Source organism: Burkholderia sp. KJ006 (genome assembly GCF_000262695.1).
Taxonomy (GTDB): domain Bacteria; phylum Pseudomonadota; class Gammaproteobacteria; order Burkholderiales; family Burkholderiaceae; genus Burkholderia; species Burkholderia vietnamiensis.
Genome location: NC_017921.1, coordinates 919,271 through 1,034,613, shown reverse-complemented (window position 1 = coordinate 1,034,613; position 115,343 = coordinate 919,271). Strand labels below are relative to the sequence as shown.

General features: G+C 68.0%; 93 protein-coding genes (1 of these 93 cut by a window edge). 48 read left to right on the top strand and 45 right to left on the bottom strand.

What is annotated here, in order from left to right; genetic code table 11:
- The 5 genes from MYA_RS18645 to MYA_RS18625 all read right to left on the bottom strand — a co-directional run.
- On the bottom strand, positions 1-1,536 hold the 5' portion of the coding sequence (locus MYA_RS18645) for a methyl-accepting chemotaxis protein (RefSeq protein WP_041494085.1). Its footprint begins 141 nt before the window's first position; only the first 1,536 of its 1,677 coding nucleotides appear in the window; it begins with the start codon at positions 1,534-1,536; its stop codon lies off the left edge, out of view.
- 117 nt (positions 1,537-1,653) lie between these two features.
- Positions 1,654-2,745 carry a hybrid sensor histidine kinase/response regulator gene (locus MYA_RS18640; RefSeq protein WP_011881504.1) on the bottom strand — a complete coding sequence of 364 codons (1,092 nt, stop codon included), beginning with the start codon at positions 2,743-2,745 and terminating at the stop codon, positions 1,654-1,656.
- Between the two features lie 597 nt (positions 2,746-3,342).
- Positions 3,343-4,926, bottom strand: coding sequence for a Na+/H+ antiporter (locus MYA_RS18635; RefSeq protein ID WP_041494084.1), 1,584 nt, complete (start codon positions 4,924-4,926; stop codon positions 3,343-3,345).
- 308 nt (positions 4,927-5,234) lie between these two features.
- Positions 5,235-6,668 (bottom strand): aldehyde dehydrogenase family protein, encoded by a 1,434-nt coding sequence (locus tag MYA_RS18630; RefSeq protein ID WP_011881502.1) that lies wholly within the window; start codon positions 6,666-6,668, stop codon positions 5,235-5,237.
- Between the two features lie 28 nt (positions 6,669-6,696).
- Positions 6,697-8,337, bottom strand: a complete 1,641-nt coding sequence (locus tag MYA_RS18625; RefSeq protein ID WP_014724587.1) for an acetolactate synthase large subunit — start codon at positions 8,335-8,337, stop codon at positions 6,697-6,699.
- Positions 8,338-8,714: 377 nt separating this feature from the next.
- Here MYA_RS18625 and MYA_RS18620 point away from each other — a divergent pair, with 377 nt between their 5' ends.
- Together MYA_RS18620 and MYA_RS18615 are read left to right on the top strand one after the other, a co-directional pair.
- The gene (locus tag MYA_RS18620; RefSeq protein WP_014724585.1) at positions 8,715-9,032 is read left to right on the top strand and encodes a type II toxin-antitoxin system RelE/ParE family toxin; all 318 of its coding nucleotides are present in this window, start codon (positions 8,715-8,717) and stop codon (positions 9,030-9,032) included.
- Between the two features lie 3 nt (positions 9,033-9,035).
- On the top strand, positions 9,036-9,335 hold the full coding sequence (locus MYA_RS18615) for an addiction module antidote protein (RefSeq protein ID WP_011881499.1): 300 nt from the start codon (positions 9,036-9,038) through the stop codon (positions 9,333-9,335).
- A gap of 69 nt (positions 9,336-9,404) precedes the next feature.
- Here MYA_RS18615 and MYA_RS18610 read toward each other — a convergent pair whose 3' ends face one another.
- The 5 genes from MYA_RS18610 to andAc form a co-directional block, all read right to left on the bottom strand.
- Positions 9,405-10,691, bottom strand: a complete 1,287-nt coding sequence (locus tag MYA_RS18610) for a DUF445 domain-containing protein (protein ID WP_014724584.1) — start codon at positions 10,689-10,691, stop codon at positions 9,405-9,407.
- 188 nt (positions 10,692-10,879) lie between these two features.
- Positions 10,880-12,100, bottom strand: a complete 1,221-nt coding sequence (gene andAa / locus MYA_RS18605; RefSeq protein ID WP_014724583.1) for an anthranilate 1,2-dioxygenase system ferredoxin--NAD(+) reductase — start codon at positions 12,098-12,100, stop codon at positions 10,880-10,882.
- Complete coding sequence (gene andAb, locus MYA_RS18600; protein ID WP_011881496.1) at positions 12,090-12,416, bottom strand: anthranilate 1,2-dioxygenase ferredoxin subunit AndAb; 327 nt, start codon at positions 12,414-12,416, stop codon at positions 12,090-12,092. The genes andAa and andAb overlap by 11 nt, the downstream gene beginning before the upstream one ends.
- Before the next feature lie 26 nt (positions 12,417-12,442).
- Entirely contained in the window at positions 12,443-12,928 is a 486-nt protein-coding gene (gene andAd / locus MYA_RS18595; protein ID WP_034194948.1) for an anthranilate 1,2-dioxygenase small subunit AndAd, read from the bottom strand.
- Positions 12,929-12,945: 17 nt separating this feature from the next.
- A complete protein-coding gene (andAc, locus tag MYA_RS18590) occupies positions 12,946-14,217 on the bottom strand; it encodes an anthranilate 1,2-dioxygenase large subunit AndAc (RefSeq protein WP_014724582.1) in 1,272 nt (423 codons plus the stop codon).
- A gap of 210 nt (positions 14,218-14,427) precedes the next feature.
- On the opposite strand from andAc, the gene andR reads away from it, so the two are divergent.
- Positions 14,428-15,384 (top strand): anthranilate 1,2-dioxygenase regulatory protein AndR, encoded by a 957-nt coding sequence (gene andR, locus MYA_RS18585; RefSeq protein WP_041494269.1) that lies wholly within the window; start codon positions 14,428-14,430, stop codon positions 15,382-15,384.
- A 264-nt stretch (positions 15,385-15,648) separates the two neighbouring features.
- Here andR and MYA_RS18580 read toward each other — a convergent pair whose 3' ends face one another.
- Positions 15,649-16,539, bottom strand: coding sequence for a LysR family transcriptional regulator (locus MYA_RS18580; RefSeq protein ID WP_011881492.1), 891 nt, complete (start codon positions 16,537-16,539; stop codon positions 15,649-15,651).
- 91 nt (positions 16,540-16,630) lie between these two features.
- Here MYA_RS18580 and MYA_RS18575 point away from each other — a divergent pair, with 91 nt between their 5' ends.
- Genes MYA_RS18575 through catC form a run of 3 tightly spaced genes read left to right on the top strand, consistent with a single transcriptional unit; the run spans position 16,631 to position 19,052 of the window.
- Entirely contained in the window at positions 16,631-17,764 is a 1,134-nt protein-coding gene (locus MYA_RS18575) for a muconate/chloromuconate family cycloisomerase (protein WP_034194946.1), read from the top strand.
- Between the two features lie 51 nt (positions 17,765-17,815).
- Positions 17,816-18,718, top strand: a complete 903-nt coding sequence (catA, locus tag MYA_RS18570; RefSeq protein WP_014724580.1) for a catechol 1,2-dioxygenase — start codon at positions 17,816-17,818, stop codon at positions 18,716-18,718.
- Between the two features lie 43 nt (positions 18,719-18,761).
- Positions 18,762-19,052: a muconolactone Delta-isomerase gene (catC, locus tag MYA_RS18565; protein WP_014724579.1), complete on the top strand. Its 291-nt coding sequence runs from the start codon at positions 18,762-18,764 to the stop codon at positions 19,050-19,052.
- 94 nt (positions 19,053-19,146) lie between these two features.
- Here the strand turns inward: catC and MYA_RS18560 are convergent, their stop codons facing one another.
- A complete protein-coding gene (locus MYA_RS18560) occupies positions 19,147-19,992 on the bottom strand; it encodes an NAD(P)H-dependent oxidoreductase (protein ID WP_014724578.1) in 846 nt (281 codons plus the stop codon).
- 86 nt (positions 19,993-20,078) lie between these two features.
- On the opposite strand from MYA_RS18560, the gene MYA_RS18555 reads away from it, so the two are divergent.
- Entirely contained in the window at positions 20,079-20,972 is an 894-nt protein-coding gene (locus tag MYA_RS18555) for a LysR family transcriptional regulator (RefSeq protein WP_011881487.1), read from the top strand.
- A 176-nt stretch (positions 20,973-21,148) separates the two neighbouring features.
- The gene (locus tag MYA_RS18550; protein WP_011881486.1) at positions 21,149-21,553 is read left to right on the top strand and encodes a DUF2471 family protein; all 405 of its coding nucleotides are present in this window, start codon (positions 21,149-21,151) and stop codon (positions 21,551-21,553) included.
- Positions 21,554-21,875: 322 nt separating this feature from the next.
- On the opposite strand, the gene MYA_RS18545 is transcribed toward MYA_RS18550, so the two are convergent.
- Entirely contained in the window at positions 21,876-23,909 is a 2,034-nt protein-coding gene (locus MYA_RS18545; RefSeq protein ID WP_014724575.1) for an NADPH-dependent 2,4-dienoyl-CoA reductase, read from the bottom strand.
- A 76-nt stretch (positions 23,910-23,985) separates the two neighbouring features.
- Between MYA_RS18545 and MYA_RS18540 the strand changes: the two genes are divergently transcribed.
- Positions 23,986-25,071, top strand: coding sequence for an AraC family transcriptional regulator (locus MYA_RS18540; RefSeq protein WP_041494083.1), 1,086 nt, complete (start codon positions 23,986-23,988; stop codon positions 25,069-25,071).
- A gap of 320 nt (positions 25,072-25,391) precedes the next feature.
- On the opposite strand, the gene MYA_RS18535 is transcribed toward MYA_RS18540, so the two are convergent.
- Positions 25,392-25,820 (bottom strand): MarR family winged helix-turn-helix transcriptional regulator, encoded by a 429-nt coding sequence (locus tag MYA_RS18535; RefSeq protein WP_011881483.1) that lies wholly within the window; start codon positions 25,818-25,820, stop codon positions 25,392-25,394.
- Between the two features lie 110 nt (positions 25,821-25,930).
- On the opposite strand from MYA_RS18535, the gene MYA_RS18530 reads away from it, so the two are divergent.
- The 5 genes from MYA_RS18530 (at position 25,931) to MYA_RS18510 (ending at position 31,589) form a co-directional block, all read left to right on the top strand.
- Positions 25,931-26,830 carry a LysR family transcriptional regulator gene (locus MYA_RS18530; protein ID WP_011881482.1) on the top strand — a complete coding sequence of 300 codons (900 nt, stop codon included), beginning with the start codon at positions 25,931-25,933 and terminating at the stop codon, positions 26,828-26,830.
- A gap of 114 nt (positions 26,831-26,944) precedes the next feature.
- Entirely contained in the window at positions 26,945-27,376 is a 432-nt protein-coding gene (locus MYA_RS18525) for a MarR family winged helix-turn-helix transcriptional regulator (RefSeq protein WP_041494082.1), read from the top strand.
- A gap of 68 nt (positions 27,377-27,444) precedes the next feature.
- Positions 27,445-28,536 carry an HlyD family secretion protein gene (locus MYA_RS18520; RefSeq protein ID WP_034194939.1) on the top strand — a complete coding sequence of 364 codons (1,092 nt, stop codon included), beginning with the start codon at positions 27,445-27,447 and terminating at the stop codon, positions 28,534-28,536.
- Positions 28,537-28,549: 13 nt separating this feature from the next.
- Positions 28,550-30,124: a DHA2 family efflux MFS transporter permease subunit gene (locus MYA_RS18515; protein ID WP_014724571.1), complete on the top strand. Its 1,575-nt coding sequence runs from the start codon at positions 28,550-28,552 to the stop codon at positions 30,122-30,124.
- A 16-nt stretch (positions 30,125-30,140) separates the two neighbouring features.
- Positions 30,141-31,589 (top strand): efflux transporter outer membrane subunit, encoded by a 1,449-nt coding sequence (locus MYA_RS18510; protein ID WP_014724570.1) that lies wholly within the window; start codon positions 30,141-30,143, stop codon positions 31,587-31,589.
- Between the two features lie 75 nt (positions 31,590-31,664).
- On the opposite strand, the gene MYA_RS18505 is transcribed toward MYA_RS18510, so the two are convergent.
- Positions 31,665-32,075, bottom strand: a complete 411-nt coding sequence (locus MYA_RS18505) for a TIGR02594 family protein (protein ID WP_011881477.1) — start codon at positions 32,073-32,075, stop codon at positions 31,665-31,667.
- Between the two features lie 239 nt (positions 32,076-32,314).
- Complete coding sequence (gene glmS / locus MYA_RS18500) at positions 32,315-34,132, bottom strand: glutamine--fructose-6-phosphate transaminase (isomerizing) (RefSeq protein WP_014724568.1); 1,818 nt, start codon at positions 34,130-34,132, stop codon at positions 32,315-32,317.
- A gap of 1,015 nt (positions 34,133-35,147) precedes the next feature.
- Between glmS and wecB the strand changes: the two genes are divergently transcribed.
- Positions 35,148-36,365, top strand: coding sequence for a non-hydrolyzing UDP-N-acetylglucosamine 2-epimerase (wecB, locus tag MYA_RS18495; RefSeq protein WP_011881474.1), 1,218 nt, complete (start codon positions 35,148-35,150; stop codon positions 36,363-36,365).
- A gap of 186 nt (positions 36,366-36,551) precedes the next feature.
- On the opposite strand, the gene MYA_RS18490 is transcribed toward wecB, so the two are convergent.
- From MYA_RS18490 to MYA_RS18480, 3 genes are read right to left on the bottom strand one after another with little or no spacing between them, the layout of a single operon-like run.
- On the bottom strand, positions 36,552-37,232 hold the full coding sequence (locus MYA_RS18490) for an OmpA/MotB family protein (RefSeq protein WP_014724567.1): 681 nt from the start codon (positions 37,230-37,232) through the stop codon (positions 36,552-36,554).
- A gap of 18 nt (positions 37,233-37,250) precedes the next feature.
- Positions 37,251-38,015: a flagellar motor protein gene (locus tag MYA_RS18485; RefSeq protein ID WP_014724566.1), complete on the bottom strand. Its 765-nt coding sequence runs from the start codon at positions 38,013-38,015 to the stop codon at positions 37,251-37,253.
- Positions 38,016-38,037: 22 nt separating this feature from the next.
- The gene (locus tag MYA_RS18480) at positions 38,038-39,282 is read right to left on the bottom strand and encodes a Crp/Fnr family transcriptional regulator (protein WP_014724565.1); all 1,245 of its coding nucleotides are present in this window, start codon (positions 39,280-39,282) and stop codon (positions 38,038-38,040) included.
- Positions 39,283-39,761: 479 nt separating this feature from the next.
- Between MYA_RS18480 and MYA_RS18470 the strand changes: the two genes are divergently transcribed.
- On the top strand, positions 39,762-40,742 hold the full coding sequence (locus MYA_RS18470) for a hypothetical protein (RefSeq protein ID WP_014724562.1): 981 nt from the start codon (positions 39,762-39,764) through the stop codon (positions 40,740-40,742).
- Between the two features lie 39 nt (positions 40,743-40,781).
- Here MYA_RS18470 and MYA_RS18465 read toward each other — a convergent pair whose 3' ends face one another.
- On the bottom strand, positions 40,782-42,476 hold the full coding sequence (locus MYA_RS18465; RefSeq protein WP_014724561.1) for a bacteriophage N4 adsorption protein A: 1,695 nt from the start codon (positions 42,474-42,476) through the stop codon (positions 40,782-40,784).
- Positions 42,473-44,431 carry a glycosyl transferase family protein gene (locus MYA_RS18460; RefSeq protein WP_014724560.1) on the bottom strand — a complete coding sequence of 653 codons (1,959 nt, stop codon included), beginning with the start codon at positions 44,429-44,431 and terminating at the stop codon, positions 42,473-42,475. The genes MYA_RS18465 and MYA_RS18460 overlap by 4 nt, the downstream gene beginning before the upstream one ends.
- 817 nt (positions 44,432-45,248) lie before the next feature.
- On the opposite strand from MYA_RS18460, the gene MYA_RS18450 reads away from it, so the two are divergent.
- The 3 genes from MYA_RS18450 to MYA_RS18440 all read left to right on the top strand — a co-directional run bounded on the left by MYA_RS18450 (position 45,249) and on the right by MYA_RS18440 (position 48,351).
- Positions 45,249-45,632 (top strand): hypothetical protein, encoded by a 384-nt coding sequence (locus MYA_RS18450; RefSeq protein ID WP_224056520.1) that lies wholly within the window; start codon positions 45,249-45,251, stop codon positions 45,630-45,632.
- A 12-nt stretch (positions 45,633-45,644) separates the two neighbouring features.
- Positions 45,645-47,288: a DUF2334 domain-containing protein gene (locus tag MYA_RS18445; RefSeq protein WP_014724553.1), complete on the top strand. Its 1,644-nt coding sequence runs from the start codon at positions 45,645-45,647 to the stop codon at positions 47,286-47,288.
- 103 nt (positions 47,289-47,391) lie between these two features.
- Positions 47,392-48,351 carry a hypothetical protein gene (locus tag MYA_RS18440; RefSeq protein WP_014724552.1) on the top strand — a complete coding sequence of 320 codons (960 nt, stop codon included), beginning with the start codon at positions 47,392-47,394 and terminating at the stop codon, positions 48,349-48,351.
- A 326-nt stretch (positions 48,352-48,677) separates the two neighbouring features.
- On the opposite strand, the gene MYA_RS18435 is transcribed toward MYA_RS18440, so the two are convergent.
- The gene (locus MYA_RS18435; protein ID WP_041494080.1) at positions 48,678-49,505 is read right to left on the bottom strand and encodes a class I SAM-dependent methyltransferase; all 828 of its coding nucleotides are present in this window, start codon (positions 49,503-49,505) and stop codon (positions 48,678-48,680) included.
- A 396-nt stretch (positions 49,506-49,901) separates the two neighbouring features.
- Here MYA_RS18435 and MYA_RS18430 point away from each other — a divergent pair, with 396 nt between their 5' ends.
- Positions 49,902-50,135: a hypothetical protein gene (locus MYA_RS18430; protein WP_014724550.1), complete on the top strand. Its 234-nt coding sequence runs from the start codon at positions 49,902-49,904 to the stop codon at positions 50,133-50,135.
- Between the two features lie 31 nt (positions 50,136-50,166).
- On the opposite strand, the gene MYA_RS18425 is transcribed toward MYA_RS18430, so the two are convergent.
- The 4 genes from MYA_RS18425 to MYA_RS31965 all read right to left on the bottom strand — a co-directional run bounded on the left by MYA_RS18425 (position 50,167) and on the right by MYA_RS31965 (position 52,574).
- Positions 50,167-50,967: a phosphodiesterase gene (locus tag MYA_RS18425; protein WP_014724549.1), complete on the bottom strand. Its 801-nt coding sequence runs from the start codon at positions 50,965-50,967 to the stop codon at positions 50,167-50,169.
- A 306-nt stretch (positions 50,968-51,273) separates the two neighbouring features.
- Complete coding sequence (locus tag MYA_RS18420) at positions 51,274-51,612, bottom strand: DMT family transporter (protein WP_034194934.1); 339 nt, start codon at positions 51,610-51,612, stop codon at positions 51,274-51,276.
- A 271-nt stretch (positions 51,613-51,883) separates the two neighbouring features.
- A complete protein-coding gene (locus MYA_RS18415) occupies positions 51,884-52,375 on the bottom strand; it encodes a DUF3761 domain-containing protein (protein WP_011881458.1) in 492 nt (163 codons plus the stop codon).
- A gap of 61 nt (positions 52,376-52,436) precedes the next feature.
- The gene (locus MYA_RS31965) at positions 52,437-52,574 is read right to left on the bottom strand and encodes an HHHH-motif protein (protein WP_014724546.1); all 138 of its coding nucleotides are present in this window, start codon (positions 52,572-52,574) and stop codon (positions 52,437-52,439) included.
- A gap of 530 nt (positions 52,575-53,104) precedes the next feature.
- Between MYA_RS31965 and hutC the strand changes: the two genes are divergently transcribed.
- Both hutC and MYA_RS18405 read left to right on the top strand, forming a co-directional pair.
- Positions 53,105-53,800, top strand: a complete 696-nt coding sequence (hutC, locus tag MYA_RS18410; protein WP_011881456.1) for a histidine utilization repressor — start codon at positions 53,105-53,107, stop codon at positions 53,798-53,800.
- 210 nt (positions 53,801-54,010) lie between these two features.
- Positions 54,011-54,364 carry a hypothetical protein gene (locus MYA_RS18405; RefSeq protein ID WP_011881455.1) on the top strand — a complete coding sequence of 118 codons (354 nt, stop codon included), beginning with the start codon at positions 54,011-54,013 and terminating at the stop codon, positions 54,362-54,364.
- Between the two features lie 46 nt (positions 54,365-54,410).
- Here the strand turns inward: MYA_RS18405 and MYA_RS18400 are convergent, their stop codons facing one another.
- From MYA_RS18400 to MYA_RS18385, 4 genes are all read right to left on the bottom strand, one after another.
- Entirely contained in the window at positions 54,411-55,214 is an 804-nt protein-coding gene (locus MYA_RS18400; RefSeq protein ID WP_014724543.1) for an alpha/beta fold hydrolase, read from the bottom strand.
- Between the two features lie 81 nt (positions 55,215-55,295).
- Positions 55,296-56,213 (bottom strand): LysR family transcriptional regulator, encoded by a 918-nt coding sequence (locus tag MYA_RS18395; protein ID WP_011881453.1) that lies wholly within the window; start codon positions 56,211-56,213, stop codon positions 55,296-55,298.
- 231 nt (positions 56,214-56,444) lie between these two features.
- Positions 56,445-56,690 (bottom strand): DUF3717 domain-containing protein, encoded by a 246-nt coding sequence (locus MYA_RS18390; RefSeq protein ID WP_011881452.1) that lies wholly within the window; start codon positions 56,688-56,690, stop codon positions 56,445-56,447.
- 330 nt (positions 56,691-57,020) lie between these two features.
- Entirely contained in the window at positions 57,021-58,556 is a 1,536-nt protein-coding gene (locus MYA_RS18385) for an amino acid permease (RefSeq protein WP_041494079.1), read from the bottom strand.
- A gap of 518 nt (positions 58,557-59,074) precedes the next feature.
- On the opposite strand from MYA_RS18385, the gene MYA_RS18380 reads away from it, so the two are divergent.
- The 3 genes from MYA_RS18380 to argG all read left to right on the top strand — a co-directional run bounded on the left by MYA_RS18380 (position 59,075) and on the right by argG (position 63,483).
- A complete protein-coding gene (locus tag MYA_RS18380) occupies positions 59,075-60,607 on the top strand; it encodes a GGDEF domain-containing protein (RefSeq protein WP_011881450.1) in 1,533 nt (510 codons plus the stop codon).
- 138 nt (positions 60,608-60,745) lie between these two features.
- Complete coding sequence (locus MYA_RS18375) at positions 60,746-61,816, top strand: FUSC family protein (protein ID WP_011881449.1); 1,071 nt, start codon at positions 60,746-60,748, stop codon at positions 61,814-61,816.
- A 329-nt stretch (positions 61,817-62,145) separates the two neighbouring features.
- Positions 62,146-63,483, top strand: coding sequence for an argininosuccinate synthase (gene argG, locus MYA_RS18370; RefSeq protein WP_014724539.1), 1,338 nt, complete (start codon positions 62,146-62,148; stop codon positions 63,481-63,483).
- Between the two features lie 269 nt (positions 63,484-63,752).
- Here the strand turns inward: argG and MYA_RS18365 are convergent, their stop codons facing one another.
- The gene (locus MYA_RS18365) at positions 63,753-64,760 is read right to left on the bottom strand and encodes an iron-containing redox enzyme family protein (protein ID WP_014724538.1); all 1,008 of its coding nucleotides are present in this window, start codon (positions 64,758-64,760) and stop codon (positions 63,753-63,755) included.
- Positions 64,761-65,106: 346 nt separating this feature from the next.
- On the opposite strand from MYA_RS18365, the gene MYA_RS28955 reads away from it, so the two are divergent.
- The 10 genes from MYA_RS28955 to MYA_RS31295 all read left to right on the top strand — a co-directional run bounded on the left by MYA_RS28955 (position 65,107) and on the right by MYA_RS31295 (position 75,406).
- Positions 65,107-65,313, top strand: coding sequence for a hypothetical protein (locus MYA_RS28955; RefSeq protein WP_224019383.1), 207 nt, complete (start codon positions 65,107-65,109; stop codon positions 65,311-65,313).
- Positions 65,314-65,457: 144 nt separating this feature from the next.
- Positions 65,458-65,637, top strand: coding sequence for a hypothetical protein (locus MYA_RS18355; protein ID WP_034194930.1), 180 nt, complete (start codon positions 65,458-65,460; stop codon positions 65,635-65,637).
- Between the two features lie 76 nt (positions 65,638-65,713).
- The gene (locus MYA_RS18350; RefSeq protein ID WP_014724535.1) at positions 65,714-66,679 is read left to right on the top strand and encodes an iron-containing redox enzyme family protein; all 966 of its coding nucleotides are present in this window, start codon (positions 65,714-65,716) and stop codon (positions 66,677-66,679) included.
- A 10-nt stretch (positions 66,680-66,689) separates the two neighbouring features.
- The gene (locus MYA_RS18345; RefSeq protein WP_014724534.1) at positions 66,690-67,685 is read left to right on the top strand and encodes an iron-containing redox enzyme family protein; all 996 of its coding nucleotides are present in this window, start codon (positions 66,690-66,692) and stop codon (positions 67,683-67,685) included.
- An 8-nt stretch (positions 67,686-67,693) separates the two neighbouring features.
- Positions 67,694-69,181, top strand: coding sequence for a hypothetical protein (locus MYA_RS18340; protein WP_014724533.1), 1,488 nt, complete (start codon positions 67,694-67,696; stop codon positions 69,179-69,181).
- 37 nt (positions 69,182-69,218) lie between these two features.
- Positions 69,219-70,715 carry a GMC family oxidoreductase gene (locus MYA_RS18335; RefSeq protein WP_014724532.1) on the top strand — a complete coding sequence of 499 codons (1,497 nt, stop codon included), beginning with the start codon at positions 69,219-69,221 and terminating at the stop codon, positions 70,713-70,715.
- Positions 70,716-71,766: 1,051 nt separating this feature from the next.
- On the top strand, positions 71,767-72,393 hold the full coding sequence (locus MYA_RS18330) for a LysE family translocator (protein WP_014724530.1): 627 nt from the start codon (positions 71,767-71,769) through the stop codon (positions 72,391-72,393).
- Positions 72,393-73,169 (top strand): class I SAM-dependent methyltransferase, encoded by a 777-nt coding sequence (locus MYA_RS18325; RefSeq protein ID WP_014724529.1) that lies wholly within the window; start codon positions 72,393-72,395, stop codon positions 73,167-73,169. Before MYA_RS18330 ends, MYA_RS18325 begins: the two co-directional genes overlap by 1 nt.
- A 164-nt stretch (positions 73,170-73,333) precedes the next feature.
- Positions 73,334-74,629, top strand: a complete 1,296-nt coding sequence (locus MYA_RS18320; protein WP_011881440.1) for an O-acetylhomoserine aminocarboxypropyltransferase/cysteine synthase family protein — start codon at positions 73,334-73,336, stop codon at positions 74,627-74,629.
- Between the two features lie 561 nt (positions 74,630-75,190).
- Positions 75,191-75,406, top strand: coding sequence for a hypothetical protein (locus MYA_RS31295; protein ID WP_060080982.1), 216 nt, complete (start codon positions 75,191-75,193; stop codon positions 75,404-75,406).
- A 32-nt stretch (positions 75,407-75,438) separates the two neighbouring features.
- Here MYA_RS31295 and MYA_RS31290 read toward each other — a convergent pair whose 3' ends face one another.
- Positions 75,439-75,726, bottom strand: coding sequence for a hypothetical protein (locus tag MYA_RS31290; RefSeq protein WP_124260097.1), 288 nt, complete (start codon positions 75,724-75,726; stop codon positions 75,439-75,441).
- A gap of 171 nt (positions 75,727-75,897) precedes the next feature.
- On the opposite strand from MYA_RS31290, the gene MYA_RS18315 reads away from it, so the two are divergent.
- Genes MYA_RS18315 through MYA_RS18295 form a run of 5 tightly spaced genes read left to right on the top strand, consistent with a single transcriptional unit; the run spans position 75,898 to position 89,586 of the window.
- Entirely contained in the window at positions 75,898-83,577 is a 7,680-nt protein-coding gene (locus tag MYA_RS18315) for a DUF4347 domain-containing protein (RefSeq protein ID WP_014724527.1), read from the top strand.
- Positions 83,574-85,223: a TolC family protein gene (locus MYA_RS18310; protein ID WP_069224534.1), complete on the top strand. Its 1,650-nt coding sequence runs from the start codon at positions 83,574-83,576 to the stop codon at positions 85,221-85,223. Before MYA_RS18315 ends, MYA_RS18310 begins: the two co-directional genes overlap by 4 nt.
- Positions 85,220-85,993 (top strand): efflux RND transporter periplasmic adaptor subunit, encoded by a 774-nt coding sequence (locus MYA_RS18305; protein WP_014724525.1) that lies wholly within the window; start codon positions 85,220-85,222, stop codon positions 85,991-85,993. The genes MYA_RS18310 and MYA_RS18305 overlap by 4 nt, the downstream gene beginning before the upstream one ends.
- A 4-nt stretch (positions 85,994-85,997) precedes the next feature.
- Positions 85,998-87,440: an efflux RND transporter periplasmic adaptor subunit gene (locus tag MYA_RS18300; protein ID WP_014724524.1), complete on the top strand. Its 1,443-nt coding sequence runs from the start codon at positions 85,998-86,000 to the stop codon at positions 87,438-87,440.
- Positions 87,441-87,471: 31 nt separating this feature from the next.
- The gene (locus MYA_RS18295) at positions 87,472-89,586 is read left to right on the top strand and encodes an HlyD family efflux transporter periplasmic adaptor subunit (protein ID WP_014724523.1); all 2,115 of its coding nucleotides are present in this window, start codon (positions 87,472-87,474) and stop codon (positions 89,584-89,586) included.
- 444 nt (positions 89,587-90,030) lie between these two features.
- On the opposite strand, the gene MYA_RS18290 is transcribed toward MYA_RS18295, so the two are convergent.
- The 6 genes from MYA_RS18290 to MYA_RS18265 form a co-directional block, all read right to left on the bottom strand.
- Positions 90,031-91,239: a phosphotransferase enzyme family protein gene (locus MYA_RS18290; protein ID WP_014724522.1), complete on the bottom strand. Its 1,209-nt coding sequence runs from the start codon at positions 91,237-91,239 to the stop codon at positions 90,031-90,033.
- 23 nt (positions 91,240-91,262) lie between these two features.
- Positions 91,263-91,877 carry a nicotinamide riboside transporter PnuC gene (pnuC, locus tag MYA_RS18285; protein ID WP_011881438.1) on the bottom strand — a complete coding sequence of 205 codons (615 nt, stop codon included), beginning with the start codon at positions 91,875-91,877 and terminating at the stop codon, positions 91,263-91,265.
- Positions 91,878-91,936: 59 nt separating this feature from the next.
- Positions 91,937-94,171 (bottom strand): TonB-dependent siderophore receptor, encoded by a 2,235-nt coding sequence (locus MYA_RS18280; RefSeq protein ID WP_014724521.1) that lies wholly within the window; start codon positions 94,169-94,171, stop codon positions 91,937-91,939.
- 585 nt (positions 94,172-94,756) lie between these two features.
- Positions 94,757-94,960, bottom strand: a complete 204-nt coding sequence (locus MYA_RS18275) for a DUF2970 domain-containing protein (protein WP_011881436.1) — start codon at positions 94,958-94,960, stop codon at positions 94,757-94,759.
- A 132-nt stretch (positions 94,961-95,092) separates the two neighbouring features.
- A complete protein-coding gene (locus MYA_RS18270) occupies positions 95,093-97,165 on the bottom strand; it encodes a 2Fe-2S iron-sulfur cluster-binding protein (RefSeq protein ID WP_014724519.1) in 2,073 nt (690 codons plus the stop codon).
- Positions 97,166-97,205: 40 nt separating this feature from the next.
- A complete protein-coding gene (locus MYA_RS18265) occupies positions 97,206-97,850 on the bottom strand; it encodes a glutathione S-transferase family protein (RefSeq protein ID WP_014724518.1) in 645 nt (214 codons plus the stop codon).
- 126 nt (positions 97,851-97,976) lie between these two features.
- Between MYA_RS18265 and MYA_RS18260 the strand changes: the two genes are divergently transcribed.
- Positions 97,977-98,948, top strand: a complete 972-nt coding sequence (locus MYA_RS18260; RefSeq protein WP_014724517.1) for a LysR family transcriptional regulator — start codon at positions 97,977-97,979, stop codon at positions 98,946-98,948.
- Positions 98,949-99,022: 74 nt separating this feature from the next.
- Here the strand turns inward: MYA_RS18260 and MYA_RS18255 are convergent, their stop codons facing one another.
- Entirely contained in the window at positions 99,023-99,679 is a 657-nt protein-coding gene (locus MYA_RS18255; protein WP_041494077.1) for a TetR/AcrR family transcriptional regulator, read from the bottom strand.
- A gap of 87 nt (positions 99,680-99,766) precedes the next feature.
- On the opposite strand from MYA_RS18255, the gene MYA_RS18250 reads away from it, so the two are divergent.
- From MYA_RS18250 to MYA_RS18240, 3 genes are read left to right on the top strand one after another with little or no spacing between them, the layout of a single operon-like run.
- Complete coding sequence (locus MYA_RS18250; RefSeq protein WP_011881431.1) at positions 99,767-100,669, top strand: SDR family NAD(P)-dependent oxidoreductase; 903 nt, start codon at positions 99,767-99,769, stop codon at positions 100,667-100,669.
- Positions 100,666-102,228, top strand: coding sequence for a flavin-containing monooxygenase (locus MYA_RS18245; protein ID WP_014724515.1), 1,563 nt, complete (start codon positions 100,666-100,668; stop codon positions 102,226-102,228). Before MYA_RS18250 ends, MYA_RS18245 begins: the two co-directional genes overlap by 4 nt.
- Before the next feature lie 7 nt (positions 102,229-102,235).
- Positions 102,236-103,222: an alpha/beta fold hydrolase gene (locus MYA_RS18240; protein WP_014724514.1), complete on the top strand. Its 987-nt coding sequence runs from the start codon at positions 102,236-102,238 to the stop codon at positions 103,220-103,222.
- A 151-nt stretch (positions 103,223-103,373) separates the two neighbouring features.
- Here MYA_RS18240 and MYA_RS18235 read toward each other — a convergent pair whose 3' ends face one another.
- On the bottom strand, positions 103,374-103,772 hold the full coding sequence (locus MYA_RS18235) for a carboxymuconolactone decarboxylase family protein (protein ID WP_041494076.1): 399 nt from the start codon (positions 103,770-103,772) through the stop codon (positions 103,374-103,376).
- A 380-nt stretch (positions 103,773-104,152) separates the two neighbouring features.
- Between MYA_RS18235 and MYA_RS30020 the strand changes: the two genes are divergently transcribed.
- From MYA_RS30020 to MYA_RS18220, 3 genes are all read left to right on the top strand, one after another.
- A complete protein-coding gene (locus MYA_RS30020) occupies positions 104,153-106,147 on the top strand; it encodes a collagen-like triple helix repeat-containing protein (protein ID WP_041494075.1) in 1,995 nt (664 codons plus the stop codon).
- A gap of 120 nt (positions 106,148-106,267) precedes the next feature.
- Positions 106,268-107,551, top strand: coding sequence for an isoprenylcysteine carboxylmethyltransferase family protein (locus MYA_RS18225; protein WP_014724510.1), 1,284 nt, complete (start codon positions 106,268-106,270; stop codon positions 107,549-107,551).
- A gap of 146 nt (positions 107,552-107,697) precedes the next feature.
- Positions 107,698-108,270 (top strand): NADPH-dependent FMN reductase, encoded by a 573-nt coding sequence (locus tag MYA_RS18220; protein ID WP_014724509.1) that lies wholly within the window; start codon positions 107,698-107,700, stop codon positions 108,268-108,270.
- 19 nt (positions 108,271-108,289) lie between these two features.
- Here the strand turns inward: MYA_RS18220 and MYA_RS18215 are convergent, their stop codons facing one another.
- From MYA_RS18215 to MYA_RS18195, 5 genes are all read right to left on the bottom strand, one after another.
- Positions 108,290-108,946, bottom strand: a complete 657-nt coding sequence (locus tag MYA_RS18215; protein WP_014724508.1) for a DUF2894 domain-containing protein — start codon at positions 108,944-108,946, stop codon at positions 108,290-108,292.
- Complete coding sequence (locus MYA_RS18210; RefSeq protein WP_014724507.1) at positions 108,943-109,587, bottom strand: OmpA family protein; 645 nt, start codon at positions 109,585-109,587, stop codon at positions 108,943-108,945. Before MYA_RS18210 ends, MYA_RS18215 begins: the two co-directional genes overlap by 4 nt.
- A gap of 3 nt (positions 109,588-109,590) precedes the next feature.
- Positions 109,591-111,918 (bottom strand): DUF802 domain-containing protein, encoded by a 2,328-nt coding sequence (locus MYA_RS18205; RefSeq protein ID WP_041494074.1) that lies wholly within the window; start codon positions 111,916-111,918, stop codon positions 109,591-109,593.
- Between the two features lie 10 nt (positions 111,919-111,928).
- Entirely contained in the window at positions 111,929-112,693 is a 765-nt protein-coding gene (locus tag MYA_RS18200) for a DUF3348 domain-containing protein (RefSeq protein WP_011881421.1), read from the bottom strand.
- A gap of 333 nt (positions 112,694-113,026) precedes the next feature.
- Positions 113,027-113,665: a LysE family translocator gene (locus tag MYA_RS18195; RefSeq protein WP_014724505.1), complete on the bottom strand. Its 639-nt coding sequence runs from the start codon at positions 113,663-113,665 to the stop codon at positions 113,027-113,029.
- 226 nt (positions 113,666-113,891) lie between these two features.
- Between MYA_RS18195 and MYA_RS18190 the strand changes: the two genes are divergently transcribed.
- On the top strand, positions 113,892-115,268 hold the full coding sequence (locus MYA_RS18190) for an FAD-containing oxidoreductase (protein WP_011881419.1): 1,377 nt from the start codon (positions 113,892-113,894) through the stop codon (positions 115,266-115,268).
- The last annotated feature ends 75 nt before the right edge of the window (positions 115,269-115,343 follow it).

Here is a 115,343-nt window from a genome sequence, read left to right as displayed (position 1 = left end):
GATCTGCTCGGCGCCGCTCGCCTGCGTCTGCATGCCTTCGTTGACCATCTGGAAGCGCGGCGCGAGCGTCTGCACCTCGGCGATGATCTGCGACAGCTGCGCGCCGACCTGCTGCACGTCGAGCATCCCGCGGCGCACTTCCTCGGAGAACTTGTCCATCCCCATCACGCCGGCGGACACGGCCGACTGGATCTCCTTGACCGTCTGCTCGATGTCGTAGGTCGCCACCGCCGTCTGGTCCGCGAGGCGGCGGATCTCGGTCGCGACGACCGCGAAGCCGCGCCCGTACTCGCCGGCCTTCTCGGCCTCGATCGCCGCGTTCAGCGACAGCAGGTTGGTCTGGTCGGCGACCTTGGTGATCGTCGCGACGACCTGGTTGATGTTCAGCGCCTTCTCGTTGAGGATCGCGAGCTTCGCGTTCACCGAGCCGGCCGCGTCCATCACGCTGCGCATCGTGTCGCCCATCCGCGTGAGGCCGCTCTGGCTGACGCCCGCGAGCGTCGCCGACTGCTCGGCCACGCCGGCCACCTCGTTCATCGTGCGCAGCAAATCGCGCGACGTCGCGAAGATCTCGCGCGACGTCGCGCCGATCTCGGTCGTCGTCGCCGCGGTCTCGTTCGCGGTCGCCTGCTGCTCGCGCGACGTCGCCGCGATCTCCGCGACCGACGTCGTCACCTGCATCGACGACTGCTGCGCACGCGACACCAGCTCGGTCAGCTCGTCGGCCATCCGGTTGAAGCCGGTCTCGAGCGTGCCGAATTCGTCGCGGCGGCGCAGGTCGAGCCGATGCGTGAGGTTGCCGGTGCGCATCGCGTCGTGCACGTCGACGAGCCGCGCCATCGGCACCGTGACCGAACGGTAGAGCCCATAGCCGAGCCCGAGCGCCGACAGCAGCACGATCGCCAGCGCGATCGCGAGCACGACCTCGGTGTCCTGACCGGATTCGCGGATCAGCTTCGCCGACTGATCGGCGAACTTGCGATTCTCCTGCACCAGGATATTCGCGCTGCGCACGACCTCGGCCCACGCCGGCTCGACATTCGCGTAGGCGGCGACGGCCTCGTCGTGCGACGCGCGGCCCTTCTGCACCGCGTCGTTCAGCAACGGCAGGTAGCGGTCGTATGCGCTGCGGAACACCGCGAAGCGCTGGCGGTCCTCGTCGCGGAACGTGGTGTTCTGATAGTCGATCGACAGCGATTCGATTTCCTTGAGCGCGTCGCCGAGCTTCGCGAAATCGCGCTCCACGAGCTCCGGGCTCGTATCGACGAAGGTCGCCTGTTGCAGCGTCGCGAACGATTCGTTGACCGCCCCGCGCAACGACGCCGCAAGATACACGCCGGGCAGCGAATCGCGCTCGATGCTGACGGCTTCGGCATTGATCGCGCGCAGCCGCTCGTACGACACGCCGGCCATCACGAGCATCAGCACGAACAGCACGCCGAAGCTCAGCAGGATGCGATTGCCGAGCGTGAGCCGGGCGGCGCCGAGGGTCGGATGCAAGCTTTCATGGTTCGCACGGGGCGTCAGGGTGGCCATGTTCGTTGTGGGCTTTCAAAACAGCGTTAAAAAAACCGCGCCTGCGCGCGCCGGACGGCGTGGCGCGAGCGCATCGGGTGTTGCCGGCGGCACGGCGCGGGCAAGCGGCGCGCGCCATCACCGCTCGCGTTGAGCCGGCAACCGCAGCGCGACCATGAAGCCGCGCGCCGTGTCGCGCATCAGGATCTGGCCGCGATGCCGCGCCGCCGTCGCACGCACGAACGCCAGCCCGAGACCGAAACCGCCGCGCATCGCACCATGCACGGATTCGAGCCGCACGAACGATTCGGTCGCGGCCGCGCGCTGTTCGGGCGCGATGCCGGAGCCGGCGTCCTCGACGCCGATCAGCCACGCGCCGCCGTCGTCGTTCAGCGTGCAATGGATGTCGGCGCCGGCCGGCCCGTATTTCAGCGCATTGTCGATCAGGTTCGCGACCGCGCGCGTGAGCATCATGCGATCGCCCATCGTCGCGCACTCGGCGTCGCACACGTGCGCGACGATGCGGCTGCCGAATCCGAGCGCCTTCTCCCACAGCTGGTCGACCGCGTCGAGCACGACCTCGTCGAGGCTCACGAGCTCGTGCGCGCGGCGCTCCGATTGCGCACGGGTCAGATGGATGAAGCCGTCGGCGAGCGCGAGCGCGCGGCGCGCGTGGCCCGCGATGCGCTCCAGCAGCGCGGGCATGTCGCCGTGTTCGTTCCGGTAGACCTCGAGCAGCGCGAGAATCGACGTCTGCGGCGAGCGCATGTCGTGCGACAGGAAATCCAGCGCCTCGTCGCGCTGCCGCGCCATCAGGTACGAACTCGAGTGGTAGCGGATGCGCGCCGTCAGTTCCATCGCGTCCGGCAACTTCACCAGATAGTCGTTCGCGCCGGCGATGAACGCCTCGCGCTTGACGACCGGCTCCTCCTTCGCAGACAGCACGATGATCGGCACGCGCGCCGTGTCCACGTGCGCGCGCCACGCGCGCACGAGGTCCAGGCCGTCGATGTCCGGCATCACGAGGTCCTGCAGGATGACGGTCGGCTTGACGTCGCGCGCGACGGCCAATGCCCGGTGGGGATCGGTGCACACATGCAGGTCGATGTCGGGCTCGCTGCGCAATGCGCGGCGTATCACTTCGCCGACGAACGGCTGATCGTCGACGAGCAGGATCGACAGCCCCGATTCGAGACAATCCGGCGCATTTTGATCGCGCGATTCTTTCATAAATACCGTTTCAAACGAAAATCACCACCCGATTCATTCTCGCAAGTTGATTATTCAACTCACTCGCCATCTCGATAATTCGACCACATTCTTCACGATGATGGCGTTGTCGCTCGTCAGCCTTTACACACGGGGATTGCAGCGCCGATTTTCCCAAGCAACACCGAATTACATTCACACACATTCTCTCAATAAAGATTACTGAGCGATTCTAATTGAGATTGCAACAGATCATCTATCTCCTTCAGGTTCAGCTTTGCCAAATATGGTGAAATAACCTGATTTGGATAAATCGGATCATTTCCTTGCGCGAAGCATGAAAACGTTTGCGAGGCCGGCGGGAGACGGTTTACGGGTGCGTATGCGGCGGTCCGGGCCGCCGCGCGTTGGGGCCGGACCATGGACACACTGAGGAATTCGATGGGACGACGGCGGGAGCCCAGGCAAGCCACCGATGCTGCGGGATGACGCGCGATGCGACGAGATGTGGTGCGATGAGGCGGGCGACTATGACGGCCGCGGCCGTGATGGCGCCGGCAACCCCGCGCCATCGGCGTCCTAAACAACCGCGCTCACCACCCGCGCGCCTGCCGCCGCTCAACCGCGCGCATGCTGCGCCGACACTTCCTGCAGGTCGAGATCGCGCTCGACCATGTGCAGCATCTCGTCGTGAATGTGGCCGGATCGATGCAGCCGCAGCAGTTCGGCGCGCCCGGCCCGGATCGCGGCCAGCACGACGTCGTAATGCGCGGCGCGAATTTCCGGCGGATATTGCGGCGCGTCCTTCGTGCGCTCGGTGAGGGCCGCGCGATACGTGTACTGCTCGAGCAGGCGCGGATGTATCACGTTGCCGCTTGCGTCGTGCACCAGCGGCTGGATCGCGGCGAGCTGCGCGGCCTCGATGTACGCCCACGTCTGCGGCTCGCTCAGGTGATGCGCGGCACGTTCGTCGCGTTGCGGCAGGCGCAGCAGCCGAATCAGCGGCCCGATCGTCGTGCCCTGCAGCAGCACGGTCACGAGGATCACCGCGAACGACGCGACCAGGATCACGTCGCGGCCCGGCATCGCCTCCGGCAGCGACAGCGCGATCGCGAGCGTCACGACGCCGCGCATGCCGGCCCAGCTCATGACCGTCGCGGCCTTCCAGTCGGGCGCCGCGCCGCGCCGCACGATACCGCGCACCGGCCACTTCAGCGCCTCGACCGCATAGACCCACACGAAGCGCGACACGATCACGGCCGCCAGTACCGCGAGCACCGCCGGCATCATCGTGCCGAGCACCTGCTCGAAGCCGCCGAGCCGGTGAATCGCCCCGCGCAGCGACAACCCGATCAACACGAACACCATCGCCTCGAGCAGGAACACGATGACCTGCCAGAACGCGGTGCCGCGCGTGCGCACGGCCGCGGAGAACACTTCGTGCTGATGCCAGCCGACGATCATGCCGGCCGTCACCGTCGCGATCACGCCGGACACCTCGACCATTTCGCCGGCGATGTAGGCGAGCCAGCCGGCGATCACCGCGACGGTGATCACCAGATAGTCGTCGTCGAGCAGCTTCAGGAACCACACGACGATGCGCCCCACCAGAAAGCCCACCACGACGCCGCCGATTCCCAGCTCCGCGAAACGCACGACCGCGTGCTCGAGGCTGAACGCGCCCGTCAGCGCGGCGGCGACCGCGAAGCGGAACAGCACGAGGCCGGCCGCATCGTTCAGCAGGCTTTCGCCTTCGAGCAGCACCATCAGCCGGCGCGGCAGCGCGACGCGCTCGAGCACCGCCTTCGCGGCGACCGCGTCGGGCGGCGACACGATCGCGCCGAGCGCGAAGCACGCGGCCCACGGCAGCGACGGCACGACCCAGTGCACGGCGTAGCCGACCGCGAACGTCGTGAACGCGACCGCGCCGATCGCGAGCAGCAGGATGCCGCCGACGTTGCGCTTGAATTCCTCCCAGACGGTGAAATATGCGCCGTCCATCAGCAGCGGCGGCAGGAACACCAGCAGCACGAGCTCCGGGTCGAGGTTGACGGGCGGCAGGCCGGGGATGAACGCGATGCCGATGCCGCCCATCAGCAGCGCGGCGGCCGGCGGCAGGCGCAATCGCTTCGCAATGCATTCGAGCGCGACGATCGCGACGAACGACAGCAGAATCAGCTTGAAAGCCGCGACGGGGGACATGAATCGACCTCGTGAAAATTGAACGCGCGGCCGCACGGTGTCGTACGGAGTGCGACCGTTTCGCGCGATTACATCACGATGCGATGCGTTCAGTCGAGCGCATCGAGCGCGCGCGGCGCGGCTGCGCCAGGGTCTCTTCACGCTAATGGCGGGCTTGCGCTGGCCCGCAGAAGAGCCGAGCGCAAGGACTGCGACGAAGCGAATACTCGACGTATTCGCGAAGAGCATGACGCGGCACACGACCTTCTGGAGGCCTGCGCCACGAACGAACTTTCCAAACAGGTGCTCGTTGTTAGCGCGAACAGCCCCTAACGGCGCCGAACGACCATCAGGCGCGGCTCGGTCATGTCCTCGATCGCGTAGCGGATCCCTTCGCGGCCGAGGCCGGAATCCTTCACGCCGCCGTACGGCATGTTGTCGACGCGGAACGACGGCACGTCGTTGATCACGACGCCCCCCACCTCGAGCTCGTCCCACGCGCGCTGCGCGTGCGTGAGCGAATCGGTGAACACGCCGGCCTGCAAGCCGAAGTCGCTGTCGTTCACGCGCGCGAGCGCGTCGTCGAAACGGTCGAACTTCTCGAGGATGGCGACCGGGCCGAACGCCTCCTTGCGGTACAGGTCCTGCTCGCGGCCGACGTCTTCGAGCAGCGTCGCCTCGAACATCGCGCCGTCGACCTTGCCGCCCGCGATGATCTTCGCACCCGCCGCGACGGCCGCGTCCATCCAGCCGGACAGGCGGCGCGACTCCGATTCGGAGATCATCGGGCCGACGAACGTCGATGGATCCTTCGGATCGCCCATCTTCAGCGAGCGCGTCTTCGCGACCAGCTTGTCGCGCAACGTGTCGTACAGGCTCGCATGCACGAGGATCCGCTGCACGCCGATGCAGCTCTGGCCCGACTGGTAATACGCGCCGAACGCGAGCCGGTCGACCACGTAGTCGAGCTGCTCGAACTGGTCCGCATCGACGATCGCCGCCGCGTTGCCGCCGAGTTCCAGCACGACCTTCTTCTTGCCGGCCTTCTCCTTCAGCGCCCAGCCGACGGCCGGCGAGCCGGTGAACGACAGCAACCTGAAACGCTCGTCGGTGGTGAACAGGTCGGCGCCGTCGCGATGCGCGGGCAGCACCGAGAACGCGCCCTTCGGCAGATTGGTTTCCGCGAGCACCTCGGCGATGATCAGCGCGCCGACCGGCGTGCGGCTCGCCGGTTTGAGCACGAACGGGCAGCCCGCGGCGAGCGCGGGCGCGACCTTGTGCGCGGCGAGGTTCAGCGGGAAGTTGAACGGCGAGATGAACGAGCACGGGCCGATCGGCACGCGCCGCGTATAGCCGGTGTAGCCCTGCGCGCGCGCCGAGATCTCGAGGTTGAGCACTTCGCCGTCGATGCGCACCGCCTCCTCGGACGCGACGCGGAACGTATCGATCAGCCGCGTCACCTCGCCTCTCGAATCGTTGATCGGCTTGCCGGCCTCGATGCACAGCGCCTCGGCCAGCTCGTCGAAACGCTCGCGAAAGCGTGCGACGCAGTGATCGAGCACGGCCTGCCGCCGGTACGCCGGCAGCTCGCGCATCGGCTTGACGGCGTCGACTGCCGCGCCGATGGCCGCGTCGATCGCCTGCGCGTCGGCCAGCGCGACGCGCGTCGCGACCTTGCCGCTGAACTTGTCCGTCACTTCCAGATCGGTATTCGCATAGACAGCCTCGTTGGCCAGATAGTACGGATAGGTATCCTTCAGCATGGCACGCTCCTTCCGGTGAACTGCGGATTCAGAGTTGCGCCGACAGGCGCTTGATTTCGCGGTTGAGCACGCGCTCGTTGTCCGAATAGTCGATCGGCACGTCGATCACGTGCACACCCGGTGTCGCAAAGCATTCGCGCAGCAGCGGCTCGAGATCGTCGGCCGCCTCGACGCGGTGCCCGTGCGCGCCGTAGCTCTGCGCATATGCGACGAAATCGGGGTTCTTCAGCGTCATCGCGAAGTCGGGAAAATTCATGTTCTCCTGCTTCCAGCGGATCATCCCGAACGCATCGTCGCGCAGGATCATCACGACGAGGTCGAGCTTCAGCCGCACGGCCGTTTCGAGCTCCTGCGAATTCATCATGAAGCCGCCGTCGCCGCACACGGCGATCACCTTGCGCTGCGGATGCACGATCCTGGTCGCGATCGCCGACGGCAAGCCGGCGCCCATCGACGCGAGCGCGTTGTCGAGCAGCAGCGAGTTCGGCTCGTGCGCGCGCCAGTAACGCGCGAACCAGATCTTGTACATCCCGTTGTCGAGGCAGACGATCCCGTCGACCGGCAGCGCGTTGTACAGATCGTTGACGATCCGCACCGGATACATCGGGAAGCGCGGATCGTGCTGGCCCTTCTGCAGATGCGCTTCGAAATGCGCCTTGATCATCGTGAAGCGCTCGAAATCCCAGTGCGGCTGCGGCGCGACCGCTTCCTTCATCTGCCACACGGCGTTCGCGATGTCGCCGACCACCTCGATCTGCGGGAAATACACCGGGTCCACCTGCGCGCCGAGGAAGTTCACGTGGATCACGGTCTTGTCGTCCGCGCGCATGAAGAACGGCGGCTTTTCGATCACGTCGTGGCCGACGTTGATGATGCAGTCCGCGTGCTCGATCGCGCGATGCACGAAATCGCCGTCGGACAGCGTCGCGTTGCCGAGCCACAGCGGATGCGTCTCGTCGATCACGCCCTTGCCCATCTGCGTCGTGAAGAACGGGATGCCCGTCTCGTCGACGAACTCGAGCAGCATCTTGCAGGTCGTCTTGCGGTTGCCGCCCGCGCCGATCATCAGCAGCGGATGCCGCGCGGCCTGGATCGCATCGACCGCGTGCGCGACCGCCTTCTGCTCGGCGATCGGCCGGCGGCTGAAGCTGCGCGGAATCGGCTTGCCGTCGCCTTCCTCGTGCGCGATGTCCTCCGGAAGCTCGAGATGCGCGGCGCCCGGACGCTCCTCCTCCGCGCGCCGGAACGCCTCGCGCACCGCCGACGGGATGTTGCCGATCGACACGATCTGCCGCGTGAACTTCGTGAGCGGCTGCATCATGCCGACGACGTCGACGATCTGGAAGTGGCCCTGCTTGCTCGACTTGATCGGCTTCTGGCCGGTGATCATCAGCATCGGCATGCCGCCGAGCTGCGCATACGCGGCGGCCGTCACGAAATTGGTGGCGCCCGGCCCGAGCGTCGCGAGACACACGCCGGTGCGGCCGGTGAGACGGCCGTAGGTTGCGGCCATGAAACCGGCCGCCTGCTCGTGGCGGGTCAACACGAGCTTGATCTTCGAGCGCCGCAGCGATTCGAGCAGATCGAGGTTTTCCTCACCGGGAATGCCGAACACGTATTCGACGCCTTCGGCTTCCAGCGCCTTCACAAACAGATCCGATGCTTTCATGGGGACTCTCCGTCGCTGCCGCGTGCCCGGTTTGCGGACGTGCGGCGTTCAGAACGCGCGCCGGCCTACGGCACGCGCACGCTTACCTACGGGATGCTGACCACGGTGCTGCCCGCCGCGCAACACACGGCGGCGCCTCCCGATGCAGGAGGACGAACGGATCCGCCAGCGCGCAGGACGAACGCGCACGGGCGGCAGGGACGTTTTCGATTGTAGACGGATTCGCGGGATTCCTGCTTCGGCCGAACGGCCGATCCGGGCCCCGGCGCAGCATCGGCCTGACGGCCAACTTCGCGTCAAACGGCGCGCGCCGCTCTACTGTGACGGCATCGGAACCCCAGTTGAGCTTGTGAACCATGGTTGACATATCGAGTAACGTGCCTTACAGTGCTCCGACGTACAGCATCAGAACGACCGAAGTCTTCGACACATGGTTCGCCGGTCTGCAGGATCGCGTCGCACGGCGGCGTATCCAGGCCCGCATCGACCGCCTGTCGATGGGCAATCCGGGCGACTGGAAGTCGGCCGGCTCCCCGGTCGTCGAGATGCGTATCGACCACGGCCCCGGCTATCGCGTCTACTACGTCAGGCGCGCGACGATCTGGGTGATCCTGCTCTGCGGCGGCGACAAGTCGACGCAACAGGCAGACATTCGCGCCGCGCACGCAATGCTCGGGCGGCTCGACCTGGAGTAAGCGATGGACAAGATCAGCACCCGGCCGTGGGATTCGGCCGCCCACCTCGAAACCGACGACGACATCGCCGACTATTTCGACGCATGTCTGCAGGAAGGCGGCGACGACCCGGCCTTCATCGCGCATGCGCTCGGCGTGATCGCGCGCGCGCGCGGCATGTCGCAGGTCGCACGCGACGCCGGCCTGTCGCGCGAAGGGCTGTACAAGGCGCTGTCGCACGACGGCAATCCGAGCTTCGGCACGATCCTCAAAGTGATCAAGGCGCTCGGCCTGCAACTGCACGGCGCGAAAGCGCGCGCGTGACGCGCGGCGCGCGGCGGTGCGCGCCCGATGCGGCGGCGGTTGGCGCGTGACTATCGCGCGGCTACCGCGTCAATGCAGCCACGCGCCGGCCCAGCGCGGCACCAGCGATACGAGATACAGCCCGAGCCCGATCAGCCCGCCGACCAGCGTGCCATTGATGCGGATGTATTGCAGGTCCTTGCCGATGTTCAGCTCGATTTGCCGCGACATCTCGCGCGCATCCCAGTTGCGCACCGTGTCGCGGATGTGCCGCATCAGAAAATCGGCGAAATCCGGCGCCATCTCGTGCACGGCCTTTTCGACATGCTCGTTCAGCGACGCGCGCAACGCCGGGCTTTCCGCGAGCCGCGCACCGAGCCAGCGGCCGAGCGTCGCGGCCTGCCGCTGCAGCGTCGAGTCGGCGCGCGCCAGATCGGCCTTCAGCCACGCGCGCAACTGGTCCCACAGATCGCGCACATAGTCGTTGAACGCATCGCCGTCGCGAATGTAGCGCTTGATCTCGTCGCCCTTCGCGATGAACGCCGGGTCGTGCTTCAGCCGCTCGGTGAGCCGCACGACCGTGCCGTCGAAGCGCTGGCGCAACTCGTGCTCGGGGTCGGCCGCGACGCTCTCGAGCACGCGGCTCACCGCGCTCGCGAGCATGCGCGCGCCGTTCTCGCCGAACCACTGCGTCGGCATGATCTTCTCGACCTTCGGATATTGCGTCTTCAGCCATTCGACGATGAAGCCCGCGATCACCTCGCGGTTCTCCTCCTTGTCGAGGATGCCGACGATCTGCTCGATCGCATCGTCGAGCAGCGCCTGGTGACGGCCGTCCTTCGTCAGCGTGTCGAGGATCGCGCCGGCAGACTGCGACAGGTCGATCCGGTCGATCATCGCGCGCATCGCGTCGTGGACGAACGAGCGGATGCGCGCGTCGTCGGTCATGTCGAGCGCGAAGCTCATCAGCTTCGTCACGTAGGTGCCGAGCGCCTCGGTATTCGCCGGCTCGCCGAGCCATGCGCCGAGCCGCTGCGCGGGATCGTGCTGGCGAATCTGCGCGGCGAGCGCGTCGGGGCCGAGGAATTTCTCGCGCACGAACACCGCGAGATTGTCGGCGATCTTGTCCTTGTTCTTCGGGATGATTTCGGTGTGGCGCGACACGAACGGGATCGGCACGCGGCGAAACAGCGCGACCACCGCGAACCAATCGGCGAGCGCGCCGACCATCGCGGCCTCGGCCACCGCCTTGAAGCCGTCGACCCACGGGCCGCGCGGCAGCAGGATCGTCGTGACGAACACCGCGACGGCGGTCAGCAGCAGCCATAGCGCGCGGCGCTTGCTGCGTTTCAGTTCGAGGGCTTTGTCTGGCGTCATGGGCGATCGGTGAAACGGCAATGCCGCTAATATGCACCGATCGCCCGCCGGCGACAAACCCGCGCGCCACACGCGCGCGGAACCGCTTGCCCTCGGTCGGATGCGAGCCGCCTTGCCGCGTCGCGCGGCGCCGGCCCGGCGCGAGCGCGGTCATACGGAGCGCGTTCGCACCGAGCCCACGCAGCGCGTCACAGAAACGTCTTCAAGCCGACCGTCGGATCGGCGAGCTGCTGCGGGTCGGGCATCGCGCCGGCCGCGATCAGCCGGCGCGCGGCGCCGATGTCGCGCCCGAGATTGACCGCGGCCGCCGCGACGATCCTGCCGTCGTCGCCGAGCCCGAACACCGTGAACGGCCCGCGTGCCGGATCGCCGCGCACGACGGTCGTCTGCCCGGCGCCGAACAGCCCGAGCATCTGCAGGTTGCAGTCGTACTGATCGGACCACAGCCACGGCAGCTCCGCATACGCGTCGTCCGCGCCGAGCAGGTTCGCGGCCGCGACGGCCGGCTGGTTCTCCGCGATCTGCCACGACTCGATGCGCACGTGACGCCCGAGCAGCGGATTGAAGTGCATCGTCACGTCGCCCGCCGCGAAGATCGCGCGGTCGGCCGTGCGGCAGCCCGCATCGACGCGGATGCCGTTGTCGACGTCGAGCCCCGCCGCCTGCGCGAGCTCGACGTTGGGCAGCACGCCGATGCCGACCACGACGACGTCGGCATGCACGTCGCCGCGATCGGTCTCGACGATCGCGCCGCCGCCCGCCGCGGCACGTATCGCGCGCGGCAGCGTCGCCATCTGAAAACCGACGCCGCGTTCGTCATGCAGCCGGTGCGCGTAGGCGCCGACGACTTCCGGCAACGCGCGTTGCAGCAAGCGCGCGGCCGGATCGATCACCGTCACGTTGCAGCCGAGCTGGCGCGCCGCCGCAGCCACTTCGAGGCCGATGAAGCCGCCGCCGAGCACCGCGACGCGGCGGCCGCGCACGAGCTGCGCGCGCAACGCACGCGCGTCGGCGACGGTGCGCACGTAGTGCGCCGCGACGCCCGCGTCGATCGGCCCGCCGAAGGTGCGCACGCGCGAGCCGGTCGCCAGCACGAGCTTGGCGTACGGCAGCGTCGTGCCGTCGTCGAGCCGCACGCGTTGCGCCTCGCGCTCGATCGCGTCGACGCGCGTGCCGAGCCGCAGCGCGATGCGCTGCGCGTCGTACCACGCGGCATCGCGAACGAACGCGCGCTGCTCGCCGCCGTCGTTCAGCAGCGCATCCTTCGACAGCGCGGGCCGGTCGTACGGCAGCTCGCGCTCGGCGCCGATCATCACGATCGGCGCGTCGGCGTCGCGCGCACGCAGCGCCTCGGCCGTGCGCCGCGCCGCGTGGCCGGCTCCGACGATCACGAACGGGTCAGCCGACATTGACTTCCACCTGTCCGTCGACGATCCGGATCGGATAGACGCGCACCGGCTCGGTGATCGGCGCGCATTTCGGCGCACCGGTGCGAATGTCGATCAGCCCCTGATGCAGCGGGCACTCGACGCACCCGTCCTCCACGTAGCCTTCGGACAGCCGCGCGTGGCCATGCGAACACAGGTCGTGCATCGCGAACAGTTCGTCGCCGATCCGGAATACCGCGATCGGCTTCTGGCCGGCGACGCGCGCCGCCGGTTCGTCTTCGGTGAATTCGTCGATTGCGCCCAGCGGATGCCATTCGGCGAGCGTTGCTTCGGTCATGTCGGCTCCTTGCTTCGTCGGGTCGGTCAGATCGGGGTCGCGAGCAGCGTCTGCACGCGCGACGTGTCGTAGATCACGCGCTTGGCCTTGTAGCGCAGGCCGTCGGGCGTGCGCACGACCGTGTCGTAATACTTGCCGGCCTGGTACACGTTCGATTCGCCGTTGCTGCGGGTCTGCACGACCACGTAGTTGCTCTCGGTGTCGATCTCGCCGTCGCGCTGCGCGACGATCGCGAGGCCCGAGGTCATGTGGCGATACGTGTGCTCTTCATAGATGTTCGCGTGCCGCAGCGACACCACGCGATCGCGCAGCATCCGCTGGTTCGTGCAGTGGACGATGCCGACCGGCAGCCCGAGATCCGCGTTCTCCTTCGGCACGATCTCGTACGTGCAGTCCTCGGTGAACATTTCCGGCCAGCGTTCGAGCCGGTCGTTGTCGAGATGGCCGATGTAGCGGTTCTGCAGCATGTAAATCTCGAACCACGTCTTCATGTCTTCCGTCAGGTTTTCCATCTTTGCGCGCTCCCGCTTCAATAGCCCATCAGCTTCTGGTAGCCGACCCAGAACTTGCGGATCAGGCTTTCGGTGATCACCGTGTCCTGCTGCTCCGGATTGCCGCGCGACATCTCGATGACCGAGGTTGCGTCGGCGTCGCGCACCGTGCCGCGCTGCACGAGCTCGGTCGCCTCGGTGTCCTCCATCGAGATGTAGCCGGCCGGCCCGACCAGGTTCGCCTGCTTGATGCGCAGCGCGCGCAGCTCGGGCGTGTCGTCGGCGTAGCCGAAGAAGTGGAAGATCAGCTCGAAGTTGTCCGGCCCCTTCGGCAGGATCTGCCGCGCGACCAGCGTGTTGTGGATCTGCTGGATCACGAGCTGCGGGAAGATCGGCTGGATATGATTCGTGCAGTCCTCGTCGTATTCCGACACCAGATCGAGAATCGACTCGTCTTCCAGATGGAAGCCTTCGTCGAACGAACGGATGTTCTGCTGCTTGTACGCGGCCGACGTGTCGTCGCCCGTCTTCGTCACCGTGATGATGCTGTGCAGCCCGTGGTTCGCATCGGGGATCGAGCGCGCCTTCATCCCGACGCGGAAGATGTTGAAGGTCGTATGGAACAGATGCAGCATGCTCGCGTGATACGGATCCTTCACGTTCTCCATGTACAGCTTCCAGTTCGACTTCGAATACTGGCGCGTGCAGCCGAGATACTCGATCGGCTTGTGGAAGATCCGGTCGATCCACGGTCGCATCTGCGCGCCGAGATAATCGGGCAGCGGCGCGACGTCGTCGCTGAAGGTCGCGAACACGAGCCCGCGATAGCTGTCGACGCGCAGCTTGCGCAGCCCGTGCTGCTTCGGGTCGAAGTCGGCCGGCATCCCGGTCATCCCTTTCTGGCCGCGCCGGAACGGCACGCCGAGCAGGTTGCCCTCGTTGTCGAAGCTCCACTGGTGATACACGCACGTGTGCGAGCTGGCGTTGCCGCGCGACTTGCGGCACACCTGCGCGCCGCGGTGCGCGCAGCGGTTCACCCACGCGGACAGCGCGCCGTCCTCGGTGCGCGTGACGACGACCGGCGTGTCGCCGACGAAGGTGCTCTTGAAGTCGCCGGCGTTGGGAATTTCCGCTTCAAGCGCGACGAAGTTCCACGTCGGCCCGCGGAAGATGCGCTCCTGCTCGCGATCGTAGACGGCGCGCGAGCTGAACACCTTGTACGGGACGCGCGACCCGTCGTCGTGCGGAAAGTGCACGTCGGACGCGTCGTCGCGCGCGGCAAATACGACGGGCGATGCTGTCTGCTCCATGTCGGACTCCTTGTGGTTCCGGTTCGTTGATGGCATGGAGCGGATTTTTGAAAAGCTAATATTCGGCGTCTATCCGGAAAGTGCGATTGCGGCGGCGCAATATCCACTTTCGGCGGATTTCTGCGCTAGCATGACGACACACGCGAGCCGCCGCCCGTTCGTGACCCATTCGTCGGAACGAAGCGCGCGTCGATACCAAGGCCGATGCCCATGTCCCCAACGTCGTTCGAGCCGCTCGCGCTGCGCGCGCACCGGCTGTTCGAATCCCGCGATCTCGACGAGACGCGCGAGCGCATCTCGCGCGTGATGCAGCCGCACGCGCTGCTGCCGAGCGGGCGCATGCAGGGCGCCGCGCACATGGACTTCGTGCGGCTCGGCGGGCTCGGGATCGGCACGATCGCGTTCGGCGACGCGATGCGCGTGCAGGTCGACGCGGTCGACGGCTATTACCTGCTGATGTTCTGTCTGTCCGGGCATGCGCAGGTCGCCGCGATGGGGCGCCGGCTCGGCGTCGACGGCCAGACGGGCGTGCTGTGCGCGCCCGGCGAGCGCTTCGATGCGGTGCTGTCGGCCGACTGCGAGCAGTTCGTGCTGCGCATCGACGCGGCGACCGTCGGCTCGCTCACCGGCAATCCGCGCGCGACGCTCGACCCGGTGCTGCACATCAGCGACGCCGCGCTCGCCGCGTGGCACCAGCAGCTGATGCTCGTCGCCCGCTCGCCGGCTTTGCTGGCGCGCGCCAACGCGAATCCGCGCGTCGCGGCGCAGCTCGAGCATCTGCTGATCGATCTGCTGATCGAAGGGCATCCGCCGGCGGCCGCGAGTATGCGTCACGATCCCGCGCCGGGCTTCGTGCTGCGCGCGCAGGAATTCGTGAACGCGCACTACGCGCAGCCGCTGCAGCTCGCCGATATCGTCGTGGCGGCCAACGTGCCGGAGCGGACGCTGCGCGACGCGTTCCTGCAGTTTCGCGGCATGAGCCCGATGCAGTACCTGCGCGCGACGCGGCTCGAGCATGCGCGCGAGTTGCTGCGCAGGTCGCAGCCGGAGCGGCGGATCGCCGATGTCGCGCTCGATTGCGGGTTCACGCATCTCGGGCGCTTCGCGATCGCCTATCGGGAGAAGTTCGGGGAATCGCCATCGGAAACGGTGGGGGTTAGGCGGTAGGGGTTAGGCATCTGGCGGCAGGCATGCGCGGCCGGCCGCGTTGGTGGGTGGATCGCCGCGTGCGCGGGTGGTGCTGCGTCGGGCTGCATCTTCCGCATCTCCAGCGTCTCCCGCTTGGTCGCCTTGCCCGGTGCGTGCGGTGAGCCCGATGCGCCGCCCGTCGCCCCGGCCTCGCCCAACGCCCCCTTCTCGACCGAATCACCCCGCGTCGCGCCACCCGCCCGAATTGGCCGTTAGTTGCGGCCGCTCCATAAACCGCCCGCGCTAAAGCGTCGGTCCGAACATCGCGCGCGCGATCGCGCAAAACGCGGTCGTCGCCGGGCTTTCGCCGTGCAGCCGGCGGCTCATGATGATCGGCGACGTCGCCGTCGGCTCCGGCAGCCGCCGGTACACGACGCCCTTCACGCGCACGCCTTCCACGCTCTCGGGCACCAGCGACACGCCGACCTGCGCGGCCACCAGCCCGAGCGCCGTCTGCAGTTCGCGCACCTCGTGAACGCCCGCCGGCACGAGCGCGCCGTCGCGCAGCGCCGACAGCTGCTGGTCAGCGAAGCTCGGCCGCGGCGTGCTCGGGTAGACGATCAGCGTCTCGTGCGCGATGTCGGCGAGCGTCAGCGGCCGCTCGGGGTCGGCCAGCGGATGCCCGACCGGCAGCGCCGCGATCAGCTTCTCCTCGATCAGCGCCTCGCGCACCAGCTGGTCGTCGTCGAAGCGCAGGCGGCCGAAGCCGACGTCGATGCGCCCGCCCTTCAGCGCGCCGAGCTGCTCGAGCGTGAACATTTCGATCAGCGACAGCTCGACGCCCGGCTGCGCGTCGCGAAACGCGCGGATCACGTCCGGCAGCGCGCCGTAGAGCGTCGACGGTACGAAGCCGATCACGATCCGCTCCGACAGTTGCGCGAGGCGACGCGTGAGCGGCCCGAGCTCGTCGGCCTGCTCGAGGACGCGCTTCGCCTGCGCGTAGAACACGCGGCCCGCGTCGGTCAGCTTCAGCGGCCGCGCGCCGCGTTCGAACAACGGCAGCCCGATCTCTTCCTCGATCGTCTGCAGCTGGCGGCTCAGCGGCGGCTGCGTCATGTGCAGCCGCTCCGCCGCCCGCGTGATGTTCATTTCTTCCGCGACGGCGATGAAGTAGCGGAGCTGGCGCAATTCCATTTCATGCCTCAAAGGTATGGAAGTAGTCGGAAAGAGTGTTGGACGACGCGGGCCCGGAATTCCTACCATGTGCATCAACAGGAGGAATCGCATGATAGCAACTGCCGCCACCATCGAGCGCATCGACACGCTGCTCGTCGACGTGCCCACGATTCGGCCCCACAAACTGTCGGTCGCCACGATGAATTGCCAGACACTCGTACTCGTCCGGGTTCGATGCACGGACGGTATCGAAGGCGTCGGCGAGGCGACCACGATCGGCGGGCTCGCATACGGCGAAGAGAGCCCCGAGAGCATCAAGGTCAACATCGACACGTATTTCGCGCCGCTGCTGCAAGGGATGGACGCGACGCGCCCCGGCGCCGCGATGGCGCGTGCCCGCAAGCTGTTCCAGGGCAACCGCTTCGCGAAATGCGCGCTCGAGACCGCGCTGTTCGATGCGCAGGCGCGCCGCGCCGGCGTGCCGCTGTCGGAGCTGTTCGGCGGCCGCACGACCGATGCGGTCGAGGTCGCGTGGACGCTCGCGAGCGGCGACACGCAACGCGACATCGCCGAAGCCGAGGCGATGCTCGACGCGCGCCGCCATCGCGCGTTCAAGCTGAAGATCGGCTCGAACGCAGTTGACGACGACGTCGCGCACGTAATCGCGATCAAGCGCGCGCTCGGCGATCGCGGCGACGTGCGCGTCGACGTGAACCAGGCGTGGAGCGAAACCGAAGCGATCCGCGCCGGCGCGCGGCTCGCGCACGCCGGCGTGAGCCTCGTCGAGCAGCCGATCGCCGCGACCAACCGGGCCGGGCTGAAGCGCCTCACGCAACTCGCGCACATTCCGATCATGGCCGACGAAGCGCTGCACGGCCCCGTCGATGCGTTCGCGCTCGCGCAGGAGCGCGCGGCCGACGTGTTCGCGGTGAAGATCGCGCAGTCGGGCGGCCTGCTCGGCGCGGCGAGCGTCGCGTCGATCGCATCGGCGGCCGGCATCGATCTGTACGGCGGCACGATGCTCGAGGGCGCGGCCGGCACGATGGCGTCGGCGCAACTGTTCAGCACGTTCGGCTCGCTCAGGTGGGGCACCGAGCTGTTCGGCCCGCTGCTGCTCACCGAGGAAATCCTCGTCGAGCCGCTGCGCTACCAGGATTTCAAGCTGCATCTGCCGGCCACGCCCGGCCTCGGCATCACCTTCGACTGGCCCCGCATCGAGCGGATGCGACGCGGCGCCCGCTGAATCCGCTCGCCCCGACGAACGACGACACGACAAACGAAACCGGAGACACAGATGAACAAGCAAGACATCGACGCACTGCTGAAGACCTTCGACGACGCCGCGGAGAAGCCTGGCAATCCGCGCGTGCGCGCGATCGTCAACCGGATCGTGAAGGATCTCTGCTACACGATCGAGGACTTCGACGTCCAGCCGAGCGAGTTCTGGACCGCGCTGAACTACCTGAACGAAGCCGGCCGCGAATTCGGATTGATCGCCGCGGGCCTCGGGCTCGAGCGCTTCCTCGACGTGCGGATGGACGAGGCCGAGCAGAAGGCCGGCATCACGGGCGGCACGCCGCGCACGATCGAAGGGCCGCTGTACGTCGCGGGCGCGCCGGAATCGGTCGGCCACGCGCGGCTGGACGACGGCACCGATCCCGGCCAGACGCTGATCATGCGCGGCCGCGTGCTCGGCCAGAACGGCGCGCCGCTCGCGAACGCGCTCGTCGAGGTGTGGCATGCGAATCATCTGGGTAACTACTCGTACTTCGACCAGTCGCAGCCGGCGTTCAACCTGCGCCGCTCGATCCGCACCGACGCCGACGGCCGCTACAGCTTCCGCAGCGTGCTGCCGGTCGGCTACAGCGTGCCGCCGGGCAGCAAGACCGAGCAGCTGCTCGACCAGCTGGGCCGCCACGGCCATCGCCCCGCGCACATCCACTTCTTCGTTTCGGCCGACGGCTATCGCAAGCTGACGACGCAGATCAACATCGAAGGCGATCCGCACATCTGGGACGACTTCGCGTTCGCGACGCGCGAAGGGCTGATCCCGAAGGTCAAGCAGGCCGAAGGCGCGGAAGGCAAGCCGTATGGCGTCGACGGTCAGTTCGCGCTGATCGACTTCGATTTCTCGCTCGTCAAGGAACGGCAGCACGTACCGGCGAGCGATGTCGAACGCGCACGCGCGCAGGCCTGAGCGGCCGTAACGTTCGACGAACCGACAATACAAGGAGCGCAGGATGCTGTTTCATGTGGAAATGACCGTCCGCCTGCCGGCGGACATGGACCCGGTCAAGGCGGCGACGCTGAAGGCCGACGAGAAGGCGATGTGCCAGCGGCTGATGAACGACGGCGTGTGGCGGCATCTGTGGCGCATCGCCGGGCAGTACGCGAACGTCAGCATCTTCGACGTGGACAGCGTGCAGCAGCTGCATGACCTGCTGAGCCAGCTGCCGCTGTTTCCGTACATGGAGATGGAAGTGCGCGCGCTGTGCCGGCATCCGTCGTCGGTGCGGGACGACGATCGCTGAGATCCGTGCAGCCCGTGAAGCCCGTGCTGCCCGTGCCGGCGCTTGTCCGGCGGCGCACGGGCCGCAGTCCGTTACGACCCGACGAACGCCTGCCTCACGCGGCGTCCGCCGCCGCGGGCACGGGATCGCGCGCGTTGCTGCGTGGCGTACCGTGCGCCTCCTCGTGCGCGACGTGCGCCGCGAACCCCACGCTGCCGGGCGCGATCTCCGGCTTCAACGTCAGCGCCGGAATCTCGTAGTCGCCCGCGTTCTGCCGGCGAAACGGAATCGGCTGCGCGGTCCATAGCTCATCGAGACGCTTGCCGAGCGCCGCGCGTGTTTCGTCGAAGCGCACGTCGTTCATCTTTCCGGTACGGTGGATCGCGAACGGCGGCAGCACGTCGAACCCCGGGTAATACAGGACGCCGTGCTGGATTGGAAACAGCAGGTCGTCGAGCGGCCCGTTGATTCCGCGCGCGCTGTAGTGCGACGCCCAGCCGCCCGTCGTGACGATCACCATCGCACGCTTGCCGGCCATCATCCCTTCGCCGTATCGGTCGCCCCAGTGCGTATCGGAATGCTCGCCGACGCCGTACGCGAAGCCGTAGGCATACACGCGCTCGATCCATCCCTTCATGATCGCCGGCATCGAGAACCACCACAGCGGAAACTGCAGGATCAGCGCGTCGGCCCATTTCAGCTTTTGCTGCTCGCGCGCGATGTCGTCGCGCTGCGTGCCCGTCTCGTACGCGTGCTTCGAATCGCGCGAGGGATCGAAACGCGTGCCGGACGCGCGCTCGGTCATGTCGTCGGCGTCGAGCGTGGGCTTCCAGTTCATCGCATACAGATCGGACACCTGCACCGCATGGCCGGCGGCCTCGAGATGCTGGACCGCGAAGTCGCGCAACGCACCGTTCAGCGAGCGCGGTTCGGGATGGGCATAGACGATCAGCACGTTCATGTTCGTGACTCCGTTGATTGAATGACTGCAGGATGCCGGCGCACTCGGTATATTGGAAATGAATTCCCGATATTCCTGGTATAGCCATGAACAATCTCAGACGCATCGACCTGAACCTGCTGGTCACGCTCGACGTGCTGCTCGCCGAGCACAACGTCACGCGCGCGGCCGCGCGGCTGAACATGTCGCAGCCGTCGGTGAGCGTGCAGTTGCAGAAGCTGCGCGACCTGTTCGGCGATCCGTTGCTGTTGCCGGGGCCGCGCGGCATGCGGCCGACCGCGCGCGCGCAAGCGTTGCGCGAGCCGCTGCGCGATGCGCTCGAAGCCGTCGAGCGCGCGGTGCTGACGGCCACGCCGTTCGATCCGGCCACCGCGACCAACACGTGGCGCGTGGCCGCGACCGACTACGGCGAATCGACGATCGTGCTGCCCGCCTTGAGCGCGCTGCGCGCGGCTGCGCCGGCAACGCGGCTCGCCGTCGTCGGGCTGGCGCCGCCGCGCATCGAGCAGGAAGCCGAACGAAACGGCATCGACCTCGCGTTCCACACGACCGAAGGCTCGCCCGACGGCATGCGGCGCCTGCCGCTGTTCGTCGAGCGATACGTGCTGGTAGGCCGCGCCGGTCATCCGAAGCTCAAGCGCCGCCTGACGCTCGCGCAGTTCGCTGCGCTGGAACACGTGATCGTGTCGCCCGACGGCGGCGGCTTCTTCGGCGTGACCGACGAAGCGCTCGCGAAAGCGGGCGCCGCGCGGCGGGTCGTGCTGTCGGTGCCGCATTTCCTGTTCGTGATCTCGGTCGTCGCCGCCACCGACCTCGTCGCGATGCTGCCCGAGCGACTGGTGCGCAATACGCCGGGGTTGCGCGTCGTCGACGCGCCCGTCGACGTGCCGGGCTACGAGATGTCGATGCTGTGGCACGAACGTGTACATCGCGACCCGGCGCATCGATGGCTGCGCGAGACGATCGTCGCGGCGGTGTGACGTGAAGCGGTCGCGGCAACGGGCGATGCATGCCGGTGATCGACGCCGCGGCCGTCGTACCACTGCCCGCACGAAGGACTTGAAACCGGATCGAACACTGTATATATTCACAGTGTTTTTGCATCATTCGACCCGAATCCCGTCACCCATGACGGACGGACTTTTGTGAGGCGACCATGTTTCAGTCATCCGCATTCGATCCCGAGCAACCCGGCTTCAATCCCGTCCAGTTCGAGCGTGCCGCGCAGCGGGCGGTCGGCGATCTGCAGCGTGTCGTCGGCGGCCCTGCGCAGCGCGCGCTCGGGCTGCGACGCCGCACCCACCCGGCCGCCGCCCGCACGATGAGCTGGCAGGCGCTGCTGAACGTCGAGGAGCTGGCGTTCTCGAATGCCGGTTTCCTGAACCGCAACGATCCGGCCGTCGTCGACGCGTTCATCCGGCTGCGCGACAGCCGGCTGGTCGCCGCGGACGTCGAGGAGCCGGTCGACTGGAGTCGCGACGACGACGATCTCCCGGCCGTCTACCTGATCGTCAAGGCGATGCTCGAAGCGGAACGGGAAGAGCGGGCCGAAGCGGCGTAAGGCGGGTGGCGGGTCGGTCGGGCTGGCGGTAAGCCGGCGGGCAGAACGCGCCGAGAGTGGGTCGGTCGCGCTCGGCATCATCGCGGGCGTGGGCCGTGTCGGGCCGTGTCGGGCCGAGTTAGCCGAGTTGGGGCCGGGGCTGAGTTGGCCGAATTGCGCGTATTGCGTGCGCTGCTCCGTATCGCGCGGCGCCGCGACGGTGCCAATCCGCGCCACCGCCCTGCGCGGAGATCGCCGCTTCATCGAAACAAACGCGCGCCCATCGCCCAGCCAAACCGCCGCACCGCCGCGCGCGCCATCGAAACGTCGAACCGAGCGCCGATTACAGCCGCGCCGCCAACCGCGCCCCCTGATCGATCGCCCGCTTCGCGTCGAGCTCCGCAGCCAGTTCCGCGCCGCCGATCAGATGCACCGAGCGTCCGGCCGCCTGCAGCGGCGCGAGCAGCGCGCGCTGCGGCTCCTGGCCTGCGCACAGCACGATCGTGTCGGCTTCGATCAGTTCATGATCGCTACGCTGCTCGCCGTACGACACGTGCAGCCCGCGCGCATCGATCCTTTCGTAGTTCACGCCGCCGATCATCTTCACCTGCTTCATCTTCAGCGTCGCCCGGTGAATCCAGCCGGTCGTCTTGCCGAGCCCCTTCCCGAGCGGCGCCGGCTTGCGCTGCAGCAGCGTCACCTCGCGCGCCGGCGCGGCGACCCGTGCGCGCGTCACGCCGCCGCGCGTCACGGCCGGATCGGTCACGCCCCATTCGGCCTTCCATTCGTCCAGATCGAGCGTCGGAGACTGGCCGCCCTGCACCAGGTATTCGGCGACGTCGAAGCCGATTCCGCCCGCGCCGACCACCGCGACACGCCGGCCGACCGGTTGCCGGCCCGCCAGCACGTCGATGTAGCTGAGCACGTTCGGGCCGTCCTGCCCCGGAATCTTCGGATCGCGCGGCGTCACGCCGGTCGCGAGCACGATCTCGTCGTAGCCGCCGTCGATCAACTCGCGCGCGTCGACGCGGCGGTTCAGATGCAGCGTCACGCCGGTCACTTCGATCTGGCGGCCGAAGTAACGCAGCGCCTCGTCGAATTCTTCCTTGCCCGGAATGCGCCTCGCCATGTTGAACTGGCCGCCGATCTGCGCGGCGGCGTCGAACAGGTCGACGCGATGGCCGCGCTGCGCGAGCACCGTCGAGCACGCCAGCCCGGCCGGCCCGGCGCCGACCACCGCGATGCGCTTCGGCTGCCGCACCGGCGTATAGACGAGTTCCGTCTCGTGGCACGCGCGCGGGTTCAGCAGGCACGACGCGATCTTGTTCTTGAACGCGTGATCGAGGCAAGCCTGGTTGCAGCCGATGCAGGTGTTGATCTCGTCGGCGCGGCCCTGCGCGGCCTTGACGACGAACTCGGCATCGGCGAGCAGCGGGCGCGCCATCGACACCATGTCCGCGCAGCCGTCCGCCAGAATCTGCTCGGCCACCTCGGGCCGGTTGATGCGGTTCGTCGTCACCAGCGGGATGCCGACCTCGCCCTTCATCTTCTGCGTGACCCACGCGAACGCGCCGCGCGGCACCGACGTCGCGATCGTCGGCACGCGCGCCTCGTGCCAGCCGATCCCGGTGTTGATGATCGTCGCGCCCGCACGCTCGACGGCCTTCGCGAGCTGCACGGTCTCACTCCAGTCGCTGCCGTCCGGGATCAAGTCGAGCATCGACAGCCGGTAGATCAGGATGAAATCGCGTCCGACCGCTTCGCGCGTGCGCTCGACGATCTCGATCGGCAGCCGGATCCGGTTCTCGTACGCACCGCCCCACTGGTCGGTGCGCTTGTTCGTATGCATCGAGATGAACTGATTGATCAGATAGCCTTCGGAGCCCATGATCTCGACGCCGTCGTAGCCGGCCTCGCGTGCGAGCTGTGCGCAGCGGACGAACGCGCGGATCTGCCGCTCGACGCCGCGCGCGCTCAGTTCGTGCGGCGCGAACGGCGAGATCGGCGACTTGATCTTCGACGGCGCGACCGCGAACGGGTGATAGCCGTAGCGGCCCGTGTGCAGGATCTGCAGCGCGATCTTGCCGTCGTGCGCATGCACGGCGTCGGTAATCACGCGATGCCGCCGTGCGCCGGCCGACGTCATCAGCGTGCCGCCGAACGGCTTGGTCCAGCCGGCCACGTTCGGCGCGAAGCCGCCCGTCACGATCAGGCCGACGCCGCCGCGCGCGCGTTCGGCGAAATAGTCGGCGAGGCGCGGCAGCGTCTTGCGGCTGTCCTCGAGGCCGGTGTGCATCGAGCCCATCAGCACACGGTTCTTCAACGTGGTGAAGCCGAGATCGAGCGGCGCGAGCAGGTGCGGAAAAGCGGTCGTCATGATGGTTTTGCCGGGATGCGATGAGCGTCATCGTAGGCCGCCCGCCGCGTTGAACGTGAGGGGGTAAACAGCCATAATGCTTGTCATTTCCGGCCAACTTCACATGACGAATCCGCGCCGCAAGGACCTTCTCGGGCTACGCCGGCCGACCATCCCGGTCGCCTATCCGCGCCTGCTGCTGCAGGCGCTGGCCGCGCGCGGCGTCGATCCGGCTGCCGTGCGCGCCGGCACGGGCCTGCGCGACGCGGTGCTGGCCGAGCCCGACGCGCGCGTCGCGCCGTCGCAATGGGGGCGGCTGGTGCTGAACGCGATCGCGATCGGCGGCGATCCGGGCATCGGGCTCGCGTTCGGCCTGTTGCTGAAGCCGACCGTGCACGGATTTCTCGGCTATGCGACGCTGACCGCGCGGGACATCCGCGACGCGCTGCGCGTCACGCAGCGCTACTTCCGGATGCGCAACCGCCAATACCGGCTCACCTACTCGGAGGACGCGCTCGGCGCGACGCTGGAATTGCACGGCGTGCAGGCCAGCCCGGTGCTGCAGCATCACGTGATGTTCGAGTTCGTGTTGACCGGGCTCGCGCAGAACATCTCGCAATGGTCGGCACGTTCAGCGCCGCCGATCGCGCTGCGCTTCACGTGGCCGGAGCCCGCCTACTTCGCGCGTTACCGCGAGCAGCTGCCGCCGGTCGAATTCGGCTGCGCGGCGAATGCGCTGTGGATTGCGCACGATGCGCTCGACTGGCCGCTGCCGCTCGCCGACGACGTCGCGCACCGGCAGGCGCTCGTGCAGGTCGAGCGCGAATACGCGCAGGTGCGGCAGGAAGAAGGCGATCTGGTCGAGCGCGTGCGCGCCGAGCTCGCGAGCGCGGCCGGCGACTATCCGGACCCGGATGCGCTCGCCGACGCGCTGCTCGTGTCGACGCGCACGCTGCGGCGCCGGCTGGAGGAAGCGGGAGCCAGCTATCGGCAGTTGCTGGACGAAGCGCGGTTTCGCGACGCGAAGCAGTTGCTCGCCGCGTCGGATCTCGATCTGAAGACGATCGCCGAGCGCTTGCAGTTCACCGATCCGGCGAATTTCACGCGGGCCTTCCGGCGCTGGGCCGGGCAGACGCCGAGCGCGTTTCGGCAAGCGGCTGCGGGCGATACGACGCAGGATTGAGCCGGACTATGCGTGCCGGCACGCGGGCGCGTTCGAGTGGTTCGAGTGGTTCGAGTGGTTCGAGTGGTTCGAGTGGTTCGAGTGGTTCGAGTGGTTCGAGTGGTTCGAGTGGTTCGAGTGGTTCGAGCGACCTCATCGGCTTGACCGACTGGACCCACGTGCCCGACCCGACCAACGCAACAGCGACCGGCGCATCGCGCGCGCAACGTCATCGACCACGCGCGACATCGCATCGGCGCATCTGCGCGCCCGCGCGGTGCAGTCACGACATCGCACCGCGCGTGCGGCCCGGCGCCTTCGCAGCCCGCCGCACCCGCGCCCTATCGCTGCCCGATTACGCCGAACAACTCGCTGCGCAGCGCCTTCGCGCGCGCACGGCCGAACTGCGCCTCGAACTCGTCCTGCGCAGCCTGCCACGCGATTTTCGCGCGCGCGTAGGTACGCCGGCCGGCGGCCGTGAGGCTCAGTGCATGCGCACGCGCGTCATCCTCGGACGCGGCCGCGGCGACCAGCCCGTCGCGCTGCAACGGCTTGAGTGCGCGCAGCAGCGTCGTGCGGTCCATCACCAGCGTGTCCGCCAGCTCGCTCATCCGCTGCTCGGGACGGTGCGACAGATTGGCCATGATCGCGAATTGCGCGGCCGTGACTCCGACCGGCGCGAGATGCCGCTCATAGAGTTGCGTGACGAAGCGCGCGGCCTGCCGCAGCGCGAGACAGTTGCAGGCCTGCACAATCTGGGTGTCGTTCATGCACGGCAATTTATATGTGCATATGCATAAAGTCAATGTACACTGCGCCGTGACATGGCTGGGCCGGCCGCGTACGTCACGTGCCCCGCCATCGCTTCGAGGAAACGGGCATGGACTACATCGACAAGTTGCGGGTCTTCCGGACGGTGGTCGAAACGCGCAGTTTCACGCGAGCGGCCGATATCCATGGCCTGGCGCGGCCGGTGGTGTCGCGGGCCGTCGCCGATCTCGAGGCGCGCTTCGGTAGTCGCCTGCTGCACCGGACCACGCGTCAGGTATCGCTCACCGAAACCGCCGAGCGCATCTACGACCGCTGTGCGGCGGTTCTCGACGAACTCGACTCGCTCGAAGCACAGGCGCTGGCGCACACGCGCGAGCCGGAAGGGCTGCTGCGGCTCGTCGCGCACACGACGGCCGCGCTGAACCGGCTCGTGCCGCTGATCGCCGGTTTCAAGGCCGCGCATCCGAAAATCCGCCTCGATGTCACGCTGACCGAGCGCCCGGTCGATCTCGTCGGCGAAGGTTACGACATCGGCATCGTCGTCCCGTACATGCTGACGAGCGAAACGACGATCGTGCGGCTCGTGGAACGCATCCCGGTGGTGATCGTCGCGACGCCCGCGTATCTGCGCACGCATCCGCGGCCCGAGACTCCCGCCGCACTCGCCGGCCACGCGTTCGTGCCGATGTCGCCGTCGTTGCGCCGGCCCGCGCTGTCGTTCCGCGACGGCAACGACATGGTGACCGTGCCGCTGAGCTTCGACATTTCGTCGAACAGCCCCGTCTTCAACCGCGAAATGGTGATGCGCGACTTCGGCATCGGCGTGGTGCCGAGGACGCTGGTCGAGCCCGAACTCGCGTCCGGTGCGCTCGTGCAATTGCTCGAAGGCGCCGATCTCGTCGACGCGTTCGTCGAGATCAAGCTCGCCTATGCGAACCGCGCGCTGCTGCCCGCGAAGGTCAAGGCGTTCATCGACTACGCAGCCGCCTACGGCGACGGCGCACGCTGATGGGTGCCGGCGCGCACGCGCCGCGCATCGCGCGCCCGATTGGTACGGCCGCGACACCAATCTGATCCCGCGCGGCTGCTCGCTTCGCGGCGCGCCGCGCCCTAGCATGTGCACATGCACAACACCCCACTCAGCGACGACGATTGCTTCGCGGTCCGGCAAGCCGCGCGGCGGATCTCGCAGTTCTACGAGCGCTACCTGTCGCGGGCGAACGTCACGCCATCGCAGTACAGCATTCTCGCGCTGCTGCGCGAACACCCGGGCCTGTCGATGGCGACGCTGTCGGCCGTCCTGGTGATCGAGCGCACCGCACTGTTGCGCGCGCTGAAGCCGCTCGTCGGCGCGGCGCTCGTCAGCGGCCGCGTCGAGCCGCGGTGCCGCCGCCGAACGTTCTCGTTGACCGCAGAGGGCGAAGCGAAGATCGCCGCAGCACAGGTGCACTGGCGCGCCGCCCAGCACGCATTCGAGCAACGCTTCGGCACAGCACGCGCGGCACGCCTCAGAGACGAACTGTTCACGATCACGCACGACCTGGCGACGCGCTGATCGACGACCTCACCGATCGTCGACCAATCGCCGATCGCCCCGATACGTGCATATACATGGATGCATCGATGGAAACGACCCAAACCGCTGCGTCGCGCGACGCGGCTACAGCCGACCGGCCCGCGAAGCAGCAACGCCGCGTGCCGTGGATGCGGATCGCGGTCGCGGCGGTGGTCGTCGCGGTCGCGGCCGCGACGCTCGACTGGCTGTTCGTGCTGCGCTTCGAGGAAAGCACCGACGACGCCTATGTCGGCGGCGACGTGACGGTGCTCGCGCCGAAGGTCAACGGCTTCGTCGACAAGATCCTCGTGACCGACAACCAGCGCGTGAAAGCCGGCGACGTGCTCGTGCAGCTCGACGCGCGCGACTACGACGCGAAGCTGGCGCAGGCCAGCGCCGAAGTCGACGGCGCGCGCTCCGCGGTCGCCGAACTCGAAGCGAAGCAGCAGCTTCAGTACGCGGTGATCGGCCAGCATGCGGCGGACCGTCACGCGTCGGCGGCCGAGCTCGCGCGCGCCGCGTCGGATCGCGAGCGCTACCGCGAGCTCGTGAAGTCCGACGCGGTGTCGAACCAGATCGTCGAGCGCGCGGATGCCGACTATTCGAAGGCGGACGCCGCCGTCGCCCGCAGCGACGCCGCGCTGCTCGCCGCGCAGCGGCAGCTCGACGTGCTCGGCGCACAGCTCGCCGATGCGCGGGCGCGCGTGAACACGGCACTGGCCGCCCAGCGGGTCGCGGCGCTGAACGTCGAATACACGACGATCCGCTCGCCGGTCGACGGCTACGTCGGCAACCGCACGGGCCGCGTCGGGATGCTCGCGAACGTCGGCGCGCCGTTGCTGACGATCGTGCCCGCGTCCGGCCTGTGGATCGACGCGAACTTCAAGGAAGACCAGTTGCGCAGGATGCGCGCGGGCGAGCGCGTCGACGTCGCGCTCGACGCGTCGAGCACGCGCCTGCATGGCCGCGTCGACAGCCTCGCGCCCGCGACCGGCGCGACGTTCAGCGTGCTGCCGCCCGAAAACGCGACGGGCAACTTCACGAAGATCGTCCAGCGCGTGCCGGTGCGCGTGCATCTCGACCCGCAGCCGGGGCTCGAGCGCGTGCTGCGTCCCGGCCTCTCGGCAGTCGTGACCGTGCATCTCGACCGCGCGAACTGAGCCGGAGCCGACGATGACCACCGCGTTTTCCGGCAACCCCGCGTCGCAACCGACGAAGCAGCGCGTGTTCGCGTTCGCGCTGATGTGCGTCGGCTTCTTCATGGCGACGCTCGACATCCAGATCGTCGCGTCGTCGCTGCGCGACATCGGCGGCGGGCTCTCCGCGAGCCAGGACGAACTGTCGTGGGTGCAGACGGCCTACCTGATCGCCGAGATCATCGTGATCCCGATGTCGGGATGGCTGTCGAAGGTGATGTCGACGCGCTGGCTGTTCGTCGCGTCGGCGGTCGGCTTCACGATCACGAGCATGCTGTGCGGGCTCGCCTGGGACATCAACTCGATGATCCTGTTCCGCGGGCTGCAGGGTGCGCTCGGCGCCGCGATGATCCCGACCGTGTTCACGACCGCGTTCGTGCTGTTTCCGGGCAAGCAGCGGCTGATCGCATCGACGACGATCGGCGCGCTCGCGTCGCTCGCACCGGCGATCGGGCCGGTGATCGGCGGCTGGATCACCGATCAATGGTCGTGGCACTGGCTGTTCTACCTGAACCTCGTGCCGGGCATCGTCGTGGCCGCGCTGGTGCCGCGCTACGTGCACATCGACGAACCGGACCCGAGCCTCGTGAAGCGCGGCGACTATCGCGGCATCGCGCTGATGTCGGGCTTTCTCGGCTGCCTCGAATACGTGCTCGAAGAAGGCCCGCGCAAGAACTGGTTCAGCGACGACACGATCGTCATCTGCGCGTGGATCTCGGCGATCTGCGGCTTCCTGTTCATCGTGCACGCGTTGACGGCAGACGATCCGATCGTCGACCTGCGTGCGCTCGCCGTACGCAACTTCGGGATCGGCAGCCTGCTGTCGTTCGTCACGGGGATCGGGATCTTCGTGACCGTGTTCCTCACGCCGCTGTTTCTCGCGCAGGTGCGTGCGTTCAGTTCGCTGCAGATCGGCATCGCGCTGCTGTCGGTCGGCGCGTTCCAGTTGCTCGCGCTGTGCGCGTATGCATTCGCCGCGCGCTACGTCAGCATGCGCGCGCTGCTCGTGTTCGGGCTCGTCTGCTTCGGCCTCGGCTGCTACCTGTACACGCCGATCACGCACGACTGGGGCTGGCGCGAGCTGCTGCTGCCGCAGGCGCTGCGCGGCATCGGCCAGCAGTTCAGCGTGCCGCCGATCGTGACGATGGCGCTCGGCTCGCTGCCGCAGTCGCGGCTGAAATCGGCGAGCGGCCTGTTCAACCTGATGCGCAACCTCGGCGGCGCCATCGGCATCGCGGTGAGCGCGACGATGCTCAACGACCGGCTGAACTTTCACTACCTGCGGCTGAACGAGCACGTGAGCGCCGGCGAGCCGCAAGTCGCATCGCTGCTCGATCGCCAGGCCGCGTACTGGAGCGCGGTCGCCGGCAACACGCTCGATACCGCGCAGGCCGGCCTCGCGACCCTGCACCGGCTGATCTATCGCGAAGCGCTGACGCTGACCTACGCCGATGCGTACTACGCGCTGTCGCTGTGCTTCGTCGTCGCGCTGGTCGCCGTCGCGTTTTCCCGTCCGATCACGCTGAATGCGCCGCCACCCGACGCACACTGAAGCCGAGACCCCGATGATGATAAAACTGCTCGTCGCGCTGGTCGTCAGCGCATTCGCCGCCGGGTGCGCGCTGCAGCCCGCGCAGCATGCCGCGCTTCCCGATGCCGTTGCGTCGGTCGCGCCCGCCGCTTGGGACGCCGACGTGCCGCGCACGGACGTCGACGCCGCCGCATGGTGGGCGCAGTTCGACGACCGCGTGCTCGATCGGCTGGTCGCAACCGTGCTCGACGCCAACCTCGATCTGCAGGCCGCCGCCGAACGCGTGAAGCAGGCGCAGGCGCTGACCGCACGCAAGCGCGCGGCGCTGCTGCCCGAGCTCGATGCGAGCGCGCACGCGGCCGACGCGCGCCAGAACACGCCGCCGCCGCTCGGCTACGTGCGGCAAGCCGGCGTCGGACTCGCGCTGAGCTGGTCGCCGGACGTGTTCGGCGGCGAGCGGCTCGACCTGCTGGCCGCGCAAGCCGAACTGGTCGGGCAGAAGCATGCGGAAGACGCGATGCGGCTCGCGCTCGCGGCCGACGCGGCGTCCGCCTATGTCGACCTGCGCTGGGCGCAGCAGGAGCTGACCATCCTCGAGGACAACGCGGCGCTCCGCCGGCGCGCGCTCGAACTGACGCGCAAGCGCCAGGCGTTCGGGTTATCGACGGAACTCGACGTCACGCGCGCGCAGAACCAGCTCGATGCGCTGGACGCGCGGATTCCGCCGACGCACGCGCAGATCGCTCATCAGCTCAACCTGATTGCCGTGTACGCCGGGAGAACGCCCGAGTCGGTGGACCGGCTCCTGCTCGCGCAGCGTGGCGAGGTGCCGGTGTCGCCGGCCGGGTCGCCCGCGACGCTGCCGTCGCAGGCGCTGCTGCGACGACCCGACGTGCTCGCCGCCTATGCACAGGTCGAACGGCGCGCGGCGCAGGTCGGCGTCGCGAAGGCCGAGCGGTATCCGAAGTTTTCGCTGAACCTGACCGACGGAATCCTGGCCGCGTCGTATCTCGGGCTGCCGACGCTCACCGACAACCTGTTCAGCGCGGCATTGAGCGCGACGAGCCCGATCTTCGACGCGGGACGCATCACCGCCGACATCGCGCAGAGCGAAAGCCGGATGCGCGAGTCGGAGCTTCAACTGCGGCAGACGATGCTGCAGGCGCTGCGGGAGGTCGAGGATGCGCGGGCGAATCTGGTGAGCAGCGACGCGGCAACGCAACGGCTCGCGAGCGCGCTGTCGGCGTCCAATCACGCGCTCGGGCTCGCGAACCAGCTCTACAAGGGCGGCGCCACCGATTTTCTCGACGTGCTGTCGGCACAGGAGGTGTATTTGCGCGACGCCGAGGCACTCAATCAGGCGCGGCGCGAGCATGCGCTCGCCGCGGTCGCGTTGTATCGGTCGCTCGGTGGCGGCTGGAGCCGCAACGATGCGGCGGGCGGGACGGAGCCGGAAGCCGTCGCGGCCACCGCTGCGGCCCGCTGACCGGTGCGCCGGCGACCTTCGCCGCATCGAAACGCTCCACGCCCGCCCGTCCGTCGACTCGGCGATGCCGCGCATTCAGCCGACGTCAGGCCACCGGTATCCGATCACCTCGCTCACCGGATACGCGAGCTCGCGCACCTCGTCGAGCTGATTGCCGCCGAACAGATGCACGTGCGTGTGGTCGTGACGCAGATAGAACCCGACGTGGCCCTTCCAGCTCGCCGGATCGTCGCGCGTGAGCACGGCGATGCAGCCGTACACGGGCTGCTCCAGCGGCCGCCCCCAGTCGAGCCACGAACGCGCGAGCGCCGACCCGGTGCCGCGGATGCCCGCATGCGCGATGCACCAGTTGACGAACGACGAGCACCACGAAATCTTGTCGTCGTAGCCGACCAGATTCGTGTGGCCGTTGTATTCGACGATGCGCGGGTTGCTGCTGCCGGGCGGGAAGCGGCGGATGCCGAGCTCGGCCAAAGCGATGTGCATCCACGGCGGGTGGCCGGTGTGTGCGTTGCGTTCGGGATTCGATCGGTTCACGGGGGCCTCGGGTTCGGTTCTCGGAACGGTCGGCCAATCTTCGCATGAATCGGGCGGCCGTCGCAGCGGCGTTTTGCGGCTCGCGGCCCCGGTAACGAAACATGCGAACGACTTCATCGCCTGCGCCCACGGCCGCAACACGCTAACCGCTCCGCTCTGAGGCGCCGCACACGCACCGCCCGTCCCCGTCACTCCACCGTCACCGATTTCGCGAGATTCCTCGGCTTGTCGATATCCGCGCCGCGCAGCCGCGCCGCGTGATAGGCGAGCAGCTGCAGCGGCACCACGTGCAGGATCGGCGACAGCAGCCCGTAGTAGTCGGGCATCCGCAACACCGACACGCCCTCGCCGTCGTCGATGCGCGTATCGGCATCGGCGAACACGTAAAGCTGGCCGCCGCGCGCGCGCACTTCCTGCATGTTCGACTTGAGCTTCTCGAGCAGCGCATCGTTCGGCGCGATCGTCGCGACCGGCATCGCGTGGGTCACCAGCGCGAGCGGCCCGTGCTTGAGTTCGCCGGCCGGATAGGCCTCCGCATGGATGTACGAAATCTCCTTGAGCTTCAGCGCGCCTTCGAGCGCGATCGGGTAATGCAGGCCACGCCCGAGGAACAGCGCGTTCTCATGCTGCGCGAATTCCGCGGCCCAGCGCTCGATCTGCGGCTCGAGCGCAAGCACGTCGTCGAGCGCGCTCGGCAAGCGCCGCAACTGCGTCGTGTAGCGGGCGAGCTGCGCGTCGTCGACGCAGCCGCGCAGCCGGCCGAGCGTCACCGCCAGAATGAACAGCGCGACGAGTTGCGTCGTGAACGCCTTGGTCGACGCGACGCCGATTTCCGGGCCTGCACGCGTGAGAAAGCGCAGGCTGGTCTGGCGCACCATCGCGCTGGTCGGCACGTTGCAGACGGCCAGCGTGTCGATGTGGCCGAGCGCCTGCGCATATTTGAGCGCGGCCAGCGTGTCGGCGGTCTCGCCCGATTGCGACACGCTGACGACCAGCGTGTTCGGCAGCGCGAGCGCATCGCTGTAGCGGTATTCGCTCGCGATCTCGACCTGCGCGGGCAGCCGCGCGATCGTCTCGAGCCAGCGACGCGCCGTCAGGCCCGAGTAGTAGCTCGTGCCGCACGCGACGATCAGCACGTTGTCGATCTGCTCGAACGCGCGCGTCGCGTCGGGCCCGAAGGCAGCCGGATCGAACAGCCCCGCGTCGGGAATCGTCGCGGCGACGGCCTGCGGTTGCTCGAAGATCTCCTTCTGCATGAAATGCCGGTACGCGCCGAGCTCGACCACGCCGAGCGCCGGCGCGACCGTCTGCACCGGGCGCTCGACGGGCGCGCCGTCGCGCGTCAGAATCCGCACGCCGGCGGGCGTCAGCTCGACGACGTCGCCTTCCTCGAGAAAGATGAAGCGATCGGTGATGCCGGCCAGCGCGAGCGCATCGGACGCGAGAAAGCACTCGCCGTCGTTCAGGCCGACCACCAGCGGCGAGCCGACGCGCGCACCGATCAGCCGCTGCGGCTCGTGCTTGCTGAACACGGCGATCGCATACGCGCCGTGCAGTTGCGACGTCGCATCGCGCACCGCGGCCAGCAGGTCGCCGCGATACTTGCTGTGGATCAGGTGCGCGACGACCTCGGTGTCGGTCTGTCCGTCGAATTCGTAGTGCGCGTCCGACAGTTGCCTGCGCAACGTCTCGTGATTCTCGATGATGCCGTTGTGCACGAGCGCGATCTCGTCGCGCGAAAAGATCGGATGCGCGTTGCAGGTGGCCGGCGCGCCATGCGTCGCCCAGCGCGTGTGCGCGATGCCGGTGCTGCCGGCGAGGCCCGCGCTGCGCACGTGCGCGTCCAGATCGGCGACGCGCGACACGCTGCGCGCGCGGCGCGCCTGGCCGTCGACGACCGTCGCGACCCCGCATGAATCGTAGCCGCGATATTCGAGGCGACGTAAACCCTCGATCAGAACCGGAACGATGTCCCGTTGCGCGACCGCGCCGACGATGCCACACATGACCCGTCTCCTTGCCCCTGTTCGTCCATCGGCCGTGCGCCGCGGTTTTTCGTCCACCGTGGTCGCACCCGCAGGTCCGTCGCAACTGCGCACATGCGCGTGCATCTCGTGCGTCGCGCCACATCCGAACGTAGGCCCACCGAGCGCTGTTTTCGGCTCCGCCGTATCGGTATCGCCGAGCTGCGTCGGCCGCCGCACGCCTGCACCATCGAACAAGCAAGCGTCGAGCCATCGACCGACTTCGCCCACGCGGCAAGGGCCGGCGATGCGCCGACGCGCTCGCCGCCGCGCCGCGCCGTCCGTTTTTGATTCATCGCCGCATCATCGGTCTCGATCGTCGGCGAGACGATCCGCCGCGTCGCGCCGCGCATCGACGCAAGGCCTGCAAGCCGCGCGGGGTAAGGGCTGCGCAGGCGTCGGTCATCGCATCGCGACTGCGTCGCCGCGCCGTGCCGTCGGCATCCGCGATGTCGCGCCGGCTGCGAATGGACACCGCACATGTTTCAGATGCGCAACATTTCGCGATCTCGCGCGGCCGTCCGGTCGTTTCACGCGCGGGCCGTCATGCAACGCGATGCCGCACGCAACGAACGACGCCACGCGTCGTACGGGGCGACGCCACGGGTGCAACTCAGCGTCCCCGCCGCGCGCCGGCGCGCCGCGCTCGTAGCAATTGTGAAACGTTCGACGCGTTGCCGATGCGGCGCGGGCGTCGGGGCCGGGCCACGCGGCGGGTGGTTTGAATATTGCTGTATTGGCAACGGGGAGCGGTCGCGACGAACGGCACGGCAAAGAACACTCATGACGTAACCGGAATCGCGACGACACCACGGTCGTCCGGCGATGGCGCGGCGCAGATCACGCGGGCCAACACGCGGCGCTCGCCGTTGCAACGCCGCCGCACCTCGTGCGGTGCGAACCGACGCAATCGCGACGTGCGTCGGCCGGTGGCGTGCGAGCAGGTCGATGTCGGGAGCCGGTTCCTTCCGCTCAGAAAAGCTATACGGGGATATCAATGAAGAAGATCTTGCTTGTATTCGGAACCCGGCCGGAAGCCATCAAGATGGCGCCGCTCGTTCGCGCGCTGAAGGCGCGCGCGGATGTCGACGCGAAGGTGTGCGTCACCGCACAACATCGGCAAATGCTGGATCAGGTGCTGTCGTTGTTCGACATCGAGCCCGACTACGATCTCGATCTGATGCGTCAGGGCCAGACGCTCAGCGACGTGACGACCGGCATCCTGCATGCGATCGGCGCGGTGTTCGACGACCTGCGCCCGGACATCGTCCTCGTGCATGGCGACACGACCACCACGCTGGCCGTGAGCCTCGCGGCGTTCTATCGCTACCTGCCGATCGGGCACGTGGAAGCTGGCCTGCGCAGCGGCGACATCTGGTCGCCGTGGCCGGAGGAGCTGAACCGTCGCGTGACGGATGCGGTGTCGTCATGGCACTTCGCGCCGACCGGCCAGGCGCGCGACAACCTGTTGAGCGAAGGCGTGCCGGTCGGCTCGGTGGTGATGACGGGCAACACGGTGATCGACGCGCTGCACGACGTCAAGCACATGCTCGAACGCGACGACGCGCTCAGCCGCGAGGTCGCCGCGCGCTTTCCGTTCCTCGACCCGACGGCCCGCATGGTGCTGATCACGGGCCATCGCCGCGAGAGCTTCGGCGAGCCGTTCCGGAATTTCTGCGAGGCGCTGCGCACGCTCGCGCACCGCTATCGCGACGCGCAGTTCGTCTACCCGCTGCACCTGAATCCGAACGTGCGGGAGCCGGCGCTCGCGCTGCTCGGCGGCGAGGCCAACATCTACCTGATCGAACCGCAGGAATATCTCGCGTTCGTGTATCTGATGTCGCGTTCGCACTTCATCATCACGGACTCGGGCGGCATCCAGGAGGAAGGGCCGGCACTCGGCAAGCCCGTGCTCGTCACGCGCGATACGACCGAGCGCCCCGAAGCGATCCGGGCCGGCACCGCGCGGCTCGTCGGCACGGACCCGGAGCTCATCGTGCGGGAAGCGTCGCGGCTGTTCGACAGCGCGAGCGCCTACGACGAGATGGCGCGTGCGAGCAACCCGTACGGCGACGGACATGCGAGCGAGCGGATCGTCCATGCGCTGATGCATACGCCGGCGTCGAGCGCGAATACGACGAGCTTCTCGATGGGCGCGGCCGAACTGCCGCTCAACGCGCTCACGCTCGGATTGCAGGCGTTGCGCTCGCCCTGAGCGGGGCGGCGTCTGGGGGCTCGGTCTGCCGGTTCCGGGCAGCGCGGAAGGTCGCCGCTATTGAGCGTAGCGGCGCGTGCGCGTGCGTTCGACGGATCGGCAGGCACCGGCAGCAACGCGGCGTCGATCTCGGATGTGGAGCATCAGCACACGCAATGCAATCGCAGCCGCAGCCGCAGCCACCGTTCAGTACGCGACGAAGATCGTCACGCGCCGATTACGCGCGCGTGCGGCCGCGTCGTCACCGGTGACGAGCGGCTGCGTATCGGCGCGGCCGATCGCCGCGAGCCGGTGCGGCGCGACGCCGCGCTCCGCGAGATAGCGCACGACGCTGCCGGCCCGCGCGGACGACAGCTCCCAGTTCGATTCGTATTTCGCGTTCGCGATCGGCACGTTGTCGGTATGCCCTTCGACGAGGATGTCGCCGCTCGCATGCTCGCTCAATGCGCGCGCGATCTGGGTCAGCACCGGCGCCGCATCGGGCAACAGACGCGCGTCGCCGACGTTGAACAGCACCTTCGCGTCGATGCCGATCTCGATCCCGTGCGGCGCGCGCACGAGCGCGATGCGGCCGGCCGTCTTCAGTGCATCGAGCGACGCGAGCCACGCGGGCACGCGCTCGGGCAGCGTGATGGCCGCCGTGCCGCGCGCGGCGTCGTCGTGCCGCGCGAGCGTCTGATAGCGCGCGTCGAGCGCGTTGTACTTCGCGAGCTGCAGCACGTACAGCGCGAGAAACAGCACCATCAGCGTCGTGATCAGATCCGCGTACGAGATCAGCCAGCGCCCGGTCTGCGCGTCGTCGCCTTCATCGTCGTCGCGACCGGTCGCCGTTGCGCCCGCGCGCGCGGCCTCAGTTCGTGCCGTCATGTCGATGCTCCACGGGCGTCATGCGAGCGACTCGGCCGCGCGGCCGCGCACGTCGCCGGCCAGGCGCGTTTCGATCGTGTGCGGCGATTCCTTGCGCGAAATCGCGAGCAGCCCGTCGAGGTACAGCTTGCGAAACCGCAGCTCGCTGTCGATCTGCGCACGCAGCTTGCCGTACAGCGGCAGAAACACGAGGTTCGCGAACGCGAGACCGTAGAGCGTCGCAATGAACGCGACCGCGATGCCCGGCCCGAGCTGCGCAGGCTCGAGGATGTGGCTCGTCACCTGCACCAGCCCGAGCACCGAGCCGAGAATCCCGAAGGTCGGCGCATAGCCGCCCGCCTGATGCCACACGCGCGCCGCCGCGAGCCGGCTGCGCTCGTAGGCGTCGAGCTCGCGCTGCAGCGCATCCTCGAGCACGGCGCTCGACACGCCGTTCGCGAGCAGTTCCAGCCCGCGTCGCGCGAACGGATGAATGCCGGTCACGTCCATCGATTCGAACGCGAGCAAACCGTTGAGCTTCGCGCGGTCGCCCCATTCGAGCAGGTCGCTCAGATGCTTGCGGTCCACTTCCTGCGCGCGCACGAACGCGAGCCGCAACTGCTTGACCGCATCGAAAAAGCGCGCCCAGGTGTTCTGGATCATCACCGCGCCGAGCGTGCCGCCGAGCACGATCACGAGCGCCTCGAACTGGAACAACATCGAGAAGTGGCCGCCTTCGAGCGCGAAGCCGAACACGATGGCCGCGCCGCCGAGCAGCACGCCAGCCAGGGTCAACAGGTCCATGTCGTCTCCGTCGGGCCGCGCGTCACGCGTCGGACGACGCGAGCGGCGCCGGCGCAGCGCCGGCGGCCGGCGCCTTGGCCGCGCGAACGGCCTCCACCACGCGGCGCTCGATCTCGCCGACCTCGAGCGGATCGAGCTTCAGCTCGCGGCGCATCACCCACGACACTTCGTTGCGCCGCGCTTCGGTCATCACCGAGAACAGCTTGTCGGCGATCGCACGATCGTCGAGGCTCGCGATCAGCTTCGCGAGATCGTACGTATCGAAGCCGCTGATCACGTCGAACAGCGTGCGCTGGTCGACCCACACGACGTCCTCCAGCGACTGCACGTCGCCCGCGCGCGGGTGACGCCGCGAGAAATACGCGACGCCCTTCTGCTCGACGTAGCCGAGCACCTTCGACTTGCGGAACGCGAACAACTCGTCGGCGATCTCGCCGTGCGACAGCTTGTTGAGCAGCAGCTTGCGGTCGACGCCGATCAGCGCCTCCAGATCGGCCAGCTCGATCAGCTCGAGCTCGCTGTTGATCGACAGGTCGAGGTCGTGATCGGCGACCTGCTGCGCGCGATCGACCACGCGGGCGGCGTCGAACGTGACGACCTGGCGCCCGTCCGTGGACGATCCATAGTCGGCCATGCCGCCGGCATGCTCGGCCGACGCGGCCTCGATCGTGACGAGATTGAGCTTCTCCATGCGGCGCAGCATCGCGAGCACGTGCGGGCGCGAATGGCCGGCGATCGCGCGGCAGCGGCGAATCACGTCGGCGAGCGGCACCGAGGTCTCCGCGGCTTGCGTCTGCATCGGCCGGCGCGACCATGCGTCGTCCGAGCCGCGCGCGTCGGCGCCGGCCATCAGCGACAGCACATGCGCATACGACAGCACGCCCGGCATGAAGTCGGCGTGCGTATAGGTCGCGAGCTGGTCGTCCTTGCGCTTCACGCGACGGATCATCGTGCGCACGATGTGGCGCAGCAGCGCGGACACATGCTCGATTTCCTCGTCGAGCGTCGACGCCGGCACGACCGTGAGCTGGCAGAACGACAGCGCCTTCGCGGTGTGCGCGCGCGGCTCGGCCCCGAGCAGCGCCGCTTCGCCGAAGAAGTCGCCGCGCCCGAGCGTGCCGATGACGATGCGTTTGTCCTCGCACCGCGTCGACAGCTCGACCTTGCCGTCCGCGATCAGAAAGATGACGGGCTCGCCGGCGAAGCCCTCCGAGTAGATGATCTCGCCGGGCGCGGCCGTACGCGTCCAAGATTGCTGACGGTTCAAGTTGGTTCCCCTGCTGCGCTGATTGTTGCGGACTGCGCGTCGCACGTCGGAGGCATGCGATCGACAGTCTTCCCCGTTCCCGTTTAACGTCATCGCCACACGCATCCTTTAGCAATTTCCTGCGGTTTTCCGGCCGAGATCAACGCCAAACGTTTGCGTGCCGCCTCGCGCACGGTCCACTTCGCGCGATGCGTGCGCCGGCGCTCGACGATGCATGCGTGCGCGTCGGGCGAGCCGAACCAGTGGATCGTCGCGCGAGCGCGCATGCAGCGCATCGCGCGCCGACACGCTCCGCCGCGCGAACCTCGCTCGCGACCGTGCGGAAAACGCGTTCGCGAATTCGCTTGGGGATGCTTCGTTTATCTCGCGCGCGCATGGGTCCGCGCATGCCATACCGTCCATTGAACCCTTTTTCTTCCATTATCGTCGGATAATTAGCTTTTATTTTCGTCTAAAATCGCGCTTCCTCTGAACATAGGATGGAACGAGTTTTGATTAAGCTGACGAAAACTATCTCGCGTACGGCCATCGCCGCATGCGTGGCTTGTGCCGGTCTGATGCCGCTGTCCCAGTCGGCCCAGGCCCAGGTCGAGCCTTTGAAGAACCCCGTCTATGGGGTCACGCTGGACGACCTGACCAAACTCGATGCGATCGTCGCGTCGCTGCAGAACCTGCCGTACCGCCCGACGGTGCGCGTCGTGTTCGATCCGGGCACGTCGGCGGCCGACTACTACGCGCCGCTGCTGCGCCTGCACTCGGTCGCATACGTGATGGGCGAAATCTACGATTCGTACTATTTCCCGACGACGTTGTCGGCGTACCAGGCGCGCACGCAGGAACTGGTGTCGCAGCTGAAGAACACCGTCGACGTGTGGGAAATCGCGAACGAAATCAATGGCGAATGGCTGCGCAACGACCCGAACGGCACCAACACGGTGGTCAACTCGGAAGAGCAGCAGATCGGCCAGATGGTCGCCGCGGCCAATACGATCGTGAAATCGAACGGCGGCAAGACGGCCATCACGCTGTACTACAACGACGACAGCAAGGGCAACAACTGCTGGGCGAAGCCGCAGGATTACTGGAAGACCTGGCCGACGAATTTCCTGTCGTCCACGGTGCGCCAGCAAGCCGACTACGCGCTGTTCAGCTACTACCCGTATCAGGACTGCCCGGGCCTGAGCCCGTCGTGGAAGAACGACTTCGCGGCGCTGGAAAGCATCTTCCCGAACGCGAAGGTCGGCTTCGGCGAAATCGGCACGTCGGACATCGCCGCGCCGACGTCGGTGCAGCAGAACCTCATCACGACCTACTACCCGATGGTCAACAGCATGACCGATCCGCGCTTCATCGGCGGGTTCTTCTGGTGGAACTACGTCGAGGAGATGCTCCCGTATTCGACGAGCGGCTACTTCAAGCTGCTGCGTCAAACGATCATCACGCTCAAATCGCCCAGCTGATCGCGTCGTAGCGATCCGTCCAGGCGTCAGCGCAGCCGCTCAGAACCACAATGTCGCGCGCACCACGAGACCACGTGCGCGGGCCGCTGACGTCAACGGAAACCGGTATTGCACCGTCACATCGACGTAGCTCGCCGGCGCCGTATAGCGCCCTTCGCGGAACCAGTACCGGAACTGGATGCCCGGCCCCACGCCGATCGCCGTCTCGTCCTTCTCACGGTTGTCGTGATCGCCCGCCACCGCGACGTGCGGATAGACGGTCAGACGATTGCCGAGCATCGGCAGACGCCACGTGTGGCCGTAGCGCAGCTCCGAATAAACGATGTAGCGCCCCGCGTGAATGAAATAGGCGCCTTCTACATAGGCCTGCCAGCTGCGCCAGCTCGGCTCGGTCACGCGCAGGTCGGTGCCCGCTTCCGACGAATATCCCAAACGCATCAGCCAGTCCGTCATCGACAGGCTGCCGATGTGGAACAGCCGCTCGGCGGTCATCACCACGTTCTGATCCGGTATCGGCTTGTAGCGCACGCCCACCGACCCCTGCACCGTCGGCATGCCGGTCACGTTGCCGTTGCCGTCGTACGCGGTGCCGTAACCGCGCACGAAGAACTGCAGGATGCGCCCGTTCTGGTAGCCGATCTTCGGCGGCTGCCAGTACGCCTCGACGCCCGGCTGCAGCACGCTGATCGTTCCTTGCGGGCCGAACGCGGCCGATTGATACGGCGCGCTCAGCACGAAACCCCACGTGCGCTGCAGTTGCTCGACTTCGCGCCGATAGCCGAACTTGCGCTGCGTGTCGAACGCGTGCTCGCTTTCGTCGGCATCGAGACTGTGCTCGAACATCTGCACCGATTCGTCGTTCAGGCCGATCCGCTTCGCCGCATAGCCGGCATCCGCATAGTTCATCGCGTTGCCGGCGCCGCCGGCGAAGCCTTGCTGGAACGCGTCGAGCGCATCGCGATCGCGGTGCTCGCGCAGCAGGTCGTACGCGTGTTGCAGATGCTGCATCGCCGAGTCGTCGGCCGGTGCCTGCGGCGGCCGATCGACCTGCCGCGCCTGCGCGGCGATCGCGGCGGCCATGTTGCGTTCGGTGTCCGTCGCCGCGTCGCTGGCGGCCAGTTCGGCCATCCGGATCGCCGTGTCGTGATCGCCGGCCTGCAGGCTCAATTGCGCGATGCGCACCTGGATCACCGCGGATTTTTCATCGGCGAGCGGCGCGAGCGCGATACCCGCTTCATGCGGACGGTTCGCCGCGAGCGCGCTGTCCGACCATGCGAGCCGCAGGTTGCGCTGCTGCTCCGCGCTCCACTTGCCGCCCGCCACGGCGGCCGAGAAGTCGCGGCACGCGACGTCGTAGCGCATCTGGCGCTGCGCGAGATAACCGTGCTGCGCGAGCACGGCCGCGCTGTTCGGAAAGCGTGTGCTCAGCGATTCGAGCAGCGCGTCGGCGTCGTCGACCTTGCCTTCGCGCCGGTACACGTCGACGAGCAACAGTCCGAGCTGCTCGCTGCCCGGCTGGATCTGCAGTGCGCGCAACGCATACACCTCCGCGCGGGGCAGGTCGCCGGCGTCGATTGCCTTGTAGGCGCCGTCGGCCAGCCGGAACGCTTTGGGGACGAGCGGCCGGGCAGCGTGCGCGGGCGGCTGCCACGCGAGCGACATGGCGAGCGCCAGTGCGCTGAGCCGCGCGCAGCGCGCGAGGCCGGCGGTGATCGGACGGGTCGAGCGTTTCATGCCTGTTCTCCCGACGGCCGAATCGCCGCAGATGCCTGCATCGACGCGCCGTCGCCGTCGCGTAGCCGCGAGATCTCGACGAAGCGCGAGTGCCGCGCGAGTTCGGCGGAAATTTCCGCATCGCACGCGATGAAGTACGCGACGTTGGTACGCGCGCCGCGTCGCACGACCTCCTGTTCGTCCTGAGTGAGCGGGCGGCCGACCGCGATGTTCAGCGTGCCGTCGTCGGCGGTGGAAAACGGAATCGCGCGATACGCGTACTGCAACTCGAAGGCCAGCGAGTCCGCGAAATGGCCGACAGCAACGTTGCCCAGGCTCACGCGCGGCAGATCGGCCTGCTCGGCGATCGCGTCGGCGAGCGATTCGGTCGACAGCATGCTCGCGTCGAGCAACAGCTCGCCGAGCCGCTTGCCGCACGTCACTTGCTTGTCGAGGCATGCCTGCAGCTGCTCGAGCGACAGCACGCCCCAGCCGACCAGGATCTCGCCGATCCTGCGCCGCACTTTCCCGAGCGCTTCGTTCGACAGATAGGTGTGGCTGGTCTTGTCCCACGCGATCGGCTTGCCGCTCACCAGGTGGCCGAGATAGATGCGCCACGCGCGGCAAACCGCGTAGAAGTTGATCATGTTGTTGACGAACATCCGCGGGACCGACAGCACCCCCTGCAGCGGGCCGTTCAGCTTGCTGACGAAGTGCACGCGCTGTCCGGCGCGCGCGACCAGCATGAAGGTGTTCACCCACAGCAGCGGCGCGATCCACGGGCCGTTCGTCGCGAAATGAACGCTGGCCGGGAGCGCATGGCCGGTTTTCTCGAGGACGGCAAGCAGCACGAAATTGAGCAGCACGACGTAGGCGATCACCGAGAACAGCGACGTCACGATGCCCTTGCGATCGTGGAAGAACATGTAGCGGGTGAGCAGGTCGCCTTTCCAGCCGAGCTGCTCCCAGCCTTGAAACGCGATGCCGAGCACCCAGCGCGCGCGCTGCCGGTATGCTGTTCTGAACGTCTTCGGAAAATACTCGCGCGTCGCGAGCAGGTTCTCACGTGCCGCGCCTTTGCGCGCGTTGCGCGCCTGCGCATCGCGCGCGACGTCCGACAGCGGGAAGCGGGCGAACGTCTCCGTCATCCCGAGGTCCCTCAGCCGGAAGCTGAAGTCGTAGTCCTCGGTCAGCGAACTGGTGTTGAACGCATTGCCGCCGCTCGCCTTCATCGCCGCGTCGATCGCGCGGCGGCTGTAGCACGACGCCACGCCCGCGCCGGGCACGACGCCGGTCAGACGCGCGCGCACCGGCACGTCCTTCTGATGCGTTTCGCTGAAATCGTCGAGGTAACAGCCGGCGACGAACTCGTTCCATTTGCGCGGCAACGACAGCACGGGAAGCTGCACGAGGTCGCTCTGCGTGACCGCGTGGTTCAGGTACTTCAATTCGGCCGGGTGAATCACGTCCTCGCAGTCGTGCATCACGACGCCGGCGAACTGGATGCGGTGGACGTCCTCGTAACGCAGGATCGCATCGAGAATCCAGTTCAGGCAGTCGGCCTTGCAGGTCGGCCCGTCGTTGCGCACCGTCGCGCGCGTGACGCGCCCGGGGTAGCGTCGAACCATCCGTTCGACTTCGGCCGTAGTTTCGGCATCGTTGTGATAGGTGCCGACGAAGATCACATAGCGTTCGTACTCGATGGTCGCGAGCGTGTTCTCGATCATCTTCGCGATCACGTCGTACTCTTTCCAGGCCGGCACCATCAGCGCCAGATAACGCTCGTCGAGCGCGCGCAGCATGCCGATGTCGATGGCTGGCGCCTTCTCGCGACGCAGGACCCGGCGGATTTCGAACGACCAGTAACAGGCATCGAGCGTGAGATCGTCGAGCGTGCTGATCAGGATGACGATCGCGGTCACGATGGCGACGACGTCGAGCGCCGACAGATACGCACTCCATATTGTATGGTTCATCATGTTTTCCGCGATTGTCGCTTGTCAGTGCTGTTTGCGCCTGCCGACGCAAGGCCGATAAGCAGCCCCACCTCGCCCCCGGTACAACTGCCCTTCCGTTCCTGCCCGCTGCGCGTGCGGCTCTGAAGCGGCGCCCGCGCGGCCGAATCGCACGCTCACGCATCAGGCGCCATCGACGCGCTCGCGCAAATTTTCCGACGCTGATTCCAACGAGACGCCGCACACTGCTGCGGTCATGCCCACGCGAAACCGCCGGCGTCGGTCGCGTCGCACGGCCCCCCGTACACCGCCGTCCGCACGCACGATTCGTCAAGCAAGTCGTGCGCCATCGGCACGCAATCCTTGTCGCTCGCGGGGTGCCGGCATGCGCGGCAGGCGGCCGGCACCGCGAAGGCAGGCCAAATGTTTCAGCACTGAAACGTGCGGTCGCGCCGCGCGTGAAAGCTGCCCGACAGGTCGGCCGCGCAGCGACGCCGGCCACGACCGCGCGCGGCTCGGACGAACGGCGCGCACGTCGCGCTCGGCGGCATGATGGGCCGCCATTCGAACGGCCCGCCAGCCGGCCCGCGCGCGGCGGTGCGCAGCGCGCCGCGCGTGCGTCGCGCGACGTTCGCCGCGGCACTCGCGATCGGGCCCCGCGTTGTGCCCGCGTTACGCGCGTGCAACGTTTATCGCTGCAATTCCGGCTTGCCGCGCGGCGCTGATGTCGGCGTCCCGGCACGGCGCGCGTTTGCGGTGGATGGTATGGATCTGGCTTGAAACACAGCCGACCGGTTTCATTTGCTTATCCGGTATCAGGCGCACAACAAATCACGACATGAAGTCCAGCTACGGATCGGGGGGGCTGGTCGTGCTCGTTTCCCGAACGAGGCGATCGCAATTTGCCTATCAAAGGATGAACACCATGCCTTCGCATCGAAACCACTCTTTCCGAACCGGGGTGAGCGCCGTCGGGCTGCTCGTTGCATTGACGTCCGCGCTCGTCGTGACGGGCCCGCTCCAGGCCGCGAACGCGCAGCAAGCCAGCAGCTCGTCCAGCGGCAAGGTGAAGCCACCGCCGTTGCCGAACGGCTCCGCGCACGTGCGCGTGAAGGCCGGCATGTCCGACGAGGATTGGGAAAAGGCCTACAAGGAGACCGGCCGCCCGCCGTTCAGCCCCAAATCCGTCAAGAAGGCTGGCGGCAACGTGGAACGCGAATAGGGAGAAACGGCCATGAAGAAGATCCTGATCGTCATCGCGCTGCTGGCCGGCTTCGTGCAAATCGCGACGCCCGGCACGGCCCACGCGCAGACCACCACTGCCCGCACGCTCGTGCTCTACGACAACCCGGCCAACGACCCGTATTCGAAGCTCGGACTGATGTACAGCATCATGTTGCGCAATCTGCTCGGCCACTTCAATACGACCGTGGACCTGGTTCCGATCCAGAACTACACGTCGGGCATGGTCGGCAATCACGACGTGACGTTCTACATCGGCGATTACTACAACAACCCGATTCCGACCGCGTTCATGAGCGACGTGATGACCGCCACGAAGACGGTCGTCTGGTTCAAGTACAACCTGTGGCAGCTCGCATGGAACACGGCGTACACGTTCAACCAGACCTTCGGGTTCAGTTTTCAGGGGCTGGCCGGGCTGAACGCGACGCCTTCGTCGAGCAATCCGAACCCCGGCTTCTACGACACGATCACCTACAAGAACCTGCCGATGGTGAAGTACTACGCGTACAACGCGTCGACCGGCGCCGTCAGCGCGGACCCGGACGTCGGCCTGACGCAGGTGGTCGATGCGACCAAGGCGCAGGTGCTCGTCACGATGAAGAACAGCCAGAGCGGCGCAACCGCGCCGTACGTGATGCGCTCGGGCCGCCTCTGGTACTTCGCCGACGTTCCGTTCTCCTACATCGGGCCGACGGATCGCTACCTCGTGATCTGCGACATGCTGCACGACATCCTGCAGACCAACGCACCGGTGAATCATCGTGCGCTCGTGCGTCTCGAGGACCTCGACGCCTATACGACGACGAGTTCGATGAAGCAGCTCACCGACTACCTGTACTCGAAGAGGATCAAGTTCACGATGGCGACCATTCCGCTGTATACCGACCCGAACGGTTATTACAACGGCGGCGTGCCACAGACCATCCATCTCGCGCAGGCAACGGGGCTCAAGAATGCGCTGAACTACGCAATCCCGCGCGGCGGCTCGATCGTGATGCATGGTTACACGCACCAGTACGACTCGACGCCGAATCTGCTGACTGCCGTCAGCGGCAGCGACTACGAGTTTTGGTACGCGGTGCAGAACCGGCCGGTCGATGAGGACTCGGTGCAATGGGCGGAGGACAGAATGACGAACGGGCTGCTCGAGTTCACGGCCAACGGCTACAAGATCGTCGGCTGGGCTGCGCCGCAGTATCAGGTGTCGCCCAAGGCGGCGGCGGCGACGGCCGCGACGTTCCCGACCACGTTCCAGCGGGCCGTCTACTACACGGCGACCAATCCACAGCTCGGCACCGGCGCACCCAACCAGGACTTTTCGGCCGGGCAGTTCTTCCCGTACATCATCAACTCCGATTACTACGGACAGCGGATCATTCCGGAGAACCTGGGCAGCATCCAGTACAACATTTGCAGTATCGACCAGTTCTCGTGCATCACGTACACGTGGCAGCAGCTCGTGACCAATGCACAGTACGGGCTGGCCGTGCGCGACGGCTTCGCGTCGTTCTTCTTCCATCCGTACTGGCTCGAACCCGACCTCCGGCTGCCTGCATTGCAGGATTTCCAGAGTCTCGTGACCGGCATCACGAACCTCGGTTATACCTGGGTGGACGGCACGACGGCCAAGTAACGCGGCTGGCCGCAAGCGCGCGATCCGCAATGACGATGCGGATCGCGCGTGTGCTTCGGATGGGCTACGATGATGCGCGGGAGGGCTTATCTGGAGGCAAGCGATGACCATCTATGCCATCCGCGCGTTGCGCAGGTTTCGGCAGCGTATCGGCCGGCTCCGGCAGGCCGCAGGGCCGCGCCGGCGCGTGCACGTGGCGCATGCGACGCCGTTCGCGGCCGTTGCCGCGTCGCTGGCAATGACCGCTTGCAGCTGGACGGCGCACGACGTGCACGCCGACGGCATCGTCTGGCAGCTCGACAACGCGACGATCAATCCGGCCGGCAACTGGCAGCAGCTCGGCGTGCATGAGCTGTTGATCCAGTGGAGTGCCGTCGACGATACCGCGTATCTCGCCGGCACCGGCATGCGCACGGCCTCGCATCTTCCCGACTGGCAACGCATCGGCCGCGAGCCGTGGGCCCGCAACGTGATCCTCGGCCTGGCTGGCTACCAGGACGAACGGCGTGCGCGCACGCAGCTGTCGGCACTTGCCGATCAGTCGGTCGCGGTCGCACGCGCGCCGGTTCCGCTGCATGTCACCGGCTATTACTTCCCCGTCGAAATCGATCCGACCTGGCAGGACGCGCCGAAGCTCGCGGCGATCCTGAACCGGTTGCCGCGACCGCTGTGGGTGAGCGTGTACGACCAGAGCAACATCGGCGGGAAGGCGCTGGCCGACTGGCTCGTCACGTGGCTGCCCGCGGATGTCGGTGTGTTGTTTCAGGACGGTTGCGGCGTGTATGCGCGCGAACCGTATGTCGCGCGTACGTACGTCGATGACTTGGCCGCGCGGCTGGGCAAGCGACGCGTGCGGCTGATCGCGGAGGCGTTCCGACCCGCGGAGCGTGGTGGGTTTCGCGCGGCCACTGCGGATGAGCTGGCCGCGCAATTGGCCGTTTATCGCGGGTATTCAGTGTATTTGTTCGATGGCCCGCATTATGTGTCGGATGCGCTTACGCGGGAGCTCGTGGGCCGCAAGGGTCGGCCGCGAGCGGTCGCGGCGGGCGGGGTTGGGCAGTGAGGGGGTGACTAGCGTGCCGGTGAGTCGGTGTCGTGTATCGCGTATCCCGCATCGCGCATCGCGCATTGCGCATTGCGGCGCGTCGCGAAACGGCGAAAAGTAACCTTCGTGGAGTTCCGTGGATGTGGGCTTTCGACACGGTGCGGCCTGTCAGATTTGCCTCTAACGGCCATTCAGCGTCAGGCGTGGCGCCGATAGCATTCGCGTCTGGTCGGATGCAGCCGGCTAGCCCTGCGACGTGCGACCGTCGCAGATCAGCCCAGGCTGAGAGCATCTACAAGCGACCTCAGTGCTACCTGAGCCGTCCTTCGAACTCGCCGCTAACGCTAGGCAGCAGTGGCCTGAACCAGACGCAGGCCCCATCCAGTTTGCAACGTACCGTCGTCGCTTTGCATGGACGCGAACGCCGACAACAGTTCACTTTTGAACTGCGCGCGCGCCGCTTCCGACATCCGGTCGGCATCGTAGGTGTCCAGCATGTCCAACCACAGCTGCTCGGGTGTAGGTGTCCAGTCGATGTCGATGTCTTCAAAAGCCACATCAACAAAATCGCGTTTTAGCAGTTCTTGCCAACCGGCTTCACTGCGCGTGCGCGCGTCGCCGAGTCGCAACTCGGTGAGCCGAGCCTTCGCGATTGGCTTGAAGATGTCCAGAAAGACTTCGCCGACCTTGCCGGTCAAAAAGCTCCGCCCCACGATAGCGGAAAAACTGCCGCCGTCACGTAATACCCGGCGAATCTCTCGGACCACTTGTTCGATATCGTCCATCAACATGAGAGCCATGTGCGACAGCACGTAGTCTACTGAACCGCTATCGAGCGACATTTCTTGTGCGCGCTCGTTGAGCAATCGTATTTCGTGCGGCAATATTCCCCGAGCCCCGCTCAACTCGCCATCGCTCATGTCTATGCCAATCAGCTTCGTGGCTGCATGCCCCCTGTCGTTCAGAATTTGCAGCAATGGCCCATCGCCACATGCCAGGTCGAGGACAGTCCGCGACATCGCTTCATTCGGCACACGATTCGCCAGTGCGTGATAGGAGGAAGGGTATGCCGCCTGCGCAGATCGGGCAGGTCGATTACCATAGGCTCGACGCGTTGCTCCTGCCCGGCGGCGATGAAAATCTCTCAAATATATTTCTGCGTGCGAGGTCATTCTTGCGCCATCCGATTGTTCGCGAGTTGGGGCACTTGTGACGCTGGAGGCTGAACCCCCAGCGGATTGTCCACGAACCACACCGCGATGTCGAACGTATCAAAATGGCCGAATGCGGTCGGCAGACGCGTTGCAACGTGCGATGGTCTCGGATTGACCCTGAACGGCCCTTCAGATTTATCCAAAGCGGCCAATCGTTGTGACCTGCGGCGGGATTTTGTAGCCACGCTCGATGAGTATCTTGGCTTCGGCGCGACTGCGAAATCATTCCCGATTAAATCGCTTCTCCCGCAGCGTGCCGTTGGAATCTTCAACGGAGTCGTTCTGCCAAGGGCGGCAAGAACGGACACAGCGTGTACGATCCGGTCTTCAAGAAAACCATCCAAGGAGAGAGGAGTGAATCCGGAACAGGCCCGAACCGAAGAAACCCAGGCGATGGAGCGCATGGTGGCCGCCACGCTGCGCGTGCAGAGTACGTTCGCCTCGATGCAGAAGCAATTTCCGCCGCAAGGCAGCGGGGAGCCTTCGCCATTCGCGCTGCAAACCTTTGATGCCGCCCTGCAGGAACTTGAAGACGCACAGGCCGCGTTCGATGCGCTGCTGAACGATCTGATCGACGGTAACCGCTAGAGGCTACGCCCTTATTACTTGACGAGGGCGCTTACGCGAAGGGGAACGGGCCTTCGAAATGCCCCACGTAACACAAGTGGGAGACTGCTGACTGACCGCGACCTGTCCAGCGATGCAGCATGTATGCAGGTGGTTCGAGAAAAGAAGCGGGCTGCGCGTCCGCTTCAACGCGCAGCGCAATCTGGGTGGTCGTGCTCGGGCAGGTGAGTACCGGAACGCTCCCAAGACGCGTCTGCATTGACCGGTGGACGTGCCCGGCAAGAATGCGATCTACATTGCTATGCCGCGCAAGAACCCTGGCAAATGCATCCGCATTTCGCAACCCGTAGATGTCCAGATAAGGAATGCCGGTCATGAACGGTGGATGGTGCATGACGATAACCACGGTTCGACTGCGATGCTCGGTAAGTTCACTGTCGAGCCACGCCAAGGTTTCGGCGTCCAGTTCGCCGTGATGTAGTCCAGGAACGGAGGTGTCCAACGCCACGAGGCGTAGTTCGCCCACGTCTAGCGCGAACGAGAGTGCACCCTCGTTCGGAAGCCACGCGTGATCCGAGAACGCGGCTCGCAAATTGCCACGGTCGTCATGATTACCCGGCAGAACCACGAACGGTCGCCTCAACTCGACAAGCAATTCGCGAAGTTTTTGATACTCGTCTTCGGTGCCCTCGTCCGTAAGGTCGCCTGAGATGACAATCAGGTCTGGCTCAGGTCGAATGCGGTTCAGCGAATCGACGGCTGCCGAAAACATGACATTTGAATCCACAGCGTCTTGATATAGAACACCGTGAGGCCGGACATGAATATCCGAAAGTTGTGCGATGACCGTCATTCAGCGCTCCGTTGAATTTGACCTGCCGGTACATGGATCACGGAGATTTTGGGCTAGACAAAATTCGCCCATCGACGGAGCCTTTCTGTGGCAACGATCTTGCTCCATGCGCTTCCAATTGTGCGTCCGGGTGGCTGATTCGGGATGACAAGCAGGCGCTGGGTGGTGAAGCACGAAAGACCGCTTCTGGCCGTACTGCGCCCCACACCCGAGCGCGGCAACCGGCCCGGACACTGGCGTTCATGCACGACGCATAACCCGTCCCTGCGCAGTCATCCAGCGTTCTCCGAAGCGTCCGTGGGCGGGCTATGCGCCGTTGCTGCTGAAGTTCAGCAAAACGATGCCGGATATCGCAGCGATCAATCCAATCGCCTTAACGACGTTCATCGACTCTCCAAACCAGACGAAACCTATCACTACGGTCAGCACAGCGCTGCTTCCAGCCCAGGCTGCGTATGCCAAACTCATTTCGATTCTCTTCGTCGCGACGGCCATCAGAATGACAGCTGCCACGTAGAACGTCACGGTCAGTACTGACGGAAGCAGGCGAGTAAAGCCAACGGAGAGATTGAGGGCTGCAGTGCCGAGTGATTCAGCGGCGACGCTCGCAGCAAGAATGAGCCATGCGGCTTGGGTGGGGGACATGAACGTACCTCGCCAGCCCAACGTTTATACCGAACGTTAGAGCAAGCGTAAGAGGTAGCGGTACCCCGAGACTGAAAATATCGTCCCAAAACGAGGAACGGTTGTCAACGATGCTCAACGTGTCATCGTCGGACGCTTCATGGCTCCGGACTCAACCCGAGGCTGCCCCCGACGATCCGCAACGAAACAAAAAAGCCCCGCCACAACGGCGGGGCACGACGCCCAACGGCGCGTCGACGGACTCGGCGCGGAACCTACCCGCGCCATCGCCTTACGAGCAGGCTTTGCCGTGCGACGGGTGAAAGCCCTTCGCCTTCGCATCGGCTTCCGACATGTAGCTGCCGTGCTTGGTCTTGCCGTAATACTTGTCGGTCGAGCAGTGATAGACCTTCGTGCTGTCGTTGGCCCATACCTTGCCCGCGCCGCCGCCCGGCGCGGCTGCGGCGGCGGCGGCGGCGGCCGACGCGCTTTTCACCGGCGCGGCGCCGGACGCAGCACCGCCCGACGCAGCCGTCGCGGGCACTGCTGCCGATGCGCTGGCCGATGCGCTGCCCGCAGCAGCAGCCGACGCGCCATACCAGGCCTTCACGCCTTTGTGTCCTGCGCACGCGCCCTTCTTCGATGCGCCCGCATAGAACGAGCCGTCCTTGCACAGGCCGGTCGTGCCAGCCGGCGCGCTGGCCGGCGCCTGCACCTGTGCGAACGCAGCGCCCGACAGGCCGAAGCTCGCGGCAAACGCGGCGATCAACATCGTCTTTTTCATCATCCTCTCCTGATTGCCTGTATCGCGAAATCATCCCGGCCGTAGCCGGGCAAAGCCATGCTCAGCGCACCCAGCGGCACACGCGATGGTGGTGATGATCGAAATGGCACACGCGGTGCGAATGCGCTTCGGCGAGGGCCGGCACGAGCACGGCACATGCGAGTGCGCCGGCCGTCAAAATCTTCACGATGCGGTTCATGGAACGCTCCCGGATAGGTCAGCCGCCGATTCGGCTGATACCGGCTTAACGCCCGCCGACCCTACGCGGTGTACCAGTCAGGACTGAATTGACGATGTTTGACACCCACACGTAACGACAACACGAAGCGAACGATCGACGCGACATAGGCTTCCGATACTTTCGACGGCGCACTCGTCCGCCATTCGACTGTCGCCACCCTGCGGCGACGAAGCGGATCGTCGACCCATCCTTTGCGTGCGCACCGACCGCGATGCAGGCAAGGGCAATACCGAGCGCGAGTTTCTTCATGGCGTTCCTGTCAGAGGCCCAACCATGCATTTGTCTATACTTTTGCAGCCGCCGCGTGCCCGATGCGGCTGTTGCCGCCGGTGCAGCCGGTCGCGAGCACATCGCGTGGACGCCGGACTTACCCGAAGCACCGGCCCGCAAGCGGGCCGGCGCGGCATCGAACCCGGTACACTCCGCCCGGGCACCGGATGAACCCGGTACGAACCGCGGGCGGCCGCCGTCTCTCGAACAGCAATGCCATGACCACACCGATCTATCAGGAAATCAAGGACTTCATCCTCGCGCGCATTCATTCGGGCGAGTGGGCGGAAGGCGACCAGGTGCCGTCGGAGAACGAGCTTGCGCGCGAATTCAACGTCGCGCGCATGACGGTCAACCGCGCGCTGCGCGAGCTGACGGCCGAGCAGGTGCTCACGCGCACGCGCGGCTCCGGCACCTATGTCGCATCGCCGAAATACGAGTCGACGCTGGTCGCGATCCGCAGCATCTCGGACGAAGTCGCCGCGCGCGGCCATGCGTACCACGCGCAGGTGCTCGAAGTCGGCGCCGCCGTCGCCGATGCAGCGCTCGCCGATGAATTGCAGCTCGACACCGGCAGCCCGATTTTCCATTCGCGCGTGCTGCACTTCGAGAACGACACGCCCGTGCAACTGGAAGAACGCTGGGTCAATCCGGCCTGCGCGCCCGAATACGCGTTGCAGGACTTCACGGCGACGACGCCGAACCAGTACCTGACGCGCGTCGCGCCGCTGCAGCGGGTCGAATACCGGATCGAGGCCGCGCTGCCCGATGCGCAGACACGCCGCCATCTGACGATGGACGAACGCGAACCGTGCCTGCTGCTGCATCGGCGCACGTGGTCGCAGGGGATGGTCGCGTCGGTCGCGAATCTGTGGCATCCCGGCAGCCGCTATCGGTTCACCGGGCATTTCTGAGCACGCACGCGACCTCGCCGCGCGCTGCCCCGTTTGCGCACTGCACAACAGGTTTGTTACGACGAACGCCGTCAGCGCATGCCAAATTTCCCGTGCAGCAGTATGCTGACGTCGTACGGCCGCGCACGCAGCATCGGGACATCCGTTTGGCCCGCACCTCGCCGCGCCGCCGTCGCGACCGCAATCATGCATTGCAAGGAGGGCTTCGTGATGGCTACCACGCATCAGCACTTCCACCTCGAGCTGCGGCACGCCACAGCGCCGACTTACTTCATCAGCTATCTGTTTCCCGCGTTGCTGTTCGCCTACGAGCTGTTGCGCGTCGGCCAGTGGATCCGCGATCACGGGATGCAATTCGGCGCGTTCAAGCAGATGGGTTACGAGTATCTGCTGATGCTGTTGTTCGTCGGGCTGCAGATCGTCGTCGAGGCGATCTTCCTGCTCGGCGCCGCGATGCGCCGCGACCATCGCGATTTCGAGCATCGGGTGCCGAACGTGGTGCTCGGGATCGGCTGCTCGATCGCGCTGCTCGCGATCGATCTCGCGATCCAGCTGGCGTTCTGAGCGTCGGCGGGCGCGGCTCGCCGCGTGCGTCGCAGCGGGCGCGCGCTTACGCGTGCGCGTCGTGCAGCAGCGTCGCGACGGCCGCGAGCACGTCGGCGGGACGCTCGCGGTGCGGGATGTGCCCGCATCGGTCGAGCAACAGCCACGACGACGGCCCCGCCACACGCGCGGCGATCCGCTTCGGATGCGCATCCGAGCCGTACTCGTCCTGCGCGCCGTGAATCGCAAGCGTCGCGCAGCGCACGTGCGGCAGTTCGTCGTCGAGCGTCCAGTCGCGGAACGCGGGCGACAGCCACGTGTCGACCCAGGCACGCAGCACCCACTCGGCCTTGTCGCCGTGATACCGGGCGAGGCGGTCGAGCTGCCCCGGTGCGTCGAATTGCCGGGCGGCGTCGCGAATGCCGTCCAGCGTGCGACCTTCCACGAATGCCTGCGCGGCGACCGTGATCAGCGCCCGGCAGCGTCGCGCATGCGCGGCCGCGCACGCAACCGCCATCCCGCCGCCCACGCTGTGCCCGAGCGCGACGAACGGGTCGACGCCGAACCCTTCCAGTACCGCGGCGAAGTCGTGCTCGGCCTCATCGCGCACGAACGTCGCGGCGAGTTGTCCTGGGTGACGGTCCGAACGGCCGAAGCCGAGCCGGTCGTATGCAATCACGTCGCGCGCAGCGGCACGCGCGAGCTGCGCGGGGAAGTCGCGCCAAAGCTCGACACAGCCGAGCGAATCGTGCAGCAGCACGATCGGTGCGGCGCACGCCTGCCCGGCTGGCTGCGCGCCGCGCCAGCGCTTAGCAAAGAGACGCCCGTACGGCGTCTCGATCCAGCTTTCGTCGATCACGATGTCGGTCATGAGTGCACGTGTGGGTGGTCAGTCGTCTGCATGATGGCGGCCGCACGCGCGGCGTCGAGCAAGCCGCCGGCGGCGGCGCGCTCATTCGGGCTGCGGATGCAGATACTCGATCTGCGACTCGTCGTAGAGCCGGTAGATCAGCGCCTGTATCGCGCGGATGTCCTCCGATTCGTCGAGCATCCGCATGCTCATGATGATCGGCGACACGAGGTTCGGATCGTCGAGCGGCTTGTAGCTGATGTCGTCGCGCTTGAGCCCGTACACGCTGTGCGGCACGACGGACACGCCCTCGCCCATCGCGACGAGGCCCAGCGCGATCTGCAGTTCGCGCGTCTCGTAGATGCGCCGCGGCTGCAGCGCGCGGTCGTGAAACGCCGCGAGCACCTGGTCCGCATAGCTCGGTCGCGGCGCCTTCGGGAAGATGATCAGCGTGTCGTTCACGAGGTCGTGCAGCGACAGCACGGGCTTCGCGCCGTCGAGCGCATGACCGACCGGCAGCGCGACGATCATCCGCTCCTCGCGCAGCACGACGCGCCGCACGCTCGGATCTTCGTGGCGAATCCGCCCGAACCCGACGTCGATGCGCCCTTCCTTCAGCGCCTTGATCTGATCCATCGTCGACATTTCGTGCAGGCTCAGCTCGACGGCCGGATACTCGCTGCGAAAACGCCGGATGATTTTCGGCAGCATCCCGTACAGCGTCGAGCCGACGAAGCCGACCGACATGCTGCGCTCGATCTTGCCGACGCGCTTGGTCATCGATTCGAGTTCGGCCGTCTGCGCGAGCAGCTGCACCGCGTGCGAATAGAAGAAGCGCCCGGCGTCGGTCAGCTTCAGCGGCCGCGCATTGCGCTCGAACAGCGACACGCCGAGCGCCTCCTCGAGCTGCTGGATCTGCCGGCTCAGCGGCGGCTGCGCGATATGCAGCCGCTCGGCCGCGCGCGTGAAATTCCGCTCCTCGGCCACCGCGACGAAGTAGCGCAGATGTCTCAACTCCATGTTCGATTCCTCCCGGACGCGCGACGGGCACGCGCGCGGCACCGTGCGCAGATGCCCGCGCTCGTCACGCCGTGAGCGCCCGCTCGCGATGCCGTCACGATACCTCAGCAGGCGCGGGCAGCGGGCGGCGCGTCATCGGGCGCCGCCGCACAAAGCAAAACGGGAAGCCGCGCGGCTTCCCGTTCCATCACCGACACCGCGCCGCGACAGCGCAGCAGCGCGGCGGCCGCGTCATGCCTCGGTCGCGTACAGCGCATCGCGCTGCGCGTCGCTCAGCGAATCGAGCGGCACGTCGGGCAACCGGTAGCAGATCATCGTGCCGTACAGCTCGGCGAGGCAGTTGCTGCCCGCGTCGAGCACGTAGCCGTCTTCGCCGTCCGGTGCCGGCGGATACACTTCGCGCCACGCGTTGATCGCGGCTTCGATTCGCACGATGGAAACAGGTCCGGCCTTCCGCTCGGCGGGTGATGCGCTCATGGATTCCTCTGGGTTGCGCGTTCCGCCGGCCGTGCAGGCCGCGGCGGAACGATGAAAACGGCGGGCCCGGCCGGCCGCCGCCCGACGTGCGCGCCGGATGCCGATCCGCGCGGCGCACATCGCGCCGGCCGGGACGTGAGCCCGGTAGGGTCGGGAAATATAACCGGCTTTGACCCCGCGCAGCGGAAAGCCGACAAAAAAAACGGGAAGCACGTGCGGCTTCCCGTTTTCATCGCGAATCGCGGATCGCGGATCGCACACGGCACGGCCGCACCGGCGTCACGGCGTCACGGTGCCGCGGTGCCGCGGCCGGCGAAGGCGACGGCGAAATCAGCCGGCCGTCTCGCGGTTCTCGACGCGCGGCGCAGCGCCGCCGCGGTTCGCGGCGATCCACGGCGCAATTTCCATGTCCTCGTAGCGCACGAAGCGGCTCCGGTTCATGAGCCGGTAGCCGAGCCAGACGACGACGAACAGCGGGATGCCGACATAGGTGGCGGCCACGCCCGCCCAGTCGATGCGGTTCGCGAGAAACGCCTGATAGTCCTGCCCGAGCGCGATCACCATGCACAGCACGAACGCGAACAGCGGGCCGAACGGGAACCACTTCGACTGGTACGGCAGCTGATCGATGCTGTAGCCCTGCATTACGTAACCCTTGCGGAACCGGTAATGGCTGATCGCGATCCCGAGCCACGCGATGAAGCCCGTCATGCCCGACGTGTTCAGCAGCCACAGGTAGACGGTCTTGTCGCCGTACAGCGACGTGAAGAAGCACAGCGCGCCGACGGCGGTGGTCGCGTACAGCGCGTTGCGCGGCACGCCGCCCGGCGACAGCTTCGCGAACAGCTTCGGCGCGCGGCCTTCGGTCGCGAGGTTGTAGAGCATGCGCGTCGACGCATACATCCCCGAGTTGCCGGCCGACAGCACGGCCGTCAGGATCACCGCGTTCATCACGCCGGCCGCGAACGCGAGGCCCGCATGACGGAACACGAGCGTAAACGGACTCACGCCGATGTCGGTCACGTCGCTCTTCAGCAGGTTCGGGTCGGTGTACGGAATCAGCACGCCGATCACGAAGATCGCCAGCACGTAGAACAGCAGGATGCGCCAGAACACCTGGCGGACCGCACGCGGGATCGTCGTGCGCGGATGCTCCGATTCGCCGGCCGCGACGCCGATCAGCTCGGTGCCCTGGAACGAGAAGCCCGCGATCATCGCGACGCCCATCAGCGCCGGCAAGCCGCCGGCGAACGGCGCATCGCCGATCGTCAGGTTGCCCCAGCCGTTGGCCGGCGCGCCCTTCAGAATGCCGAAGATCATCAGCAGGCCGACGCCGATGAACGCGAGCACCGTGACGACCTTGATCAGCGCGAACCAGTATTCGGCCTCGCCAAAGCCGCGCACCGTCAGCGCGTTGAGCAGGAACATCACCGCGAGGAACGCGGCGCTCCACCACACGCCCGGCACGTCCGGGAACCAGTAGTGCATCACGAGCTGCGCGGCGACGAGTTCGACCGCGATCGTCACCGCCCAGTTGTACCAGTAGTTCCAGCCGAGCGCGAAGCCGAAACCTTCATCGACGTATTTCGCGCCGTAGGTCGCGAACGAGCCCGACACCGGCATGAACGCGGCCATTTCGCCGAGGCTCGTCATCAGGAAGTAGACCATCAGGCCGATCAGCATGTACGCGACCATCGCGCCGCCGGGGCCGGCCTGCGAGATCGACGCGCCGGACGCGACGAACAGGCCCGTGCCGATCGAGCCGCCGATGGCGATCATCGTCAGATGGCGCGCCTTGAGCGCGCGATGAAGCGTGGGAGGGTTCGCGGGCGAACCGGGTGGGTCGGAATTCGGGATTGCAGACATAAACGAGACGAACGTTGAGCGAGCCGGCATCCAGGGCCGGCGCATGCGGAATCGGGACGCGGTGTGCCGCCTGCGATACGGCCCCGATATGCGTTGCACGCCGCGCGGCTGCGGCGAAGCGCGGATTCTACCCGATTCGCCCGCGACGGCCCGGCCGCGGAACGCGCGGCGATTCCGGCGCGGCGGCGCAGCCGGCGCTTTGCACGCGGCGTGGCGGGCAATCCGCGGACGTGGTACGCCCCTATTTCACGATGGCGAAAATACTGGCTGAAAACGACATTTTGCCGCGGACATTCACAATAATCAGACGAAATAACCGATACTGAAAATTGATTTGAATCAACGTCATTCATACGACCAGGGTAATGATGCGTAACCGTTTTCAAATCGACAGTTGAGATGCATGTTTTGCCTCGCGCGGCGAGAATTCCGATTTCGCGAGATAATGCGATCCACTCCGAAATAATCAACGTGCGCAATCGTCGACGACGAAATGCCCGCACCCCCACCCCTCCAGGATGAAGCTACGCCCGCTGCTTGTCGCATTGCGCCGCTATACCCCGTCGGTCGTGTCCCGCATTCTGTCGCCCCGGGGCGTACTGGTCGCAGGTATCGCGCTACTGGTATTCAGCTGGGGATTGTCGGCATCGCTTTTGATCGAGGCACGTCGCGACGCATACGACCACGCGGTCGAAAATGCGCGCAACCTGCTGCTTCTGATCGAGCGCGATATTTCGCGCAATATCGAATTGTATGATCTATCGCTGCAAAACGTCGTGGACGGGCTCGCCGATCCCGAATTGGCAGCATTGCCGGCCACCCAGCGTCATCGGATGCTGTTCGACCGCGCGGCAAACGGCGCGTATCTCGGCGCCATTTTCGTGATGGATACGCGCGGCAATATCGTGATCGATTCGGGCGTCTCGCCGCCGCGGCAAGGCAATTTTTCCGATCGCGATTATTTCACCGTCCATCGCGACGGGCTCGCGCAGGGGCTTTACATCAGCCGCCCGTATGCGTCGCGGCTGCGCAGCGGCGCGCTGACGATCGCACTGAGTCGCCGGATCACGTTGCCCGACGGGTCGTTCGGCGGGATCGTCGTCGGCACGCTCAGCGTCGATTATTTCCGCGCGCTGCTCGACGGTCTCGCGGTCGGCACGCACGGCAGCGCGGCGATCATCGAGGACAACGGCGCGCTCGTGTCGCGCCTGCCGTACGACGCACGCATGGTGGGGCTGAACCTGCGCGACGCGCAGCTGTTCATCGAAGCGCGACGCAACCGCGAAGGCGCGATCGTCGGCGTCGGCGTGATCGACGACGTGCGGCGCATCTATGTGTACAAGCACCTCGCGAACCTGCCGCTGACCGTCGACGTCGCGCCCGCCGAGACCGACATCTATGCGTCGTGGCGGCACCGCACGATCTGGACGGCCGTGCTGATGGGCCTGTTCACCGCGTTCATCGCGGGCGGCTCGCTCGCGCTGTCGCGCGAGCTCAAGCGCCGGCAGATCGCCGAGTCGAAGCTGTACCGGCTCGCGCACACCGATTCGCTGACCGGCGTCGAGAATCGCGGCACCTTCGACACGGTGCTCACGAAGGAAGCCCAGCGCGCGTCGCGCAGCGGGCGCCCGCTGTCGGTGCTGTTCGTCGACGTCGATCACTTCAAGGCCTTCAACGATCATTACGGCCACCTCGCCGGCGACGACGTGCTGCGTCGCGTCGCGCAAACCGCGTCGCGCTGCCTGCGCCGCAACAGCGATCACGTCGCGCGCTACGGCGGCGAGGAATTCGTGGTCACGCTGCCCGACACCGATGCACGCGGTGCGGCGACCGTCGCCGACGCGATCCGGCGCTCGATCGCCGCGCTCGACATCGCGCACGAGCGCAGCCCGTACGGGCACCTGACGGTGAGCATCGGCGTCGCGACCGCCGTCGGCGGCCGCGTGAGCGCAGCGACGCTGCTGCGGCTGGCCGACGAAGCGCTGTACCGCGCGAAGTCGGGCGGCCGCAATCGCGTGTCGGACGCCGCGACGAGTGCGGCCGACGCGTGACGCCGCGGCCGGCCGCCGTGCCGCGCCACGTCCCCGTGGACAGGCCGGCCGCGTTCGGCTAGCGTAACGCCAGCTGCGCGAGCGGCCCGCGCCGGTCCGCGCAGGCCGGTCCGCCTTTCCGGCCCTCCTCGCTTCGTCATGACCGCCCCGCTTCCCGCCCCACTTCCGTCGCTCCTGCGCCAAGCGCTCCGTCCACTGCTCGACCCGTACCGCCGCTACCGGCATGCGAAACTCATCCACGCGGCGCGCGTCGCGCTCGCGGTGCTCGTGTCGATCGCGTTGTCTACGGGGCTGCAAGTGCCGCACGGCGAATGGTCGACGATCACCGTGCTGATCGTCGTCGGCGGGCTGCAGCACCACGGCAACATCCGCAAGAAGGCGGCCGAGCGCGCGCTCGGCACGTCGATCGGCGCGCTCGCCGGGCTCGGCCTGATCGTGCTCCATTCGATGCTGCATGCGCCGGTCGCGATCTACCTGCTGATGGCGCTCGCGTGCGGCGTCTGCGCCTACCACGCGATCGGCAAGGCCGGCTACATCGCGCTGCTGTCGGCGATCACGCTGGTGATCGTCGCGGGGCACGGCGACAACGAGATCGCCGACGGCCTGTGGCGCGCAGTGAACGTCCTGGCCGGCATCGCGATCGCGCTGGCGTTCTCGTTCGCGCTGCCGCTCTATGCGACCTACTCGTGGCGCTACAAGCTCGCCGACGCGCTGCGCGCGTGCGCGGCCGTCCATGCGCGGATCGCCGGCGATCGCCACGTGAGCGACGACGCGCATCTGAAGGAAATGGCCGCGCTCAGCGCGCTGCTGGTGCAGTTGCGTTCGCTGATGCCGTCGGTGTCGAAGGAACGCGATATCCCGGTCGCGCAGCTCGAGGCGATCCAGCGCGGCCTGCGGCTCTGCATCGGCTACCTCGAGATCCTGTCGAGCGCCGTGCCGGCCGGCGACGACCGCGCCGTCCACGAGTACATGCTGCGCGACATGAAGCCGGTGAACCGGCGCATCCGCGACACGCTGATCGGCGCGAGCCGCGCGCTCAAGTTCGGCAGGCCGAGCCGGCTCGTGCCGCGCCGCCGCCCGGTGGACGGCGCTCACGACGCACCGCCGCCGCAGCTGTCGGGCTACGTGTCGATCAGCGCGAAGCTGGCCGGCGAAGTGGACGTGTTGCGCGAGAAACTGCTCGATACCGCCCAGGCGTGGAATATTTGAGCGTCGGCGGGCCGTACTTCGACTTCGGCACGACACCTTTCACATTGCTTTCGATGCGCTGCGCGGGCGAGCGGCCGGCTTCGGTCGTTTTTGCCGGTCGGCCCGCGTAAACGGGGCCAGTCGCGGGCGCGCCTTCCAGTCGGCTCCGACCGTCATGCGCGGCCGCGTCACGGCGGATTCTCCGGGCGGTCGAACGGGCGCGGCGCCTGTCGCGGCGGGGCTGACGATGCATTGGCGCGAAAATCAGGTCTTGCCCCAACTTCCCGGACAGCCGATACTCGCGTATTCCGCGAAATACGATCCACCGGCTTCAATCCACGGTAATTCCTATGAGCACGATTCTCGAAAGCCTCCCGACCGGCCAGAAGGTCGGTATCGCCTTCTCCGGCGGCCTGGACACCAGCGCCGCGCTGCACTGGATGAAACTGAAGGGCGCCGTCCCGTACGCATACACGGCGAACCTCGGCCAGCCCGACGAAGACGATTACGATGCGATCCCGAAGCGCGCGATCGAATACGGCGCAGCCGGCGCCCGTCTGATCGACTGCCGCGCCCAGCTCGTCGCCGAAGGCATCGCGGCGCTGCAAAGCGGCGCGTTCCACATCACGACGGCCGGCGTCACCTACTTCAACACGACGCCGATCGGCCGCGCGGTCACGGGCACGATGCTGGTCGCCGCGATGAAGGAAGACGGCGTCAACATCTGGGGCGACGGCAGCACGTACAAGGGCAACGACATCGAGCGTTTCTACCGCTACGGCCTGCTCGTCAACCCCGATCTGAAGATCTACAAGCCGTGGCTCGACCAGACGTTCATCGACGAGCTCGGCGGCCGCGCCGAAATGTCCGAGTTCATGAACCAGGCGGGCTTCGCGTACAAGATGTCGGCCGAGAAGGCGTATTCGACCGACTCGAACCTGCTCGGCGCGACGCACGAAGCGAAGGATCTGGAAAGCCTCGAGAGCGGCATCAAGATCGTCAACCCGATCATGGGCGTCGCGTTCTGGCGCGACGACGTGAAGATCGCCGCCGAAGAAGTGACGGTGCGCTTCGAAGCCGGCCAGCCGGTTGCGCTGAACGGCGTCGAGTTCAAGGATCAGGTCGAGCTGCTGCTGGAAGCGAACCGCATCGGCGGTCGCCACGGGCTCGGCATGAGCGACCAGATCGAGAACCGGATCATCGAGGCGAAGAGCCGCGGCATCTACGAGGCTCCGGGGCTCGCGCTGCTGTACATCGCGTACGAGCGTCTCGTCACCGGCATCCACAACGAAGACACGATCGAGCAGTACCGCGAGAACGGCCGCCGTCTCGGCCGCCTGCTGTATCAAGGCCGCTGGTTCGACCCGCAGGCGATCATGCTGCGCGAAACCGCGCAACGCTGGGTCGCGCGCGCGATCACCGGCGAAGTGAAGATCGAACTGCGCCGCGGCAACGACTACTCGATCCTGAGCACGAAGTCGCCGAACCTCACGTATCAGCCGGAACGCCTGTCGATGGAGAAGGTTGCGTCGACGTTCTCGCCGCGCGACCGGATCGGCCAGCTGACGATGCGCAACCTCGACATCACCGATACGCGCGACAAACTGCGCGTTTATGCGCAAGTCGGTCTGCTGACGCCGGGTGAATCGTCGGCGCTGCCGCAGATCAAGAGCGACAGCGGCGAGTAAGCCGGTCGTTGTTGTGGGCTGCCGGGCGGCGGGAAGCCGGCCGGCAGCTTGTGGTTTCCTTCTTCCCTTTCTTCCCCTTCATTGGCGTCCGTTGCAGACGCTGTCCCATCGGCCGGCAAAGCGATCGCTTTCCTGCGCACCCCGCTGCAGTCGTTTCGGCTCGGACGCGGCAACTGCGCGGTCGTGCCGATCAGCCCGAACCCGGCCGCTGCGCCGCCGAGATTGAAGACCTCGACACCGTCGCAGGCTCATCGCCTGCACCCCCCGCCTCATAGCGAGAAGAAATCGACCTTGAGCCGCGGCACGTAGTTCGACATGTCGGTGTAGTACTGGATCACCTGGTCATGAAACTGATCGAACGCGTGCTTCACGTCGTGCATGTGGTTGATCGCGACGTGCGCGGCGTCGGCCGACACGTCGGTTGTGTGCGCAAGCGCCTGCTCCAGCAGGCCCGCATGGCCCGCGCCGACGTCGATGCGCATATGGCGCATCAGGCCGTCGAACACGTCCGCATCGAGCACGGCGGCGCGCGCGATCTCGCGCCACGCGCCGCGCGCGCCGGCCTCGTCCTCGGGGCTCGCCTCGATCAGTTTCAGGCAGCACAGGTAACCGAGCGACGACGCGCGGCCGACCTCGCACAGCATGTTCACGAGCGACAGCGTGCCGATCACCGGATGCGCGTCGCGGATCTGCTCGCGCGGAATGCCCAGCTTCTCGACCGACGCAGCGATCAGCCTGTGATGCGCGTACTCGTCGGCCAGGTAGCCGCACAGCAGCTCGGCCGTCGCCTGGTCGCGGCAATGCGCGATCGCAGCGCCGACGTGACGCGGCGCGAGCCGGACGAAGTGGTAGGTCTCGAGCAGCAGCCCGGCGATCAGGTCGCGGCTTGCCTCGCCCCGCTCGAGCATGCCGAACAACCGGTGATAGCCGATCTGCGCGCGCCACATCCGCGTGCTGCGCTCGACCCGCTCGAGAAAATCCGCCACGGCGATCGTGGCGGCCGGCTGTTCGCGGCGCAGCAGGCCCAGTTCGTCCAGTTGCCCGACGATCGTCCGCACGCTGCCGATCGACACGTCCGAACGCTGCGCGATGTCATCGAGCGTATGTCGCCCGTCCAGGTAGCGCTTCATGCGCAGGAACGCGTCGCGGCTGCCCTGCACCTGCTCGAGCTCGAAACGCTCGTCGCCTACGATCATCGCCAGCCGCTCGCCGGCCAGCGCCACGAGCGTGCAATGCCGCAGCCTCGGCCGCACGCAGATTTCCGTCATCTCGCCCATGTCTTCGTCTCCGGTTGTTCGACCATCGTCCGATGCATTTTTCGAAACGATCGACGCATGCGCTGATTAAGAGAAAATAATCGCACGGGCGATTAAATCAATCTTGTATTGCGCAAACGTTGTACTAGATTATCTCCATGATTCCGCCAATTCAAGAAATCAGCGGACGTTTAAAATAAAGTTAGTTTTTACAAGAATATAAATAGGGGCCCCTTCCTTGGAATCATCCCAACCCATTTGAAGATCGGAGATGCCGCCGCTCCGGTGCCGCCTGGCCGCGGCACGGCTGCGTGCCGCGCTAATGGCGGCGGGGCGCTTGCGCCCGTTCTCATCGTCGGAGGTTGCTATGAGTGAACCGCTTACTGTCATCGTGCCACGAGGCACCAAGGTCGCCGTCAAGGAAGTCGACGCTTTGCAGACGGTCGACCCGCGCGCCGGCGCCGATCGTCACGCGCTGATCGTCGGCGGGGCCGATCTCAAGATTGCGATTGCAAAACATGCGGACGGTCAGCCGCTTTCGGCACGGGCCGCGTTCATGACCATGTGCGGATGAATATCAGTTAAGGAATCGTCCGCACGACGGATGAAAAGGAATATATCCGATATTCACATTGCATTCCGGATTTCACTGTAAATCATCCAGCCCGATTATTCGAATCAGGCCGGAGCTCCTTTAATTTTCAAAACGGTGATCGATATGGCAAATACCCATCAGCCCACGGTTCATGAAGTGAAGAACGCCGAACCGGCCAAGAACGTGTTCGACGGCCACAAGGTGGATCTCTACATCAATACGGGCACGCTCGGCGGCAAGCACTACCTTGTCACCGTCAACAAGCCCGATGGCACGCCGACGCTGATCGCGATCCACCTGTAATCGCCGCGGCACCGATTCAGCCAGTTGCGGGGCGAGCCGCGCGCCCGCCCCGTGCGCCCACTTCGGGAGTCTCATCATGGAACAGATCGAATCGCCCGCATCCCGTCCGCGGCTGGTGACGCCGGTGACGCTGGGGCACGTCGACGCGCTGCCCGACGGCCCGCACGCCGCCGCCGCGCTGGCCCGCACGCTCGACCAGTTCGACGGCCGCCGCGATCTCGACGAGATCGCGCGCGACGAGCCCGCGTTGCCGCGCGCGCTGCTCGACGAGCTGGTCGGCACGCTGGACGAGGCCGGCCTGATCGACGACGACGCGCCGGTCGCGAGTCGCGCGGGCGCGGAAGTGATCCTCGAGATCGAGGATCTCGTCGAGCAGTACTGCGAGGAGACGCTCTACCGCAACCCGTTCTGGCGCGCATGCCTCGACACGCGCTCGCCGGGCGACCTGCCCGAGCGGCTCGCGATCGGCATGGTGATCGAGAACTGGCACTTCCTGTTCCGCGAAAGCTATTTCGATGCGCCCGTGCTGTCCTACGTGCCGAGCACGCCGGTGCGACTGACGCTCAACCGCTTCTTCTCCGAAGAGTACGGACACGACGAGATCCTGCTGCGCGCGCTGAACTTCGCGGGGCTGAGCCGCGCCGACATGCTCGACGCGATCCCGCTGCCCGAGACGATGGGGCTGTGCAATGCGCTCGCGTACTGGTCGCACAGCGATCCGCTGTTCTTCTTCACGACGCTCGGCTTGCTCGAAGGCCAGGGCATGCAGCACGACAGCTTCATCCAGGCGTGCGAGCGCGCGCAACTGCCCGACGGGCTCGTCGGCCCGCTCAAGACGCACGCAACCATCAACCTCAACGCGGCGCACGGCAGCCTGACACGCGCGATCTTTCACGACGTGCCGGTGCTCGATGCCGCCACCGTCGCACGCATGAAGGCCCAGTTGCGGCTGTTCGTCGAGCTCTACGACGACTTCTACACGGCCGTCTGGCACTACTACACATCCGACGCGCCGCTGCTGCGGCGCGTGTCCGACCTGTGAGGCAACCACCATGGACAGCTCGCTCGCAGCTCCCGCGATGCCGAAATTCCGCGGCATCGTGACCTCGCAGCTCACGGATAGCGGCGCCGTGCTGAGCGCCGGCGGCCGGCAATGCGCGTTCCGCTTCGCGCCCGACGAGGCGACCGACGTCGCGCGCCTGATCGGCGATTTGCACGCGGGCGGCATGACGCCCGAGGAACTGGCCGCGCGCTCGCCCCGCATCGCCGACAAGATCCCGCCGCTGCTCGCCGATTTCAACGTGCTGCGCCTGCTGATCGAATCCGATCCGCGCCGCGCCGCGGTGGCGACCAGCGGCGCGCAGCTCTACCGCGACATCCGCCGCATCGCGGAGCGCACCGCCGCGCGCAGCGCACGCTCGGCATTCCTGCGCGCGCTGGTCGAACAACGCGCGACGCGCCGCCAGCTGATCGGCTATACGCTCGAGTATTACTGGATCGTGCGCGCGGCGCCGGGGCTGATCGGGCCCGCGCTCGGCTGGGCCGCCAGTCCCGCGGAGCGCACGCTGCTGCAGGACTTCCTGAAATCGGAGCTCGGCCACGACCGGTTTCTCGAGGCGTCGCTGAAGGCCGTGGGGCTCGCCGAGGCGCAGATCGAGCAGCACCAGCCGCTGCCCGCGACGTTCTCGCTCGCGGCCGCGCTCGGCGTGCACGCGCGCCAGCATCCGCTGTCGTTCAAGGCGAGCCTGTTTCTGTTCGAGCGCGCGCAGCCTGCATTCATCGACGCGTTCGACGCGCGCTGCGTCGCGCTCGGCATGCCCGAGGCGTTCTACCGGCCGCTGCGCGCACACGCGGACCTGAACGACACGTACCGGCACGAGGACATCTCGCGGCAGTTGATGGCGCTCGACACCGCGATCGATCCCGAAGCCTGCACGGTCACGAAACGCAACGTCTCGCTGATGGTCGAGACGCTGGTGCGCCAGGAACACGCCATCCTCGCCTACTACGCCGACGACAGCGCGCCGCTGCCGCGCATCTTCCACTGAGGGTCGCCATGGAACTCTGGACATTTCAGCGTTATCAGTCGCCGCGCCTCGTCGTCGACGCGATCCACCACGAGCCCGGCTCGGCGCTCGTCAGCATGCGCGCGGGCGCGCACGAATACCGGCTGGCGTTCGACGCCAGCGACGCCGCGGACCAGATCGCCGCGCAACTCCACAGCCTGACCGACACGGCGTCGCCGCTGTGGTGGACGCTGCGCGAAAGCGAACCCGACTCTGGCTGGCACGCGCTCGGCACGTTTCTCGACACGCATTCGCTGATCGGCGAGGCCGACGACACGGCCGCCGATGCGCTTGCCGCGCAGGCCGCGCGGATCGACTCGTGCATCGCGCAGACGGTCGCGGCCAGCCTCGCCACGCTCGACGCCGCGCGGCGCGACGCGGTCGCGCGCGATGCCGCGACGCTCCGGCTGCACCTCGATCGACCCGCCTCCGCGCGCACGCTGTTCGACGCGCACGACGATCCGTTCGACGCGCAGGTCGAACCCAACTTCCATCTCGCGCTGCTGCGCATCGAGTTCGAATACTTCCGCCGCGCCGCGCCGCTCACGCTGGCAGCCGTCGCGCTGATGCTCGACGCGTTCTCCGGCGCCCCGCGCGCAAGCGCCGCGGACGACGCGCGGTTCGACACGGCCGGGCTGTACGACGAGCACGACCTGATGTCGCATCTGTGGCTCGTCGCGTCGAGCCTCGTCGCCGCGAGCGGTGAAGACGCGCAGCGGCTGCCGTGCGCGGACGTGCCGGCCGTGTCGCTGTCGAACGGGCTCGAGTTCATGCGACAGACCGAGCTGATCACGCGCGAAACGCTGAACCTCTGGGGCGAGAATCCGTACGTGAGCGCGGTGGACGCGCTGAACGGCGGCTATTCGCCGCTCGTCGCCGGCCCGTTCATCGAGCAGTACCACGTGACGCGGCGCTTCGTGGAAATCATCGCGCCGCTGCTGAGCATGCGGCTCAGCATCCCGCTGCGCACGATGATGTTCCGCTACTACGGCGAGGAATACGGCCACGAGGCGCTCGAAAGCACGACCTGCGAAGCGCTCGGGGTCGCGCCGCGCATGCTCGCGCAGATCGTGCCGCTGCCGCTGCACTTCGCGTTCGTCGACGCGCTTACGCTCCTCGCCGATGTCGACCCGGTGTCGTCGTTCGCCGCGATCATGGTCGTCGAGGGCATCTTCGGCGAGCCGCCGAAGATGTCGCTGCGCCTGATGGCGGCGGTCAAGGACAACGACGCGTTCCACAGCGTGTCCGGCGACCACGAGGAACTGAACGAATCGCTGAACCACAACAGCATCTCGCGCGACACGTTCGAGCAGATCGCCGCGATCGATCCCGTGCGCCAGACGATCGCGATGCGCCGCATCCTGTTCCTGCTCGAACTGAACCACCGCGCGTGGAGCGGCATCGCCGGCTTTTACGGCGCGCAGCCGACGCTCGCGCTGCACGGCCCGTACGGCCGCCTGCTCGACCCACGCGGCTGACGGCGCCGCGCCAGCTCACACGCACGAGGAGAAGCCCGTGGACGAACGCTACGACTACATCGTCATCGGTTCCGGCTCGGCGGGCAGCATCGTCGCCGGGCGGCTCGCCGACAACCCGTCGATCAAGGTGCTCCTGCTCGAGGCCGGGCCGCTCGCGTCGCATTTCCCGCCGATCCGCGACCCGAACCAGATCAACTGCCTGTACCGCATCGGCGCGATTCACTGGGGTTACAAAAGCGTGCCGCAGACGCGCATGAACGATCGCGTGATGGACGTCTGGCGGGCGAAGGTGACGGGCGGCTGCACCGCGCACAACGACATGGTCTACGTGCGCGGCGCGCCTGCCGACTTCGATCAGTGGGCGAGCCGGTACGGCTGCGACGGCTGGCGCTACCAGGACGTCGCGCCACACTTCGAGCAGGTCGAACGCATGCTGCAACCGACCACCACGACGCGCAACGCGTTCGGCGAGGCGTTCGTGAGCGCGAGCGAGCAGCTCGGCCACCGCTACAACCCGAACTACAACGACGGGCGGCCGATGGCCGGCGTGTCGCCGCTACGCTCGACCATCGACACGCGCTTCCAGCGCGTGACGAGCTACCAGCGCTACGTCGAGCCGCTGCTCGCGCGGCAGTCGAATCTGACGCTCGCCGCCGAATCGCTCGTCGAACGGATCGAGTTCAACGGCACGCGGCGCGCGGCCGCGGTGCACTACGTCCGCGGCGGCGCGCGCGTACGTGCGATCGCCGACCGGGAAATCCTGCTGTGCGCGGGCGCGATCAACTCGCCGCAGATCCTGATGCGCTCGGGCGTCGGCGACGCCACGCAGTTGCGGCAACTCGGCATCCCCGTGCAGATGGACCTGCCGGGCGTGGGCGCCAACCTGATGGACGCGTTGATCTTCCAGGGCATCTGGACGTCGCGGCAGCCGATCCTCGACCAGCCCGTCAACGAGGGCTACGCGATCGTCTGGGCGAACGCGAATGCCGACGGCCAGCCGGCCAATGCAGCCGAGATGATGCGCGGACGCTATACGTGCGGCCAGTCCGAGCAGGAACTGCGCAGTTTCTATTCGGTGACGGGCGACATGATGCGGCTACAAAGCCGGGGCCGCGTCGCGCTGCGCTCGGCCGATCCGACCGCCGCGCCGCTGATCGACATGAACTTCCTGTCGGCGCCGGGCGACTTCGAGCAATGCGTGCAGGGCTTCGAGCTGATGCGCTCGCTCGGCAACGCGCCGGGGCTCTCGGCCTGGCGCGGCGAGGAGCAGACGCCCGGCCCGTCGGTGCGCACGCCCGCCGAGATCCGCAACTGGATCCTGAGCAATGCGGGCTCGCTCAGCCATCCGGTCGGCACGTGCAGGATGGGCACCGGCAACGATGCTGTGGTCGATCCGCAGTTGCGCGTTCACGGGGTCGAGGCGCTGCGGGTCATCGACGTGTCGATCATGCCGCGCATCACGTCGGGGCATACGCAGGGGCCGGCGTTGATGATCGGGGAGAAAGGGGCTGCGTTGGTGTTGGGGGGTGGATGATGGCGTGCGTGGATCGATACGCATGCGTTTGCGCGGGTTATGGTTCTTGGAATGTGCCGCGTCAAGAAAATATCCGCTTAGCTTGTTTTCGAGGCTGGACGTATCGAAGCCAACGCTGTTTGTGGCAACGACCGGAGCGCGTCAAGTGCGTCAATGAAGTCTGATCATCCTTGGTAATCCTCAAACTCCCACGCGGAAATGGATCATTCACGTATCGGCTTTAGCCACAGCCCTGTGAGTTGTTCATTTGTCAGTGACGCACCTGCGTTGGCTGCGAATTCCACGATGACATCTGCCGTATCACCGACGCCGGTATATAACCACCCAGACTCGCGGTGGAAATGTGTCTGCCATTCCGTGCCTCCAGGTAAGTCGACCGCAGTTCCGGGCACGAGAACGGAAATATCCGCGAGGAACAATCGGCCTGGACAAGTATTTGGAGGGACCATAACTCGATCTGTCCATCGCGTGTGTGGAAACAAGCCCCACGGAAATAGTATTTCGCCGGTTTCTACGGATACCTCCAATTGAAGCGTACCAATCGAAATAGATCCAGTTCGGGAGCCCGAACTCGGCTGTTTAATTCATTTTCCCTCGGAACGAAGTCGAACGAGTACTCAGCTTGGCAGTACACCAGCTGCCCGGCGAGTACGGGGCCAGATTTCCATGTAAATCTCATTTCGGGCCGCTTTTAAAAAGGAAATGGATAACCGTCTTGGCACTTGGATTCACAACAATTCATATGTGCCTGCCGTACCGTTCATAGTTCCTGGTGAATCCCAGAGGGGTGCCCCGGCACTCCGCCTGGGTCAGGGACTGGCGTAGTCGAGTCCATAATGCTCTGCATCAGAAGCCGCGCATCCCCGTAGAGACGAACCGATGTCCCGCCGCCGCTCACCTCACCAACGCGATTCTGCACCGTTTTCGACCACCGCAATCTGTTGGAGGGCAAGGTCCGAATAACTTGAGATCGACGTCGGCGCAAGCGAGCCGAACAAACCGACTACAATCCCCCCATCCCCGCCGCTGCGCCAACCCTGCCGGAGCCGCCATGTTCGACCTGACCACGCTGACCACCTTCACCGCCGTCGTCCTGGGTCTGTTCCTGATCCCCGGCCCCGCCGTGCTGCTCGTCCTCAGCCGCACCGTACAGGGCGGCCGCAAGACCGGCATCCTGACCGGCTTGGGCGTCGCCAGCGGCGACTTCGTGCATACGCTGTTCGCGGCCGTCGGTTTGTCGGCGCTGCTGATGACGTCCGCGCTCGCGTTCAACGTCGTGAAGTGGGTCGGCGCCGCCTACCTGATCTACCTCGGCGTGCGTGCGCTGATCGAGGAGCCGTCCGACCCGTCGCTGCCGAAGCTGTCGCCCGTCACGCCGCTGAAGGCGTATCTGCAGGCCATCCCCGCCGAAGTGCTGAACCCGAAAACCGCACTGTTCTTCCTCGCGTTCATGCCGCAGTTCGTGCATCCGGAACGCGGTTCGACGTTCGTGCAGTTCGCCGTGCTCGGCCTGATCTTCGTCGCGCTCAGCTCGCTCTACACGACGCTGATCGCCTGCTCGGTCCGTCCGCTCGGCCGGCTCGTGAAGCGGCTCGCGTGGCTGACGCGCTGGCAAGGCAAGATCATCGGCTCGATCTTCATCGCGCTCGGCCTGCGCGTCGCGGCTCAGCAGCGTTGATGCATGCGCTGCGCATGATGTCCGACACGGCACGCGCCCGCGAAATCCTCTACACCGACCCGCGCCTCGTCGCGGTCTACGACCTGTTCAACGCGGGCGATCACGACTTCGCGTTCTACGCATCGCGCATCGGCACCGTTCAGCAGCGCATCCTCGATCTCGGCTGCGGCACCGGCCGGTTCGCACGCCGGCTCGCTGCGGCCGGGCACGACGTCGTCGCGATCGATCCGGCCGCCGCGATGATCGAGCATGCACGGCAGCAACCCGGTGCATCCGCGGTGCGCTGGGCCGTCAGCGATCTCGCCGGCCTGTCGCCCGACGCGCGCTTCGATACGGTCGTGATGACCGGCCACGCATTCCAGTGCCTGCTGACCGACGCCGCGATCGACGCCACGCTGCAGGGCGTGCGGCGTCTGCTGAACGATGGCGGACGCTTCATGTTCGAGACACGCAATCCACGTGTCGAACCGTGGCGCAGATGGACGCCGTCTGCGCCCGCATCGCACGTCGAATCGCCCGATTTCGGCCGCGTCGAACTGCATCGCGCGGTCACCGCAATCGACGGTCCGATCGTGTCGTTCGACACGTACTACCGTTTCTGCCGCGACGATATACAGCTGCAAAACACGAGCCGATTGCGCTTCATCGTCCAACCCGATCTGCAAGCACGCGTGACGGCAGCCGGCTTCTCAGCGACGCAATGGTGCGGCGACTGGCAAGGCGCGCCATTCGACGACGCGACGAGCGCCGAGATCATCGCGATCTGCCGCGCGTGAGCGCACGGATTCGCACCGCCCGCCACGACATCCCGCTGCGCAGCATTCGCTGAAAACGCACGCGATGCGCCCGCACGCCATAAGCAACAAACGATTCGTTCTAAAGCCCGCAGCGCCCGTGCTCCTATAATCGGCCGACCATCACAACAACGTACGGAGCACCCATGACCGATCAGGCCTCTTCGAACTGGCGCCTTGAAACCATCGCCGTGCACGGCGGCTATCGCCCCGACCCGACCACGCGCGCGGTGGCCGTGCCGATCTATCAGACGGTTGCGTACGCATTCGACGACACGCAGCACGGCGCCGACCTGTTCGACCTGAAGGTCCAGGGCAACATCTACACGCGCATCATGAACCCGACGACGGACGTGCTCGAGCAGCGCATCGCAGCACTCGAGGGCGGCGTCGGCGCGCTCGCGCTCGCGTCGGGCCAGGCGGCCGTCACCTATTCGATCCAGACGATCGCGGAAGCCGGCGACAACATCGTGTCCGCGAGTTCGCTGTACGGCGGCACCTACAACCTGTTCGCGCACACGCTGCCGCAATACGGGATCACGACGCGCTTCGCCGACCCGCGCGATCCGGCGTCGTTCGACGCGCTGATCGACGCGCGCACGAAGGCGATCTTCGCGGAATCGGTCGGCAACCCGCTCGGCAACGTGACCGACATCGCCGCGCTCGCCGACATCGCCCATCGCCACGGCATTCCGCTGATCGTCGACAACACGGTGCCGTCGCCGTACCTGCTGCGTCCGTTCGAGCACGGCGCGGACATCGTCGTGCACTCGCTGACGAAGTATCTCGGCGGCCACGGCACGAGCCTCGGCGGCGCGATCGTCGACTCTGGCAAGTTCCCGTGGGCGCAACATGCAGACCGCTTCAAGCGGCTCAACGAACCCGACGTCAGCTATCACGGCGTCGTGTACACGGAAGCGTTCGGCGCGGCCGCGTATATCGGCCGCGCGCGCGTCGTGCCGCTGCGCAACATGGGTGCGGCGATCTCGCCGTTCAACGCGTTCCAGATCCTGCAGGGCATCGAGACGCTCGCGCTGCGCATCGAACGGATCAGCGACAACGCGCTGAAGGTCGCCCAGCATCTCGCGCGCCACGAAAACGTCGAATGGGTGAACTACGCGGGGCTGCCCGATCACCCCGATCATCCGCTCGTCGCGCGCTATCTGTCCGGCCGTGCGCCGGGCATCCTGACGTTCGGCGTCAAGGGCGGCCGCGACGGCGGCGCGAAATTCCAGGACGCGCTCAAGCTGTTCACGCGGCTCGTCAACATCGGCGACACGAAGTCGCTCGCGACGCATCCGGCATCGACGACGCACCGCCAGTTGTCGCCGGCCGAGCTCGCGAAGGCAGGCGTGAAGGAAGAAACGGTGCGGCTGTCGATCGGCATCGAGCATATCGACGACCTGCTCGCCGACCTCGATCAGGCGCTCGCGCAGCTATGACGCGAAGCGGGCGTGCCGACACGCCCGCTTCGAAAGTCTGCCCTCGAGGCGGCTTCGCCGTGTTCAATCCCCGGCCGATGTCGGGGCGACGCCCGGCACGAAACCGTCGTACGCCGCAGCGCCTGCTGCGACGTCGCGGCCGTCGGATACGTGTCGACAATGTGCGTGGCGTTGACTGGGGCCGCGCCCTGGTTGCGCAATGCACGCCGCCAGTTCGATCGCATCTTCGCGCGACTGGCGGCTGCCGTGGTCGGCCAGCACGTTCAGCGCGCTCACTTCGTCGCACGGGGTAAGTCGTAGTTGCTCGTTCAATTTGCGCGATTGATGCGATGCGGTACCGACCTCGCTGCTCTCCGACGAGCTCACCTCCCGCCCTGCGCCTGGTATCGGCATGGCGGCGTTTCGCATCGCGCAGAAGCGCATCGCCGCGCATTCTCCGGCACGCGCCCGGCTTGCTCATCATCAACATTTCGGTGCTCGTCGCAAACGGCACATGGGGCAATCACCGCAACCGAACAAACAAGCTCCAGTTGCCGCTGATCAGACAATTAGTCTGACGCCTTGACAGTCGATTTTCTTATCGACCCATTCAACTTTTTCCAGTCCGATGAAATTGTTGCCGCGCCTGTTTCGATCGGCAATTTAGGGCTCGCAAACATTTGCGCCGACGCAGAATCGACATTCCACGCCACGTCCCATGACGGCGACGCGTTGTTCGTCGAAGTGTTCGTCAGCACGCGCCACGAGCGGCGGCCGAAGACCTGCCTAACAGCCTGAACGTGGAAGCCGATAATCCGGCGCAAACGTTTTTACCAACGAATCTGTTTCATGAAAATCGGCACCAGCGGTATATAACCCCATGTGCCGCACGGCCGCGCCATTCGATTTTCCTGCCATCCGCTCGAGCAGTTACGTCGCGAGCCGGCGGCCCTGCCGGAACCTTGAAAACACGCCGTTTGAATCAGGGGATAAACCCTGCCTTCAGAAACACAGGGCGGCGCCGTAAACACGACGAGCAAGACACTCAAGCCGTTCGACGCGGCCGTTGAATTCACAACCAACCCGACCGTCATGATCGGCGTGTCGCGCAGCAACATGCCCGTCAACGTCCGCAATCAGTACCTCGGTCTGTCATTCATTAGCGCGCTGGAAGGCAGCTTCCCGTCGCGCGGCTGATCGCGACCGGGCTTCAATCATCAGGCGGGGCCGGTGCGGCCCCGCAGCCGGCCGCACGGCATCTGGCAGGTAGCAGCAGGGAGAGCATCGTCATGAAGATCATCAAGCAGTGGTTCGCGCGCCAGAAGCAAAACGCCAGCCAGCCCGGCCCGCGCATCGCGGCCTCGCCCCTGTTGCTCGCCCTCGAGCCGCGTGTCGTCTACGACGCATCGGTGGCCGCCGTGGCCGCCCAGCCGCATGCCCACGAGCACGCGCCAGCGGAAGTCATCCATCGCACCGAGGCGCATATCTACACGCCCGCGGTCGGCACATCGAATAATGCCGCTCCCAACGCACCGGCGGACAAGCCGCAGGGCAGCGACCCGATCTCGCCGTTCGCGCAGAACCGGCAGCAGGCACCATCGACGCAACGGGAAGCGCAACATGCCGCCACGACCGACGGCAGCGCCGCGATGTCGGCCGCGCAGACCCAGGTCGTGTTCATCGACCCGAGCGTCGCGAACTACCAGGTCCTGATCGCCGGTCTGCCCGCCGGCACGCAGTACGTGGTGCTCGACGCGAAAACCGACGGCCTCGCGCAGATCGCGCAATACCTGCAGGCCCATCGCGGCGTGGAGTCGATCAGCCTGCTCTCGCACGGCAGCGACGGCGCGATCCAGGTCGGCTCCACCTGGCTCACCAACGGCGATCTGTCCGGCTACAGCACGCAGCTCGCACAGATCGGCGCGGCGATGCACGCCGGCGGCGACTTCCTGATCTACGGCTGCGACGTGGCCCAACAGGCCGACGGTCAGGCACTGGTGCAGAAGATCGCCGGCATCACCCACCTGAACGTGGCCGCCTCGATCGACGCGACCGGCTCGGCCGCGCTCGGCGGCAACTGGACGCTCGAATACCAGGTCGGCAACGTCCACACCGCGCTGAACGAATCGGCCAGCGCCCAGGCGCAGTTCAACGAACTGCTCGGCGTGACGACGGAAACCTACGACAGCGCGGCCGCCGACAACTTCGCGGCGATCGGCCTGTCCCAGTTCACGCTCGACGGCCTCGTCTACACGTTCGACCAGCCCGGCAACACCTACGCCTACAACGCGTCGAACTCGCCGTTCCCGAGCGACATCTCCGTGTCGCCCACCGACGGCGTCCTGGACATCAACGCCGACGGCGCCTCGACGATGAGCAACGTCACCATCTCGCTCGCCAACGGCCACCAGTTCAGCCTGCAGAGCTTCGACCTCAGCTCGTTCAACGGCGACCTGTACATCCAGGCCACCTACGCCAACGGCTCGAAGAGCGCGCTGGTCCAGCTCGCCACGGCCGCGGTGGGCGGCTTCACCGGCACCGTGTCGAGCCAGATACAGCTCGGCAGCGCCTTCAACAACATCGTCTCGTTCTCGCTGATCGACCAGAACGACTCGGGCAGCTTCGAGCCCACGCTCAACAACCTCGCCTATACCGACAACGGCCCGTCGGTGACCACCAGCAGCGGCAGCGCGTCGTGGAGTTCGAGCGACAACGGCGTGGGCGGCACCGCTGTGGCGGTGGACCCCGGCATCACGATCTCCGACCCCAGTTCGGCCTCGGCAAGCACCGCCACGGTCCGCATCACCAACGTGCAGAGCGGCGACCAGTTGTCGTTCGTCGCGCAAAACGGCATCACCGGCAGCTACAACAGCGCCACCGGCGTCCTGACGCTGACCGGCAGCGGGTCGCCCAGCCTCGCCAGCTGGCAGGCCGCGCTGCAGTCGATCACGTTCTTCAGCACGCAGGCCTCGCCCAACCTGTCCACCACCACCCGCACGGTGTCGTTCGCGTTCAACGACGGCACCGAGGCGAGCAACGTGGCCACGCGCACCATCACCGTCACCTCCGTCGACCAGACGCCGCTCGTGACCGAGGGCGGCGCCACCAGCACCAGCTACTTCGCCGGCTCGGCCGCGGTCGCGGTCGACGCCAACGTGCACGTCAGCGACGCCGACACGCCGACGCTGACCTCGGGCGCCGTCACGATCGCAAGCGGCTACGCGACCGGCGACACGCTCGCGTTCAACAACTCGAACGTGACGCTGTATGGCAACATCATCGGCAGCTACAATGCGACCACGCACGCGCTCACGCTGACGTCGGCCGGCGGCACCGCCACCGTCGCGCAATGGCAGAACGCTTTCGACGCCGTCACGTTCGCGAGCGCGACGGGCACGACGGGCGGCACGCGCGACATCACGTTCGCCGTCAGCGACGGCACCAAGACCAGCGCGCTGCTGCATCACAGCATGGTGGTCACGGCCGGCCCGACGGTCAGCACCGACAGCGGCTCGGCGCAGTTCGTGAGCGGCGACAACACCACCTCGACGCCGGTGGCGGTCGACCCGGGCATTCTGCTCACCGACGGCAGCAGCACGACGCTGGTCAGCGCGACCGTCGCGATCACCGGCAACTTCCAGGGCAATCACGACCAGCTGCTGTTCACCGCCAATCCGGCGACGATGGGCAACATCAGCGGCGCGTACGACGGCAGCACGGGCGTGCTGACGCTGACCGCGGCCGGCGGCGCGTCGCTGCTGCAGTGGCAGAACGCGCTTGCCTCGATCCAGTTCACGAACGACCTGGTGGTGCCTTCGTCCAGCACACGCACGGTCAGCTTCCAGATCAACGACGGCACGCTGACCAGCTCGACGGCCACGCGCAACGTGACCGTGACGGCCACCGACCAGACGCCGGTGATCGGCGCCGGCGGCAACACCGTCTCGTTCGTGGCCGGCGACAACACCGCCTCGACGGCGGTCGCCGTCAACGACGCCATCACCGTCGGCGATCTGGACGGCGGCCCGCTCCAGCAGGCCGTGGTCACCATCACCGGCCATTACGAGGCGACCGACGTGCTCGCCTTCAACAACAACAGCACCGCGCTGTACGGCAACATCTCGGCCGTGTACGCGAACGGCACGCTGACGCTGACCTCGTCGGGCAACCAGGCCACGCTCGCACAGTGGCAGAACGCGCTGCGGGCCGTCACCTACGACTCGACGGCCATTACGCCGGGCGCACTCGCGCGCACCGTCAGCTTCGCGATCAGCGACGGCACCAAGACCAGCACCGCGGCCACCTCCACCGTGACCGTCGCCGATACCGACCAGACACCGGTGATCGGCGGCTCGTCGGGGAGCCTCACGTTCACGCAGGGCGACAACGTGCCCAGCACGCCGGTCGTGATCGATTCGGGCATCACGGTGTCCGATCGCGACAACGCCACGCTGACCCAGGCCAACGTCGTGATCGCGAGCGGTTACGACGCGAACGGCGATACGCTGCTGTTCACCAACGACGGCTCGACGATGGGCAACATCACGGGCGCGTACTCGAACGGCGTGCTGGCCCTCAGCTCGGCGGGCGGCACCGCCACGCTCGCGCAATGGCAGGCCGCGCTGCGCTCGGTCCGCTTTACCGATTCGGCCGCCACGCCGGACGGCACGCAGCGCGTCATCAACTTCGTGATCACGGACGGCACGAAGGTCAGCACCAACTTCCAGCGCACGATCAACGTCGTTCCGACCGACCAGTCGCCGATCGTCACCGACAGCGGCGGCACCACCACCTTCGTTTCGGGCGACAACGCGCCCTCCGCCCCGGTCGTGGTGGACGCCGGCTTGACGCTGACCGACTCCGACTCGGCGACCATGGCGTCGGCCACCGTGGCGATCACCGGCAACTTCCACAGCGGCGAAGACGTGCTCGCGCTCGGCAACGGCGCGTTCGGCGACATCCAGGCGCATTTCGACGCCGGCACCGGCACGCTCACGCTGACCTCGGCCGGCGGCTCGACCGCCGCCCAGTGGCAGGCCGCGCTGCGCTCGGTCACCTACACCGACACGGCCGTGGTGCCGCAGACCGCGAGTCGCACCATCAGCTTCAGCGTCAACGACGGCACCAAGTCCAGCGTCGGCTCGAGCAAGGTGATCGTGGTGCAGGCGACCCATCAGACGCCGCTGGTCGGCGCCTCGGGCAACAGCCTCGACTACCTGACCGGCCAGGCCGCCACCGCGATCGACAGCGGCATCACGCTGACCGACCGGAACGTGAGCGGCTCGACGCTGGTACCGATGTCGATCACGGTACAGATCACCGCGGGTCTGCAAAGCGGCGACACGCTCGGCATCAGCGTGCCGCCTTCGACGCTGACCAACGGCATGAACGTCAACTACGACGCGGCCAGCGGCACGCTGACGATCAGCTCGACCGGCGGCACCGTCGCGCAATGGCAGACGGTGCTCGACAGCCTGCAGTTCTCGACCGGCGCCAACGCCGCGCTCGGCACGCGCACCGTCAGCGTCGTCGTCAACGACGGCGTGAAGACCAGCTCGCCGCTCGACTACAGCGTCAACGTGATCAGCTCGGCGCCGGCGCTGGGCACCTCCAGCACCGGCAGCGCGAGCTTCGTGGCCGGCGACAACGCCAGCGCCGCGCCGGTGGCGATCGACCCGAACCTGACCGTCGCGGACCCGCTCGGCAACGTAGTCGACGGCGCGGTGATCGCGATCACGGGCAACCTGTATAGCGGCGAGGACCGGCTGTCGTTCAGCAACGACGGCCTGACGATGGGCAACATCACCGGCAGCTACGATGCGTCGACCGGCATGCTGACGCTGACCTCGGCGAACGGCTCGGCCACGCTCGCCCAATGGCAGGCCGCGCTGCGCTCGGTGGCCTATAGCGACACGCAGGTCACGCCGAACGACGCGACGCGCACCGTCAGCTTTTCGCTGAGCGCCGGCTCGCAGTTCAGCAACGCGCTGACGCGCACCATCGTCGTCACGCCGACCGAGCAGACCCCGCTGCTGTCCACCAGCAGCACCGGTAGCGCCGCGTTCGTGGCCGCCGACAACGCGGCATCCACGCCGGTCGCGATCGACACCGGCATCGCGGTGACCGACCTCGACAATGCGACGCTGGCCGCGGCCACCGTGCAGATCGGCGCGGGCTTCCACGCCGGGCAGGACGTGCTCGCGTTCACCAACGACCGCGCCACGATGGGCAACATCACCGCCGCCTACGACGCCGCGCACGGCACGCTCACGCTCGTCTCGTCGGGCGGCACCGCCACGCTAGCGCAATGGCAGGCCGCGCTGCGCTCGGTCACCTACACCGACACGGCCGTCACGCCCGACACGGCCACGCGCACCATCGGCTTCGCGGTCAGCGACGGCGCCAAGACCAGCGTCGCCATCACGCGCGACGTGACCGTCGCCACCACCGACCAGACGCCGACGCTCTCCACCACCAGCAGCGGCCCGGCCGCGTTCGTGGCGGGCGACAACACCGCATCCGTACCGGTGACGATCGACGGCGGCCTCACGCTGAGCGACCTCGACAATGCGACGCTGGCCTCGGCCACGGTGCAGATCGGCGCGGGCTTCCACGCCGGCGAGGACGTGCTCGCGTTCAGCAACGACGGCACGATGGGCAACATCACGGCGAGCTTCGACGCCGCGCACGGCACGCTCACCCTCGTCTCCGCGGGCGGCACCGCCACGCTCGCGCAATGGCAGGCCGCGCTGCGCTCGGTCACCTACACCGACACGGCCGTCACGCCCGACGCGACCACCCGCAGCATCGGCTTCAGCATCAACGACGGCGTGAGGACCAGCGCCGCCTACTCGCGCGACGTGAGCGTGGCCGCCACCGACCAGACGCCGCTCGTGGGCTCGACCGCCAGCGGCAGCACTGCGTTCGTGTCGGCAGACAACGCGCCGTCCCAGCCGGTCACGGTGGATTCGGGCATCACGCTGTCGGACCGCGACAACGCCACGCTGGCCTCGGCCACCGTGCAGATCGGCGCGGGCTTCCATGCCGGCCAGGACGTGCTCGCGTTCAGCAACGACGGCACGATGGGCAACATCACGGCGAGCTACGACGCCGCGCACGGCACGCTCACGCTCGTCTCGGCGGGCGGCACCGCCACGCTCGCGCAATGGCAGGCCGCGCTGCGCTCGGTCACCTACACCGACACGGCCGTCACGCCCGACACGGCCACGCGCACCATCGGCTTCGCGGTCAACGACGGCGCCAAGACCAGCGTCGCCTTCACGCGCGACGTGACCGTCGCCACCACCGACCAGACGCCGACGCTCTCCACCACCAGCAGCGGCCCGGCCGCGTTCGTGGCGGGCGACAACGCCGCATCCGTACCGGTGACGATCGACGGCAGCCTCACGCTGAGCGACCTCGACAACGCCACGCTGGCCTCGGCCACCGTGCAGATCGGCGCGGGCTTCCACGCCGGCGAGGACGTGCTCGCGTTCAGCAACGACGGCACGATGGGCAACATCACGGCGAGCTACGACGCCGCGCACGGCACGCTCACCCTCGTCTCGTCGGGCGGCACCGCCACGCTCGCGCAATGGCAGGCCGCGCTGCGCTCGGTCACCTACACCGACACGGCCGTCACGCCCGACGCGATCACCCGCAGCATCGGCTTCACCATCAACGACGGCGTCAAGACGAGCGCCGCGCTGGAGCGCAGCGTGTCGGTCACGGCGACGCACCAGACGCCACTGCTCGGCGTGGACGGCACGCAACTGAGCTATACGGCGGGCGGCCGCGTCACCGTCCCGGTGTCGGTCGGCGCCGGCATCACGCTGACCGATCTGAACGCCACGGCGCCCACCACCGCCACGATCGCCTTCAGCGGCGCCTTCGACGCCCAGCACGACGTGCTGAGCTTCGCGGCAGGCGCGGCCACCGGCGACATCGCCGCGAGCTTCGACGCCGCGCACGGCACGCTCACGCTGCACTCGGCCAGCGGCAACGCCACCGTGGCGCAATGGCAGGCCGCGCTCACCGCGGTCGGCTATCTCCATACGCAGGCCGAGCGCACCGACAGCACGCGCACGCTGGTGTTCACGGTCGGCGACGGCGTCAAGACCAGCGCGCCGCTCACGCGCACGCTGACCATCGTCGGCACGGCGCAGCCGGTCGGCACGCCGATCCTGCCGCAATGGGTGCTGCCGCACGACCAGAACGGTCAACCCGACCGCGAGCAAACCGGCGCCATGCCGATCGGCCTGCCGCACGCCGCGCCGCTGCTCGCCGACGACAGCCTCGGCCAGTCCGACGGCGTATCGAGTCCGCTGATCGTGCTCGATGCATTCGGCGCGACCAGCCAGCGGGACGTCGGTTCGATCGGCACGCGCGACACCTTCACCTTCGCGAGCCACGGTGCGCGCGAGCGTTCGCTCGGCGACACGCACGTGCGGCCGCTCGATTCGCTGGTACCGGCCGGGATCGAAGGCGCGACGCCGGCTGCTCATCCGCTGGCGCCGATCGACGTGCATCCGCTGCATCGTGCCGGCCAGGATTTCGCGGTGAACGTGCGGACGCTGGTGCAGACGCCCGCCACCCGCGACGCGCAGGCGCCGGGCGCCGACGACGCGGCCGTCACCGCCGTCACGCTCGCCAACGGCGCGCCGCTGCCGGCGTGGCTGCACTACGACGCGCAATCGGGCGTGCTCAGCGGCAAGCCGCCCGCCGGCGTGCACGACGTTCGGGTCACGCTCGTGCAGCGCGATGCCGCCGGCAACCTCGTGCGCCGCGAGGTGACGATGCGCTTCGACGCCCACGGCAACGCCGCCGGCAAGCCCGCCGAACATGGCAAGGGCAACGGCCACGCCGTCGCGCCGCACGCGCAGGCCGCGCCCGTCGCCAAGCCCTCGCTCGCCGCCCAGTTCGCCAATGCGCTGGCCACCCTGCACGTCACCGGGGAGCGCCGCTCATGACCTTCGCTTTCGCCCGTTCATTCGCCCATTTTTCCAAGAGACCCCTCGACTTGAAAAACAAGACGCTCCGGGGACGCGCACCGCGTCCCGCATTGCTCGCGGCCGCCGTGGCCGTCGTCTGGCTGTCCGGCTGCGCCATCAAGCCGGTACCGTTCACGGATGCCGAGCGCGCCGCCACCGCCCACACCGACCGCACGGCGATGTTCGCCGACCAGCAGCCGGTGACCGGTCCGATCACGCTCGACGAGGCCATGGCGCGCGCCGTGCGCTACAACCTCGACCATCGCCTGAAGATGATGGAAGAGGCGCTCGCCCAGCGCCAGCTCGACCTGTCGAACTTCGACCTGCTGCCCAAGCTGACGGCCGCAGCCGGTTACGCCAACCGCAACCACGAGCTCGCTTCGTCGTCGGAAGGTCTCTACACGCACGACCAGTCGCTGATTCCGTCGTACTCCACCGACAAGAACAGCCGCACCGCCGACCTGAACCTGTCCTGGAACATCCTCGACTTCGGCGTGAGCTACTTCGAGGCCAAGGAACAGTCCGACCGCGTGCTGGTGCTCGAGCAGCGCCGCCGCAAGGTCGTGCAGCTGATGATGCAGCAGGTGCGCGAGGCCTACTGGCAAGCGGTGGGCGCGCAGCGCCTGCGCGATCGCATCGAGCCGCTGCTGACCCAGGCGCGGTCGGCGCTCGACGATTCGCGCCGCACCCAGGCGCAGGGCCTGCGCTCGCCGCTCGACACGCTGAACTACCAGCGCTCGCTGCTCGATCTGATGCGCCAGCTCGAGGCCGTGCGCGACCAGCTCGAGGAAGCCAAGCCGCGCCTCGCCTCGCTGATGAATCTCGAGCCGGGCAAGGACTTCACGCTGGCCGCGAGCAGCGACTTCAAGGTGCCGGCCTTCGACATGGCCATGCCGAACATGGAAGACATGGCGCTGCAACGCCGCCCCGAGCTGGTGGAAGCGAGCTACAACGAGCGCATCAGCGTGAACGAGACGCACAAGGCGATGGCCAAGCTGCTGCCCGGCATCGAGTTCAGCCTCGGCGCGCACTTCGACAGCAACAGCTTCCTGGTGTACAACGCCTGGCGCACGGCCGGCATCAGCGTGAGCTGGAACCTGCTGAACCTGCTGAACGCGCGCAACATCCGCGGCACCGCGCAGGCGCAGCTCGACGTGGCCAAGATGCAGCGCATGGCGCTGAGCATGGCGGTGCTCACGCAGGTGCACGTGGCGCGCAGCGAGCTCGCGGCGAAGACGCGCCAGTTCGACCTGTTCAAGCAGATGAACGACGTGGACGGCCAGATCCTGCGGCATACGCACAACGCCACGGAAGCGAACGCGCAGGGCAAGCTCGAGGAAATCCGCATCGCCACGCAGGCGATGATGTCGGAGCTGCGCCTGTACCAGAGCTACGGCGAACTCGAAAGCGCCTATGGCCAGATGCTCGCCACGCTGGGCCTCGACCCGATGAGCGACAAGCCCACCGGCTACGACCTCGCCGCGATTCGCAGCGCGATCACCGCCTCGCAGCAGCGCTGGGACGCGCTCGCCAAGGGCGGCGACCCGGCCGCCGTGGCCCCCGCCCAACCCGGCCCGACGCTGGCCGCGGCCGCCTCGCGCGATGCAGGAGCTGTGCAGAAATGAAGCCGTTCAAGCACTACCGGGCAGCCGGCGCGATCGCGCTGCTCGTCGCCTCGCGCCTGGTCCTGGCGGCGCCCCCGGCGCCGCCGCCGGGCGCGCCGGCCGTCGACAATCCCGATTCGAGGATCCGCATCCAGCTCGTGTCGCGCGATCAGGTGGACATCTCGAGCGAAGTGGCGGCCAAGATCGCCTCCCTGCCGTTCCGCGACGGCGATTCGTTCCGCGCCGGGCAGACGCTCGTCACGCTCGACTGCTCGCTGTACAACGCGCAGCTGCGCAAGGCGCAGGCCGACGCGGACGGCGCGCGCGACCTGCTCGACACCAACCGCAAGCTCCTCGCGCTGCATTCGATCGGCGCGCTCGAGGTGCAGCAGGCGCAGGCCAAGCAGAAGGCCAGCGCGGCCGAGGTGGCCTATATGTCGGCCACCGTCCGCAAGTGCGCGATCGCCGCGCCGTTCGATGGCCGCGTGTCCAAGCGCAGCGCCTCGCCGCAGCAGTTCGCCGAACCGGGCAAGCCGCTGCTCACCGTGGTGGACACCAGCCACCTCGAGCTGAAGATGATCGTGCCGTCGAAATGGCTCGCCTGGCTGCGTCCGGGCCACGCGCTGAGCGTGCAGGTGGACGAAGTCGGCAAGACCTACCCGGCCAAGGTGGCGCGGATCGGCGCGCGCGTCGACCCCGTCACGCAGACGGTGGACGTGACGGCGGCGTTGAATGCCGGCGCGCCCGAGCTGCTGCCTGGCATGAGCGGGTGGGCGACTTTCGCGCGGTGATGCAATGACGGCAAACCGTACGGCGGACGAGGCGGCTCAACCCCGCATCGACGGCCAGCAGCTCGCACTGCTCTGGCAACTGTCGGCGCGCGCTCGCGCGGCCGCGACCGAAACCACGCTCGGCTTCACGATCGTCAACGAGACGCTCGCGCTGGTGCCCTACCGTCAGGCCGCGTGGTGGCGCGGCGACACGCCGGGCCACGTGGCCGCGTTGTCGGGCCTGCCTCAGAGCGATCCGAACGCGCCCTACGTGCAATGGCTCGGCCAGCTTTGCAAGGCGCTCGCGCGCGGCCTGCAGAGCGCCCCGCCCGAGGACGCCGCGGCGCGCGTGGAAGGCCAGGGCGCGCCGGTGCTGCCGGCGCGGCCGCGCGTGCACACCTTCACCGCCGCCGACCTGCGCGCCGACGCGCCGCACGTGGTGGAGGAATGGGCCGCGTGGTGGCCCGAGCACGGCGCGTGGCTGCCGCTGACCGATCGGGCCGGCCGCGCCGTGGGCGGCGTGGTGTTCGCGCGCGACGGGATCTGGAGCGCCACCGACACCGCGCTGCTGACCGAGCTCGGCCAGGTGTGGGCGCACGCGTTCGAGTCGTTCGCGCCCCGCGCCTCGTGGCGCGAGCGTGCCCGGGTCTTGCTGAAGCCCGGCCGCCAGCAGCGCCGCGTGCTGATCGGGCTGGCGGTGGCGTGCGTGATCCCGGTGCGGCTCACGGTGCTCGCGCCGGCCGAGGTCACGCCGAAGGATCCGTTCGTGGTGCGCGCGCCGCTCGACGGCGTGATCGACCGTCTGTACGTGCGTCCGAACCAGGTCGTGCAGCAGGGCACGCCGCTGCTCGCGCTCGACGCCACCACGCTGCAGTCGCGCTACGCCGTGGCCCGCAAGGATTTCGACACGGCCCAGGAGGAACTCCGGCAGACGGCGCAGCTCGCGGTGACCGACGACAAGAACCGCCTCGACATGGCCGAGCGCCAGGGCAAGCTCGACCAGAGCCGCGTCGAGCTCGACTACACCGCGCGCCAGCTCGCGCGCGTGAACGTCACCGCGCAGCGCGCCGGCGTGGCGATCTTCAGCGATCCAAACGAATGGACCGGCAAGGCGGTGGCCGTCGGGGAGAAGATCCTGCTGCTGGCCAATCCCGCGCACGTGGAAGTGACCGCGTGGCTGCCGGTGGCCGACAACATCGACGTGAAGCCCGGCACCACGCTGACGCTGTATCCGAAGAGTTCGCCGCTGGCGAGCTACGACGCGCGCGTCGACACCGTGGCCTGGCGCGCCGAGCCGACGCCCGAGGGCGTGCTCGCCTACCGCGTGCGCGCCACGCTCGATGCGGGCGACGCGCATGCGCCACTCGGCGCGATGGGCACCGCACGGATCCGCGGGCCGTGGGTACCCGCGATCTACTACCTGCTGCGCCGTCCGCTGACGCTGGCCCGCCAGTGGCTGGGCTGGTGAAACACGACGACCCGCACGACGCTTTCGCACCATGCACCGACTCCCGCAACTGCGCCAGGAACTGACGCTCTCGGCCGGCCCCGTGACGCCCGACGGCGCGCCGACCTGGATGCTGCACGATCCTGCCGCGAACCGCTTCTTCCAGATCGGCTGGCCCGCGTTCGAGCTGCTCTCGCGCTGGGCGCTCGACGACGCGAACGCGATCGTCGAGGCCGTGAACCGCGACACCACCCTCACCGTCACGCTCGACGACATGGAGGCGCTGCTGCGCACGCTGCGCCAGGAGAACCTGCTGGTTGCCATGAGCGCCGCGGACACCGCACGGCTCGACGCCCACGAGGCGGCGCAGCATACCTCGCGCGCCATGTGGCTGCTCAAGCACTACCTGATGATCCGGATTCCGATCTGGCATCCGATGTCGTTCCTGCGCGCCACGCACCGCTACGTCGCGTTCGCGTTCCGGCCGGCGTTCTGGTACGTGGTCACGGCGGTGGCTCTGCTCGGCCTGTTCCTCGCGTCGCGGCGCTGGGACGAATTCCTGCACACCTTCCACAACTACGCCGACTGGCGCGGCCTGGTGGGCGTGGGCATCGCGCTCGGCTTCGCCAAGGTGCTGCACGAGTTCGCGCATGCCTACACGGCGCAGCGCCACGGCTGCCGCGTGCCCACCATGGGCGTGGCGTTGCTGGTGATGGTGCCGGTGCTGTACACCGACACCACCGAGGCCTGGAAGGTGCCCGAGCGGCGCCGCCGGCTGTGGATCGGCGCGGCCGGCATGCTCAGCGAGGTGGCGCTCGCCGCGTTCTCCACGCTGGCGTGGACGCTGCTGCCCGACGGGCCGCTGCGCGCCGGCGCGTTCCTGCTCGCCACCACCACCTGGGTGGCCACGCTCGGCATCAACGCGAGCCCCTTCATGCGCTTCGACGGCTATTTCCTGCTGTCGGACTGGCTCGACATGCCGAACCTGCACGATCGCGCGTTCGCGCTCGGCCGCTGGTGGCTGCGCGAACGCCTGTTCGGCTTCGGCGACCCGCAGCCCGAACCGTGCAGCGCCGAGCGCCGCCGCTTCCTGATCGCGTTCTCGTTCGCCACCTGGCTGTACCGGCTGACCGTGTTCATGTCGATCGCGCTGGTGGTGTATCACGCGTTCTTCAAGCTGCTCGGCATGGTGCTGTTCTGCGTGGAATTCGGCTGGTTCATCATGCGCCCGGTGTGGCGCGAGGCGCAGCACTGCTGGGCGCGCCGCGACGCGCTGCACTGGCGCCGCGAAACCCGACGCAGCGCGTTGCTGGGCGCGGCGCTGCTGGCATTCTTCGTGCTGCCGTGGCATGCCGGCGTGAGCGCGCCGGCCGTGCTCACGCCGCTGCGCGCCCAGGGGCTCTATACGGTCGAGCCCGGCTACCTCGCCGAGACGCCGGAGCCGGCGCGCGACGGGCGCAAGGTACGCACCGGCGACACGCTCGCTGTGCTGGTGTCGCCCGATCTCGATGCGAAGCTGGCCAGCGCCAGCGCCGAGGAGGCGCGACTGCGCTGGGAAGTCGAGCAGCAATCGTTCGACGATCGCCTGCAGCAGCAGGGCACGGCGTTGCAACGCCGCTGGGAGTCGGCGCGGCAGACGGTGGCGGGGCTGCGTGCCGAGATCGCGCGACTGACGATCCGCGCGCCATTCGACGGCACCGTGCAGGCCAACGACGACGCGCAAGCGCCCGGCACCTGGCTGCCGCGCGGCGAGCGGCTCTACGACATCGTGGCGCCCGGCGGCGTGAAAGGCGACGCCTACGTGGGCGAGCACGACGTGGAGCGCCTCGCGGCCGGACAGACGGCCGTGTTCGTGTCGGACGTGCCCGAACTCGCGGCGCGCCGTTGCCGCATCGCCGCGATCGACAAGGTCAACGTGGCCACGCTCGACGAGCCCACCGTGGCCAGCACGTACGGCGGCCCGATCCCCGCCGAGCAGGATCCGAAGACGCACCAGCTGGTGCCGCTGCAAGCCACCTGGCAGGTGCGCTTCGACGCGTGCAGCGGCGGCGACGGGCCGGGACGCGAGGTGCCCGGCACGGCGCAGCTCGGCGCCGGCCGCGAAAGCTACCTGGGCCGCGGCCTGCGGTTCGTGGCCGCGGTATTGCAACGCGAACTGGGCTTCTGACGCGTTGAGGAGCCTGCCGAGCGAGGCGCGACCGTTTGCGTATTGCCGGTGTCGTCAGGTTCGGCGCGGCATGCGTCGTGCTCCGAGACGCCCTTCGCGAGGTTGGGTGCGGCCGCGTATCTGCGCGGGAAAGTGCGCGGATCGTCCTAGAGCGAAGCCGGTGAAGACACGCCGTTACCGGCGTGTTCTCTTCCAGGAACCGTACGTGCGAGTTTCCCCGCATATGGCTCAAGCCCCCGCGAAACCGCACGGGCGTGCAACCGGTCCGCTCGGCTTCAAACGAACCTGCGCTTCGGTCGAAATCGTTGTTCCGCGCAAAAGCGCAGAGGGCGCAGACATCGTCTCGGTGCCCTCTCACGCTCTGCCTCGAAGAACTCGCCGCACGAAAGGAAGATGAAGCGCGGGGCAACCGCCTGCCGGCGCGACTTCCTCCGGCACGCGGCTTTACAGGCTGCGCCGCTTCGTAAGCCGCCGCTCCACCAGCCAGTCCAGCAACTTCCGCCCATCGCGCTCGCCGAACCATTGCGCGTGGCCGATCAGGTAACCGTCGTATGCGACGTCGACGATCTCCGGCGCAGCGACGATACAGCCGAAATACGCGACTTCCGACAGCGCGAACTCCGTATGCACGATCGGCAGCATCGCGACGAGCGCCGCATACGCGTCGTCGCTCAACGGCGCAATCGACTCGTAACCGTCGAGCAGCGCGCCGATCTGATCGTATTCGACGCGGCGTGCAGCGGCCGGCGCCAGCCAGTCGATCGCATTGCGCTCGATCGCGAGCGCGAGGTCCATCACCGCGCAGGTGCGATCCGCCAATCCGAAGTCGAGCACCGTGCGCACCAGCGCGCCCGGTGCGGCGTCGGTCCACAGCAGATTCGACGCATGCCAGTCGCCGTGCGTCCACAGCGGCGGCAGCGCGCCCAGCAGCGGCACGAGGCGCGCGTGATACGGGCCGATCCACTTCGCGACATCGCCGCGCCAGTCGCGCGTGCCGAGCGCGCGCGTCAACAGCGGCTGCGCGTCGACCCAGCGTGCGAGCGCGCCGGTCAGATCCGCGCACGACAACACGCGAAAACTCGACAGCAGCGTGCGCACGGGCCGCGCCGGCGCATCGTAGCCGGCCGACGCGCGATGCAGTTCGGCCAGCGCGCGGCCGGCCGCATACGCATGCGACGGATGCGCGAACGGCTTCCACGACATCACGCCGCGATACGCGTCCACGCCCGGCGCGAGCGCATGCACTTCGTAGGTCCAGTCGCCCGACGCGAACGCGCTCGCGCCGTCGCGCGCCGCCAGCACGTCCGCGACCGGCACGCCGTGCGCCCGCAGATGGGCGATGAAGCGATGCTCTTCGGCGAGCGCCGCGACGTCGCGCAGGCTCGCGTGATGGCGCTTGACGAACAGTGCGCGCTCGCGGGTGGTGTGGACCAGCACGGCCGCCGAGAACGGTCGCGGGCTGTGCCACGCGAGCCGCGCCGGTGCGCCGGCGCCGTCGATGCGCGCGAGCACGCCGGCGACTTCGTCGAGCGTCATCAGCGGCCAGTCGCGCTCGGCCTGCTCGCCGTCGACGCCGAATTGCGGCGGCGCGACGTCATGCGTATCGGCTTCACCGCGCACTGCACGCGCGTCCGGCTCGAGAGGAAATGTCATGAACGACGTTGCTCCGTGAGGTGTCAGGCGGCCGGGCTCGTCGCCGCATGCAATGCGTCGGCCGAGCGACGCCAGTCGCGCCAGCCGATCACGGCGAGCGCGATGAACAGCGCATAGAGCCCGGCGGTCAGATACAGCGCCTTGAACACGAACATCCCGACGTACACGACGTTCACGACGATCCACAGCCCCCACGACGCGATGTAGCGTCGCGCGGTCCAGTACTGCGCGACGAGGCTGAACGCGGTCAGCGACGCATCGACGAACGGCAGCGCCGCATCGGTCCAGCGCGCCATCATTCCGCCGAGCAGCGCGCTGCCGACGACCGCCGCGATCAGGTCGGGCAACATCTGCCGCGGCCGCACGCCGGTCACGGGCGCGACGTCGCCGGCCGGCGCAGCGCCCGCGCTGCCGGCGTCCAGCTCACGCTGCGCGATCCAGCGGCGCCAGCCGTACACCTGCAGCACCGCGAACGCGCCCTGCAGCAGCATGTCGGAATAGAGCTTCGCGTCGAAGAAGATCCAGCCGTACAGCGCGACCGACGCGAGGCCGACCGGCCAGCACAGCATGCGCCGCTTCGCGGTCAACCAGATCGCCAGCGCGCTGACGATCACGCCGGCGATTTCGAGTGGGGACATCGTCTGTGCTCTCCTGGGTAACGGCCGGCGGCGCGCGTCATGCCGCGCACACCGGACGATCAGAAATCATAGGTCAACGATACGCGCGCGGTACGCGGCGCGCCCGGGAACAGGTACGCGTCGCCCTGCTGCTCGCCCGCGTCGCGCCAGTAGAACTTGTTGAACAGGTTGTCGACCGACACGCGTAGCACCGTGCGATGGCCGCCGATCTTCGTCGTATAGCGCGCGCCGAGATTGAACACGAACCACGACGGCACGCGCGCGGTGCCCTCTTCGTTCGCGTTGCGGCCGGCGCTGTACTCGACGCCGCCGAGCAGGTTCAGCCCCGCGACGTGCGGCACAGCGTAGTCCGCATACAGCGACGCGCGCAGCGCCGGCACGTTGATGATCTGGTGCCCCTCGTACGCCGGCGAGCCGGAATCGTAGGCACGCGCGCGAATCGCCGCGACGCTCGCGCTCAGCGCCATGCGCTCGGTCAGCCGGCCGGTCGCACCCAGCTCGATCCCCTGGTGCCGTTGCGTGCCGCGTTGCACGAACGTGTAGCTCGCGCCCGATGCGTCGGGGTCCGCGAACTGGAACGGCTTGCTGATCGAGAACACGGCGGCCATGATGCTCATCCGATCGAGCCAGTCGTATTTCGCGCCGAGTTCGAATTGATGCGACTCGACCGGCGGCAGGAACGCATACGCGTTGGTCGCGCGCACCGGCGCCTGATCGCCGAGCGACAGCGCCTTGCTGTACGACGCATACAGCGACAACGCCGTTACCGGCTTGTAGACGAGCGCGACCTGCGGCAGGAACACCGAGCGATCGGTATGCGTCGCATCGCCGTCGATGCTGTCCCAGCTGCGCTGGCGCAGCAGCACTTCCTTGCCGCCCGCCAGCAGCTGCCAGTGCTCGCCGAGGCTGATGCGATCCAGCCCGAACACGCCGTATTGCCACGCGTCGAGCCGCGGATACGACGGCCCCGGCGTGTTGGGCGACGGCGGGAACGCGACGTCCGGCCCGTAGACGTTCTCGCTGCCCACGTAGTCGTACACGGCATCGGCCATATGCACGACGCGACGCTGCACGCTGATGCCGAGCGTCAGCTCGTGGCGCAGCGGGCCGGTCGCGAACTTGCCGGTGGTGACCGCACGCAGGTCGTCGTTGCGGCGGTATTCGCCCGGGCTGCGGAAGTCGTACACGTCGTAGTCACCGTTCGCGCCGAAGAAGAACGGCGAGGTCGCGCCGCCCGCGCAGCTCGCCGCGTAAGAGCAGCCGTACGGGAACGCGCTGTTGTCGTCGATCATCGTGCGGCTGCGGCCGGCCGCGACGTAGGCTTTCCAGTCGTCGCTGAACTGGTAGTCGAAGCGCGCGTTCAGGTTCAGCGCGTCGGTCGTCACCGGCTTCGCCCACGGCTGCGTGCCGAGCGCCTTCGAGGTCGTCTTGACCGACGGTACGACCGTGCCGCCGAGCAGCTGGTAGCCGGGCGCCGAGCGCTGGATCCACTGCTGGAATTCCGCATTGAGCTGCAGGCTCGCGCGCGGGCTGATGTCCCAGTCGGCGGCGATCGAGCCGAACGTGCGCCGTCCGTTCGTGTCGTCGACGTAGGAGTGCATATTCTCCTTCGCCGCATTGATCCGGAAGCCGAACTGATGATCGGCGCCGAAGCGGCGGCCGAGATCCACGGCCGCCGACGTCGAGCCACGGCTGTCGACACCGGCCGTCACGCTCGCGACGTCGGCCGCGCGCTTCGTCACGAAGTTGATCACGCCGCCCGGCGCGACCACGCCGCCGTCGATGCCGGCGAGCCCCTTCAGGATCTCGACGCGCTCCTTGTTCTCGAGCGGCACGTTCTGTTCGCCGGACACCGTCAGGCCGTCGATCCGGATCGCGCTCGCGAGATCGACCGGAAAGCCGCGAATCGCGAAGCCCTCGAAGTAGCCGACCGGCGCATAGTCGTTGACCACCGACGCGTCGTTGCGCAGCACGTCCGACAGGCGCTTCGCCTGCTGATCGTCGATCAGCGCGCGCGTCACGACGCTTACCGACGCGGGCGTGTCGCGCAGCGGCGCATCGTCGAGGCCGGCGACCGACGCTTCGCGCGCGCGCAGCGCGCTGCCGCGTTCGCCGCTGACCGTGATCGCCGGCAGCGTCGCGCCGCCGGCCGCATCGGCATCCGAAGCCGGTCGCGCGTCGCCCGGCGCGGCCGCGGCCTGCGCCGCGAAAAGCGTGATGCCGAGGCCCACGCCCAAGCCGACCTTCGTGCGCCGCCGCCGTGCGGCCAACGCGATTGTTCTATTCACCGTCATCGTTCTGGATGGAAAACTTGCCGCTCGTTCCTGTCGAAACGCGCTGAACCTGGGAAACACGCAGCGCACGCCGCCGCGACGGTGCCGGACAGACGCCGTGCGCGTGCTCGACCCGCCGTGCGTCGGACGCGCCGCGCGATCGGGCCGCGTGCGGGCCGATCGGTCGGGATAGCGCAGGTTGGGGCATCTGAGCCGCTGACGCGCCGGGCGCCGGCCTGGCCGCCGATCGGTGGATCGGCGGCGCAGCGGGCGGCCGGCGGCTTCGCGCGGGCGTGTCGTGCGGGGAACGCTTCGAACGCCGCGGCGCGCGCGGCGGGCCTGTGTGCGCCGTTCGTCGGAACGGCGGGATGCCCGTCGCGCGCGGCATCGCGGCGCGGCGCGCATTTTACCGCGGGCACGGGAACGGGTCGGGGAATGGGGTGAAGCGCGCGCAGCGCGCCGGGCAGGTGAAGCGGGACGACGCGATTGAAGCGAGGAGAACGCCTAGAGCGAAGGACGCGCCGCAGCGGCGCTCGCCGGGCAACGTGCAACGCCCGGGCGAACCGCGAAACGCGCGCGACGACTCGCGCGCGTTTCGGCCATCGTTCAGAACCCCTGCATCGTCGCGGTCGGATCGGCGACCAGATGAACGACGCCGTAGATCACCGCGCCGACCAGCACGGCGAGCACGATCGCGACGAACGGCAGCAGCGTGAAATTGACGTTCGCGAGGTCGGACGCGTGCGACTTGCTGTTGCGCACGCCGAAGAAACTCCACAGAACCAGACGGATCATGCTGAACAGTTTCATGATGTTGCTCCTTTGTTCGATCGGTTGACGCTATCGTCGGTCCGACAGGTCTCCGGAAAAAGAAGCAGTTGCGCGCGGTTTTAGCGCAGCACGCGTCGTGCGACGGCGTGTCGCAGCGTTGCCGCGCGTGCGTCAACGGTCGAGCACGAGCGGCTCGTCGGCCCGTGCGGCCGGCTGCGCGACGCACAGCAGCGCGCAGCCGGGTTCGACCGCTGCGTCGTATGCGTGCAGGTAGTCGACCGCGCCGGACAGCACACGCGTCGCGCAGGTCCCGCACGAGCCGGCGCGGCAATCCGACGGCACCGTCACGCCGCGGCTTTCGGCGAATTCGAGCAGCGTGCCGTCGGCGGGCGTCCATTCGGCGTCGCGCGCCGAGCGCCGAAACACCACGGGCACGCTCGCCGCCGGCGACGTGCGATCGGCTCGGTGCGTCGTACGCACGACGCTCGACGGCCCGAACGCCTCGAAACGGATCCGCTCGTCCGCGACGTTCAGCGCGCGCAGCCCGTCGTACAGCTCGCGCATGAAGGCGGCCGGCCCGCACAGGTAGAAGTCGTAGTCGTCGAACGGCAGGATGCGCTTGAGCTGCGCGACGTCGATGCGGCCCGCGCCGTCGCGCTGCGCGCGGCTGTCGAAGCAGTGCAGCGACACGCGCGCATCGGCATGTGCGAGACGCGCGAGCTCGGCGGCGAACGGCCGGTCGGCCGCGTCGCGCGCACCGTGCACGAACACCACGCGGCGCGACGCGCTGTCGTCGGCCAGCGCGCGTCGCAGCATCGCCATCATCGGCGTGATGCCGATGCCGGCCGACACCAGCACGGCCGGTCGCGGGCTCGCGACGTCGAACGTGAAGCGGCCGCGCGGCATCTGCGCGTCGAGCGTCATGCCGGCGCGCGCGTGGTCGTGCAGCCACGCCGACACGCGCCCTTCCCGCTTCACGGTGATCCGGTAATGGGCGGCGCCGGGCGCATCCGACAGCGTGTAGCTGCGGATCGCCGGCGCATCGCCGCCCGGCAGCGCGACGCGCAGCGTCAGATGCTGACCGGCTTCGTATGCGGGCAGCGCGGCGCCGTCCGCCGCCTCGAAATGAAACGAGCGGATCGCGCGCGCTTCGTCGACGATCTTCGCGACGCGCAGCGCGCGCCAGCCGGACGCCGACGGCGCGGCGGATGCGGGCGTCGGCACATGCGACGCCGCCGCTTGCGAAGCCGTCGCGGCCGGCGCTCGCGTCGCCGCCGCAAACTGCGGCGCCCGCTCGACCGGCGACCAGCGCAACGGCAGCACGCGACGCGTGCGCCGCACTTCGCGCACCCGAAAACGCACGACGCGCTGCGCGCCGTCGAACGACGCGACGAGCGGCCCGTCCCACACGATCTCCGCGTCGGCGGCGACGTACAGCAGGTCGCCGCTGTCGAAGTCGACGAACAGCAGGCCCGCGCGCGGATCGAGCTGCAGATTGCCGAGCGTGTTGAAGAAGCGGTTGCCGCTGAAATCGGGCGTGGTCAGCGTGTGGGCGTCGTCGACGCGCACGAAGCCCGGCATCCCGCCGCGATGCGACACGTCGGCGCCGCGCGCGGGGCCGGCCGCCGCCGCCGTGTTCGCGCTCGCGACGAAGAACGTGTCGGCCTGCGCGAGCAGCACGCGATCGGCGTCGCTCAGCCGGTCCGACACCTCGGGCGCCGCATCAGCCGCGGACCGCTCGCCCTCACGCGGCACGCGCACCGGCTTGCGCGCCTGGATGTACTTCGCGCAATTGCCGAAGCTCTGGTCGACCGCAACCGTCAGCGCACCGCCGTCGACCGCCCGCACGACGCCGTTCACGCGATTGCGCCGACGCGTGTCGAACTCGATGCCGAGCCCGCCGAACGGCACGCCGGGCCGCCACGTGCCGGCGAGCGGATCGCCGGGCAGCGCATCGCCGTCGATGCGCAGCGTGCGCGGGTCCGGCGCCGTCACGAAGCCCGGCATGCCGACCCGCAGCGTCGCCCACGGCTGGCCGTGCGCATCGACGCCGCCGAGCACGAACAACGGCAGCTGAGCGAAGAAGGTCCGGTGCTGGTCCGGCATGAAGCGGCGAATGCCGCGCCGGCCGCCCGCACCGGCGGCCTCGGTCACGCCGGCACGCTGCTGCACGGCGAGCTCGCCCGCATGAAACGGCGGCACCTCGAGTTCCCAGCCCGGTACGGCGGCGCTCGGCGCGATCATCTCGTTCTCCCGGTGGTTACGCGTGTCGATCCGCCGCGCGTCACGCGGCGAGCAAGCCGGCGCGCGTCGCCGGCATCCCGACGAAACCCGGCAGCGCCTCGACGCGCGCGAGCCACGCGCGCACGTGCGGATACGGCTCGAGCGACACGCCGCCTTCCGGCGCGTGCGCGATGTACGTGTACGCGGCGATGTCGGCGATCGTCGGCTGCGCGCCGGCCGCGAACGGCTTGCCGGCCAGCTCGCCGTCGATCGCGGCGAGCACCTTCGCGGCGGTGCGCTTGGCCGCGTCGTGATCGAGCGTCGCGTTGAACACGGTGACGAGCCGCGCGGCCGCCGGCCCCGACGCGATCGGTCCCGCTGCGTACGACAGCCAGCGCTGCACGGTGGCCGCGCCGAGCGCGTCGTCCGGCAGCCAGTGGGCGTCGCCATAGCGCTTCGCGAGATAGACCAGGATCGCGTTCGAATCGGCCAGCACGATGCCGTCGTCGTCGATCACCGGCACCTGGCCGAGCGGATTGAGCGCGAGGAACGCGGGCTCACGCTGCGCGCCGCCGGCCAGATCGACGTCGATCGTGTCGAACGGCACGCCGAGCAGCGACAGGAACAGGCGAACGCGGTGCGCATGCCCGGACAGCGGGAACGAATAGACGCGAACCGGACGGGCAGGCTGGTTGGCAGCAGACATGGCAAGGCTCCTGGATCTCGCGCCGCCGGAATTCGGCGACGAACGGCCCCAGCGTAACGTGCGCCGTTGCTGCGCAGAAGACGGATAATCGCGGAAACATCATCCTCTTTCATAGGACAATCGACGATGGCCGATCTACGCGACGTGAACCTGAACCGGCTGGCGATCTTCGTCGCGGTGGTCGATGCCGGCTCGCTGACGGCCGCCGCGGAGCGGCTCGGGCTGGCGAAGACGGTCGTCAGCACGCACATGCAGCGGCTCGAATCCGAGGTCGGCGCGAACCTGCTGGTGCGCACCACGCGGCGCCTGAGCGTGACCGACGCGGGGCGTGCGTTCTACGATGCGTGCTGCGACATCCTGCGTGCGGCGGAAGCCGCGCTCGACGCCGCGTCGTCCGACGCGGGGCCGCTGCGCGGCACGCTGCGCGTGAGCGTGCCGATCGACTACGGCGCGCTGGTGGTCGCGCCGGCGATCGTCGCGTTGCGCGACGCGCATCCGGCGCTCGACGTCGAGCTGATCGCGAACGATCGGGTCGTCGATCTCGTCGCGGACAACCTCGACGTCGCGATCCGCATCGGCCGGCTCGCCGATTCGAACTACCGCGCGGTGCAGCTCGGCGAATACGAGAAATGGCTCGTGGCGAGCCCCGCGTTCGTCGCGCGCTACGGGCTGCCGCGCGATCCGGACGCGCTCGCCGCGCTGCCGTTCGTGATGCTGTCGACGCTGCCGCGCCCGCATACGCTCGAACTCCACCATGCGCGCGGCGCTCACGCGTCGGTGCGCTGCGTCGCGCCGGTCGTCTCGAACACCGCGACCGCGTGCCGCGCGATCGCGCTCGCGGGCGGCGGCTTCGGGCTCCTGACGGATTTCTCGATCACGGACGACGTGGCGGCCGGCCGGCTGGTGCGGCTGTTGCCCGCATGGCGCTCGGCGCGAGCCGGGATCCACGCGGTGTATCCGTCGACGCGCATGCCGTCGCGGAAAGTGCGCGCGTTCGTCGACGCGATGAAAGCGTGCATCGGAACCGCACGGCCAACCGCACCGGCGCGCGCGACGGCGTCGAAACGCGCGGCGCGCCGCGCGCCCGGAGCGGCTTAGTCACGCGGCCGCGTGCCGGTCGGGCACGTCGGAAAATTTGAAAGTCGGCGCCTCGTGCGCCGGCTGGCCGGCCGCTACCCGTCTTGCCGCAACGTGCCCAGCAGCACCTTCCGGCAACTCGCGACCATCTGCGCCTCGGGATCGCGATAGCCAGTGAGCAGCCACGCCGCGCCGACGTTGGTCATCGCGCCGACCAGCGCAAGCCCGACGAGCCGCTGCTCGATGCGTTCGGCGGGCGTCGCGGCCTCGGGCGTCGCGCCGATCTCCATGATCAGCTTGCCGAAATCGAGCAGCATCCGCTGGTAGGTCGCGTCGGTTTCGGCGCTCACGCCCATCACTTCGAGCAGCAGCACGCGCGCCGCACACGGGTCGCGCAGGTAGCCGAAGAACGCCGCGAGCCCCGCGTCGACGCGCGCGTCGAGGTCGCCGCCGCGCGCCGCCACCGCGCGCGCGACCGCGCCGTGCAGTTGCTGCGCGTGATGCAGGTAGGTCGCGCGCAGCAGCGACTCGGCGCTGTCGAACGCGGCGTAGAAGTAGCGATCGTTGAGCTTCGCCTCCTGGCAGATCGACCGCACGGTCGCCTTGCGGAACCCCACCGTGCCGAACACCTGCGTCGCGGCGCGCAGCAGCGCGTCGCGCCGCCCGGCCGCCCGGACTTCGTGCGCCACGCCGCCGTAAGCGCGGCCCCGCTTTGGCGTTTCGAGGGCTTTCTCCATTTCGCTGTTTGACATCGGGACGCCCGAAAACTAAGGTGGTGACGAACAACACCACAATAAGCGCGCCGCGGACGCAGCGCAAGCGGAACGGGAGGAAGACGCATGAAGGGATTTTCCGGCAAGGTCGCCGCGATCACCGGCGCTGGTTCGGGCATGGGCCGCAGTCTCGCGGTCGAGCTGGCGCGGCGCGGCTGCGCGGTCGCGCTCGCCGACGTGAACGACGTCGGGCTCGCGGCCACGGCCGCCGCGTGCGCGCAATACGGCGTGCGCACCAGCACGCGGCGGCTCGACGTCGCGGACCGCGACGCGGTGTTCGCGTGGGCGGCGTTCGTGCGGGCCGAGCACGGCAAGGTCAATCTGATCTTCAACAACGCGGGCGTATCGCTGGCCGCGAGCGCGGAAACCGCGCGCATCGACGATCTCGAATGGATCGTCGGCGTCAATTTCTGGGGCGTCGTGCATGGCACGCAGGCGTTCCTGCCGCATCTGCGCGCGTCGGGCGACGGACACGTCGTCAACACGTCGAGCCTGTTCGGGCTCGTCGCGATGCCCACGCAGAGCGCGTACAACGCGACTAAGTTCGCGGTGCGCGGCTTCACCGAAGCGCTGCGGATGGAGCTCGAACTGGACGGCGCGCCGGTCAGCGCGACCTGCGTGCATCCGGGCGGCGTCGCGACCGGCATCGTCGACGCGAGCCGCGTCGACACCAGCATCCACGCGCTCACCGGGCAGGACGAAGCGACCCACCGTCGCCAGGCGAACCGCCTGATCGACGCGACGACCGCCGACGACGCCGCGCGGCAGATCCTCGCGGGCGTCGAGCGCAATGCGCGCCGCGTGCTGGTCGGCGCCGATGCGCGCCGCCTGGACAAGATCGCGCGGCTGCTCGGCGCCGGCTATCAGCGGCTCGTCCTGCGCCACGTGCGCCGCGCCCGCGCGCGCAATCTCGCGCGGTCGCACGGGCCGGCCGCGCTGCCCACGTCACCGACCAAGGACCCCGCATGAGCTCGACCACCACCGACCGGCGCGACGCGCGCCGCGATCCCGGCGAGAGCCGCGACCTCGACGTGTTGATCGTCGGCGCCGGCCTGTCCGGCATCGGCGCGGCCTGTCACCTGAAAAAGCGTTGCCCGCATGCGAGCGTGGCGATCGTCGAGGCGCGCGACGCGATCGGCGGCACCTGGGACCTGTTCCGCTATCCGGGCGTGCGCTCGGATTCCGACATGTTCACGCTCGGCTACAGCTTCCGCCCGTGGCACAGCGACAACGCGATCTCGGACGGCCAGACGATCCTCGACTACATTCGCGACACGGCGCGCGCGTACGGCATCGACAGGACGATCCGCTTCGGCCAGAAGGTCGTCGCGGCCGACTGGGATTCGGCCCGTGCGCGCTGGACGGTGCGCGTCGAGCGCAGCGGCGGCGGCGCGGCCGACGCGCTCGTCTATACGTGCCGCTTCCTCTACATGTGCAGCGGCTATTACGACTACGACGGCGGCTACCTGCCCGACTGGCCCGGCATGGAATCGTTCGGAGGCCGGATCGTGCATCCGCAGCAATGGCCGAAGGACCTGTCGTACGCGAACCGGCGCGTGGTGGTGATCGGCAGCGGCGCGACGGCCGTCACGCTGGTGCCCGCGATGGCGGCCGAGGCGAAGCACGTGACGATGCTGCAGCGCTCGCCGACCTACATCGTGTCGCTGCCCGCGCGCGACCGGATCGCCAACGCGTTGCGCCGCGTGCTGCCGTCGCGGTTCGCGCACCGGCTGGTGCGGATCAAGAACGTGCTGCTGACGATGTACCTCTACAACGTGTCGCGCCGCAAGCCCGAACGCACGAAGCGGTTCATCATCCGCGCCGCGAGCCGGCAGCTCGGCCCCGGCTTCGACGTCGCGAAGCATCTGACGCCGCGCTACATGCCGTGGGACCAGCGCGTGTGCCTCGTGCCGAACGGCGACCTGTTCAAGTCGATCCGCACGGGCCGCGCGTCGATCGTCACCGACGAGATCGAACGCTTCACGCCGACCGGCCTGCAGCTCAAGAGCGGCCAGCGGCTCGACGCCGACGTGATCGTCACCGCGACCGGGCTGAAGGTGAAGATGCTCGGCGGCGCGCGCGTCACGGTGGACGGCCGCCCGGTCGACCTCGCGCAGACGGTGTCCTACAAGGGCATGATGTACAGCGACGTCCCGAACCTCGCGTCGTCGTTCGGCTACACGAACGCGTCGTGGACGCTGAAGGCCGAGCTGATCGCGCGCTACGTCTGCCGGCTGCTGAACCACATGCGCGCGCACGGCTACGACACCTGCGTGCCGCGGCTCGGCGCCGGCGAGCTCGGCGACGTGCCGGCCGTGAACCTGAGCTCCGGCTACATCCAGCGCGCGGCCGGCATACTGCCGAAGCAGGGCCATCGCAAGCCGTGGAAGTTTCACCAGAACTACGTGCTCGATCTCGCATCGCTGAAGTTCAGCGGGCTCGCCGACTCGGCGATGCGCTTCGAACGCCGCGCGCAAACCGGCCCGGCCGCCGCGCCGGCTGCCGACCCCGTACTCGAAACCCGTTGAGGCCGACATGACCCACACGCTGCATCTGATCCTGAACGTGCTGCTCGGCGTCGTCGCCGTGCTCGTCGCGCTCGCGTTGTTCTCCGCCTACGTCGCGCACCGCGTGACGCGCGCGTTTCCGCCCGAAGGGCGTTTCGTCGACATCGACGGCGATCGCCTCCACTACGTCGAGTACGGCAGCGGCCCGCCGCTCGTGTTCGTGCACGGGCTCGCCGGGCAATGGCGCAATTTTGCGTATCTGCCGCTCACGCGACTCGCGCAGCAGCATCGCGTGATCCTCGTCGATCGGCCGGGCGCCGGCCGCTCGCTGCGCGGCGCCGGCTCGCAGGCGAACGTGTTCGCGCAGGCGCGCACGATCGCGGCGTTCATGGACGCGCTGAAGCTCGAGCGGCCCGTGCTCGTCGGCCACTCGCTCGGCGGCGCGATCGCGCTCGCCGTCGGGCTGAACCATCCGGAGCGCGTGAGCCGGCTCGCGCTGATCGCGCCGCTGTCGCACGAACTGAGCGCGCCGCCCGGGCCGTTCAAGCCGCTGATGCTGCCGTCGCCGCTGGTGCGCCGCTTCGTGTCGTGGACCTTCGCGATCCCGATGACCATCCTGACCGGGCGCAAGGCCGTCGCGCACGTGTTCGCGCCCGACGCGGTGCCGGACGACTTCGCGGTGAAGGGCGGCGGGTTGCTCGGGCTGCGCCCGCACGTGTTCTATGCGACCGCGACGGACCTGCTGTCCGCGCCGGTCGACCTGCCGGCGATGGAGCGCCGCTATGCGGACCTCACGGTGCCCGTCGACGTGCTGTACGGCCACGCCGATCCGATCCTCGACTGGCGCACGCATGGCGAAGCGCTCGCGCAGAAGTCGCCCCGCGTGCGGCTGAAGGTCGTGGAAGGCGGGCATATGCTGCCCGTCACGATTCCGGACGCGACGGCGGACTGGTTGCTCGAAGTCGCCGCCGCGCCCGTCGATGCGGGTGCAGCGCGCGCACACGTCGAGCACTGATCGCGTTGGGCGGCGCAGCGGCGGGCGTGAAGCCGCGGGCCGCTCGCTCGAGTCGGCACGGCTCGGCCGCGGTCATGAACCGCGCCGCGCGTCGCGCGCGGCGACGCCGCCGCGGCGCATGCGCGCATGCGACCCGCTTCGGCGACGTGGCTCAGGCTTCGTCGTCGGGCAATGACAATCCAAGCTCGGCGATGACCTCGCGCGCGCTGCGAAACGCCTCCACCGCGGCCGGCGCGCCCGCGTAGAGCGCGCTGTGCAGCAGCACCTCGCGGATCTCGACGAGGCTCGCGCCGTTGTTGAGCGCGCCGCGCACGTGGCCCTTCAGCTCCGTGCTGCGGCCGAGCGCCGCGAGCATCGCGCACGTGCAGAGGCTGCGCGTCTTCAGGTCGATGCCGCCGCGTTGCCACGTGCTGCCCCATGCGTGCTCGTTCAGCCAGTTCTGCAGCGGACGCGAAAAACCGTCGAGATCGCGCATCGCGCGTTCGACGAAAGCGTCGCCCATCACCGCCGCGCGGCGCGTCTTGCCCTGCTCCCTGTCCTGTTCGCTCATGTCGATGTCCTGTTCGAAGTGGGCCGCGTCGGCGTCGCCTGCGGCCCGGTGGGTTTCCGGTGGGTTTCGCGTGATGTTCGCGGCGTACGGGCGTTTCGTCAAAGGCGTCGCCCATCGCGCCGGCCGGGCGCCCGGGCACGCGCGACGGCGGGCAGGACGCTACGTAACATCCGGCGCGGCGTTACGGCGACTGGCGGGAACACCGCGGCGGGCGATTCGTGCAGCACGCGGCGCCGTCTCGCGGAAACCTGCCTTCCCCCGTTTAAATCACCGCAATCTTCCCGATTCCCGCAACAAAGCGCGCATGGATCGCGCACAACATGTCGTGGCGCGGAATTTGCAGTGTTGGCTCGGACACAACTTCCAATGTCGAGGCCAACATGCATCATTACTTCAAGAAAACGACGGTGGCGCTAGCCGCCTTGTCGGTCGTCACGCTGTATGGCTGCGGATCGGTCGACGGGCCGGTGACGCCGTCGATCAAGCCGAGCACTTCGGGGACGTCCGGGACGTCCGGGACGTCGGGCGGCGGTTCGTCGGGTACGTCGGGCGGCGGTAGCTCGGGCACTTCGGGTACTTCGGGTACTTCGGGTAGCTCGGGCACTTCGGGTACTTCGGGTACCTCGGGCACTTCGGGCACCTCGGGTACCTCGGGCACCTCGGGCACTTCGGGCACTTCGGGCACTTCGGGCACTTCGGGCACTTCGGGCACTTCGGGCACTTCGGGTACTTCGGGTACTTCGGGTACTTCGGGTACTTCGGGTACTTCGGGTACTTCGGGTACTTCGGGTACTTCGGGTACTTCGGGTACTTCGGGTACTTCGGGTACTTCGGGTACTTCGGGCACTTCGGGCACTTCGGGCACTTCGGGTACTTCGGGCACTTCGGGCACTTCGGGCACTTCGGGCACTTCGGGCACTTCGGGCACTTCGGGCACTTCGGGCACTTCGGGCACTTCGGGCACTTCGGGCACTTCGGGCACTTCGGGCACTTCGGGCACCTCAGGCACCTCGGGCACTTCGGGCACCGCCACCACCCCGCTCGGCAACGTCCTTCAGCAAACCGGCACGCTGGTCACCGCACTCGGCACCACCGTCGCGAACGGCGGCTCGCAGATCGGCGGCGTGCAAGTGCCCGGCACGAACCCGACGACGGCCGCCAGCGTCGGCAACGCGGTCACGAGCCTCGGCAACGGCGTGCAGTCGCTCGGCAGCGGCATCGCGGCGGGCCTCGGCTCGATCGGCGTGTCGCCGAACCCGCTCGGCCCGACGCTCACGTCGACCACCGGCCTGCTGACCGGCGCGGGCGGCGCGGTCAACAATCTCGGCAACGCGGTGACGAGCCTCGGCAGCGGTCCGCTGTCGCCGCTCGCGCCGGCGACGACGCTGGTCGGCAGCCTCGTCAACACGGTCGGCACCGCGGTGAACTCCACCGCGTCGGCGTTGAACACGGCGCTGAGCAGCGCACCGGTCCAGCAGCTCGAAACGCAGCTCGGCAGCGTGATCAATCCGATCACCAACACGCTGACCGGCGGTGCCACGACGCCCGGCGCCACGCAGACGCTCGGCGGCGCGACGCTGCTCGGCGCCCCGCTCAACGGGCTGCTCGGCACACTCGGCAGCGGCCTGGGCCTCGCGGGCTCGCAGATCGGCAGCACGACCGGCAACCCCGTCGGCGCGAGCACCGGCAATACCGTCGCGCAGCTCGGCAACACGGTGGCATCGGCCGGCGGCCTGCTGTACGGCGGCAGCGGCAGCTCCAGCAGCGACACGAACCCGCTCGCGCCGATCACCGGCCTGCTCGGCACGTTGACGGGCGGGCTCGGCGGCGGCAGCAGTTCGAGCGGCTCGGGCGGCACCAGCGGAACGAGCGGGACGAGTGGAACGAGCGGCACCAACCCGCTCGCCCCGATCACCGCGCTGCTCGGCACCGTGACGGGCACGCTCGGCGGCATCGGTTCGAGCGGTACGGGTGGTACCAGCGGCACCGGCGGCACCGGTGGCGCGGGCGTCGGCGGCTTGCTGGCGCCGGTCACGGGCCTCGTGAACGCGCTGACGCCGCTCGGCGCCAGCCTCACCGGCACGGTGACGACGCCCGGCGGCGGCGTGACCGGCAACCTCGGCGGCGCGCTGACGAGCGGTCCGGTCGGCACGCTGACGGGTTCGTTGACGTCGCCGACCGGTGCGCTCGGCGCTGTCGGCACGGCGAGCCCGGGCGGCGCGGTCGGGACGGTGACGACGCCGTCCGGCAGCGGCACCGTGACGGCCGGCCTGTCCGGCAGTTCGGGCAGCACCGCGGGCGGCGCGACCAACCTGCTCGCGCCGGTGACGAACCTGCTCGGCGGTCTGCTCGGCGCCACCGCGCCGAAGAAGTAACGCTTCACCCATCAGAACGACAGGCCAGTGGCCGGGCCCATTCCGATACGGAGCCCGGCCGACGGCCGGCGTCATCCGCCAAGCGGGGACGCCGGCCCACCTCCCGACGAGGATCCGATCATGAATTCCACCATCGACGGCATTGCCGCAGTCCACGATCGTCCGCCGCGCTCCGCCACGCCGTTTCGCGCCGGGCTGCTCGGCATCGCGGCCGGGCTGGTCGCGCTGTGGGTCACGCGCGACCAGCCGGCGCTCGACGCGGCGACCCGCGCCGTGATCGCGAGCGTCGCGATCATCGGCACGATCGCGCTGCACGAAATCTTCGTCTCGCGCGTGTATCTGCGCCCGAGCGCCGGGCTGTCGCGGCAGGCACTGCGCCCGCTGGGGCTCGCGCGCGTCGCGACGCGCCTCGGCGCGCTCACGTCGATCTACGCGGGCATCGGCGCGATCTACTGGCTGCTCCCCGAATATCACGGCGCGTTCTATCTGCCGTTCTGGTCGCTGCTGCGCTCGCTGGCGCCGTACGTGATCGTCGCGGCGCCGTTCTACTTCGCGTGGATGGACCGCCACCAGCGCGACACCGACGACGCCTATCTGCTGTGGGGCCGCTACCTGTTGCGTCGCGAGCGGCCGGCGAACTGGCAGCCCGTGCGCGAGATGCTCGCCGGCTGGGGCGTGAAGGCGTTCTTCCTGCCGCTGATGACCGTGTACCTGTCGAAGGACGCCGATCACCTGAGCGCATCGCTCGCGAACGCGCTGCACGCACCGATGACGCTCGCGACCTTCGTGTTCCTGTACGACCTGTCGTTCACGATGGACCTGATGTTCGGCACCGTCGGCTACCTGTGCACGTTCCGCATTCTCGACAGCCACGTTCGCAGCGTCGAGCCGACCGCGCTCGGCTGGGGCGCCGCGCTGATCTGCTATCAGCCGTTCTGGTCGCTGATCTCGAACAACTACATCCGCTACGAAGGCTCGCTGTTCTGGGACAACTGGCTGCTGTCCGCGCCGACGCTGCGCGTGATCTGGGGCAGCGCGATCATCCTGTTGCTGATGACCTACGCGCTGTCGACGATCTCGTTCGGGCTGCGGTTCTCGAATCTCACGAACCGCGGGATCATCACGTCGGGCCCGTACCGGTTCACGAAGCATCCGGCCTACATCACGAAGAACCTGTCGTACTGGATGGTGTCGGTGCCGTTCGTCGAGCCGCTCGGCTGGCAGGTCGCGCTGATGCACTGTGCGGGGCTCGTCGCGGTGAACCTGATCTACTACACGCGCGCGAAGACGGAAGAACGGCATCTGATGCGCGATCCGGACTATCGCGCGTATGCGGAATGGATCGCGCAGCACGGGTTGTTTGCGCGGATGCGGCACGCGTTGGGTATGCGCGCGGCGGTGTGAGGCCGTGTAACGCGGCGGCGATCGTCGGTTCGATGAGCGGCGCGCATCCGCGCTTCGCGCCGGCGCGCCCCGAACGCGCACCGGTGCGATAATCCGTCGAACCCACGCGACGACGCCGCGCCCCTACACCTCCAACCCACCCGCCGATGGCCGACGAACCCCGAACCGATCGCGCGCACCGCGTCGACATCATCGCGCTGTGCGGCAGCCTGCGCGCCCAATCGCACAACGCAGCGCTGCTCGATGCGGCGGCCCGCGTCGCACCGCACGGGATGCGTATCGTGCGCTTCGAACGGCTCGGCGAGTTTCCACTGTTCAATCCGGATATCGAATCTCCGACGCCGCCCGCGGTGCACGACTTGATCGAACGGCTGAACGCGGCGCACGGCGTGCTGATCGCGAGCCCGGAATACGCGCACGGCGTGACAGGCGTGATGAAGAACGCGCTGGACTGGATCGTCGGATGCGAGGCGGTCGTGTACAAGCCGGTCGCGGTACTGAACGCGTCGCCGCGCGCGACGCACGCGGACGCGGCGCTGCGGGAAACGCTGGCGGTGATGTCCGCATGCATCGTCGAGCGCGCGTCGATCGCGCTACCGATCCTCGGCAGCGGGCTCGATGCGGCCGGCATCGCCGCGCATCCGCGCTTCGCGCCGGCGCTGACCGATGCGCTGCTCGCACTGCGCGCGACGATCGACGCGCAGGCGCCGAGCCGCTAGCGAAGCGCCGCAACGGGCGTCATCGCGCCCTCACCCGCGCGACTTTCTTCGCGGGCTTGCCGGACTTCGCTGCCTTGGCGCGCGGCGCATCCTTGTCGGGCGGCGGGCCGCCGGCCAGATCCTCGAGCCATGCCAGCGCATCGATATACGACAGGAACTGCTGCAGGTAGTCGGGCGACAGCTCGCGCATCGTCGCGAGCGACCGATGCACGAGGCTGTTCGAATTGAGCGGCCCCGCGTTGCGCGGCACCTGGTCGAGCGACTGGCGGTACTGCTGCTCGGTGCGGACCTTCGACCACGTCGCGCGGAAGTAGTCGATCAGCTCGGGATCGATCCCGCGCCGGTCGGCCTGCGCATCGCGCGCGAGCCGCGCGACGAGCCCGGCGAGTGCGCCGCGCGCAGGCCCCTGCGCGCCGGCATGCGCGCTGTCGCACGCAGCTGCGGTTGCGGTTGCAGCTACGTTTATGCCTTCGCTCGCGCGCGCCACGATCGCGGCGAACGCGTCGAGCAGCGTCGCGAGCCGCGCGTCGAGCAGCGCGCGCGCATCGCCGTCCAGCGCGGCCGCGCGTTTGGCGAGCGCGTCGAGCCGATGGAAGCGCACCGGGTCGAGCCGGTCGGCGCGCTGCTCGCGCCATCCGTCGAGCATCGCGCGCACCTGCGTCGCGTCCACCGTCACTTCGCCGTTCCTCCATTCGACGCGCTCTTGCGCGGCACCGGCGCGATCTCCACGCGGCGGTTCTTCGCGCGGCCTTCGTCGTCGGCGTTCGAGCTGACCGGCTGCTGCGAGCCGAACGCCGCCGCGAACACCGACGGCGCCGGCACGCCGGCGTCGATCAGCGCGCGCGTGACGGTCAGCGCGCGCTTCGCCGACAACTCCCAGTTGTCCGCGAACAGGCGGTTGCCGGCGCGCACCTGCTGATCGTCGGCGAAGCCGCTGACCATCAGGATCTCGTCGCGCGTCTTCAGGTACGCGGCGAGCGGCCCGGCCAGCGTCTTCAGCAGATCGCGGCCGGCCGGCTGCAACTGGTCCGAGTTCAACGCGAACAGCACGTTGCCGCTGATCCCGATGCGCCCGTTCACGAGCGTCACGCGACCGGCCGCGAGCGGCCCCGCGAGCGCCTGCTCCAGCGACGCGCGCTGCTGCGCTTCCTGCCGGCGCGCGCGCACGGCTTCCTCGAGCTTCGACGTCAGCTGCAATTGCATGCCGATCACGCCGACGAGGATCAGCACGAAGGCGCCGAGCAGCACCGACATCAGGTCGGCGAACGCGGGCCAGACCGGCGCGGCGGGCGCGCCGTCGTCGATTTCGTCATGCATGTCTTACGCTCCGACCGATGCGCGCCGACCGGCAATCTGCTGCAGATCCTCGACGATCTGCTTCTGCGACATCATGCTCAGGTCGATCACCTCGCGCGCCTGCGCGACGTAGTACTCGAGCTGCTCGTCGCTGCGCGCGAGCGATTTCTCGAGCGCGGCCTCGATGCGTTGCAGGTGGCTCAGCAGCTTGTCGTTCGATTCGCCGAACACCTGCACGGCCGCGCCGAACGCATCGCCGAGGCTCGCGACCTCGACCGCGCCCGCCGTCACCTGCGCCGCCACGGAATCGAGCTTGCGCGTCTCGGCATCGACGGCGTCGTTGAAGCGCGCGCCGACGCGTTCGAGCAGATCGGCCGACGTGCTGACGAGCGCATCGATCGCGGTGCGCTGCTCGGTCGATGCGTGATTGACCGCGCCGAGCAGGGTTTCGAGCGTCGCGAGCAGGCGGCTGCGCTCGTCGAGCATCGCCGTGTCGCGCACCATGCTGTCGGACAGGCGCTGGCGCAATTCGGCGACGACGTCCGCCGCGGCCTTCGGCGCTTCCGATGCGGCCTGCACGAGGCGCGAGATTTCGTTGATCGTGTCGCTCGCGTGCGCCTGCGCCTGTGCGGTGATCTCGTTGGCGGTGCGTGCCAGCGCATCGCAGATCTCCTGCTGACGGCCTGCGCTATGCACGCCCGCACGTTGCCATTCGTCGCCGAGCTTCGCGGCCATCGCAGCGAGCGATGCGTTCCATGCGGTCAAACGCTCCTCGTCGCGTGCGGCGAGCTGCGTTTGCAGGCCCGCGTGCGAATCGCGAATCGTCGACAGCAGATCGTTCGAGCGTCGTTCGAACGTCGCGGCTTGCGCGGTCAGATCGCGTGTGGTCTGTGCGAGCGCATCGCAGATCTCCTGCTGACGGCCCGCGCTGTGCACGCCCGCACGCTGCCATTCGTCGCCGAGCTTCGCGGCCATCGCGGCGAGCGAGTCGCTCCATGCAGCCAGACGCTCCTCGTCGCGTGCAGCCAGTTGCGTCTGCAACCCCGCATGCGCGTCGCGCATCGCGACGAGCGCGGCCGCCGAGTGTCGTTCGAACGTGGCCGCGGCTTCGCCGAGCGCGCGCGCATGCCGGTCGGCCAGCGCGTCGCCGACCTGCTGCTGCTGCGCGAGCGCATCGCGCCACGCGTCGGACAGACGGCCTTCGGTGGACTCGAGGCGCGTCGCGACGCCGTCGAGCAGATCGCTCGAACGCTGCGCGAAGGTGTCGGTGAACCGGCCGAGCGTCGTCTGCAGCTGCTGCGCTACGGCGTCGCCGGCGCGGCGCTGCTCGTCGAGCGCGCGGCCCCACGCGGCCGTCACGTCGGCGGTGGTCTGCTCGAAGCCGCCGGCCAGCGCGTCGAGCTGGCGCTGCACCGCGCCCGTCACGGTGTCGCGCAGCGCGGCCATCTCCTGCGCGAGCCCCGTCATCGTCGCGGCGACGACCGGCTGCAGCGCAGCGCCGGCCACGCGCGCGCTTTCGGCGGCACTCTCCTTCAACGCGTCGCCGACGTTCGCGGCAAGGCCCGCATACGCGCGCTCGGTGCGCTCGAAGAAGGCGTGCTGGCTTTCGATCTGGCGATCGTGCAACGCGGCGCTGCGTGCGTCGAGCGCCGTCATCATCGTGTGCAGCCGGTCGACCAGCGCGGGCATCACGTCGGCCTGGCGCTGCAGCAGCCGGAACGATTCGTCGCGCTGATGCGCGGACGAGTGCACGCGCAGCGTCGTCGCGATCTTCGCGTCGAGCAGCTGCGCTGCCTCGATGCGTTCGCGCCGCACGAGCGCCGACAGCAAGCCGAGCATCGCGGACGTCGCGACACCCGCGATCGACGTGCCGAACGCGAAACCGAGGCCCTTGACGGGCGCGATCAGCGACGCGCGAATCGCATCGAGGTCGGTGGCGCTTTCGAGCGCGGCGCCCGTGCCTTTCAATGTCACGACCATCCCGAGCAGCGTGCCGAGCATGCCGAGCAGCACGAGCAGGCCGACGAGATAAGGCGTCAGCGCCGGACCCGGCAGCGCGACGCGCGCGCCCTCGACGCGCGCGCGCACCGCGCCGCGCAGCCCGGGGTGCAGCGTATCGAGCCACGTGTCGAGCGTCGCCGGCGGCTCGGTCAAGCCGGCCACCGCGCGCGTCAGCGTGGCCGTGGCCTGCCGGTAACGCTGCAGCTCCCACGCACCGGCGACGTAGCACGCGCCGATCAGCAGCGTGACGGCGGCCGCAAGCGGGTTCGACGCGACATAGCCGGCGCCGATCCAGCCCACTGCGAGCAGGCCGGCGATGAACACAACGAGATCAAGACGAATTCTGGACATAGCTTGGGAATTAGCTGGTGCGAAGGGCCGCGAGCAGCCCGTCCACCGTTTGAAACCGGACTTCGAGTTCGGCCAGCAGGATGCTTTGCATCTCGTCGCGGAACGTGTCGAGCCACGTACCCGGCACGACCGGCGTGACCGGCGCGGGGCTCGGCGCGTCGGGCGCGGCATCGGCATCGGCATCGGCCGCTGCTTGCGCGTCGGCGAGCGCCTGCCGCTCCGCGTCGCGCAGCCGCTCGAAGCGCGTGCCGAGCAACGCGGGCACGGCGCCCAGCAGGCTGCGCTCACGCGCGCCGAGCACGCGCTCCATGATCGCGTCGAGCGTCGCGAGCCGCGCCAGCGCGGACGAACGCGCGGCGAGCGCGACGCGCAGGCGCGCGCGCAACTGGCCGATCGCCGTCTCCATCTCCTGCTGCAGGGACAGACACTGCTGGCGGAAGTCCGCGAAATCGGCCGTGTCGGCGGGCGGCGGCGGCATCTCGCCGGCGCGCCGCCGCGTGCGCGGCCGAAGGGCGCCCGTGATCGCCTGCGCGAGGTCGTGGCGCACGCGCGCGCTGTCGCGCTCGGCGTCGTAGCCGCGCACGCCGGCCGCGACAGCGGGCGGGTTCGCATTCAGTGCCGACGACAGCGTGATCGCGTCGGTCCAGCCGAGCCATTGGCTCAGGCGGTCCGACAGCGTCTGCCGGGATTCCGCGACGTCGGCATCGGTCAGGCGCGCGAGCAGCCGGACGAGCGTCGGGCCGCTCAGCGCCGGGCGCGGAGGTGCTTGCACCATGCTGCAAACCGTCAAAAAAGGCAGCAGTTTACACGTCGTCGCGCGGTCGCCCGCCAGAATCGGGAAAGCGATGCGGCACCGCACCGCGTGCGGCCGGCGGGAACGCCCGCCGCACAAGGCTCGCGAGCCGATCGCGGGCGCGCCGGCCGGGACGGCGCCGCACCGCGCGGCGGCTGCGGGCCGCCGGCGAGCAAGCCGGCCGGGCTCGCAACGACGGTCGAACGGGTTCCATGAGCCTTACTCGTGCCGAACGCGATCGCTCGCAGCCGGACCATCGGCCGGCCGTGGTGACGGGGAGTCAGTGCATCGCAGACGCGCCAAGCGCGCGTCGCATCAGATCCCGGCCTTCGGCGCGTTCAGGATCAGCCGCAGCCCGAGCAGCGCGATCGCACCGGCCGCGATGCGGTCGACCCACTTCCTCGCCCGGAGATACAGCTCGCGCGGCCGGCGGGTGGAGAAGCACAGCGCGACGATCGTGTACCAGCCGAACTCGACCGCGAACACGAGCGGCGGCAGCGCCAGGTAGCACCACAGCGGCGGATGTTGCGGCAGCAGCGCCGCGAAGATGCTGCCGTACCAGATCGCAGTCTTCGGGTTGCTCAGCTGGGTCGTGAGGCCGGTCAGGAACGACTTGCGCGCGCTGCCCGCCGCGCCGCCCCGCGGATCGTCCATCGCGATCGGCCGGTCCGCGCCGCGCCAGATCTTCGACGCCATGTAGATCAGATACGCGCCGCCCGCCAGCTTGAGCGCGACATACAGCCACTCGACCGCCTGCAGCAGCGTATAGAGCCCGGCGAGCGCGACGCCGCCGAACGCGATGCCGCCCACGCCCATGCCGAGCGCGGTCGCGAGCCCGTCGCGGCGCGACAGCCCGATCGAATTGCGGGCGACCAGCACGAAGCTGGGGCCCGGAATCATCGCGCCGAGCCAGAGCGCAGCCAGAATGGCGAGTACGGCAGCCGATGCAGTCATCGAAGTCTCCTTTGCCTTGCGACGCCGCGACGCCGGCGCCTGCGCGTCCGTCCCGGACCGGGAAGCCACCGATTCTGGCACGCTTCGCGGGCCGCCGAAAGCGCGGCCGCACGTGCGGGGCGGCGCCAACCGGTCTACCATGGGCGCTCGCCGCCGTTCGCGCGCGCCGGCCCGGCATGCGGCTTGCGCGCTCCGTTCCCACGTTGAACCAGCGCAGGAGGACGTCATGACGCAACACTTCGACGCGATCGTCATCGGCACCGGGCAAGCCGGGCCGCCACTCGCCGCGCGCCTCGCGGGCGCCGGCATGAAAGTCGCGATCGTCGAGCGCGGCCGGTTCGGCGGCACCTGCGTGAACACCGGCTGCATTCCGACCAAGACGCTGATCGCCAGCGCCTACGCGGCGCACCTCGCGCGGCGCGCGCACGAATACGGCGTGTCGGCCGGCCCGGTCAGCGTCGACATGAAGGCCGTGAAGGCGCGCAAGGACGCGATCGCCGGCCGCTCGAACCACGGCGTCGAGCAATGGGTGCGCGGGCTCGACCATACGACCGTGTTGCAGGGTCATGCCCGCTTCGAGCAGGCCGACACGGTGCGCGTCGGCGACGCGTTGCTCCAGGCCGAGCGGATCTTCATCAACGTCGGCGGCCGCGCGCAGATTCCGCCGATACCGGGTCTCGACACGGTGCCGTACCTGACCAACTCGACGATGATGGACGTCGATTTCGTGCCCGAGCATCTGGTGATCGTCGGCGGCAGCTACATCGGGCTCGAGTTCGGTCAGATGTACCGCCGCTTCGGCGCGCGGGTCACCATCGTCGAGAAAGGGCCGCGCCTGATCCAGCGCGAGGACGACGACGTCTCGCAGGCCGTGCAGGAGATCCTCGCCGGCGAAGGCATCGACGTGCAGCTCGGCGCGAACTGCCTGCGCGCGCGACGCGACGGCGAGCGCGTCGTGGTCGGCCTCGATTGCGACGGCGGCGGCCGCGAAGTGGCCGGCTCGCATCTGCTGCTGGCAGTGGGCCGCGTGCCGAACACCGACGATCTCGGCCTCGAACGGGCCGGCGTCGCGACGGACTCGCGCGGCTACATCGCCGTCGACGAGCAATTGCGCACCAACGTCCCGGGCATCTGGGCGCTCGGCGACTGCAACGGACGCGGCGCGTTCACGCACACCGCGTACAACGACTACGAGATCGTCGCGGCGAACCTGCTCGACGACGATCCGCGCAAAGTGTCCGACCGCATTCCAGCCTATGCGCTGTACATCGATCCGCCGCTCGGCCGCGTCGGGATGACGCTCGCGCAGGCGAGGCAGACCGGCCGCCGGCTGCTGGTCGGCACGCGGCCGATGACGCGCGTCGGCCGCGCGGTCGAAAAAGGTGAGAGTCTCGGCTTCATGAAGGTGATCGTCGATGCGGACGACCACGCGCTGCTGGGCGCGTCGATCCTCGGCGTGACCGGCGACGAAGTCGTGCACGGGCTGCTCGACGTGATGGCCGCGCGCGCGCCTTATACGACCATCAGCCGCGCGATGCATATCCATCCGACCGTGTCCGAACTCGTGCCGACGCTGCTGCAGGATCTGCATCCGGTGGAATGAGGGGCGGTGTGCGCCGGCGGCGGCGCACGATCGAAAGGTTTGGGTTCGACGGCGTGACCGCAGCCGGTCGGTGCA

Bases quoted from the DNA above. Each gene is read 5' to 3' on its own strand.
- MYA_RS18365 (WP_014724538.1), bottom strand. From the start codon at position 64,760: ATGGGCGAGATGACGGAAATCTGCGTGCGGCCGAGGCTGCGGCATTGC.
- MYA_RS18295 (WP_014724523.1), top strand. From the start codon at position 87,472: ATGCACCGACTCCCGCAACTGCGCCAGGAACTGACGCTCTCGGCCGGC.
- MYA_RS18385 (WP_041494079.1), bottom strand. From the start codon at position 58,556: ATGTCTGCAATCCCGAATTCCGACCCACCCGGTTCGCCCGCGAACCCT.
- MYA_RS18520 (WP_034194939.1), top strand. From the start codon at position 27,445: ATGGAAACGACCCAAACCGCTGCGTCGCGCGACGCGGCTACAGCCGAC.
- MYA_RS18340 (WP_014724533.1), top strand. From the start codon at position 67,694: ATGGAACTCTGGACATTTCAGCGTTATCAGTCGCCGCGCCTCGTCGTC.
- MYA_RS18240 (WP_014724514.1), top strand. From the start codon at position 102,236: ATGACCCACACGCTGCATCTGATCCTGAACGTGCTGCTCGGCGTCGTC.
- MYA_RS18225 (WP_014724510.1), top strand. From the start codon at position 106,268: ATGAATTCCACCATCGACGGCATTGCCGCAGTCCACGATCGTCCGCCG.
- MYA_RS28955 (WP_224019383.1), top strand. From the start codon at position 65,107: ATGAGTGAACCGCTTACTGTCATCGTGCCACGAGGCACCAAGGTCGCC.
- MYA_RS18195 (WP_014724505.1), bottom strand. From the start codon at position 113,665: ATGACTGCATCGGCTGCCGTACTCGCCATTCTGGCTGCGCTCTGGCTC.
- MYA_RS18245 (WP_014724515.1), top strand. From the start codon at position 100,666: ATGAGCTCGACCACCACCGACCGGCGCGACGCGCGCCGCGATCCCGGC.
- MYA_RS18315 (WP_014724527.1), top strand. From the start codon at position 75,898: ATGAAGATCATCAAGCAGTGGTTCGCGCGCCAGAAGCAAAACGCCAGC.
- pnuC (WP_011881438.1), bottom strand. From the start codon at position 91,877: ATGTCCCCACTCGAAATCGCCGGCGTGATCGTCAGCGCGCTGGCGATC.
- MYA_RS18270 (WP_014724519.1), bottom strand. From the start codon at position 97,165: ATGATCGCGCCGAGCGCCGCCGTACCGGGCTGGGAACTCGAGGTGCCG.
- MYA_RS18575 (WP_034194946.1), top strand. From the start codon at position 16,631: ATGATAGCAACTGCCGCCACCATCGAGCGCATCGACACGCTGCTCGTC.
- MYA_RS18535 (WP_011881483.1), bottom strand. From the start codon at position 25,820: ATGAACGACACCCAGATTGTGCAGGCCTGCAACTGTCTCGCGCTGCGG.
- MYA_RS18255 (WP_041494077.1), bottom strand. From the start codon at position 99,679: ATGTCAAACAGCGAAATGGAGAAAGCCCTCGAAACGCCAAAGCGGGGC.
- MYA_RS18460 (WP_014724560.1), bottom strand. From the start codon at position 44,431: ATGAACCATACAATATGGAGTGCGTATCTGTCGGCGCTCGACGTCGTC.
- MYA_RS18630 (WP_011881502.1), bottom strand. From the start codon at position 6,668: ATGCTGAAGGATACCTATCCGTACTATCTGGCCAACGAGGCTGTCTAT.
- andAb (WP_011881496.1), bottom strand. From the start codon at position 12,416: ATGACCGAAGCAACGCTCGCCGAATGGCATCCGCTGGGCGCAATCGAC.
- MYA_RS18260 (WP_014724517.1), top strand. From the start codon at position 97,977: ATGGCCGATCTACGCGACGTGAACCTGAACCGGCTGGCGATCTTCGTC.
- MYA_RS18510 (WP_014724570.1), top strand. From the start codon at position 30,141: ATGATAAAACTGCTCGTCGCGCTGGTCGTCAGCGCATTCGCCGCCGGG.
- MYA_RS18290 (WP_014724522.1), bottom strand. From the start codon at position 91,239: ATGACATTTCCTCTCGAGCCGGACGCGCGTGCAGTGCGCGGTGAAGCC.
- MYA_RS18540 (WP_041494083.1), top strand. From the start codon at position 23,986: ATGCTTGTCATTTCCGGCCAACTTCACATGACGAATCCGCGCCGCAAG.
- MYA_RS18420 (WP_034194934.1), bottom strand. From the start codon at position 51,612: ATGTCCCCCACCCAAGCCGCATGGCTCATTCTTGCTGCGAGCGTCGCC.
- MYA_RS18395 (WP_011881453.1), bottom strand. From the start codon at position 56,213: ATGGAGTTGAGACATCTGCGCTACTTCGTCGCGGTGGCCGAGGAGCGG.
- MYA_RS18375 (WP_011881449.1), top strand. From the start codon at position 60,746: ATGACCGCCCCGCTTCCCGCCCCACTTCCGTCGCTCCTGCGCCAAGCG.
- MYA_RS18635 (WP_041494084.1), bottom strand. From the start codon at position 4,926: ATGTCCCCCGTCGCGGCTTTCAAGCTGATTCTGCTGTCGTTCGTCGCG.
- MYA_RS18470 (WP_014724562.1), top strand. From the start codon at position 39,762: ATGGAACGAGTTTTGATTAAGCTGACGAAAACTATCTCGCGTACGGCC.
- MYA_RS18640 (WP_011881504.1), bottom strand. From the start codon at position 2,745: ATGAAAGAATCGCGCGATCAAAATGCGCCGGATTGTCTCGAATCGGGG.
- MYA_RS18625 (WP_014724587.1), bottom strand. From the start codon at position 8,337: ATGAAAGCATCGGATCTGTTTGTGAAGGCGCTGGAAGCCGAAGGCGTC.
- MYA_RS18435 (WP_041494080.1), bottom strand. From the start codon at position 49,505: ATGACCTCGCACGCAGAAATATATTTGAGAGATTTTCATCGCCGCCGG.
- MYA_RS18615 (WP_011881499.1), top strand. From the start codon at position 9,036: ATGGACAAGATCAGCACCCGGCCGTGGGATTCGGCCGCCCACCTCGAA.
- MYA_RS18485 (WP_014724566.1), bottom strand. From the start codon at position 38,015: ATGGACCTGTTGACCCTGGCTGGCGTGCTGCTCGGCGGCGCGGCCATC.
- wecB (WP_011881474.1), top strand. From the start codon at position 35,148: ATGAAGAAGATCTTGCTTGTATTCGGAACCCGGCCGGAAGCCATCAAG.
- MYA_RS18310 (WP_069224534.1), top strand. From the start codon at position 83,574: ATGACCTTCGCTTTCGCCCGTTCATTCGCCCATTTTTCCAAGAGACCC.
- catC (WP_014724579.1), top strand. From the start codon at position 18,762: ATGCTGTTTCATGTGGAAATGACCGTCCGCCTGCCGGCGGACATGGAC.
- MYA_RS18380 (WP_011881450.1), top strand. From the start codon at position 59,075: ATGAAGCTACGCCCGCTGCTTGTCGCATTGCGCCGCTATACCCCGTCG.
- MYA_RS31290 (WP_124260097.1), bottom strand. From the start codon at position 75,726: ATGTTGCTGCGCGACACGCCGATCATGACGGTCGGGTTGGTTGTGAAT.
- MYA_RS18210 (WP_014724507.1), bottom strand. From the start codon at position 109,587: ATGCATGACGAAATCGACGACGGCGCGCCCGCCGCGCCGGTCTGGCCC.
- MYA_RS18350 (WP_014724535.1), top strand. From the start codon at position 65,714: ATGGAACAGATCGAATCGCCCGCATCCCGTCCGCGGCTGGTGACGCCG.
- MYA_RS18320 (WP_011881440.1), top strand. From the start codon at position 73,334: ATGACCGATCAGGCCTCTTCGAACTGGCGCCTTGAAACCATCGCCGTG.
- MYA_RS18580 (WP_011881492.1), bottom strand. From the start codon at position 16,539: ATGGAATTGCGCCAGCTCCGCTACTTCATCGCCGTCGCGGAAGAAATG.
- MYA_RS18205 (WP_041494074.1), bottom strand. From the start codon at position 111,918: ATGTCCAGAATTCGTCTTGATCTCGTTGTGTTCATCGCCGGCCTGCTC.
- argG (WP_014724539.1), top strand. From the start codon at position 62,146: ATGAGCACGATTCTCGAAAGCCTCCCGACCGGCCAGAAGGTCGGTATC.
- MYA_RS18305 (WP_014724525.1), top strand. From the start codon at position 85,220: ATGAAGCCGTTCAAGCACTACCGGGCAGCCGGCGCGATCGCGCTGCTC.
- MYA_RS18405 (WP_011881455.1), top strand. From the start codon at position 54,011: ATGGCTACCACGCATCAGCACTTCCACCTCGAGCTGCGGCACGCCACA.
- MYA_RS18300 (WP_014724524.1), top strand. From the start codon at position 85,998: ATGACGGCAAACCGTACGGCGGACGAGGCGGCTCAACCCCGCATCGAC.
- MYA_RS18280 (WP_014724521.1), bottom strand. From the start codon at position 94,171: ATGACGGTGAATAGAACAATCGCGTTGGCCGCACGGCGGCGGCGCACG.
- MYA_RS18515 (WP_014724571.1), top strand. From the start codon at position 28,550: ATGACCACCGCGTTTTCCGGCAACCCCGCGTCGCAACCGACGAAGCAG.
- glmS (WP_014724568.1), bottom strand. From the start codon at position 34,132: ATGTGTGGCATCGTCGGCGCGGTCGCGCAACGGGACATCGTTCCGGTT.
- MYA_RS18610 (WP_014724584.1), bottom strand. From the start codon at position 10,691: ATGACGCCAGACAAAGCCCTCGAACTGAAACGCAGCAAGCGCCGCGCG.
- MYA_RS18440 (WP_014724552.1), top strand. From the start codon at position 47,392: ATGACCATCTATGCCATCCGCGCGTTGCGCAGGTTTCGGCAGCGTATC.
- MYA_RS18390 (WP_011881452.1), bottom strand. From the start codon at position 56,690: ATGAGCGCATCACCCGCCGAGCGGAAGGCCGGACCTGTTTCCATCGTG.
- MYA_RS18415 (WP_011881458.1), bottom strand. From the start codon at position 52,375: ATGAAAAAGACGATGTTGATCGCCGCGTTTGCCGCGAGCTTCGGCCTG.
- MYA_RS18560 (WP_014724578.1), bottom strand. From the start codon at position 19,992: ATGAACGTGCTGATCGTCTATGCCCATCCCGAACCGCGCTCGCTGAAC.
- MYA_RS18530 (WP_011881482.1), top strand. From the start codon at position 25,931: ATGGACTACATCGACAAGTTGCGGGTCTTCCGGACGGTGGTCGAAACG.
- MYA_RS18425 (WP_014724549.1), bottom strand. From the start codon at position 50,967: ATGACGGTCATCGCACAACTTTCGGATATTCATGTCCGGCCTCACGGT.
- MYA_RS18505 (WP_011881477.1), bottom strand. From the start codon at position 32,075: ATGCACATCGCTTTGGCCGAGCTCGGCATCCGCCGCTTCCCGCCCGGC.
- MYA_RS18235 (WP_041494076.1), bottom strand. From the start codon at position 103,772: ATGAGCGAACAGGACAGGGAGCAGGGCAAGACGCGCCGCGCGGCGGTG.
- MYA_RS18250 (WP_011881431.1), top strand. From the start codon at position 99,767: ATGAAGGGATTTTCCGGCAAGGTCGCCGCGATCACCGGCGCTGGTTCG.
- MYA_RS18345 (WP_014724534.1), top strand. From the start codon at position 66,690: ATGGACAGCTCGCTCGCAGCTCCCGCGATGCCGAAATTCCGCGGCATC.
- MYA_RS18555 (WP_011881487.1), top strand. From the start codon at position 20,079: ATGAACAATCTCAGACGCATCGACCTGAACCTGCTGGTCACGCTCGAC.
- catA (WP_014724580.1), top strand. From the start codon at position 17,816: ATGAACAAGCAAGACATCGACGCACTGCTGAAGACCTTCGACGACGCC.
- MYA_RS18330 (WP_014724530.1), top strand. From the start codon at position 71,767: ATGTTCGACCTGACCACGCTGACCACCTTCACCGCCGTCGTCCTGGGT.
- MYA_RS18450 (WP_224056520.1), top strand. From the start codon at position 45,249: ATGAAGTCCAGCTACGGATCGGGGGGGCTGGTCGTGCTCGTTTCCCGA.
- MYA_RS18445 (WP_014724553.1), top strand. From the start codon at position 45,645: ATGAAGAAGATCCTGATCGTCATCGCGCTGCTGGCCGGCTTCGTGCAA.
- MYA_RS18550 (WP_011881486.1), top strand. From the start codon at position 21,149: ATGTTTCAGTCATCCGCATTCGATCCCGAGCAACCCGGCTTCAATCCC.
- MYA_RS18265 (WP_014724518.1), bottom strand. From the start codon at position 97,850: ATGTCTGCTGCCAACCAGCCTGCCCGTCCGGTTCGCGTCTATTCGTTC.
- MYA_RS31965 (WP_014724546.1), bottom strand. From the start codon at position 52,574: ATGAACCGCATCGTGAAGATTTTGACGGCCGGCGCACTCGCATGTGCC.
- MYA_RS18190 (WP_011881419.1), top strand. From the start codon at position 113,892: ATGACGCAACACTTCGACGCGATCGTCATCGGCACCGGGCAAGCCGGG.
- andAa (WP_014724583.1), bottom strand. From the start codon at position 12,100: ATGTCGGCTGACCCGTTCGTGATCGTCGGAGCCGGCCACGCGGCGCGG.
- MYA_RS18275 (WP_011881436.1), bottom strand. From the start codon at position 94,960: ATGAAACTGTTCAGCATGATCCGTCTGGTTCTGTGGAGTTTCTTCGGC.
- MYA_RS30020 (WP_041494075.1), top strand. From the start codon at position 104,153: ATGCATCATTACTTCAAGAAAACGACGGTGGCGCTAGCCGCCTTGTCG.
- MYA_RS18545 (WP_014724575.1), bottom strand. From the start codon at position 23,909: ATGACGACCGCTTTTCCGCACCTGCTCGCGCCGCTCGATCTCGGCTTC.
- MYA_RS18400 (WP_014724543.1), bottom strand. From the start codon at position 55,214: ATGACCGACATCGTGATCGACGAAAGCTGGATCGAGACGCCGTACGGG.
- andR (WP_041494269.1), top strand. From the start codon at position 14,428: ATGTCCCCAACGTCGTTCGAGCCGCTCGCGCTGCGCGCGCACCGGCTG.
- andAc (WP_014724582.1), bottom strand. From the start codon at position 14,217: ATGGAGCAGACAGCATCGCCCGTCGTATTTGCCGCGCGCGACGACGCG.
- MYA_RS18465 (WP_014724561.1), bottom strand. From the start codon at position 42,476: ATGAAACGCTCGACCCGTCCGATCACCGCCGGCCTCGCGCGCTGCGCG.
- MYA_RS18220 (WP_014724509.1), top strand. From the start codon at position 107,698: ATGGCCGACGAACCCCGAACCGATCGCGCGCACCGCGTCGACATCATC.
- MYA_RS18200 (WP_011881421.1), bottom strand. From the start codon at position 112,693: ATGGTGCAAGCACCTCCGCGCCCGGCGCTGAGCGGCCCGACGCTCGTC.
- hutC (WP_011881456.1), top strand. From the start codon at position 53,105: ATGACCACACCGATCTATCAGGAAATCAAGGACTTCATCCTCGCGCGC.
- andAd (WP_034194948.1), bottom strand. From the start codon at position 12,928: ATGGAAAACCTGACGGAAGACATGAAGACGTGGTTCGAGATTTACATG.
- MYA_RS18325 (WP_014724529.1), top strand. From the start codon at position 72,393: ATGCATGCGCTGCGCATGATGTCCGACACGGCACGCGCCCGCGAAATC.
- MYA_RS18355 (WP_034194930.1), top strand. From the start codon at position 65,458: ATGGCAAATACCCATCAGCCCACGGTTCATGAAGTGAAGAACGCCGAA.
- MYA_RS18525 (WP_041494082.1), top strand. From the start codon at position 26,945: ATGCACAACACCCCACTCAGCGACGACGATTGCTTCGCGGTCCGGCAA.
- MYA_RS18490 (WP_014724567.1), bottom strand. From the start codon at position 37,232: ATGACGGCACGAACTGAGGCCGCGCGCGCGGGCGCAACGGCGACCGGT.